Source organism: Idiomarina piscisalsi, assembly GCF_003987095.1.
GTDB lineage: Bacteria > Pseudomonadota > Gammaproteobacteria > Enterobacterales > Alteromonadaceae > Idiomarina > Idiomarina piscisalsi.
Genome location: NZ_PIQA01000001.1, coordinates 344940 through 460282 on the forward strand (window position 1 = coordinate 344940; position 115343 = coordinate 460282).

105 protein-coding genes and 1 tRNA gene (2 of these 106 cut by a window edge) are annotated in these 115343 nt (G+C 45.7%); 57 read left to right on the top strand and 49 right to left on the bottom strand.

Features of this window, described 5'->3' with window-relative positions; translation table 11 throughout:
* Positions 1 to 185: the 5' end (the start) of a LysR family transcriptional regulator gene (locus CWI73_RS01775; RefSeq protein WP_241968804.1), read on the bottom strand. The gene continues 700 nt to the left of window position 1, outside the view; the window shows 185 of its 885 coding nt (coding positions 1-185); the start codon lies at positions 183 to 185; its stop codon lies off the left edge, out of view.
* 82 nt (positions 186 to 267) lie between these two features.
* Here CWI73_RS01775 and CWI73_RS01780 point away from each other — a divergent pair, with 82 nt between their 5' ends.
* From CWI73_RS01780 to CWI73_RS01790, 3 genes are read left to right on the top strand one after another with little or no spacing between them, the layout of a single operon-like run.
* Positions 268 to 912 (top strand): LysE family translocator, encoded by a 645-nt coding sequence (locus CWI73_RS01780; RefSeq protein ID WP_126751275.1) that lies wholly within the window; start codon positions 268 to 270, stop codon positions 910 to 912.
* Between the two features lie 60 nt (positions 913 to 972).
* The gene (locus tag CWI73_RS01785; RefSeq protein ID WP_126751276.1) at positions 973 to 1854 is read left to right on the top strand and encodes a 6-carboxytetrahydropterin synthase; all 882 of its coding nucleotides are present in this window, start codon (positions 973 to 975) and stop codon (positions 1852 to 1854) included.
* A complete protein-coding gene (locus CWI73_RS01790) occupies positions 1847 to 2671 on the top strand; it encodes a M23 family metallopeptidase (RefSeq protein WP_126751277.1) in 825 nt (274 codons plus the stop codon). Before CWI73_RS01785 ends, CWI73_RS01790 begins: the two co-directional genes overlap by 8 nt.
* Here the strand turns inward: CWI73_RS01790 and CWI73_RS01795 are convergent.
* Positions 2668 to 4431: a M61 family metallopeptidase gene (locus CWI73_RS01795; protein WP_126751278.1), complete on the bottom strand. Its 1764-nt coding sequence runs from the start codon at positions 4429 to 4431 to the stop codon at positions 2668 to 2670. The genes CWI73_RS01790 and CWI73_RS01795 overlap by 4 nt on opposite strands.
* Positions 4432 to 4506: 75 nt before the next feature.
* Here CWI73_RS01795 and CWI73_RS01800 point away from each other — a divergent pair, with 75 nt between their 5' ends.
* From CWI73_RS01800 to CWI73_RS01815, 4 genes are read left to right on the top strand one after another with little or no spacing between them, the layout of a single operon-like run.
* Positions 4507 to 5202: a flagellar brake domain-containing protein gene (locus tag CWI73_RS01800; protein ID WP_126751279.1), complete on the top strand. Its 696-nt coding sequence runs from the start codon at positions 4507 to 4509 to the stop codon at positions 5200 to 5202.
* On the top strand, positions 5199 to 6287 hold the full coding sequence (locus CWI73_RS01805; RefSeq protein WP_126751280.1) for a sensor histidine kinase: 1089 nt from the start codon (positions 5199 to 5201) through the stop codon (positions 6285 to 6287). Before CWI73_RS01800 ends, CWI73_RS01805 begins: the two co-directional genes overlap by 4 nt.
* Positions 6284 to 7108, top strand: coding sequence for a LytR/AlgR family response regulator transcription factor (locus CWI73_RS01810; protein ID WP_126751281.1), 825 nt, complete (start codon positions 6284 to 6286; stop codon positions 7106 to 7108). The genes CWI73_RS01805 and CWI73_RS01810 overlap by 4 nt, the downstream gene beginning before the upstream one ends.
* Before the next feature lie 12 nt (positions 7109 to 7120).
* Positions 7121 to 7966, top strand: a complete 846-nt coding sequence (locus tag CWI73_RS01815) for a DUF6279 family lipoprotein (protein WP_126751282.1) — start codon at positions 7121 to 7123, stop codon at positions 7964 to 7966.
* On the opposite strand, the gene pyk is transcribed toward CWI73_RS01815, so the two are convergent.
* Positions 7963 to 9393 carry a pyruvate kinase gene (gene pyk, locus CWI73_RS01820; RefSeq protein ID WP_126751283.1) on the bottom strand — a complete coding sequence of 477 codons (1431 nt, stop codon included), beginning with the start codon at positions 9391 to 9393 and terminating at the stop codon, positions 7963 to 7965. The genes CWI73_RS01815 and pyk overlap by 4 nt on opposite strands.
* 107 nt (positions 9394 to 9500) lie before the next feature.
* Between pyk and msrB the strand changes: the two genes are divergently transcribed.
* Positions 9501 to 9899: a peptide-methionine (R)-S-oxide reductase MsrB gene (gene msrB / locus CWI73_RS01825; RefSeq protein WP_126751284.1), complete on the top strand. Its 399-nt coding sequence runs from the start codon at positions 9501 to 9503 to the stop codon at positions 9897 to 9899.
* Here msrB and CWI73_RS01830 read toward each other — a convergent pair.
* On the bottom strand, positions 9884 to 10687 hold the full coding sequence (locus tag CWI73_RS01830) for a DUF2989 domain-containing protein (RefSeq protein WP_126751285.1): 804 nt from the start codon (positions 10685 to 10687) through the stop codon (positions 9884 to 9886). The genes msrB and CWI73_RS01830 overlap by 16 nt on opposite strands.
* Before the next feature lie 156 nt (positions 10688 to 10843).
* Between CWI73_RS01830 and CWI73_RS01835 the strand changes: the two genes are divergently transcribed.
* From CWI73_RS01835 to CWI73_RS01910, 16 genes are all read left to right on the top strand, one after another.
* Complete coding sequence (locus CWI73_RS01835; protein WP_126751286.1) at positions 10844 to 12289, top strand: glyceraldehyde-3-phosphate dehydrogenase; 1446 nt, start codon at positions 10844 to 10846, stop codon at positions 12287 to 12289.
* 64 nt (positions 12290 to 12353) lie between these two features.
* Entirely contained in the window at positions 12354 to 13481 is a 1128-nt protein-coding gene (locus CWI73_RS01840; protein WP_126751287.1) for a M14 family metallopeptidase, read from the top strand.
* A 44-nt stretch (positions 13482 to 13525) separates the two neighbouring features.
* The gene (locus tag CWI73_RS01845) at positions 13526 to 15202 is read left to right on the top strand and encodes an alanine/glycine:cation symporter family protein (RefSeq protein WP_126751288.1); all 1677 of its coding nucleotides are present in this window, start codon (positions 13526 to 13528) and stop codon (positions 15200 to 15202) included.
* Between the two features lie 128 nt (positions 15203 to 15330).
* Entirely contained in the window at positions 15331 to 15657 is a 327-nt protein-coding gene (locus CWI73_RS01850) for a hypothetical protein (protein ID WP_126751289.1), read from the top strand.
* A gap of 2 nt (positions 15658 to 15659) precedes the next feature.
* On the top strand, positions 15660 to 15947 hold the full coding sequence (locus tag CWI73_RS01855; protein WP_126751290.1) for a YeaC family protein: 288 nt from the start codon (positions 15660 to 15662) through the stop codon (positions 15945 to 15947).
* Positions 15948 to 15959: 12 nt separating this feature from the next.
* The gene (locus tag CWI73_RS01860; protein WP_126751291.1) at positions 15960 to 16424 is read left to right on the top strand and encodes a GAF domain-containing protein; all 465 of its coding nucleotides are present in this window, start codon (positions 15960 to 15962) and stop codon (positions 16422 to 16424) included.
* A gap of 5 nt (positions 16425 to 16429) precedes the next feature.
* Positions 16430 to 16720, top strand: a complete 291-nt coding sequence (locus tag CWI73_RS01865) for a hypothetical protein (protein ID WP_126751292.1) — start codon at positions 16430 to 16432, stop codon at positions 16718 to 16720.
* Positions 16713 to 17339, top strand: coding sequence for an RNA chaperone ProQ (gene proQ / locus CWI73_RS01870; RefSeq protein ID WP_126751293.1), 627 nt, complete (start codon positions 16713 to 16715; stop codon positions 17337 to 17339). The genes CWI73_RS01865 and proQ overlap by 8 nt, the downstream gene beginning before the upstream one ends.
* A gap of 9 nt (positions 17340 to 17348) precedes the next feature.
* Positions 17349 to 19409, top strand: a complete 2061-nt coding sequence (gene prc / locus CWI73_RS01875; RefSeq protein ID WP_126751294.1) for a carboxy terminal-processing peptidase — start codon at positions 17349 to 17351, stop codon at positions 19407 to 19409.
* 116 nt (positions 19410 to 19525) lie between these two features.
* Complete coding sequence (locus CWI73_RS01880) at positions 19526 to 20908, top strand: sodium-dependent transporter (RefSeq protein WP_126751295.1); 1383 nt, start codon at positions 19526 to 19528, stop codon at positions 20906 to 20908.
* Between the two features lie 11 nt (positions 20909 to 20919).
* Positions 20920 to 22374 (top strand): Na+/H+ antiporter NhaC, encoded by a 1455-nt coding sequence (gene nhaC / locus CWI73_RS01885; protein WP_126751296.1) that lies wholly within the window; start codon positions 20920 to 20922, stop codon positions 22372 to 22374.
* 19 nt (positions 22375 to 22393) lie between these two features.
* Positions 22394 to 24982: an aminopeptidase N gene (pepN, locus tag CWI73_RS01890; RefSeq protein ID WP_126751297.1), complete on the top strand. Its 2589-nt coding sequence runs from the start codon at positions 22394 to 22396 to the stop codon at positions 24980 to 24982.
* Positions 24983 to 25004: 22 nt separating this feature from the next.
* Positions 25005 to 25229 (top strand): DUF2835 family protein, encoded by a 225-nt coding sequence (locus CWI73_RS01895; RefSeq protein ID WP_126751298.1) that lies wholly within the window; start codon positions 25005 to 25007, stop codon positions 25227 to 25229.
* A 198-nt stretch (positions 25230 to 25427) separates the two neighbouring features.
* Positions 25428 to 30275, top strand: a complete 4848-nt coding sequence (locus tag CWI73_RS01900; protein WP_126751299.1) for an NAD-glutamate dehydrogenase — start codon at positions 25428 to 25430, stop codon at positions 30273 to 30275.
* Positions 30275 to 31279, top strand: coding sequence for a quinone-dependent dihydroorotate dehydrogenase (gene pyrD / locus CWI73_RS01905; RefSeq protein WP_126751300.1), 1005 nt, complete (start codon positions 30275 to 30277; stop codon positions 31277 to 31279). The genes CWI73_RS01900 and pyrD overlap by 1 nt, the downstream gene beginning before the upstream one ends.
* Before the next feature lie 89 nt (positions 31280 to 31368).
* Positions 31369 to 31923: a cell division protein ZapC domain-containing protein gene (locus CWI73_RS01910; RefSeq protein WP_126751301.1), complete on the top strand. Its 555-nt coding sequence runs from the start codon at positions 31369 to 31371 to the stop codon at positions 31921 to 31923.
* Positions 31924 to 32006: 83 nt separating this feature from the next.
* Here CWI73_RS01910 and CWI73_RS01915 read toward each other — a convergent pair.
* Positions 32007 to 32083 (bottom strand) — tRNA-Met (locus CWI73_RS01915).
* 191 nt (positions 32084 to 32274) lie between these two features.
* Between CWI73_RS01915 and rlmKL the strand changes: the two genes are divergently transcribed.
* The 5 genes from rlmKL (at position 32275) to rmf (ending at position 38662) form a co-directional block, all read left to right on the top strand.
* A complete protein-coding gene (gene rlmKL, locus CWI73_RS01920; protein ID WP_126751776.1) occupies positions 32275 to 34392 on the top strand; it encodes a bifunctional 23S rRNA (guanine(2069)-N(7))-methyltransferase RlmK/23S rRNA (guanine(2445)-N(2))-methyltransferase RlmL in 2118 nt (705 codons plus the stop codon).
* Positions 34392 to 34631 (top strand): glutaredoxin family protein, encoded by a 240-nt coding sequence (locus CWI73_RS01925; RefSeq protein ID WP_126751302.1) that lies wholly within the window; start codon positions 34392 to 34394, stop codon positions 34629 to 34631. The genes rlmKL and CWI73_RS01925 overlap by 1 nt, the downstream gene beginning before the upstream one ends.
* Positions 34628 to 36580, top strand: coding sequence for an ATP-binding cassette ATPase Uup (gene uup, locus CWI73_RS01930; RefSeq protein WP_126751303.1), 1953 nt, complete (start codon positions 34628 to 34630; stop codon positions 36578 to 36580). The genes CWI73_RS01925 and uup overlap by 4 nt, the downstream gene beginning before the upstream one ends.
* A gap of 14 nt (positions 36581 to 36594) precedes the next feature.
* Complete coding sequence (locus CWI73_RS01935) at positions 36595 to 38316, top strand: DUF3466 family protein (protein ID WP_126751304.1); 1722 nt, start codon at positions 36595 to 36597, stop codon at positions 38314 to 38316.
* A gap of 169 nt (positions 38317 to 38485) precedes the next feature.
* On the top strand, positions 38486 to 38662 hold the full coding sequence (rmf, locus tag CWI73_RS01940; RefSeq protein WP_053953642.1) for a ribosome modulation factor: 177 nt from the start codon (positions 38486 to 38488) through the stop codon (positions 38660 to 38662).
* Between the two features lie 79 nt (positions 38663 to 38741).
* Here the strand turns inward: rmf and fabA are convergent, their stop codons facing one another.
* The 3 genes from fabA to CWI73_RS01955 all read right to left on the bottom strand — a co-directional run bounded on the left by fabA (position 38742) and on the right by CWI73_RS01955 (position 42327).
* Complete coding sequence (gene fabA, locus CWI73_RS01945; RefSeq protein WP_053953643.1) at positions 38742 to 39254, bottom strand: 3-hydroxyacyl-[acyl-carrier-protein] dehydratase FabA; 513 nt, start codon at positions 39252 to 39254, stop codon at positions 38742 to 38744.
* Positions 39255 to 39343: 89 nt separating this feature from the next.
* Positions 39344 to 41260 carry an AAA family ATPase gene (locus CWI73_RS01950; protein ID WP_126751305.1) on the bottom strand — a complete coding sequence of 639 codons (1917 nt, stop codon included), beginning with the start codon at positions 41258 to 41260 and terminating at the stop codon, positions 39344 to 39346.
* A 155-nt stretch (positions 41261 to 41415) separates the two neighbouring features.
* Positions 41416 to 42327 carry a LysR family transcriptional regulator gene (locus tag CWI73_RS01955; RefSeq protein WP_126751306.1) on the bottom strand — a complete coding sequence of 304 codons (912 nt, stop codon included), beginning with the start codon at positions 42325 to 42327 and terminating at the stop codon, positions 41416 to 41418.
* 116 nt (positions 42328 to 42443) lie between these two features.
* On the opposite strand from CWI73_RS01955, the gene CWI73_RS01960 reads away from it, so the two are divergent.
* The 12 genes from CWI73_RS01960 (at position 42444) to ttcA (ending at position 54072) form a co-directional block, all read left to right on the top strand.
* Positions 42444 to 43007, top strand: coding sequence for an FMN-dependent NADH-azoreductase (locus CWI73_RS01960; protein WP_126751307.1), 564 nt, complete (start codon positions 42444 to 42446; stop codon positions 43005 to 43007).
* 300 nt (positions 43008 to 43307) lie between these two features.
* Complete coding sequence (locus CWI73_RS01965; protein WP_126751308.1) at positions 43308 to 44948, top strand: methyl-accepting chemotaxis protein; 1641 nt, start codon at positions 43308 to 43310, stop codon at positions 44946 to 44948.
* A 138-nt stretch (positions 44949 to 45086) separates the two neighbouring features.
* On the top strand, positions 45087 to 46523 hold the full coding sequence (gene ccoN, locus CWI73_RS01970; protein WP_058579175.1) for a cytochrome-c oxidase, cbb3-type subunit I: 1437 nt from the start codon (positions 45087 to 45089) through the stop codon (positions 46521 to 46523).
* Positions 46524 to 46534: 11 nt separating this feature from the next.
* Positions 46535 to 47155 (top strand): cytochrome-c oxidase, cbb3-type subunit II, encoded by a 621-nt coding sequence (gene ccoO, locus CWI73_RS01975; protein WP_126751309.1) that lies wholly within the window; start codon positions 46535 to 46537, stop codon positions 47153 to 47155.
* On the top strand, positions 47155 to 47340 hold the full coding sequence (locus CWI73_RS01980; RefSeq protein WP_126751310.1) for a cbb3-type cytochrome oxidase subunit 3: 186 nt from the start codon (positions 47155 to 47157) through the stop codon (positions 47338 to 47340). The genes ccoO and CWI73_RS01980 overlap by 1 nt, the downstream gene beginning before the upstream one ends.
* The gene (gene ccoP, locus CWI73_RS01985; RefSeq protein WP_126751311.1) at positions 47333 to 48286 is read left to right on the top strand and encodes a cytochrome-c oxidase, cbb3-type subunit III; all 954 of its coding nucleotides are present in this window, start codon (positions 47333 to 47335) and stop codon (positions 48284 to 48286) included. Before CWI73_RS01980 ends, ccoP begins: the two co-directional genes overlap by 8 nt.
* A 50-nt stretch (positions 48287 to 48336) precedes the next feature.
* Positions 48337 to 48834, top strand: a complete 498-nt coding sequence (locus CWI73_RS01990) for a FixH family protein (RefSeq protein ID WP_126751312.1) — start codon at positions 48337 to 48339, stop codon at positions 48832 to 48834.
* 3 nt (positions 48835 to 48837) lie between these two features.
* Entirely contained in the window at positions 48838 to 51213 is a 2376-nt protein-coding gene (locus CWI73_RS01995) for a heavy metal translocating P-type ATPase (protein ID WP_126751313.1), read from the top strand.
* A complete protein-coding gene (gene ccoS, locus CWI73_RS02000; RefSeq protein WP_126751314.1) occupies positions 51210 to 51428 on the top strand; it encodes a cbb3-type cytochrome oxidase assembly protein CcoS in 219 nt (72 codons plus the stop codon). The genes CWI73_RS01995 and ccoS overlap by 4 nt, the downstream gene beginning before the upstream one ends.
* Positions 51412 to 52083, top strand: a complete 672-nt coding sequence (locus CWI73_RS02005; protein WP_241968805.1) for a sulfite exporter TauE/SafE family protein — start codon at positions 51412 to 51414, stop codon at positions 52081 to 52083. Before ccoS ends, CWI73_RS02005 begins: the two co-directional genes overlap by 17 nt.
* 79 nt (positions 52084 to 52162) lie before the next feature.
* Complete coding sequence (uspE, locus tag CWI73_RS02010) at positions 52163 to 53092, top strand: universal stress protein UspE (RefSeq protein WP_126751315.1); 930 nt, start codon at positions 52163 to 52165, stop codon at positions 53090 to 53092.
* Between the two features lie 62 nt (positions 53093 to 53154).
* Complete coding sequence (gene ttcA, locus CWI73_RS02015) at positions 53155 to 54072, top strand: tRNA 2-thiocytidine(32) synthetase TtcA (RefSeq protein WP_126751316.1); 918 nt, start codon at positions 53155 to 53157, stop codon at positions 54070 to 54072.
* 39 nt (positions 54073 to 54111) lie between these two features.
* On the opposite strand, the gene CWI73_RS02020 is transcribed toward ttcA, so the two are convergent.
* Entirely contained in the window at positions 54112 to 54963 is an 852-nt protein-coding gene (locus tag CWI73_RS02020) for a glucosaminidase domain-containing protein (RefSeq protein ID WP_126751317.1), read from the bottom strand.
* A 22-nt stretch (positions 54964 to 54985) separates the two neighbouring features.
* The gene (locus tag CWI73_RS02025) at positions 54986 to 55738 is read right to left on the bottom strand and encodes a DUF2189 domain-containing protein (RefSeq protein WP_126751318.1); all 753 of its coding nucleotides are present in this window, start codon (positions 55736 to 55738) and stop codon (positions 54986 to 54988) included.
* Positions 55739 to 55843: 105 nt separating this feature from the next.
* Here CWI73_RS02025 and CWI73_RS02030 point away from each other — a divergent pair, with 105 nt between their 5' ends.
* The 6 genes from CWI73_RS02030 (at position 55844) to CWI73_RS02055 (ending at position 61936) form a co-directional block, all read left to right on the top strand.
* Positions 55844 to 56422: a pseudouridine synthase gene (locus CWI73_RS02030; protein ID WP_126751319.1), complete on the top strand. Its 579-nt coding sequence runs from the start codon at positions 55844 to 55846 to the stop codon at positions 56420 to 56422.
* 78 nt (positions 56423 to 56500) lie between these two features.
* Positions 56501 to 57616, top strand: coding sequence for a tRNA 2-thiouridine(34) synthase MnmA (gene mnmA / locus CWI73_RS02035; RefSeq protein WP_126751320.1), 1116 nt, complete (start codon positions 56501 to 56503; stop codon positions 57614 to 57616).
* Entirely contained in the window at positions 57613 to 58233 is a 621-nt protein-coding gene (gene hflD / locus CWI73_RS02040) for a high frequency lysogenization protein HflD (protein ID WP_126751321.1), read from the top strand. The genes mnmA and hflD overlap by 4 nt, the downstream gene beginning before the upstream one ends.
* Positions 58234 to 58256: 23 nt before the next feature.
* The gene (purB, locus tag CWI73_RS02045) at positions 58257 to 59627 is read left to right on the top strand and encodes an adenylosuccinate lyase (protein WP_126751778.1); all 1371 of its coding nucleotides are present in this window, start codon (positions 58257 to 58259) and stop codon (positions 59625 to 59627) included.
* Positions 59624 to 60772, top strand: a complete 1149-nt coding sequence (locus CWI73_RS02050; protein WP_126751322.1) for a cupin domain-containing protein — start codon at positions 59624 to 59626, stop codon at positions 60770 to 60772. Before purB ends, CWI73_RS02050 begins: the two co-directional genes overlap by 4 nt.
* Positions 60773 to 60898: 126 nt before the next feature.
* Positions 60899 to 61936 carry a Glu/Leu/Phe/Val dehydrogenase dimerization domain-containing protein gene (locus tag CWI73_RS02055; RefSeq protein ID WP_126751323.1) on the top strand — a complete coding sequence of 346 codons (1038 nt, stop codon included), beginning with the start codon at positions 60899 to 60901 and terminating at the stop codon, positions 61934 to 61936.
* 25 nt (positions 61937 to 61961) lie between these two features.
* On the opposite strand, the gene ydiJ is transcribed toward CWI73_RS02055, so the two are convergent.
* Positions 61962 to 64991: a D-2-hydroxyglutarate dehydrogenase YdiJ gene (gene ydiJ, locus CWI73_RS02060; protein ID WP_126751324.1), complete on the bottom strand. Its 3030-nt coding sequence runs from the start codon at positions 64989 to 64991 to the stop codon at positions 61962 to 61964.
* 2 nt (positions 64992 to 64993) lie between these two features.
* The gene (ppsA, locus tag CWI73_RS02065) at positions 64994 to 67360 is read right to left on the bottom strand and encodes a phosphoenolpyruvate synthase (RefSeq protein WP_126751325.1); all 2367 of its coding nucleotides are present in this window, start codon (positions 67358 to 67360) and stop codon (positions 64994 to 64996) included.
* Between the two features lie 108 nt (positions 67361 to 67468).
* Here ppsA and ppsR point away from each other — a divergent pair, with 108 nt between their 5' ends.
* On the top strand, positions 67469 to 68278 hold the full coding sequence (gene ppsR / locus CWI73_RS02070; protein WP_088768150.1) for a posphoenolpyruvate synthetase regulatory kinase/phosphorylase PpsR: 810 nt from the start codon (positions 67469 to 67471) through the stop codon (positions 68276 to 68278).
* A gap of 20 nt (positions 68279 to 68298) precedes the next feature.
* On the opposite strand, the gene CWI73_RS02075 is transcribed toward ppsR, so the two are convergent.
* From CWI73_RS02075 to bioB, 7 genes are all read right to left on the bottom strand, one after another.
* A complete protein-coding gene (locus tag CWI73_RS02075; RefSeq protein ID WP_126751326.1) occupies positions 68299 to 69096 on the bottom strand; it encodes a DUF1338 domain-containing protein in 798 nt (265 codons plus the stop codon).
* Positions 69097 to 69136: 40 nt separating this feature from the next.
* Entirely contained in the window at positions 69137 to 70495 is a 1359-nt protein-coding gene (locus tag CWI73_RS02080; protein WP_126751327.1) for a class II 3-deoxy-7-phosphoheptulonate synthase, read from the bottom strand.
* Positions 70496 to 70566: 71 nt separating this feature from the next.
* Positions 70567 to 71424, bottom strand: coding sequence for a protease HtpX (gene htpX, locus CWI73_RS02085; protein ID WP_126751328.1), 858 nt, complete (start codon positions 71422 to 71424; stop codon positions 70567 to 70569).
* A gap of 57 nt (positions 71425 to 71481) precedes the next feature.
* Positions 71482 to 72156 (bottom strand): dethiobiotin synthase, encoded by a 675-nt coding sequence (bioD, locus tag CWI73_RS02090; RefSeq protein ID WP_126751329.1) that lies wholly within the window; start codon positions 72154 to 72156, stop codon positions 71482 to 71484.
* A 12-nt stretch (positions 72157 to 72168) separates the two neighbouring features.
* On the bottom strand, positions 72169 to 72954 hold the full coding sequence (locus tag CWI73_RS02095; protein ID WP_126751330.1) for a methyltransferase domain-containing protein: 786 nt from the start codon (positions 72952 to 72954) through the stop codon (positions 72169 to 72171).
* Positions 72951 to 74087: an aminotransferase class I/II-fold pyridoxal phosphate-dependent enzyme gene (locus CWI73_RS02100; RefSeq protein WP_126751331.1), complete on the bottom strand. Its 1137-nt coding sequence runs from the start codon at positions 74085 to 74087 to the stop codon at positions 72951 to 72953. Before CWI73_RS02100 ends, CWI73_RS02095 begins: the two co-directional genes overlap by 4 nt.
* An 11-nt stretch (positions 74088 to 74098) precedes the next feature.
* A complete protein-coding gene (bioB, locus tag CWI73_RS02105; RefSeq protein WP_058579572.1) occupies positions 74099 to 75136 on the bottom strand; it encodes a biotin synthase BioB in 1038 nt (345 codons plus the stop codon).
* Positions 75137 to 75238: 102 nt separating this feature from the next.
* Between bioB and bioA the strand changes: the two genes are divergently transcribed.
* Complete coding sequence (bioA, locus tag CWI73_RS02110) at positions 75239 to 76546, top strand: adenosylmethionine--8-amino-7-oxononanoate transaminase (protein ID WP_126751332.1); 1308 nt, start codon at positions 75239 to 75241, stop codon at positions 76544 to 76546.
* On the opposite strand, the gene CWI73_RS02115 is transcribed toward bioA, so the two are convergent.
* Complete coding sequence (locus tag CWI73_RS02115) at positions 76528 to 76887, bottom strand: hypothetical protein (RefSeq protein ID WP_126751333.1); 360 nt, start codon at positions 76885 to 76887, stop codon at positions 76528 to 76530. The genes bioA and CWI73_RS02115 overlap by 19 nt on opposite strands.
* A gap of 106 nt (positions 76888 to 76993) precedes the next feature.
* On the opposite strand from CWI73_RS02115, the gene asnS reads away from it, so the two are divergent.
* The gene (asnS, locus tag CWI73_RS02120) at positions 76994 to 78394 is read left to right on the top strand and encodes an asparagine--tRNA ligase (protein ID WP_126751334.1); all 1401 of its coding nucleotides are present in this window, start codon (positions 76994 to 76996) and stop codon (positions 78392 to 78394) included.
* Here asnS and CWI73_RS02125 read toward each other — a convergent pair.
* Positions 78391 to 78957: a nitroreductase family protein gene (locus tag CWI73_RS02125; RefSeq protein ID WP_126751335.1), complete on the bottom strand. Its 567-nt coding sequence runs from the start codon at positions 78955 to 78957 to the stop codon at positions 78391 to 78393. The two genes, asnS and CWI73_RS02125, sit on opposite strands and share 4 nt — an antisense overlap.
* A 108-nt stretch (positions 78958 to 79065) precedes the next feature.
* On the opposite strand from CWI73_RS02125, the gene sppA reads away from it, so the two are divergent.
* The 3 genes from sppA to CWI73_RS02140 are packed head-to-tail and all read left to right on the top strand — an operon-like array spanning position 79066 to position 83379.
* Positions 79066 to 80928: a signal peptide peptidase SppA gene (gene sppA, locus CWI73_RS02130; RefSeq protein ID WP_241968806.1), complete on the top strand. Its 1863-nt coding sequence runs from the start codon at positions 79066 to 79068 to the stop codon at positions 80926 to 80928.
* Positions 80929 to 80971: 43 nt separating this feature from the next.
* Positions 80972 to 81991, top strand: a complete 1020-nt coding sequence (gene ansA / locus CWI73_RS02135) for an asparaginase (RefSeq protein ID WP_126751336.1) — start codon at positions 80972 to 80974, stop codon at positions 81989 to 81991.
* A 41-nt stretch (positions 81992 to 82032) separates the two neighbouring features.
* Positions 82033 to 83379, top strand: coding sequence for a sodium-dependent transporter (locus tag CWI73_RS02140; protein WP_126751337.1), 1347 nt, complete (start codon positions 82033 to 82035; stop codon positions 83377 to 83379).
* Between the two features lie 57 nt (positions 83380 to 83436).
* On the opposite strand, the gene CWI73_RS02145 is transcribed toward CWI73_RS02140, so the two are convergent.
* The 17 genes from CWI73_RS02145 to rluC all read right to left on the bottom strand — a co-directional run bounded on the left by CWI73_RS02145 (position 83437) and on the right by rluC (position 96799).
* On the bottom strand, positions 83437 to 84921 hold the full coding sequence (locus tag CWI73_RS02145; RefSeq protein WP_126751338.1) for a bifunctional 2-methylcitrate dehydratase/aconitate hydratase: 1485 nt from the start codon (positions 84919 to 84921) through the stop codon (positions 83437 to 83439).
* A gap of 310 nt (positions 84922 to 85231) precedes the next feature.
* Positions 85232 to 86020, bottom strand: coding sequence for a TatD family hydrolase (locus CWI73_RS02150; protein WP_126751339.1), 789 nt, complete (start codon positions 86018 to 86020; stop codon positions 85232 to 85234).
* 17 nt (positions 86021 to 86037) lie between these two features.
* Positions 86038 to 86379, bottom strand: coding sequence for a PilZ domain-containing protein (locus CWI73_RS02155; protein ID WP_126751340.1), 342 nt, complete (start codon positions 86377 to 86379; stop codon positions 86038 to 86040).
* Between the two features lie 28 nt (positions 86380 to 86407).
* Positions 86408 to 87274, bottom strand: a complete 867-nt coding sequence (locus tag CWI73_RS02160) for a DNA polymerase III subunit delta' (RefSeq protein WP_058579149.1) — start codon at positions 87272 to 87274, stop codon at positions 86408 to 86410.
* Positions 87274 to 87891 carry a dTMP kinase gene (gene tmk, locus CWI73_RS02165; protein WP_126751341.1) on the bottom strand — a complete coding sequence of 206 codons (618 nt, stop codon included), beginning with the start codon at positions 87889 to 87891 and terminating at the stop codon, positions 87274 to 87276. The genes CWI73_RS02160 and tmk overlap by 1 nt, the downstream gene beginning before the upstream one ends.
* A 2-nt stretch (positions 87892 to 87893) precedes the next feature.
* A complete protein-coding gene (gene mltG, locus CWI73_RS02170; RefSeq protein WP_126751342.1) occupies positions 87894 to 88913 on the bottom strand; it encodes an endolytic transglycosylase MltG in 1020 nt (339 codons plus the stop codon).
* Positions 88910 to 89698, bottom strand: a complete 789-nt coding sequence (gene pabC / locus CWI73_RS02175) for an aminodeoxychorismate lyase (protein ID WP_126751780.1) — start codon at positions 89696 to 89698, stop codon at positions 88910 to 88912. The genes mltG and pabC overlap by 4 nt, the downstream gene beginning before the upstream one ends.
* 56 nt (positions 89699 to 89754) lie before the next feature.
* Positions 89755 to 89994, bottom strand: a complete 240-nt coding sequence (acpP, locus tag CWI73_RS02180) for an acyl carrier protein (protein WP_088768130.1) — start codon at positions 89992 to 89994, stop codon at positions 89755 to 89757.
* Between the two features lie 117 nt (positions 89995 to 90111).
* Positions 90112 to 90846, bottom strand: a complete 735-nt coding sequence (gene fabG / locus CWI73_RS02185) for a 3-oxoacyl-ACP reductase FabG (protein ID WP_198675138.1) — start codon at positions 90844 to 90846, stop codon at positions 90112 to 90114.
* A gap of 14 nt (positions 90847 to 90860) precedes the next feature.
* Positions 90861 to 91778, bottom strand: coding sequence for an ACP S-malonyltransferase (fabD, locus tag CWI73_RS02190; protein ID WP_126751344.1), 918 nt, complete (start codon positions 91776 to 91778; stop codon positions 90861 to 90863).
* A 10-nt stretch (positions 91779 to 91788) separates the two neighbouring features.
* Entirely contained in the window at positions 91789 to 92748 is a 960-nt protein-coding gene (locus CWI73_RS02195) for a beta-ketoacyl-ACP synthase III (protein ID WP_058579144.1), read from the bottom strand.
* Positions 92749 to 92762: 14 nt separating this feature from the next.
* Complete coding sequence (gene plsX / locus CWI73_RS02200; protein ID WP_126751345.1) at positions 92763 to 93788, bottom strand: phosphate acyltransferase PlsX; 1026 nt, start codon at positions 93786 to 93788, stop codon at positions 92763 to 92765.
* 8 nt (positions 93789 to 93796) lie between these two features.
* Positions 93797 to 93967 (bottom strand): 50S ribosomal protein L32, encoded by a 171-nt coding sequence (gene rpmF / locus CWI73_RS02205; protein ID WP_011234590.1) that lies wholly within the window; start codon positions 93965 to 93967, stop codon positions 93797 to 93799.
* A 16-nt stretch (positions 93968 to 93983) separates the two neighbouring features.
* Positions 93984 to 94511: a 23S rRNA accumulation protein YceD gene (gene yceD, locus CWI73_RS02210; protein WP_053953791.1), complete on the bottom strand. Its 528-nt coding sequence runs from the start codon at positions 94509 to 94511 to the stop codon at positions 93984 to 93986.
* A 76-nt stretch (positions 94512 to 94587) separates the two neighbouring features.
* On the bottom strand, positions 94588 to 95181 hold the full coding sequence (locus CWI73_RS02215) for a Maf family protein (RefSeq protein WP_126751346.1): 594 nt from the start codon (positions 95179 to 95181) through the stop codon (positions 94588 to 94590).
* The gene (locus CWI73_RS02220; RefSeq protein ID WP_126751347.1) at positions 95178 to 95837 is read right to left on the bottom strand and encodes an HAD-IA family hydrolase; all 660 of its coding nucleotides are present in this window, start codon (positions 95835 to 95837) and stop codon (positions 95178 to 95180) included. Before CWI73_RS02220 ends, CWI73_RS02215 begins: the two co-directional genes overlap by 4 nt.
* Before the next feature lie 14 nt (positions 95838 to 95851).
* Positions 95852 to 96799 (bottom strand): 23S rRNA pseudouridine(955/2504/2580) synthase RluC, encoded by a 948-nt coding sequence (gene rluC / locus CWI73_RS02225; RefSeq protein ID WP_126751348.1) that lies wholly within the window; start codon positions 96797 to 96799, stop codon positions 95852 to 95854.
* A gap of 456 nt (positions 96800 to 97255) precedes the next feature.
* On the opposite strand from rluC, the gene rne reads away from it, so the two are divergent.
* Positions 97256 to 100138 carry a ribonuclease E gene (gene rne / locus CWI73_RS02230; RefSeq protein WP_126751349.1) on the top strand — a complete coding sequence of 961 codons (2883 nt, stop codon included), beginning with the start codon at positions 97256 to 97258 and terminating at the stop codon, positions 100136 to 100138.
* A 58-nt stretch (positions 100139 to 100196) separates the two neighbouring features.
* Here rne and CWI73_RS02235 read toward each other — a convergent pair whose 3' ends face one another.
* From CWI73_RS02235 to gyrA, 11 genes are all read right to left on the bottom strand, one after another.
* Positions 100197 to 100502, bottom strand: a complete 306-nt coding sequence (locus CWI73_RS02235) for a ComEA family DNA-binding protein (protein ID WP_126751350.1) — start codon at positions 100500 to 100502, stop codon at positions 100197 to 100199.
* 110 nt (positions 100503 to 100612) lie between these two features.
* Complete coding sequence (gene pyrF / locus CWI73_RS02240) at positions 100613 to 101305, bottom strand: orotidine-5'-phosphate decarboxylase (RefSeq protein ID WP_126751351.1); 693 nt, start codon at positions 101303 to 101305, stop codon at positions 100613 to 100615.
* A gap of 4 nt (positions 101306 to 101309) precedes the next feature.
* The gene (gene lapB, locus CWI73_RS02245) at positions 101310 to 102467 is read right to left on the bottom strand and encodes a lipopolysaccharide assembly protein LapB (protein WP_126751352.1); all 1158 of its coding nucleotides are present in this window, start codon (positions 102465 to 102467) and stop codon (positions 101310 to 101312) included.
* 11 nt (positions 102468 to 102478) lie between these two features.
* Complete coding sequence (locus CWI73_RS02250; protein WP_053953798.1) at positions 102479 to 102736, bottom strand: lipopolysaccharide assembly protein LapA domain-containing protein; 258 nt, start codon at positions 102734 to 102736, stop codon at positions 102479 to 102481.
* Positions 102737 to 102816: 80 nt separating this feature from the next.
* On the bottom strand, positions 102817 to 103092 hold the full coding sequence (gene ihfB, locus CWI73_RS02255) for an integration host factor subunit beta (protein WP_053953799.1): 276 nt from the start codon (positions 103090 to 103092) through the stop codon (positions 102817 to 102819).
* 44 nt (positions 103093 to 103136) lie between these two features.
* Positions 103137 to 104813, bottom strand: coding sequence for a 30S ribosomal protein S1 (rpsA, locus tag CWI73_RS02260; protein WP_126751353.1), 1677 nt, complete (start codon positions 104811 to 104813; stop codon positions 103137 to 103139).
* Positions 104814 to 104923: 110 nt separating this feature from the next.
* Positions 104924 to 105616: a (d)CMP kinase gene (gene cmk, locus CWI73_RS02265; protein ID WP_126751354.1), complete on the bottom strand. Its 693-nt coding sequence runs from the start codon at positions 105614 to 105616 to the stop codon at positions 104924 to 104926.
* Between the two features lie 110 nt (positions 105617 to 105726).
* On the bottom strand, positions 105727 to 107016 hold the full coding sequence (gene aroA / locus CWI73_RS02270) for a 3-phosphoshikimate 1-carboxyvinyltransferase (RefSeq protein WP_126751355.1): 1290 nt from the start codon (positions 107014 to 107016) through the stop codon (positions 105727 to 105729).
* Positions 107009 to 108112: a histidinol-phosphate transaminase gene (gene hisC / locus CWI73_RS02275; RefSeq protein WP_126751356.1), complete on the bottom strand. Its 1104-nt coding sequence runs from the start codon at positions 108110 to 108112 to the stop codon at positions 107009 to 107011. Before hisC ends, aroA begins: the two co-directional genes overlap by 8 nt.
* Before the next feature lie 54 nt (positions 108113 to 108166).
* A complete protein-coding gene (gene serC / locus CWI73_RS02280; protein WP_126751357.1) occupies positions 108167 to 109252 on the bottom strand; it encodes a 3-phosphoserine/phosphohydroxythreonine transaminase in 1086 nt (361 codons plus the stop codon).
* Positions 109252 to 111879, bottom strand: a complete 2628-nt coding sequence (gyrA, locus tag CWI73_RS02285) for a DNA gyrase subunit A (RefSeq protein ID WP_126751358.1) — start codon at positions 111877 to 111879, stop codon at positions 109252 to 109254. The genes serC and gyrA overlap by 1 nt, the downstream gene beginning before the upstream one ends.
* Positions 111880 to 112028: 149 nt before the next feature.
* On the opposite strand from gyrA, the gene ubiG reads away from it, so the two are divergent.
* From ubiG to nrdA, 3 genes are all read left to right on the top strand, one after another.
* A complete protein-coding gene (gene ubiG, locus CWI73_RS02290; RefSeq protein ID WP_126751359.1) occupies positions 112029 to 112760 on the top strand; it encodes a bifunctional 2-polyprenyl-6-hydroxyphenol methylase/3-demethylubiquinol 3-O-methyltransferase UbiG in 732 nt (243 codons plus the stop codon).
* Between the two features lie 3 nt (positions 112761 to 112763).
* Positions 112764 to 113450 carry an HAD family hydrolase gene (locus tag CWI73_RS02295; RefSeq protein ID WP_126751360.1) on the top strand — a complete coding sequence of 229 codons (687 nt, stop codon included), beginning with the start codon at positions 112764 to 112766 and terminating at the stop codon, positions 113448 to 113450.
* A gap of 270 nt (positions 113451 to 113720) precedes the next feature.
* Positions 113721 to 115343 carry the 5' portion of a class 1a ribonucleoside-diphosphate reductase subunit alpha gene (gene nrdA / locus CWI73_RS02300; protein ID WP_126751361.1) on the top strand. The gene runs 708 nt beyond the window's last position, so 1623 of the gene's 2331 nt are visible here — the first part of the coding sequence; the start codon lies at positions 113721 to 113723; its stop codon lies beyond the right edge, outside the window.

The following is a 115343-nucleotide window of genomic DNA, read 5'->3' on the forward strand; positions in this document are numbered from 1 at the left end:
GAATGAACTCGGTTATCGCGCTGAAAAAGTCGCATATCGAGCTGCTCTTCAAGCGCTTGAATTTGACGGGTAACGGCCGACTGAGTCACTCCAAGTTGTTGTGCAGCCTGCTTAAAAGAACCGCTTCTGGCCGCAACATCAAAGACTCGAAGTGCATTAAGTGAAGGAAACTTTGCTTTTTTCATATTAATTATTTGGTATTTGTAATTAACAAAATGTAACTTTGATTCTCGCAGGTAAGTTACTGGAAAACAAGGAAGGAATACGTTGTCGTACTGGAGTGAGTTTTTAACTATTGCGTTAATTCATTTGTTTGCTGTCGCAAGTCCGGGCCCCGATTTTGCGGTTGTGTCGCGCTACGCCTTGAGCTTTGGCAGAAAAGCGGGTTATTGGGTAGCGCTGGGTATCGCTGCCGGCATTATTATTCACGTTGCGTACTCGCTGGTCGGTGTGGCACTCATTATTCACCAAACTCCCTGGTTGTATCAGACCTTGCTGGTGGTAGGGGCGTTGTATCTGGGATTTATTGGTACTCAAGCGATAAAAGCAAAACCCCGAACGACAATGTCCAGCGACGAATTTGAGGCCATAAAGCCGAAAAAGCGCAAAGCCTTTATTGTCGGCTTCATCACTAACGGTTTGAACGTTAAGGCTACTTTATTTTTTCTGACGTTATTTACGACTATTATCGCACCTGAAACTCCTTTTTCAGTTAAGTTTGGTTATGGGGTCTATTTGGTTATAGCAACCGGCGCCTGGTTTTTGTTTTTAACCTGGCTACTAACTCAGCCCGCTATTTTTAAACGGGTTTGGCGTTACAGCCATTGGGTAGACAGAGCCATGGGGCTGGCGCTTATATTACTGTCTGCTAAGTTACTTTGGGAATGGTTTTTACTTATCGAGCTTATCTGAGCCGGGCTTTCGGGTTATACTGAGTAAAATTTTAGAGAACAGCAAAGAGTCACTTTTTATATGCAGTTATTTGTGAACGATCTTACCGTTATTGATTGCTCTTATCTTTGCCCGCAGCGCGGCATTGTGGGGGAAAGTTGGATTGTCGATATTGTTCTTGACGGTAACCTGAACGAACAGTCCATGGTGCTTGATTTTGGTAAGGTCAAAAAGCAAGTGAAAGCCATTATTGATGACTCGGTCGATCACAAGCTGTTGGTTCCTGGAGACCATCCCTACACGAAAGTCACCCATAATAAAGACGACAGCTCTTACTGGGTTGACTTTGAGCGTGACAACTCCCGTTCAATACACCTGTTTTGTCCGTCAGACTCTTTTGCCTTTATCGATGCCGAGGTAGTCAGTATTGAGACGGTTACTGATTACGTCAAAGCAGTGATTAAGCAAGAGCTTCCGGTGAATGTTGAAGGCTTGAAACTCACCTTACGTCCTGAGCAAATTGACGGTTTTTATTATCACTACACTCACGGTTTAAAAAAGCACGATGGCAACTGTCAGCGTATTGCCCACGGGCATCGTTCAAAGCTACAGATATTTATTGACGGTATTCGCCAACCAGCGCTTGAGAAAAGTTGGTGCGATAAATGGGAAGACATTTATATTGGCACCGAAGAAGATATCGCGACTTTTAATGAAATGACGCTATCGAAGGCTGCAAAGGTCGTAGACGAAAATACTCACATTGGTTACAGCTACACCTCAATTCAGGGACTGTTTGAATTGGTTATGCCGCGTAGCGAAAACTACGTTATTGAAAGTGACTCTACGGTTGAATGCATTGCGCAGTATCTGGCCTCGACAATAGGTCAGGAGTTCGCAGGCAAGTCAGTGGAAGTCAGAGCCTACGAAGGCGTTGGTAAAGGAGCTATTGCTTATGCGTAAGTCTCGTTTTATGGGCGTGTTGATTGGTCTGATTGTATCGGCCCCTCTGCTTGCCAACAGCTCTGTACCTCTTGAAGTTAAAGGGCCTTTTACACAGGGTGCTTTGCATTTAGGTAAAACGGTCGCTGGTGCTGAAGTGACGTTAAATGGTGAAGCGGTGGAAGTGACCGACAATGGTTACTTTGTTTTTGGGTTCGGTCGCAAAGCAGAACTTGAACATGAACTTACCGTATCGGCTAACGGAGAAACCCGCACTAAAACCATTACACTGAGTGAACGGGAATACGATATTGACCGTGTCGATGGCGTTCCTCAAAAGACAGTGACACCAGACCCGGAGCAGGTTAAACGAGCTCGAAAAGAAGCTGAAAAAGTGTGGTTGGCAAGGCAAAAAGCGTCTAAAAATAAGCACTTTCTGACGCCTGTGGCGAAACCTGCTGAAGGTCGTATTAGTGGAGTTTACGGCAGTCAGAGAATCTTTAATGGCGAGCCCCGTAACCCTCATTATGGAGAAGATATTGCTGCACCAACAGGAACGCCTGTAAAAGCTCCCTGGACCGGGAAAGTGGTTCTGGCGGAGCCTGACTTATTTTACTCGGGTGGCACTATCATTATTGAGCATGGTTATAAGGTAAACACCACCTATCTGCACCTGAGCAAGTTGCACGTGGAAGCCGGTGATACGGTAAAACAAGGTCAGGTTATTGGTGAGGTGGGGGCCACCGGACGAGCAACTGGCCCTCATTTAGATTGGCGGGTTAACTGGGGAAACACCCGGTTAGATCCGGCATTGCTTCCCCAACTTTATGAAGACTAATTATCTAAAGTGAGCCAACCATTCAATTTGGCAGCGTCTTTAATCGTGAGCTGCCAGCATGCCGGGGTTGGCTCCTCCCAAATTAAATCTAAGGTTAATAGCTCGTCACGTCGAAATGCATGCACGGTAACTTTCTGACCAGGACGATAACGTGACAAAACAGACTTCACGTTTGCATCCGTCACTTGCAAGTGATCAATCGCGATAATACGGTCTGATGCTGACAGACCAGCGTTGTAAGCCGTTTCATCATGATAAACACTTAATAGCTCCAACCCGGAAGACGAGGCTTTATATTTCGCGCCTAAATTGACCGGAGCAGGGTCATCGGCAGCTTTCAGTGAGTTGTCATCCGCGGGTACTGAGCGTGTAATTTCTAGCCCAAACTGATTCAATAAGCTCTCCAGTGGCAGACTCTCTTTAGCGTAGAGCTGTTCTTTCAAAAAGTCAGCAATATCAATGCCTGAGTAGCTGTCTAGTACATTCAAAACAGTATCATCGGCGGTGCCTAACCCCGTTTTGCCGAACTCATGCCAAAGTTTTTTCATCACGTGCGCCAGCGTCAACGAATGGCTGCTTTGTAAGCGCAGCATTAAATCCAGGCTAAGTGCAATGAGCGCCCCTTTTGAGTAGTAGCTGACAATACTGTTTGGTGCATTCTCATTTTGCTGATAAAACTTCGTCCAGGCCAGGTAACTAGACTCCGTCACGCTTTGTTGGTACTGGCCCGCGCCACGCTCGACCCGAGCTAAGGTTTCTGACAGAACTTTTAAGTATTGCTCAGCACTGACGATACCGCTGGCATGTAAGAGGTAGTCATCAAAGTAAGACGTCATTCCCTCATAAAACCACAGCTGTTCGGTATAGCTTTCTTTGTCCAGCTGATAAGGAATAAACGCTTTGGGTTTTAATGTTTTCACATTCCAACTGTGGAAATACTCATGGCAACAAAGGCTCAAGAAGGTTTGGTAGTCTTCATTAATACCATGGTCATGCTCGCCAATTAGACTTTTACGACTGCACAGAAGGGCGGTTGAGTTACGGTGTTCGAGCCCGCCAAAACCTTCACCAACGACCATGGTCAGAAAGGTGTAAGACTCAAACGGTGCTTCATCGAACAGAGATATTTGAGTTTCACAAATACGTGCTAAGTCAGCACAAATGCGTGAAGTATCCGCGAAATGGCGGCCGCTGAGTACTAAGGCGTGCTTTATGCCGTGAGCTATGAATTCTTCTATGACTAGATCGCCCATTAAAAACGGATAGTCGATAAGTGCGTCGTAGTTTCCTGCTTCGAAAGTTCCCCATGAATGGGGCTGCCCGGATACACGCGGCATACCGGTTGCGACTTTCCAATCCAGCATGCCAACAGGCGGATGCAACGACAATTGGCAGTTTTCATCTTCTCTACCTGCAACAGCAAGGCACAAACTGGTATTGTTGAAAAAGCCTTGCAGTTGGTCCAGGTATGCTGAGCGTACAGAAAGGTCCCAGGCGTACACCTGATATTTCACCGTGACTTCATTAGTAATACCTTTGAGTTGCCAACGGTTTTTAGTTATCTGTTTGATCGATATAGGCTTTCCATTTGACTCAGCGTACAAACCGATAATGTGTTTGGAGAAGTCCCGGATTAAATAACTGCCCGGAATCCAGTTAGGTAACCACAGCTCCTGCTCTGGCTCGGGATCGTTTATAGTAATAATGACTTCGAACAGGTGACCATGTAAATCGATAGGTGTTATATCGTAAGCGATCAAGAGCGTCTCCTTTGCTTGACACTGACTGACATCTAGCGATCATAGTAGCATACCGACAGCTAGCGCGAGACCCGTATGAGCACCAAAAAAATCACTGAACTCGTTCCCGGACAAAGAATTGAAGTACAACTGACTAATTCAAACGTGCCCGCACGGTTTTTTACCGAGTTTATCGGCGCCTTAAAAGATCGCTGGCTTATTCTTAATATGCCGGATGCAAGAAAATACAGTGACTTAAGGGACTATATCGAGGAAGCGATTCCCGTCGTAGTACGGTTTGTGTTAGAAGCGGGTAATGGGGAAATTTGTGCCTTTCGAAGTGACATCAATTACATCGTTTCACACCCAACGAAGATGCTGTTTATTCGTTGGCCTAACGAGGTTGAGTATCGTGTTATTCGAAAAGGTCGCCGGTTTGATGCGTTTTTAGCAATGGTTGTAGAGGGACAGTCGACTGAAGGCGATAATATTTCTTTGAAAGGTCATGTGTTAGACGTTTCTGAAACGGGATGCCGCGTTAAGCACGAACTGCCGGAAGAGAACGACAAGGTGCTATGGGAAAACGGCAGTAAAGTCGACCTAGTCATAGAGCAAAAAAATAACCGTAAAGTGACGTTAAAAGCCATTGTTCGTCAGGTTAAACGAAACGACCACTATGAATTAGGTTTACAGTTTTTAGGCAACCAGAAAGACGAAGTGAATGCGTTGTTCTCCGGAAGCTTAGTGGATATTGAAGAGTTGTCTAAACTGGAGGCGTCAGGAAGCGCATGAAGCATTTGTTGAATCAGTGGCAAATGCTGATGGAAAATAGGAACCGATTCTTCTGGCTGTTACAAGCCGGCGGTTGGATTGGCTACGCGTTAGTGAACTACATCGGCTCACTCATGCATGAAATGCGTGATATTTACACGCTTATTATTATTCTTGGAGCCTATGCTGGTTTCCTTCTCACGATTCCTCTGCGTTATTTCTACCGGCGGATATGGGAAATGGCACCACCGCTTATGGTGCTTATTGCTATCGTTGCGTCTTATGTTATTTCGGTGCTTTGGGCCATTATTGATAACGCGACTTACTGGGAAATTTATAAATTTGGATTCAGACCTGACAGCCCATTCTTTTATTTAAAAAACAGCCTGGCGAAGTTTTATATTATTTTAAGCTGGAGCGGGCTGTATTTTGGTATTAAATACTACCAAATGCTGCAGGAAGAAAAGCAGAAAGCACTGTTGGCTTCATCTATGGCGCACCAGGCGCAATTAAAAATGCTGCGTTACCAGCTCAACCCGCACTTTCTGTTTAATACGTTGAACGCGATATCAACACTTATTTTGATAAAAGACTCCGACAAAGCCAATAAGATGGTTAATAAGTTGAGTCGATTCTTAAGGTTTTCGCTTGATAACGATTCGATAAAAAAAGTGCCGCTGGAAAAAGAAATTGATGCGTCGTTGTTGTATTTGGACATTGAAAAGGTTCGCTTTGATGAGCAACTAGAAGTGACTATAAACCTTGAGGAAGAAACTAAGCAGGCACTGGTTCCCAGTTTAATCTGCCAGCCGCTTATTGAAAACTCGATTAAGTACGCCATTGCGCAGGTCGAAGGGGTGGGGAAAATAAGTATTCAATCGAAAAAAGTAAACGATGATTTAGAAATAACCATCTGTGATAACGGTCCCCAACTGGAATCTGACCCTAATAAACTGTTCAGGAAAGAAGGCGTTGGTCTTAATAACACGCAGCAACGTTTACAGTCACTGTACGGTAAGCACTTTATATTTAACATGAGTAAGAACGAAGGCTCAGGTCTTTGTGTCACCATTGTTATACCTTTTGAAACACTGGAGAAAGTATGAGTCAGCGCTTAAAAACGCTCGTTGTTGATGACGAACCTTTAGCACGAAAGGGCTTGTCAGTGCGTCTGGAAGCTTTTGAAGAGCTTCAGCTTATGCAGGAGTGCCCAAACAGTCGCACGGCTGTCGATGTTATCGTCGAAGAAAAGCCGGATTTAGTGTTTCTGGATATACAAATGCCCGGACTGAATGGCTTCGAGGTCTTAAAAGCCGTTAAAGAGCAGGGGGGCGAATTGCCGACCGTTGTCTTCGTTACCGCTTATGATGAATATGCGATAAAAGCCTTTGAGGTAAGGGCGTTAGACTATTTGCTGAAGCCTGTCGATGACGACCGACTGAAAGAGTGTGTCGAACGAGTTATTGCTGAAAACAGCAGTTTCGATACCGAGCAACATGAAAAGTTGGTGGGTTTGGTTGCTGAAGTGACAGGGCAGAATGCGGAAGAACTGCTGAAAACCTTGTCGGAAGGTGGTGATATAGCGACGAACCAGTACCCCGAGCATATTGCGATTAAAGACAGCGGTGAAATTACACGGGTGGCTATTAAGGATATTAAATGGATTGATGCAGCGGGCGACTATATGTGCATCCACGCTAACGATGACACCTATATTTTGCGTCGTACCATGAAAGAGCTTGAGAAGGAATTAAGCCCTCAGCTATTTCAGCGTGTACATCGCTCTGCTATTGTCAATGTTAATCAGGTCGAGAAACTGTGTAATCAGCAAAATGGTGAATACCATTTACAGCTAAAAAATGGACAGCAGCTGAAAGTCAGTCGCAGTTATAAAGACAAAATTAAACAGCTGATTTTAGGTCAGTAATAGGCTACCACTATGCGCGTTCTGGGCTTCGCTTTACTAACTCTACTGGTGCTGTCGGGCTGCACAGCGAATATCGGCTACCAGTTTGCAGATACGCTAGTTGAATGGCGGGTAAAAGAGTACGTTGACCTTAATGACCAACAAGAAGCGACGCTTGCAAAAAAAGTGGATGAGCTTCATTTATGGCATGCCCGCACTCAAATACCCGAGTATCGCGAAGCGCTCTTTAACTTGCGTGAAAAGGTGCATAACCAAACGCTTGAGAAAGCCGATATTGTCGCTTTTGAAAGGACTTTACTGGACTTTTGGCAGAACGTGTTGAACAGAGTGTCCAAAGAAACGGCGTTAATTAACGACTTGTCGGTTAAACAAAAGCAGCAACTGTTTGAAAGAATAGAAGAGAAACAACAAGAGCGTTTCGAAAAATTTGAAGAGAAACAGTCTGAAAACCCCATTTTGCGACAGCTTGAGCAGGTTAACGAGGTTGAAAGTGACCTGGAAGACATTATTGGAGAGCTCACTGAGCAACAAGATAAATTACTTCGCGGCTGGGTTTCGAAAAAGCCTTCTCTGCAGGAAGACTGGTTAAACTACCGGGCAAAATGGCTCACTGAATTTGAAACGGTACTTCTTACCGAGCCAACCGACATTAATAAACTGACAGCTCTGATTCAAGACCCCAAACAACTGCGCTCTGAAGCACTTCAGGAAAAGATAGAGCAAAGCAGTGAGGCAAGAAATACATTTTTATGGAATATGTATTTGAGCTTGTCTGGCAACCAACGAAAAGCGGCAGTAGAGAAGGCCGACGAATACATCGACCTTCTTGATAGTATTATGGAAGACTTTAACGATTAACGGACTTCGATAATTTTACAGGTGTTGCTTGAACCAACCGTTTCCATTACATCGCCGTGTGTCAGAATAACCAAATCACCGGTTTTCAAGTGGCCTTTGGTTTTCAGCACGTCTATGGCTTCTAAAATAGGGTTGCTGGTTTTTGTTGAGTCAAAATCAATAGGGTACACACCACGGTACATAGCTGACTTGTTGCGACTTTCAGCATGACGAGACAATGAGAATATAGGCAAGTGTGAAGTAATCCGCGACATGAGCTTAGCCGTAAAGCCAGACTCGGTGAGTGCGACAATAGCGGCAACGCCACTTAAATGCGTAGCTGCATACATTGCGGACATAGCTGTTGCTTCAGTAATGCTGGAAAAAACCTCTTCCAGATCTTTATGATCGAGCTTCGCTGACGGGTGCGTTTCTGCGCCTAGGCAAATATCAGCCATGGCCTTTACAGTGGCTATAGGGTGCTTACCGGCAGCGGTTTCCGCTGACAACATCACCGCATCAGTGCCATCGAGCACGGCGTTGGCGACGTCCATAACCTCCGCTCGAGTTGGCATGGGGTTCTCAATCATCGACTCCATCATTTGCGTTGCAGTAATAACGACGCGGTTTAACTGACGAGCGCGAGAGATTATCAACTTTTGTTTACCAACAAGCTGAGCATCGCCAATTTCTACACCTAAGTCACCGCGGGCAACCATAACAGCATCGGACGCTCGAATAATGTCGTCCAGAGCATGTTCGCTGGCGACGGCTTCAGCACGTTCTATTTTGGCACAAAGTAGACCCTGGCCGCCGGCATCACGCAGCAAATGTCGGGCCTGGTTGATATCATCACCACTACGAGGGAAAGATACAGCTAAGTAATCAACACCAATTTTAGCGGCGGTTTTTATGTCTTCGTGATCTTTTTCCGTTAGTGCAGCGGCAGAGAGGCCGCCACCTTGTCGGTTAATACCTTTATTGTTTGATAGCGTGCCACCAATAGTGACAACTGTATGTACCTTAGTGCCGTCAATATCAGTTACTTTTAATTGCAGCCGGCCGTCGTCGAGCAAAAGAATGTCGTCAGGCTCAACATCTTGTGGTAGCTGCTTATAATCAAGCCCAACAGCGTGTTCGTCACCGGCGTCTTTCGCCATTTCCGCATCCAGCGTAAACTGATCGCCAACACTCAGTTCAACGTAGCTATTTTTAAAGCGAGCGATACGGATTTTGGGGCCTTGTAAATCGCCGAGTATGGCTACATGCGCATTTAATTCTTTAGCTATGTCGCGCACCATAGAGGCTCTTTCAATATGGTCGTTGGCGCTACCGTGAGAGAAGTTGAGACGAACTACGTTGGCACCCGCTTCAATGAGGGCTCGTAGGGTGTCTTTTGAGTCTGTGGCAGGGCCGAGGGTAGTAACAATTTTGGTGCGTCGAAGCATGCTTTACTCCAGCAATACAATTATTAGTAACATTAAGTTTAACATAGGCTTTATATCAGTAGTATGACAATAAAGTCTGTATTCATTTAAAAGCGACGGAGTGATCTATGGCAAATAATGAATGGAAAAAATTATCGGAAAGTGAATGGCGTGAAAAGCTGTCAGATGATGCCTACCATGTTCTAAGGGAAAAAGGTACAGAAAGGCCTTTCACCGGCCAGTATCTAGTTGCAGATAAACAAGGTGTTTATCGCTGTGCAGGGTGCGGACAGCCGATATTTGAAGGGGACACTCAGTTTGATTCACATTGTGGCTGGCCAAGTTTTGATTCAGCGATTGATGGCGCTGTTTATTATGAAAAAGACACTAGTCATGGAATGGTAAGAGTTGAGGTGCTATGCAGCCGCTGCGATGGTCACCTCGGACACCTTTTTAATGATGGTCCTACGGAAACCGGACAGCGGTACTGCATCAACTCAGTAGCAATGAGTTATGAAGAAGAGTAACGACCTTTAAATGTACCGTCCTTTATTTGATCCACAATTTCCTCTGCCTGGTCGTCCCAGTCATCGTATTCGTCTTCTGATGCGGTGACGATATTTTTCATGCTGTTTTTGTCAAGGTTGTCCTGACCAAGTTGCCAGGCAACCTGCGACCAGACATAGGCTTTTTCAGCTTTGCCTTCTTTAAGGTACATAGATACTAACGTCGAAGGTATTTCGGGGTTAATGCGATCACCTTCTTTATATAAGCGTAGGGCGTTGTAAAGCAGCTTGAATGTCTTTTCTGAGTCTTGCTTGGTGTAGTAGGTAGCCAGAGCGAGTTGCAGCTCGGGTGTCTGCATACGCTTAGAGCCTTCCATGGCCAACAGCTTATCAAGTGCGTCCGTATCTCCTTGATTAGACCAATGCCAGTAAAGCCAAAGAGGGTGCTCAGAACTTTCGGTTTCTTTTGCCAGCGCTTTTATATTTTTCTGCGAGTTAATATAAGCTTCAATACGGTTTGATTGCTTTTGCTTCAACTTTTTATGCTCGATAGTTGACGCCAACTCAATGCATTTGCTGTATTCCTGCAGGTCCTGCATCAAATAGTATTGGGTTTCGGGTGTTTTGTTCTGACTGACATCGTAACGGCTGAATATAAGTTGACGGCGTTCGGAATTACACCAGTTGTCATCATTTAAGTCGCTGCACATTGATGGAGTACCCTGACAAATTTCCCTAACTGTCGGAGCGCTGTCATAACATCCCGCCAGGGGAAGTAAGGCAATAAAAGCTGCGTATTTTTTAAACATAATCACCCGTTTACGATATCACTAAAAGCTGATTTTCTCTTAAAGTTGGCTTCATGCCGACCTTTTCAGTACAATACTGCGGATTTTTAAGCGTAGCACTTTATTTGCTTACTGAACACGCTCACTGAACATTAAGTACAGAGGACAGGGCTCAATATGAATGCTAACCAGCAAGATCCAACTCTAGCAAGCTGGCAAGAACGCCAGGAATACGCAGAACAAATGCAGCCGATTCTCGGCAAACTTTACCGTAATTTTGGTGTTGAAATCCTTGTTTACGGACGTTCTCTGCTGAACGTTTCGACCATTAATATCATTAAATCTCACCGTTTGATCCGCCGTTACGAAGGTCAAAAAATTCGTTTACGTGAGAGCTTTCCATTTTTGGAAGCTATGGCTGAGTTGAAACTGTCTCCAGCGCGTGTTGACTTAGGCAAGCTGGCTTATGGTTATCTGTTTGGCGGTAAAGCTGACGACTTGTCAATTAAAGACTATGTTAAACGTGAACTGGCTGACATTATTGACAGAGAAGACGATATTGAGCCGCGTGATGTTGTGCTTTATGGCTTTGGCCGTATTGGTCGTTTACTGGCTCGTCAACTTATCGAGCGTAATGGCGCCAATAACAAAATGCGTTTAAGAGCCGTGGTTGTTCGCGGCGGACGTGATGGCGACTTAGAAAAGCGTGCAAGTTTGTTGCGCCGTGACTCTATCCACGGTCAGTTTAACGGTTCTATTACCGTTGACCACGAGAACCAAAGCATTAAAGCAAACGGTACCAACATCAAAGTGATTTACTCTGATGGCCCTGACCAGGTCGATTACACCCAGTACGGCATTAACAATGCGATTGTTATCGACAACACCGGTATTTGGAAAGACGAAGCTGGCCTTGGTCTGCACTTAAAATCAAAAGGTGTCAACAAAGTCTTGCTGACAGCCCCTTCAAAAGGGGATATCAAGAACATCGTATTTGGTGTTAATGACAGCGATATTGAAGACAGTGATGCGATTGTTTCAGCGGCAAGCTGTACAACCAACGCAATTACGCCTGTATTGAAAGCCGTTAATGATAAATACGGTATTCGTAACGGCCACGTTGAAACGGTACACTCGTACACCAACGATCAAAACCTGATTGATAATTACCACAAAGCAGACCGCCGCGGTCGCTCAGCTCCGTTAAACATGGTTATTACCTCAACAGGTGCAGCAAAAGCGGTCGCTAAAGCATTACCGGAAATGGCTGGTAAGCTTACTGGTAACGCAATTCGTGTTCCAACGCCGAACGTGTCAATGGCTATCATGAACCTGAACTTAGAAAAAACGACCTCTCGCGATGAATTAAACGACTTCTTGCGTGACACCGCGTTGCATTCTGAGTTGGTTAACCAAATAGACTACACTGCATCAACTGAAATTGTGTCCTCTGACTTGGTCGGTTCACGTCATGCAGGTGTTGTTGACTCGCAAGCGACTATTGTCGATGAAGATCGTGCTGTATTGTACGTTTGGTATGACAACGAATTTGGTTATAGCTGTCAGGTTGTTCGTGTAGCAGAAGCTATGGCGGGACTTAAGGTTCCGAACCTGCCTAAATAACGTTAAAAGAGCGCCCGCCGGGCGCTTTTTTGTTGTAACAGTATTGCTTAATAAAGGGTGAATTATGCGTATTTCTGCTAACTTTGATAGTGGCAACATTCAGGTTATTAGCGCTGACAGCGCCGACAATATCCGACTCGCAATAAATAAAGACAACCAGTCCGAATTTTATCAGTGGTTTCACTTTAAACTTTTTGGTGAAGCCGGTACTGAGCACGTCATGGTCATTGAAAATGCATCGGGCTCAGCTTATCCAGATGGTTGGGACGGTTATGAAGCATTAGCGTCTTATGATCGCGAAACTTGGTTTCGTGTCCCGACAGAATACAATGGTAAAGAGCTGACCATTCGCCATACACCAGAGCAGGAAAGTGTCTATTACGCCTATTTCGTGCCGTACTCTTACGAGCGCCATCAGGACTTAATTCAGTCAGCTCAACAGTCAGTGGACTGTTATCACGAATTACTCGGCGAAACCATTGACGGTCGTGAGCTTAACTTATTGGTGATTGGCGAGCCGGCAGAGCACAAAAACACCATTTGGGTTACTGCGCGTCAGCATCCGGGCGAGTCTATGGCTGAGTGGTTTATGGAAGGCTTTTTAGGTCGCTTATTAGATGATGAAGACGGTGTAGCTCGTAAGTTGCTCGACAATAACGTCTTTTATGTTGTTCCTAATATGAACCCAGACGGCAGCGTTCGTGGGCATTTGCGTACCAACGCGGTAGGCACTAACCTGAACCGCGAATGGGCGGAGCCTAGCTTGGAAAAAAGCCCGGAAGTTTTCTACGTTTTAAAACGTATGGAGCAAACCGGCGTCGATATGTTTTTAGATGTGCATGGTGATGAAGCCTTGCCATATAACTTCGTTGCCGGTTGTGAAGGCATTCCGTCTTATGATGACCGCCACAAAGATTTGGAAGATACCTTTAAAGCAGCCTTGTTAACGGCGACACCAGAGTTCCAGACCAAGTATGGTTATGACCTTGATGAACCGGGCCAGGCTAATATGACAGTTGCCAATTCAGCGGTGGGCGAGAAGTTTAAATGTCTTTCGTATACGCTGGAAATGCCATTTAAAGACAATGCTGACTTACCAGATGAGGATTTCGGCTGGTCTGCGCCACGTTCGCAGCGTTTAGGTGAAGACGTATTAACCGCAATATTGGCAGTATCGCCAAAATTGCGTTAAAACTAGAGTGAATTAACAATAATAACAACAAGAGGGGGTCTTCCTTGGAAGCGCTCAATAATTTTCTACTATGGATTGATGGGTTCTTAGGCTCTGCAGCCTATTTCCCATTCATTCTGCTGGGTGTGGGTCTATTTTTCACGTTATATCTTGGTTTCCCACAAGTTCGTTACTTCAGACACGCATGGCGCGTTCTAGCCGGTAAATTTGACCGCAAAGACTCGCAAGGCGACACCAGTCACTTCCAGGCTTTGTCGACAGCCCTGTCCGGTACAGTAGGTACCGGTAACATCGGTGGGGTTGCACTGGCTATATTTTTAGGTGGTCCTGCCGCTATTTTCTGGATGTGGATGACGGCATTCTTGGGTATGACCACCAAGTTTGTCGAGGTGACCTTATCGCATAAATACCGTGTTAAAACCGAAGACGGCACTATGGCAGGTGGTCCTATGTATTACATGGATCGCCGCCTTAACATGAAATGGTTAGCCGTTATCTTTGCTGTTGCCACTATTGTTAGCTCTTTCGGTACGGGCAATATGCCGCAAATTAATAACATTGCTCAATCGATGGAGCAGACCTTCCAGATCGATCCTGTCTGGACCGGGGCTATTTTGTCGATACTGTTGGCGATGGTTATCATTGGCGGTATTAAACGTATTGCGGCGGTAACTTCAAAGATTGTTCCTATCATGGGGATTCTTTATGTTATCGGCTCTTTAAGCGTTATCTTCTTCAATATTGATAACATTGGTGAGTCATTCGTCTCTATTTTCAGAGATGCCTTTACTGGCTCAGCGGCTGCTGGTGGCTTTTTAGGGGCAAGCTTTGCGTACGCCTTTAACCGAGGGGTTAACCGTGGCTTGTTCTCGAACGAAGCAGGTCAGGGTTCTGCGCCAATTGCTCACGCCTCTGCGAAAGCGAAAGACCCGGTTGCGGAAGGTTTGGTATCGATTCTCGAGCCTTTCCTGGACACCATTTTAATTTGTACTTTAACCGGTTTGGTTATTCTCTCTTCTGGTGTGTGGACGGAGAAGCATGAGAATAACTTTGCCCGCAGTGACCTCGACTTTATTGTTGGTCAGTACAATGACGTTGATACTGACGATCGTGAAGAGCTTTATAAGTACTTGAACGGCTTCAGTGACACTGAAATTGAGCGTTACTCCGGTAAGCTGGAAGTGGTTGATGGTGAAGCGCAAACAGGTGGTGAAATTACTATTTTGCATGCCCGTTCAGTAGCTGAAGATGTTCGTTTTATTATTGCCGGCGAGGATGCCTATAACGGTACCGTTGAGATAAAGAACGGTAACTTAATAAAAGAAGACATCGAAGTGGTTGGTAAGTCATTGGTGCACTCGGCTGCGTTGACTTCATTAGCCTTCGCTAACGGCTACTTCGGCGATTACGGACAATATATTATTCCATTAACGCTACTGATGTTCGCGTTTTCGACAGCTATTGCCTGGTCTTACTATGGTGACAGGGCGGTTGTCTATCTAGTCGGGCAAAAGGGCGTTATGCCATACCGTATCCTGTATGTTGCTGGTTTCTTCTGGGCGTCTTTCGCAGATACCACACTGGTTTGGACAGCGTCGGCAGTTGCTATTGTACTGATGACGCTACCTAACTTGCTGGGTATGTTATTGCTTCATAAAGAAATGAAGTCGACTATTAAGTCTTATTGGAAAGACTTTGGTGACGCTGACAAGAAAAAATAAATTCTTTAAAGTCAGTTAAAACGGCCAGTTCTTGCTGGCCGTTTTTTTATTTTCTTATTCACTATGCTTGAAATTCAGCGCAAAAGCCTTATATTGCAAGGACTGCATAAGAGGTAGGTTATAAAATTATGGCGTTAACGAAATGCCCATCTTGCAATAAACGAATTTCATCAAAGGCTCGTGAATGCCCACATTGCCAATTTGTTTTGGCGGGGCAGAGCAAAGAAGATATTCAGCGTGAACGACGCCGCCTGAATCAAGAAAAGTCCGATAAACTTGTATCGCGTTCAATGTTGGCGCTAATAATTGCAATAGCTGCATTTACCTATTTATTTATGCAACAACCACAACCTCAATCATGGGGCTATAATATTGCCATTGGCGGTATTATTGTTGGCTTAGTTTGGTTTGTTATAAACCGAGTTCAGTTGGTGTTCTTGAAAAAGAAGCGATAACCATGCAGTTCGACGACTTAATAAATAGTATGACACCAGAGGTGTATGAGCGTCTGGCTCAGTCAGTTGAAACAGGCAAATGGCCTGACGGTAACAAACTGACAGATGAGCAGCGAGAAAACTCACTGCAGCTGGTTATGGCATATCAAGCCCGGTTTGGTAATTCCGACGAAGCTTATACGGTAGGCCCGGACGGCAATATTATTTCTAAGTCTAAGCGGGAATTAAAAGATCAGTTCCGCTCCGACAATGACACGGGTTCAATAGCCCGTTTCAAGCTCAATAACTAAGTTGAAACTACTATGAAAGCTCAGTTGTATTCCGACCTTTTACGCCAGTCCCAAGCTATTACAGAGGGGGAGCCTAACCTAATAGCTAATCTAGCCAACATTTCTGCCTTGTTGTACGACACTGTCGATGACATAAACTGGCTTGGGTTTTACCTAACCGACTCCGGTAATGAGCTTGTTTTAGGACCATTCCAGGGCAAAGTGGCGTGCGTAAGAATCCCGTTTGGAAAAGGTGTGTGTGGTGTTGGTGCGCAGTCTCAAGAAACGCAATGCATTAAAAACGTGCATGAGTTTGAAGGTCATATTGCCTGTGACTCAGCATCTAATAGTGAAATTGTGGCACCTATTGTCGTGAATGGCATAACCGTGGCTGTTCTCGATATTGATAGCCCATCTATTGGCCGTTTTGACAATGAAGATGCTGAAGGTTTTCAAAAAATAGCCGATTTCTGTAGCACGCTAAACTGGCCGAAATAACACTGATGTTTGCGGAATTCGATATTCATAGTTATTTAGTCACGCGCGAGAACGCTATATTCTTCGACGATGATGCCGAAGAAGCTGCGGACCAAATTAATGAAATGCTGCATCATATTAATGCGTTGCGCACAGATGACGATAACACAGAGCAATTGGAAGAAATGGTTCGTCGTACCCTGTATGACTGGATAGAAGAACCGGCTCTTTTAGAACTATCATTTGACGAAATGGACGAATACGTTCAAAACCTAATGGACGACGTTCGAGAACAGGAAGAAGAACAGAATGAGTGAACCGGAAAAACTAACGAAAAGCAAAGACGTTATTGCCTATCTAGCAGAACAGTTTCCTAACTGCTTTTCGTTAAAAGGTGATGCCAAGCCACTAAAAATAGGTATTTTTGAAGATTTGGCAAAGCGTTTAGAAGATGATGACAAAGTTAGCAAGACACGCTTAAGAACAGCACTTCGTCACTACACAAACAGCTGGCGTTACCTATACAGTATTAAAGCCGGAGAAGCTCGTGTGGACCTTGACGGCAAAGAAGCAGACAAGGTAACAGAAGAGCACCAGGAACATGCTCAGGAATCACTAAAGGAATCTAAAGCGAAAGCGGCACAAAAAGCGAAAGAAAAAAACGCTGCAAAGCCTAAAGCGCCGGCGAAAAAGAAAAAGTCTGAGGCGAGCAAATCTAGCAAGCCTAAAACCGCTAAGAAAAAGCCAAAACCGGAGCTTAAACTGGAAGAAGCGGAACTTAGCAAGCTTTCTGTAGGTCAACAGGTACAGGTAAAAGCTGGAAACCAACCCATGACGGGAACCATTACTGAACTGGACAAGGGTGATGTTCAAGTTCAGCTGGCCAATGGTCTCAGCATGAAAGTGAAAGCTGATAAGATATTTTTGCGCGCTTAGGAGCATTGAATGAAACACTTGGCTGTAAAAAGTTATTTATTGGCGTTAGCTGTTGCAGTACCTGCAGCTTACGCTATCCCCCCCAAACACAGTGTCGATGAGTTACCCGAATTAGAGCAGGAATCTCAGCACGATACAGCCAGTGAGCGTATAACCTCCTATTTCACGCGTTATCATTTCAGCGGAATGACGCTGGATAACGAGCTGTCTGAACAAATCTACGACCGCTACTTCGAGATGATCGATTACAGCAAAATGTTTTTGCTGAAAGAAGATGTTGAAAGTGCGGCTGAATATAAGCACTTGTTTGATGACATGCTTAAAAGCGGTGAGCTCGACGTTGCTTATGATATTTATCAAAACAGTTTAGAACGCCGTTTTGAACGCTATACCTATGCGTTGTCTTTGCTTGACGACGAAAAGCCAATGGACTTCTCGGAACAAGGCGATAAGTATTATTACGATCGCGAAGATGCTGAGTGGGCTAAAACGGAAGAAGAGCTCAATGAACTTTGGCAAAGCCGCGTTAAATATGATGCGCTTAATTTAAAGCTTGCCGGTAAAGAGTGGCCTGAAATCGTTGAAACCCTGGGTAAGCGGTACAATAGTGCACTTAACCGTTTAACGAAGTCTAAGAGTGAAGATGTATTTCAGACGCTAATGAATGCTTTTGCTCGCTCTGTGGAGCCGCACACCAGCTACTTATCGCCCTCGAATTCTGAGCGCTTTAAACAGAACATGAATTTAGAGCTTGAAGGTATCGGTGCTGTTTTGCAGTCAGAGTACGACTACACAGTTATCCGCAGTCTGGTTCCAGGTGGTCCTGCTGATAAAACAGGCAAATTATCGCCCGAAGATAAAATTATCGCTGTTGGTCAGGGCGAGGGCGAAGATAAAGAAGAGTTTGTTGACATTATTGGCATGCGTCTGGACGACGTTGTTGAGCTAATAAAAGGGCCGAAAGGCACCACTGTGCGCCTTCAGGTACTTAAGTCCAGCCAAGGGGCAGGCGGCACGCCAAGTGTTGTCAAGGTTACTCGTGACAAAGTTAAACTAGAGGACAGAGCCGCTAAAGCAGAAGTGAAAACCATTGAAGAAGGCGTTTATGAAGGCCAGAAAATGGGCGTTATTGAAATACCCGGTTTCTATAACAACCTGACGGCTGACGTTCAAAAGCTGATTAAAGACCTTCAGTCTGAAAATGTGGAAGGTCTTATCATCGATTTACGTGGTAACGGCGGTGGTGCCCTGACAGAAGCTATTGGGTTAACCGGTTTGTTTATCGATAAAGGCCCTGTCGTACAGGTAAGTGACGGTCGTGGTCGTGTTGATGTGAGTGAAGATAAAGACGGTAAAGTATTTTACTCCGGACCTCTGTTTGTCATGGTTGACCGTTACAGCGCGTCAGCTTCCGAAATATTCGCAGCGGCAATGCAAGATTACGAGCGCGCGCTTATTCTGGGTGAAAATACCTTTGGTAAAGGCACTGTTCAGCAGCACCGTGGGTTAGCGCGTCGTTTCGACTTTTTTGATGAGCCTCTGGGTAGCGTGCAGTATACCATTGCTAAGTTTTATCGTATTGACGGTGGCAGTACGCAGCTGAAAGGTGTTCAGCCTGACATCGTATTCCCTTCCTTTGTTGAGCCATCAGAATGGGGCGAAAGCAAAGAAGATAATGCGCTACCGTGGGACAAAATCAAAAAAGCAGACTTTAAGCCTGTCAATCGAGTTGATGACTCAGAAATTGAAGTGCTGCAAACACGTTTAAATAAACGCATTGAAAAAGCGCCGGAATTTGAGTTCATCTTTGAAGATATTGAGCGGTACCGCTTGGAAAAAGATAAAACCTGGGTCAGTCTTAATTCGGAAGAGCGTAAGAAAAAAGAAGATGAGCAAAAAGCTCGCCAGCTTGAACGAGTCAATGCTCGATTAAAACGAGCGGGAATGGAGCCAGTTGAAGATATCGAAGACGCTCCTGAGGAAGTAACTGAGGTTGACCCTTACCTTGATCAGGCATTGCTTGTAGCGATGGACTTCATTAACGGCGAGGAACTTGCCGCGAATAACTAATGGACATTGTTTCACTGAAATACCGCCTTAACTGGCGGTATTTTTTTAATACAACTGACAACAACAGAAGCGGTTGTGATATAACTCAATAAAATAATAACAATAACTAAAATACGATGACAAACAATCAAACAATCTCAAGCCGCTGGTCCAGCCGGTTAAGTTTCATTTTGGCATCCTCCGCAGCAGCCGTTGGACTGGGCAACATTTGGAAATTCCCTTATGTCATGGGGGAAAATGGCGGTGGCGCGTTCGTTCTTATTTATTTGCTGTGTATTCTTGGCATTGGCATTCCTATCATGATAGCCGAGGTCATTATTGGTCGTCGGGGCCGTCATTCACCTGGATATGCAGCAAAGTCTGTCGCCCTGGAGTCAGGGAAAAGTTCGTTTTGGCAAAGCGCTGGTTGGCTGGGTATGCTAACAGGGTATTTAGTTTTAAGTTTTTACGCGGTTATTGCCGGCTGGGCATTAGCCTACGTTTTCAAAGCAGGACAAGGGCTGTTTGAAGGCGCATCGGCAGAACAAGTGGGTAACGTTTTCACCGGGCTGCTCTCATCGCCAGGCGAGCTAATGCTATGGCATAGCCTTATTATTGTGGCGACGGTTTTAGTCGTCGGTAATGGTGTGAAAAACGGCCTGGAGCGCTCAGTCAGGCTGCTATTGCCAGCGATGATCCTATTATTGGTTGGTATCGCTATTTACGTTGGTAATATTGGTGACTTTTCAGCGGCAATCACCTTCATGTTTGAGCCAGACTTTAGCAAGCTGTCGGTAAACGGCGTAATGATTGCTCTGGGTCACTCATTCTTTACATTAGGCTTGGCGTCCGGCGTAGTGATTATGTACGGCGCTTACTTGCCTCGGGAAACATCAATTGTTCAAACCAGTTTGTGGATAGCTGTAATTGATACCATCGTTGCGCTACTTGCCGGTTTGGCCATATTTCCTCTGGTTTTCGGTTTCGGTCTTACGCCAAGCGAAGGACCAGGCCTTATCTTCACTACATTACCTCTGGCATTTGCAGAAATGCCTGCGGGTACGTTACTTGGCACTATCTTTTTTATCATGCTGGTCATAGCCGCATTCACATCAGCCATTGCTATGATAGAGTCGTCGGTCGCTTTTGTGGCAGAGAAGTTCTCCTTAAGCCGCTGGCCGGCTACATTAGTTTCAGGCCTCGTTTTGTGGTTGCTGGGACAACTCACCATTCATTCATTTGCCGGTAGTGAATGGGCGCAGCTTAGCGGCGAGTGGTTAGGTAAACCGATTAACTCAATTTTTGATATTATTGACCTTCTGACGTCGAGTATTCTTTTACCATTAGGCGGTTTATTGCTCGCAATTTTGGCTGGCTGGGTGATGAAAAGAGAGCACAGTGAAAATGAGCTGGACAGCCATAAACCCGTTTTTGACATCTGGTTGTTGTGCGTTAAATACATAGCGCCTGTAGCCATTATTATTATTTTCTTACAGCTAATTGGTTTTATAAAACTTTAGGTTAAAAATTAATGAGTCATACAAACAAACAACCAAGTTTGCTTCAGGCGCTTGTTCCATTAATGGCGCTAATTGTCATGCTGGCTTCATCCGTTTATCTATTCGGAGAAGACTCGTCTTACGGACCAAATCAAATTGCGCTATTAGTCGCCTCAGGCATAGCCGTTATTATTGGTTTTCGTAATGGTTTTAGCTGGTCACAAATAGAAGAGGGTATTACTGAGGGAATCTCTGTCGCCCTTGGCGCTATGCTGATAATACTCGCAGTAGGCTCATTAATTGGAACCTGGCTGCTGTCCGGCACCGTACCAACGCTTATTTACTTTGGTTTAGAGCTATTAAACCCAGGTTTGTTTTACGCTGCGAGCTGTATTATTTGCGGTATAGTCGCTCTTTCAATTGGTAGCTCCTGGACAACCGCGGCGACCATAGGTGTGGCGCTTATGGGGGTAGCTTCAGGCATGGGGCTTGAGCCTGCTATCGCGGCTGGTGCTATCGTTTCTGGTGCGTATTTTGGTGACAAAATGTCGCCGCTTTCCGATACCACGAACCTTGCTCCTGCGGTTGCGGGTACAGAGCTGTTCGCGCATATCCGTTACATGGGTTACACGGCCGGCCCAGCGTTTATTATATCAGTCATCATTTTTTTAATTCTGGGATTAAACGCAGACACCAATGTGAGCTTACAGCGTTTGGAGCAAATGCAAACACAGCTTCACGGAACCTTTAACATTGGTTGGGAAATGCTGGTACCACTTGCTGTACTTTTATACTTAGCGGCAACACGTAAACCGGCGTTACCTACAGTGTTCTTTGGGGCGTTATTAGGCGGTGTCTGGGCGCTTATTTTCCAGCCGGAAATGGTCACGCAAATTGCCGGTGAAGAAGGTTGGGTTGCATCGTTAAAAGTTGTTTGGCTGGCATTATCGGATGGAACGACCGTCAGCACCGGCAGCGCTAACTTAGACTCTCTGTTAAGTGGTGGTGGTATGGTTTCCATGCTCAACACCGTTTGGCTTATTCTGAGCGCCATGACATTTGGCGCCATTATGGAAAAAATAGGCCTACTTGAGCGTTTTATTCGGGGTATGTTAAAAGCCAGTAAGTCTGTTGGTTCACTCATTACCGGTACTTTATTTACCTGTTTTGGTGCCAACGTTTTAACTGCAGACCAATATATGGCTATCGTTCTGCCCGGACGTATGTTCCGCGAGGAATATGAGCGCCGTAACCTTGATCCTCGTGTGCTGTCTCGTACGTTAGAAGACAGTGGTACTATTACCTCAGCATTAATTCCATGGAATACGTGCGGTGCTTATATGTTCTCGGTGCTTGCGGTAAGCCCATTTGAGTATGGTATCTTTGCGTTCTTCAACTACTTAACACCGTTAATTGCTATCGTATTTGCCTACACAGGCTGGACTATTCTTTATAAAAAGCCAGAGCAAAAAGAAGCAACGGCTTAATCAGTAACGAAAGGAAGTTATGACACAGTTACCGAAAGCGAAGTATAGAAAAGATTATCAACAACCCGAGTTCACTATTTCAACGGTTGACTTAACCTTTGAGTTACACCCTGAGAATACACGGGTCACTAATGTTATGAAGGTTGAGCGCCAAGGGAGTCACAGTAAGCCGTTGGTGCTTGATGGCGAAGACATAACGCTAAATAGCGTCAAAGTGAATAATGAGGTTATTCCAGCCGAAAAGTGGAAGGTTGAAAATAACCAGTTGGTACTCGAAACAGCACTCGATAGCTTTGAACTCACCATTGAGAATACGGTTAATCCAAGCGCCAATGAGGCGCTTGAAGGTTTGTATTTAGCCGAAGGAACTTACTGTACGCAATGTGAGGCTGAAGGGTTCCGTCGCATTAGTTACTTCATGGATCGCCCCGACGTTCTGGCAAAATACCGCACAACGGTTATTGCCGATAAAGAAGGCTATCCATACTTGCTATCAAACGGTAATCGCGTTGAATATCGTGAGATAGAGGGAGGTAAACACCTGGCAGTTTGGGAAGACCCTCATCCGAAACCCAGTTATTTGTTTGCCTTAGTTGCTGGTAACTTCGACTTACTGGAAGATACTTTCACAACCAAAGATGGCAGAAACGTTGAGCTTCAACTGTTTGTCGATAAAGGCAACCTTCATCGAGCCCCACACGCCATGGAGTCGCTCAAAAACGCGATGAAATGGGACGAAGAGCGTTTTAATTTGGTTTATGACCTCGATATTTATATGGTCGTTGCCGTCGACTTCTTCAATATGGGGGCTATGGAGAATAAAGGCTTAAATGTCTTTAATGCCAAATACGTATTGGCGAATCCAGAAACTGCGACTGACCAGGACTTTCTCAACATCGAGTCGGTTATCGGTCATGAGTACTTTCATAACTGGACGGGTAACCGAGTGACTTGCCGTGACTGGTTCCAGTTGTCGCTGAAAGAAGGCTTAACTGTTTTTCGAGATCAGGAGTTTAGCTCTGACTTAGGCTCTAGAGCAGTAAACCGCATTAACGACGTCAAAGTTATTAGAAGCCATCAGTTTGCTGAAGATGCTAGCCCGATGGCGCACCCCATACGTCCGGATAAAGTGGTTCAAATGAACAACTTTTATACCGTTACGGTATATAACAAAGGTGCAGAAGTCATTCGCATGATTCATACCTTGTTAGGCGAAGAGGGCTTCCAAAAAGGCATGGCGCTATATTTTGAGCGCTTCGACGGCCAAGCCGTTACCTGCGAAGATTTTGTTGCGGCGATGGAAGATGCCAACGGAGCAGACTTTAAACAGTTCCGAAATTGGTATTCACAAGCGGGTACGCCAACAGTTTCTGTTGAGCAAGATTATGATGCTCAGCAACAAAAATTGGCTATTACCCTGCGCCAGGAAACGCCTGCAACGCCCGGACAAAGTGAGAAGGCCCCATTCCATATTCCGGTGAAATGGTCAGCGTACTCCTTAAAAGGGCAGCCATTGCAGTTGTCTGATGAACAGCTGATTCATCTGAAAGATAAAGAACTAACGCTAAGCTTCGAAAATGTTGCCGAACAACCTGTTTTATCGCTGTTTGAGAACTTTTCAGCACCGGTGAAAGTGAAGCGCGACATCAGTGATGATGAATTACGTGTTCTAATGGCTCACAGCCAAGATGAATTTAGTCGCTGGGACGCTGCACAAACCTTGTTTTCACGTAAGGTTGAGCAGGCTATATCAAATGATACAACTGTAGAGCTAGACGAACAAACGGTTACGTCTTGCCGAAATTTACTGCTTGGAAACAGCGATCCGGCTTTAATTGCTTTAGCGTTAACATTACCCACGCCTGCAACCATCGCTGAAAGCTTTAGTGTGATACCTGTTGAGCGAATTAACGAAAACCTCGATGCGCTTAAACAGAAGCTCGCTGAAGCGTTAAAAGAAGACTTTATTAGTGTTTACAATAAGAGTGTAACTAAACACCCTTATGAGTTGTCGGCACAAGACATTGCGGCGCGACAATTGAAGAAAACCTGCTTAAGCTACCTGGCCTTAACCAGCAACAGCGATGAACTGCTTGAGCAAGAATTTAATCAAGCGGACAATCTGACTGATCAGCTTGCGGCATTGCAGGCTGCTGTTTGGTCAAATCATTCACTGGCGAAAACTCTCCTGAAGGCCTTTGATAAGCAATGGCGTGGGGAAAAACTGGTGATGGACAAGTGGTTCAGTACTCAAGCGCTTGCCAATAACGAAGCGACCGTTGAGCGGCTGACTGAGCTTATGTCGCACCCGGATTTCAGCATCAAAAACCCGAATCGGGTTTATTCGTTACTGGCTGCTTTTACACAAAACCAAGCGCAGTTCCATAGAGCTGATGGTAAGGGGTACCAACTGGTAGCTGAGCAAATTAAAGTGTTGAATGACTTTAACCCTCAGGTCGCGTCGCGCTTATTGTCTGCGTTTGTCAGTTGGCGCCGCTATGACGGAAAACGTCAAGAGCTAATGAAAGCTGAGTTGAAAGGCATTCAGTCTTTACCAAACTTAGCCAGCGACTTGTTTGAAAAAGTAGAAAGTTGTCTAACTGAATAATTATTTAAGGTAGGCGAGTAACGTGATCATCCAGTATGTCTTTAGTCTGTCCATGAGCTATCAGGAATACTGTGATGTTTACTATAACAAGGGCTTTCAACAGGTCGTTGTAACCACTGATAACGGCACGCGGGTTGCTATTCCCGCGGGCCGCTTCATTAAGTTTATTGACAGTCAGGGCATAAGAGGGCGCTTCTGCCTACAAGTCGATGAAAATCAAAAATTTGTTGATTTAAGTCGTATCTAAAGACTTCCATTCAGTTAAATAACATAGTTATTTCTCAATCCCCGAAATATCTGGTCTAAACACTGGTTTTTAATGCGAAATAGCGTTGAAAGCCTATGATAAATGTCCGACAATAACATCAATCATAGATTCATTGGCCGCGGGCTGCATTTGGCTTGCCTGCGACGTTTCACCAACAACCTCAAGGACTCTGTAATTATGTCGTTGGTCGATAGTCAATCTCCGGTTTTACTGGAAAAAGTCGTTGAATTGATAAATAAGAAAGTTCCAGCCCCTCAGGCGCATTTAGTTGCAGATTTTGCCAAACGGTTATACCGAAATATTGCGAGCGATGATTTAACCAATCGTCACGATAGCGATATGTACGGAGCTGTTTTAGGACTTTGGCACAGCTTTAACGAATACACCCCTGGCGATAAGGCTCTCATTAAGGTCTATAACCCTGATGTTCCCACTGACGGGTGGGAGTCTCCACATACCATTGTTGAAATTATTCAAAGTGATATGCCGTTTATGGTCGACTCCGTGCGTATGGCGTTATCTCGCCTGGGGATTACGTCGCACTTACTGCTGCACATGCCAATTAGTCACAAGCGGGACAAAGAGCACCAAGTTACAGAGTTACAAAAACCCGGTACGCGTAGTAAAGATAATTACGTCGATACCGTGTTCCTGATAGAAATTGACCGTCAGACCAGTAAAGAAGAGATTAAGACACTGAAGAAAGAATTGGTCTCGGTAATGGAAGAAATTAGCCTGGCTGTTCAAGACTGGAAGCCAATGCGTGAGCGCTTGCAAGAAGTAGCCAAAGAGCTTGGTAACGATTTTTATCCTGGCGATAAAGCCTATAAAGACGAGGCTAAGAAGTTTCTTAAGTGGTTGGCAGACGACAACTTTACATTAACCGGTTATCGTGAATATGAGCTCAGCCCGGTGAAAGGCGACTATGAGCTAAAACAGATTAAAGAGACGAGCCTTGGTTTGATGAAAAATTCGGTCAGCGATAAAGGTCGTTTGGTTTCATCATTGCCGGAAGATGCTCGCGAGATCATTCAGAATGATCGCCTGTTACTATTGACCAAAACCAATTCTAAATCCCGTGTTCACCGTCCTGCGTACTCGGACTATATTGGTATTAAGCGCTTCAATGAAAAAGGTGAAGTTATTGGTGAACACCGCTTTATCGGTCTTTACTCCGCCAGCTTCTATAATAACAGCACCTCGGATATTCCTCTGGTTAGTGAAAAAATCGAGCGTGTTTTGGAAATGTCTGGTTTCGCACCACAGTCTCATGCCGCAAAAGCGCTACTGAATATTTTGGAAACCTACCCACGTGACGAAATTGTTCAAGCTGAAGAGGATGACTTATTAGAAGTCGGCCTGGGTGTGCTGCAAATGCAAGAGCGTGATATGACTCGTGTGTTTTTGCGCCGAGATATCTTTGGTCGCTTCATGTCATGCATGGTTTACGTGCCGAAAGAGCGCTATAACACCTTACTGCGTGAGCGAACGCAAAGCATTTTGGCAAGAACATTCAAAACGGAATACGACGTTGACTTTACGACGTATTTTTCAGAGTCATCATTGGCGAGAACGCACTATACAGTCCGCTTGAGTGATGGTCATCAGACGATTAACGTGAAAGATTTGGAGCAAAACTTGATTGAAGCTGCACGCACTTGGGAAGATAATTTCGAGAGGATTTTACAGTCAACATACGGTGAAGCTCAGGCGACGCGTCTCAACAAGCGTTATTCTTCAGCTTTCCCTCGCTCATACAAAGAAGATGTACTGCCGTCGGTGGCTATTTCAGACATTAAGCAACTTGAGTCATTAGACGATGACCACAAGTTGGGCATGGTCCTGTATCGTGCGCAAGAAGAGAAAGACGACAGTAAACATCTGCATCTGAAACTATTCCATAAAGACGAGCCTATTCATTTGTCTGACGTGCTGCCGATGCTCGAAAACTTTGGTTTACGAGTTATTGGTGAAAGTCCGTATCAGATTAAAACCAGCGATGGTCATATTTTCTGGGTTCTTGACTTCCAAATGCTTCACACTGCGGGTTCACTGGACTTAGATGAAAGTCGTGAAACCTTCCAAAATGCCTTTGCTAAAGTATGGGACGGGCAGCTTGAAGACGACGGCTTTAACCGTTTAGTACTGGGTGCGGGTATGAATGGCCGCCAGGCAACCATTTTGCGCATGCTTGCTAAATATATGCGCCAAATTGGTACAACATTCAGCCAAAGCTATATTGAAAGCACCTTTAGTAAGTATCCGCTGCTGGCTAAATTGGTTGTGAAAATGTTCTATACCAAGTTTGAACCGGGCACTAAGGATGTCGAGAAAAAACTCGAGGCGCTGCATACACGTATTAACACCGAGCTAGATAACGTTGCTAACTTAGATGACGACCGCATTATTCGCCGTTACGTTGAGCTCATTGATGCCGCACTTAGAACAAACTTTTTCCAAACCGATGAAAACGGCAACGATAAGCCTTATATCTCATTGAAATTCCTGCCGGAAATGGTGCCGGAAATGCCGCTGCCATTGCCGAAGTTTGAAATTTTCGTTTACTCACCACGTGTTGAAGGTGTTCATTTGCGTGGCGGCAAAGTTGCTCGTGGCGGCTTGCGCTGGTCTGACAGACGAGAAGACTTCCGCACTGAAATTTTAGGTTTGGTCAAAGCACAGCAAGTAAAAAACACCGTTATTGTGCCGGTTGGGGCAAAAGGTGGCTTTATTTGTAAAGCGCTGCCGGAAGATCGTGAAGGCTTCATGGCAGAAGGTCAGGCGTGCTACAAAACCTTCATTCGCGCATTATTAGACATTACTGACAACATTATTGAAGGCGAAATTGTTCCGCCGAAAGACGTTGTGCGTCACGATGAAGACGACCCATATTTAGTGGTCGCGGCGGATAAAGGCACCGCAACGTTCTCGGACATCGCTAACGGTATCTCTGCCGAATATAATTTCTGGTTAGGCGATGCGTTTGCGTCCGGTGGCTCAGTGGGGTACGACCACAAGAAAATGGGTATTACCGCACGCGGAGCCTGGGAGTCTGTTAAACGTCACTTCCGTGAAATGGGTATTGACTGTCAAACCACTGACTTTACCTGTGTTGCTATCGGCGATATGGGCGGTGACGTATTTGGTAATGGCATGTTGTTGTCTAAGCATACGCGCTTACAAGCTGCGTTTAACCACATGCACATTTTCATCGACCCTGAACCAGATGCAGCCAGCTCCTGGAAAGAGCGAGACCGCCTTTTCAAAATGCCACGCTCAAGCTGGGATGATTACAACAGAGAGTTAATTTCAAAAGGCGGCGGAGTTTTCTCGCGGAGCGCGAAAGCCATCGAGCTGACACCTGAAATTAAAAAGATGATTGGCACCAACAAGAAGTCCATGACACCGAACGAGCTGATCAAAGCTTGCTTGACCATGGAGGTCGATCTGATTTGGAACGGAGGTATTGGTACTTACGTCAAAGGTAAAGCGGAAACCGATACTGACGTCGGCGACCGTGCCAACGACGCACTACGTGTGAATGGTCGCGAGCTCAAAGCAAAAATTGTGGGTGAGGGCGGTAACCTCGGGTTCACTCAACTTGGACGTATCGAGTTTGCTCAAAAAGGCGGTCGCATTAATACTGACTTTGTTGATAACGTGGGTGGCGTCGACTGCTCGGATAATGAAGTCAACATTAAGATCTTGCTGAACGGTCTGGTGACCAGTGGTGACTTAACACAGAAGCAGCGTGACAAGTTACTGTATGACATGACTGAAGAAGTCGCTGAGATTGTTCTGGATGACTGTAATCGCCAAACACAGTCGTTATCAGTCACTGCGCTTCGCGGCGCCGATCAGGTAAAAGAGCTGCAACGCTTTATTCATCAGCTGGAACGTGACGGTGCGCTGAATCGTCAATTGGAGTTTTTACCAGATGATGATGAACTGGCCGAACGCCAGGCGTCGAACCAGGGCTTAACTCGTCCAGAGCTTTCAGTATTAACCGCTTATGGAAAAATGGTTCTGAAAGAACAATTGATCACAGACGAGATCACTGAAGATCCTTACCATGCGCGTGAGCTATTTGATTCGTTCCCGGTACCACTGCGTGAGCGCTTCGCTGAAGCAATGACATCGCACCCGTTGAAAGGGCAAATCATTGCAACTAAGCTGGCCAACAACATTGTTAATGACATGGGGCCAAACTTTGTATTCCGTAAGCAAGAGGCGACAGGAGCTAGTGTTGCAGAAGTTGCCTCAGCTTATGTTGTTGCACGTGAATGCTTTAAAGTTGAAGAGCTTACCGACAAAATTGAAGCGCTGAACAATAAAGTACCAGCTGAGGTGCAAAACGACGTATTGTTCCAGCTTCGCCGCATGGTTCGCCGAGCGACCCGTTGGTTCCTGCGCCACAGAAACCCAACGTTGAATGGTATTCAAGAGCACCTGGATTTCTACATGGGGGCATTTGATGATCTTCGCAAAAATTGTCTGAAATATATGATTGAAGACGAAGCGAAGGTAATTGAAGAAACAATTGAGAAATACAAGGAGCATGGCTTCCCGGCTGAACTGGCGAAACATGTTGCCAGCTTGAGCACCATTTTCTCTGCTATGGACCTAGCTGAAGTGGCTAACGAAAGCGGACAAAACCTGAAAACGGTTGGAACACTTTACTTCCGTTTAGGTGCTGAGCTTAACTTACACTGGTTCTTAACGCAGATTAATAACCAACCGGTTGCTAACCACTGGCAAGCACTGGCTCGTGCCGCTTTCCGCGAAGAGCTGGATTGGCAGCAACGCTCACTGACGCAAGTGGTATTAAAAGCAACGTCAGACGCGAAAGATCCAGAGAAGATGATAAGCGAGTGGGTCGAGAAAAATGAAACTCTGCTGTACCGTTGGCAGCAAATGCTTTCTGACTTCAAAACCACTAAGAGCCACGAGTTTGCTAAGTTCTCAGTCGCATTACGCGAGCTGATGTTACTTAGTCATAACTGTGCACCAAAAGTATCCAGCTAATGTACGGAATTATTCGTTCATGGCTGTTTCGCCAAGACGCCGAGCGCACACATGAGTTTGCGCTCGGTATTTTAAAGCGTTGGCACAACACCCCGTTGTCGCTGTTTTGGAAACAGAGTGTCCCAGATAAACCGTGCGAGGTGATGGGTATTCGCTTCCCTAACCCGGTGGGTTTAGCGGCAGGTCTTGATAAAAACGGCGAGTGCATAGATGCTTTTGGTCAAATGGGCTTTGGATTTGTCGAAATAGGGACTATCACACCAGTTGCTCAACCGGGTAATGATAAACCTCGCTTATTCCGCTTGGTAAATGATGAAGCCATAATTAACCGAATGGGCTTTAATAATGAGGGTGTTGATAAGCTTTTGGTGAATGTTAAAGCTACTTCTTATAAAGGCGTACTTGGCATTAACATTGGCAAAAACAAAGTAACCCCGGAAGAAGAGGCAATTAACGACTACCTTATTTGTCTTGAAAAAGTCTATCCATACGCAGATTACGTCACCATTAATATTTCATCGCCCAATACGCCGGGTTTACGTAATTTGCAGCATGGTACGGCATTAGATGACTTGCTCAGTAAACTAAAGGCATCTCAGACTGACTTGCATAAAAAGCATGGTCGCTACGTACCTTTAGTCGTGAAAATTGCCCCGGATCTAACAGCAGATGAAGTTACTGTAATGGCGAAGTCACTGCTTAATGCCAACATTGACGGTGTTATCGCAACTAACACAACACTTGCTCGTGACCATTTAACCGACTCGCAGGCGTCAGAAGCCGGCGGCCTTAGCGGGCGTCCGCTTCAAGAGAAAAGCACTGATGTTATCCGCCACTTAAGTAACGAGCTTCAGGGGAAAATGCCGATTATTGGGGTAGGGGGTATTAATAGCGCCGCTGCGGCTAAAGAGAAATTAGCTGCCGGAGCAAGTTTAGTTCAGGTTTATACTGGGTTTATTTATCACGGTCCCAAACTTATTAAAGAAATTGTTAACGGCTTGTAATAAGAACTTGACTCTAGTATCTTTAGGCGTATATCGCTAGTCGCACTCGAATTACTTCGCTCATACTAAGAAGAATAAAGGGCAAAAACGTGGAAACACAACCGCATTGGTTATGGTTATACAACAAAGAGTCCGGAGAGCTTTCTGTTAAGCTCTCAGAAGACAACTTATGCCAAATAGCGTATAAACCAAGCCAGCTAGTCAATATCCATTTTGAACATTCTGAGTTAGATATTGAGGATGCGACAGTATTTCAGTCAACGACCGAACTTCTTGAAGCCTACCCAAGCGATAAACTTCCGTGTGCTATTGATGATGCTGCATTACATGCAATGGCATGGAAGCGTTTTGGACGCCCCCAAATGCCACAAAGCTGGCATTTTCAAAAGTCAGACATAGCAGAATGGCCTGCAGAGCGTCGTTTATGTGAGCTCAACTCAGGGTTCGATCAAGATTTGTTTATGATTATAGATGCGGATGATGAGTTTGCATCCTGTGTCTTGCTTGACGAGTCTATGCAGTTGTCTGCCATTAAGACCATGCGCCAATTTCAAGTAATAAAAGTGACCTTAAATCGGTTACTACCTGCCACTATTGACTTAGCGATGTCATCACAGTCGTCCTGGGGACAGCGTTTAGCCTAAAGTTTTTGTGTTAGCTTTCAGGTATTCTTTTTGGAAGTAAATTTCAGAAGATTATTTAAAGAAGTTACTTTAGAAAGGATAATTGGTTGCGGGGGCAGGATTTGAACCTACGACCTTCGGGTTATGAGCCCGACGAGCTACCAGACTGCTCCACCCCGCGTCCGATGAGGCGAATACTATACCTGTCCTTCTCATAGCGCAAGCCTTATTTCACTTAACCGCTTACTATTCAGGCAAATTGGAGTTAAGTGCTTATTAATTGCTCATTTAAGGTTATTTCCCGGGTTATTAAAGACAGCCAAGTGGCTCTCCGTTATAATTGCGGTTTACTGAATGAACAAGTCGAAATTTATGCATCGTTTTTTTATCGCCTGTGCCAAAGGGCTCGAAGAGCTACTTCACGAAGAATTGCAGGCTTATGAATTACCTTATTTAAAACAAACATTTGCCGGTTGCTATATCGATGCTTCTTTAGAGCAGGCCTACCGCATTGTTATGTGGTCTCGTTTAGCAAGCCGTATGTTACTCCAGTTAGGTGAGCACGAACCCAGCAGCCTGGATGACATAAAACTGACACTGACTCAGTTTAACTGGCAAAGTGTCTTTAGTAATAATGAAACCTTTATCGTGGACTTTTCCGGTGGTAATGACGATATTCGTCATACTCAGTTTGGTGCGCAATTGGTAAAAGACTGTATTGTCGACTACTTCCGAAATAAAGGCTTAGCCAGACCCAACATAGAAAAAGAACAGCCCGATATTCGTATTGCGGTTCGTCTGCACAAAGGAAAACTGGTGTGGTCGTTAGACTTCTCCGGTGACGGTATGCACAAACGTGGTTATCGCACAGAGCAGGGGGCGGCGCCGCTGCGCGAAACCTTAGCGGCAGCAATTCTTATTCGCTCTGGTATTAAAACCGAGCTAGAAAAACCTCAACCCGCTATTTTCGATCCTTTCTGTGGCTCAGGCACTTTGCTTATTGAGGCTGCGATGATGGCCTGTGATCACGCCCCCGGCCTTGGCCGCGGACACTGGGGCTTCCTGCGCTGGAAAGGACATGACACCGCCGCTTGGCACAATGTGTTAGACGACGCGGAAGAGCGCTTTAAGATTGGCAAGGCTGCTTTCAAAGGCACCATTAAAGGTTCTGATAGCAGCGGACGAATGATATCAATAGCCCGCAGTAACGCGAGTCGCGTACTATTGAATAACGTTATTGAATGGGAAGAACGTGACGCAACAGACCTGGAAGCCCCTGCTGAATCAGGCTTGTTGGTTACAAACCCGCCTTACGGTGAGCGTTTAGGTGAGGTCGTTGAGACCTTATTGCTTTACCAGCGTTTCGGACAGACATTAAAAGAGAACTTTCACAACTGGCAGTTATCAATACTTGCCGGTGACGAGCAACTGCTGAAGCGTTTACGGCTTAGAAGTCATAAGAAATATTCGTTACTAAATGGTGCTATCCCAGTCACTTTAGCGCTTTATGACTTAACCAAAGAGCAGCCAGACTTTACAGAAAGTAAAAGTAATGACCTATTAAATAGACTTAAAAAGAATTATTCAAAACTTCGCAAGTGGGCTGACAAAGAAGAGCTGGATTGTTGGCGTGTCTATGACGCTGATATTCCTGAGTACAATGCTGCTATTGATATCTATGGCGACTACTTAGTTGTTCAGGAATATGCCGCTCCTAAAACAGTGCCAGATGGCGTCGCAAATGATCGTTTGTGGTTCATGCTGGAAACTTTAAGTGAAGCTCTGCCATTTGATGAAAGCAATATTGTATTAAAGCGACGCCAGCGCCAGAGCGGTCGTCAGCAGTATGAGAAACGTTCTCAAGAGAGTAAAATACTGACTGTTCATGAATATGGGGCTCGCTTCGAGGTGAACTTAACCGATTACCTCGACACGGGATTGTTTATGGATCACCGCTTAGTTCGCAAGGAGCTTTTGGACAAGTGTAATGAACTCGATGTTCTAAACCTTTTTGCGTATACCTGCACTGCGTCGGTTCAGGCCGCCAGAAGCGGGGCGAAACGAGTCGTTTCGGTTGATATGTCGAACACTTACCTTAAATGGGGTGAACGCAACTTCGAACTTAACAATTTGCGTGGCGACTATGATTTTATTCAAGCTGACTGCTTTAGCTGGATGCGGGAGCAAAGAGGGAAGCATGCATTTGATGTAATCTTCCTGGATCCACCAACGTTCAGCAACTCCAAGCGAATGACGGGCACACTGGATATACAGCGTGATCACGTCGGGTTGATAAAAACTGCGGCAAACTTGCTGCACGACGATGGTGTCATCTTGTTTTCTAATAACCGCAAGAAGTTCAAAATTGACGTCGAAGGCTTGGAAAAAGCCGGTTTTGAAGTTAACGACCAAACGCAGGCGTCTATACCTGAAGACTTCAAGCGACATAAAGGCATACACCATTATTTTATTATTTCCCGGGCGCACTAATGTCGGCAGTTTACCTATTAACTAAGCCCAATTGCCCGCTATGCACACAAGCGTTGCAAATGCTGCATCAGTTGGTATTAGAGGATCCAGTAGAGCTTGGGGTCGTCGATATTTCGGAACAAGACGACTTACAAGAAGAATATGGCTGGCTCGTGCCTGTATTCGTGAAAGCTAACGATGACAGTGAACTTCGTTGGCCATTTGATGAAAAGCAATTATTGGAGTTTATTGAGCAATGAGTTTGTTGCGAGTTCAGGATGCTCATTTAGCCTTTGGCGCAGATGCCATTCTTGATGGCGTCGCTTTTACTGTTGAAGCCGGTGAGCGCATCTGTCTGGTAGGGCGTAATGGCGCAGGTAAGTCGACATTACTAAAGGCAATTGACGGTGAGGTTACTTTAGATTCGGGTAGTGTGCAGTGGATAGGTGATACTAAAGTGTCACGTTTACCTCAGGATCCTCCCGCTCAGTCTACGCAAAAAATTTATGATTATGTTGCTGAAGGCTTAGCCGAAACCGGAAAGCTATTATCGGAATATCATGAACTTTCCGAACAGCTGGCTGATGCAGCACATAGCGAAAAGGTATTACAAGACTTAGAAAGAGTTCAGACCGCTCTTGATGCCTGCAACGGATGGCAAATGGCCACTCGCATAGAACAAACATTAACGCGTTTGCAGCTACCTGCTGACGACACCATGGCTTCATTGTCTGGTGGTTGGTTAAGACGTGTTGCTTTAGCGCGCGCTTTGGTTGTTGACCCAGACCTGTTATTGCTGGATGAACCGACTAACCATTTAGATATTGAAATGGTTCGTTGGCTGGAAGAGCAAATTGTCGCGTTTAAAGGGGCTGTGTTGTTTATCAGTCACGACCGCGCATTTATTAGACGTCTTGCCACTCGAATTATTGACCTCGACCGCGGTCTATTAACCAGCTATGCAGGTAATTATGACAATTACCTGGTTAAGAAAAACGAAGCGCTGGAAGTTGAGGCGGCTCAAAACGCCGAGTTTGACAAAAAACTTGCACAAGAAGAAGCCTGGATTCGGCAGGGAATAAAAGCGCGACGTACGCGTAATGAAGGACGGGTAAGGGCGTTACAAGATTTACGCAAGCAGAGACAACAGCGCCGTGAACTCCAGGGCAAGGCGAATTTATCCGTTAACGAGTCACAACGTTCCGGTAAGAAAGTCTTTGAAGGCGAAAATATGTCACTGGCGTTTGGAGAACAACAAATCATTAGCGATCTCGATTTGTTGCTCATGCGTGGTGACAAAGTTGCTTTTGTTGGCCCCAATGGTTGTGGAAAGAGTACCTTAATTAAGGTTATTTTGGGTGACCAACCGGTGGACTCTGGCGTCGTGCGTTTAGGAACAAACCTGGAAGTTGCTTATTTTGATCAACATAGAGCACAACTCGATCCAGCTCAGTCTGTTATGGACAACGTGGGGGATGGTAAACAGGATATAGAGTTCCAGGGGCGTCCACGACATATTCTAAGCTATTTACAGGACTTCTTATTTACACCGAAACAGGCGCGGACGCCGGTTAGTGCGCTGTCGGGTGGTGAACGTAACCGAGCTCTTCTGGCAAAGATACTGCTAAAACCAAGCAATATTTTGGTACTCGATGAGCCTACCAACGACTTAGATATTGAAACGCTGGAACTTTTAGAGCAGATCATTGCGAATTACGAAGGTACGGTACTCTTAGTTAGCCACGACCGTGAATTTGTCGACAATACCGCAACCAGTGTTTTGTATTTCGAAGGTGGGGGCGTCATAACCGAGATAGTGGGTGGCTTTACAGAGCTTGAGCACTACCTAAACAACAAAGCACCTACAGCTAAGGCAGATTCTTCTAAAACTAAGGGAACCAAAGCCCCAACAAAAGAGTCTGATTCGAACGAAAAACAAGAATCGAATACACAAAAATCGGTTAAAGGTTCAGCCAAGCCGCGTAAAAAGTTATCCTACAAACTACAGCGTGAGCTGGAAGCTTTGCCGCAAGTTATTGCTGAAAAAGAAGCGCGACTGGAAAAATTACAAGAATCAATCAATGAAGCCGGGTTTTTTGAACAACCGCTAGAGAAAACAGAGCCTGTGATGAACGAAATTACTGAGCTGGAAGAGCAGCTCATGCAGGATCTTGAGCGTTGGGAAGAACTCGAAAACTTATCAGAATAGAGTAGTTATTAATAATGAAAACATTTACAACAAGAGCTGTTACTGCCGCTATTTTGTCATCGCTGTCACTGTCAGCTGCCGCTGACTTGTATCAGGTAGAAGAAGTGCCGACAGCGGACAACTTCCGTCATAGCTTTGCCAGAGATATTAACGCTCAAAATTTTGTGGTGGGTGTTTCGCGCTTACCAGAAACCGCAGAAATTGACTTTGAGCGCTTGGGAATTGAAGACCCGGACACTCTAACTGACGAGCAAATTGTTAACTTTATTCGTAATCTTGCAAACGAAAGCTCTTCAGAAACGCAAAGACAGCGTATAGGGCTTAATCAAGCATTCTATTTTGATACGACACCCCAACCGGTAGAACCTATACCACCAACAGGTGAGCAATGGGCAGACAGTACAGACAGCTTTTTCTACAGCATAAACAATGCTAACTCGGCTGTGGGTTACAGTACAGCGCCTTACGAGCTTATTGAGTATACCTACACCGATGGCGACGGTGAGGAGCAAACGCGAGAGTATTTTGTCTCTGACTTTATTACCCGTGGTGTTTGGTTTAACAATGGTCAGATGAATCGAATTGAGCCTTCTAATGAAGCCGGAGCTCAGTACTTGGGCGGTGAAACCGCGTTAATGGATATTAACGACTCAGGTTTAGCAGCCGGTTATGCGAGTGTGGCAGTCAGCCCTTTAGCTGAAGAGCGAATTGCTGACTGTACGCCTGAAGACGAAGAAACCATAGTTACAGCTCCTGTGGAAGTTTGCGCATGGAATACCTGGTTCTCCTTAAAAAATAGTGCAGCCGGTAATATTGAACCTTTTCGCTTCAGCTTTTATTCCCGAAGAAGCAATAGCGGCTCCTTTAGAGCCAACCGCTCTATCTACGACGTTCGCGGCTTCTTATGGCAGTTAGACGCCAGTGGTAACGTTGTTGGTGAACCACAGCGGCTAGGCACCTTAATGCCTCGCAAAGAAGACGATAAAAACGACTTTTCGAGCTATGCATACACGGTGAATAACAACGGTATAGCAGGTGGCCAGAGTTGGACGTATCACCCTGACTTAGACGCGATAAAAATGCCGGCTATTTTTGTTGAAGGCGAAGCCTTAGCGGTAACAGAAGACACAAAATATCGTTGGGGTTCGGTCAATGATATTAACGATAATAACGTTGCGACGGGTTACCTTGCCGAAGTTATTTCGTCTAAGCTGAGAACTACCGGCTTCATTTATAGTGTGGACAACGAACAGCTTACAACCTTACCGGGGTTCTTCACTGGCTCATCTACAGTCGCTAATGCTATTAATGATGACGGTATTGTGGTCGGGACTGGAGAAGTTGAAGCGACCTTAGCGACTCGCGACAGAGCTGGATTTATGTTCGACTCAACAGAAGAGGGCGCTGAGTTTATTAATTTGAACGATACAATAAGCTGTGACGAACCTTACAATATTATTGAAGCGAACAGCATCAACGACAGTGGTGTTATTGTTGCAACCGCACTCAAATCTGAAGAGTACACTGACAGCGAAGGGGAAACTCAAACACGCGACGTGGTCGTTACGGTGAAACTTGACCCTTCGGCAGCTGATGGCGAGCTAAACGACTGTACCCAACAAGAAAACCGTGTTGAAAGACAAGGTGCAAGTTTAGGTCTTGGCACGTTGCTCGGCTTTATGGGGTTAGGCGCACTTATTTCTGTATTTCGCCGTAAATCAAAAATTAATAGCTAAACGTTCTATATAAAAAAGTGGCAGAGTTTCAATTCGTTAAAAAATGTCAACTGAGACTCTGCCACTTTTACAATTGAACTCTCTCCAAATAAGTCTATCAATAGTAGAGAGGCATTAATAAAAAGCCTCTTTAAAAGAACAACTGTGAACAACAGGCGAGGATAGATTTATGAAAAGACAAAAACGCGATCGCTTTGAAAGAGCTCACACTCAAGGCTTTAAAGCCGGCTTACATGGGCGTTCGAAAGATAACTGTCCTTATCAAACTCAAGACGAGTTTAGGTCGCATTGGTTAGGTGGCTGGAGAGACGCCATGGAAGCAAGGAATACCGGCTTGTTTCGCTAATTTGTCATTCCTTTAAAGGAGAAACGCCGATAGTTGTCGCTATCGGCGTTTTTGTTTTAAGCAGACTTATGTCGTGCAATTAAAACGTTGAAGTATCAGTAAATAATCCGACTTTTAAGTCTTTCGCAGTGTAAATCTCACGGCCATCAACTTCAACACGGCCGTCGCCAACGCCCATGAACAGCTTGCGTTTTATAACGCGTTTCATATCAATGTAATAACTGACTTTCTTATGCTCAGGCAGAATTTGTCCAGTAAACTTAACTTCGCCAACGCCTAATGCACGACCGCGACCGGGACCGCCTGACCATGCCAGGTGAAAGCCCAGCAATTGCCACATTGCGTCTAAGCCTAAGCATCCCGGCATGACTGGGTCACCAATAAAGTGACACTGGAAAAACCAAAGATCAGGGTTAATATCTAATTCTGCGTGAATATAGCCTTTGCCATGAGCGCCGCCATCTTCGCTAATCTCGACGATTCTATCCATCATTAACATATCAGGGGCGGGTAGCTTGCTGTTACCTGGACCAAACATTTCACCGCGGCTGCAAGCCAGCAGCTCTTCACGAGTAAAGCTCGACTGATTCATAAAAACCTTAAGTAATTGAAAAAACTGTGCAGCAGTTTAGCGTACAGCTGTACGCTAAACAAATCCGACAAGTGTTTATGAGGGAAGAATTAAGAAAAAAGTCGACGCCAAAAGCCAATAGGTTGACCTGATTCATCATCTTCCAAGGTATTTTCTTTTACCTTTTGGAAAAAATTATCCGCCCTGCAGGAAGAGAGTATCTCTAATGCTTCCTCAACGTGAGCCACAGCATAGATGTGGAAGTTCCCTTGTTTTACCGCGTCAATGACTTCCTCGTTCAAGTTCAGTTGGTGCTTATTGGAAACAGGAATAATGACGCCTTGTTCGCCATTTAAACCACGCTCTTTGCACAATGCGTAGTAGCCTTCAATCTTTTCGTTAACGGCACCAATAGATTGCACGTTACCGAACTGATCCACAGCACCAGTTATGGCTAATGATTGTTTCAGCGGAATGTTAGCTAACGCAGACATTAAACAGCACAGTTCACCTAAAGATGCACTGTCACCATCGACCTCATAATAGGACTGCTCAAAGACAACTGTCGCAGACACCGAGAGCGGCGCGTACCTTGCAAATTGGTTTGCTAAATAGGCGCTGAGAATCATCACGCCTTTTGTATGAATATTTCCGGACAAGTCTGACTTACGTTCAATATCAATAATATCGCCGTCGCCATAATGGATAGTCGCGGTAATTCGCGAAGGTTCGCCAAACTCGCTACCGCCCATAGTTACAACCGTAAGGCCGTTTAGCTGACCAACGGCTTCGCCATGAGTATCAATACGAACCTGCTGCTCAAGTATGCTGCGACGACTAAGCTCGGCTAAATTGCCTTCGCGATCACGCTGTTGCTGTAAAGCGTCATCAATAGCTTGCTTATCAATTTCTGTTTGGTGACGCTCTAAAGCACAACTGTTAGCTTCTCTGAGTACTTGCAACAAACGCACGGAGTTTAGCGTCAGCTCCTGCTGATAGTCAGTGTATCGCGCGCAAACCTTTAGTAGTCCCGCGTAACCGCTGTGGCTTAACGGTAAAACATCAGCAATTTGCCAAACGTAATTAAGGTAATTGAAGTAGGGGGCGACAGGCTCATTCTGAGTGGCATAATGCCCATGAAAGTCGGCTAAAAATGGAAAGAAATGATCAAAGTCTTCATCGTACTCACGCAACTGAGCGTATTCGTTACGAGAGCCCAGTAATACAACTTTTAAGTTCACCGGAACCGGCTCGGGACGGTAAAAAAACGCCGTGCCAGAGTCTGGTTTTGCTGGTGACCATTCCAGTTCACCACTCTCTATAACGTTTTTCAAGCGCTTCCAAAGCTTAATGTCTTCTAAAAGTTCTGCGACTTCAATGGCTAAAACGCCACCATTGGCTTTATGAATAAGTCCAGGCTCAATGAGATGAAGCTCTGAACGAACAGTTCCTTCAATAGCCTGCACGCCAATGTGTCCAAATAGCCGCTCTTCAGTCACGCGATCACAATAATAGTAAGGAGCAGGGTGCTTGTGTGCGACTAAAATACTGGCCAGTTGTTCGCCTTGAATGTCCTCAGGCGCAACATCTCGTATTTGTTGCATAAAGTCACGCAGTTTGTGCGTGTCATAGGTTTGAGTTATTTCTTTATAGGCTTCTTCGCGATTCTCCTTGGGTAAATTAATGAATGCCCAAACCGCTTCTAAAAATGACTCAGCAGAGCCTGACGGAATATTAACCGCAACAGGTCGAAGAGCATCTTTTGGATTCGCCATATAAATCCAATCGTACCAACTGGAGTGTTCCCATTGGTGCTCATTAAAATATGCATTCAGTACATCACGCTTTAAAATGCCAGGTGAAAACAATGCATAGATATTTGAATACGTGCCGTATTGCTGCAGCGCATCACCAAATGCTTTAGTTGCTCTTGATTGACCAACTAATGGGTTCTCGCTCAACTTTTCTGGAAAACTTTCCAACCAAGTTTCAATGTCCGGCTGCAAAGCCTTGTAATCTAATTTCATAAAACCGTCTCTTTATTATCTATGAGCGCATGATACCAGAATTCCTGAGTAACCGATGATTTGGGCCGTAAAACGCCATATTAGATGATTACGTATAATGTATATTATGTTAAATAAGATATATAAAAGGATAATCAAGGCGGTAAGCGCTAACTTTAAAACGTGTGCTCTGCTACTTCAGGAAGTTTTTCAGCAAGAAAATCTATTAAGGTTCTTACCGCAGGTTTAAGTCCACGGCGATGAGAATATGTCATGTGCATAATGCCAACCGGTAAGTTCCAGTTTGGTAGTAACTGAACAAGCAGCCCTTCAGATACCGCTTGCTGTCCTATGTAATTTGGCAATGCGACAATTCCCTGGTTATTAATGGCGGCTTCTTTTAACAGAATCATGTCGTCGCTAATCAGTTTCGGCTGGAAATTAATTTGCTGCTTGTCGCCTTGTTCATTGGTTAGCTGATAATGGTAACGACCGCTGGTGTAATGCAAACTGAGTTGTGGGTGTTGTATTAAGTCCTGGGGCTCTTTAACCGGCTGCGCGTTTAACAGCTCAGGAGAAATAAACAAACTCGATGGCGACTCTGTTAATGGTCGGGCAATTAACGAGGAGTCTTCAATATACGGACGTACGCGAAGCGCAATGTCGATATTTTCATCAATTAGGTTAACCGGCCTATTGGTAGCAATGACATTAAGCTGCACTTCGGGATATTTATCCATAAACTCTGGTAGTACTTTGACCAGTAAACTTTGGCTGATTGCATACGGACAACTTATATTGACACGACCTCTGGGCTTTTCTAACAATGCCTGAGTCACCATTTGCGCAGACTCAGCTGCATCAACTAATGATTCGCAATGCACCAAGAATGCTTCGCCAACGTCAGTAAGCTTTAACCCTGACCGTCCCCTATTTACAAGACGTACGCCCTGCTCTTTCTCTAGCTGACTAAGCCTGCGGCTTATGGTCGACTTCGGTAGCTCTAATTCTCTTGCCGCCTCATTAATACTGCCGGCGCGCACCGTGCGGGCGAATAAATAGTAATTCGCAATATTGGGTATAGACATAAGTGTTCTAATTTTGGAACGTTTAATCCCATTTTATCGTCTTTTCATTTAATTCGGAACACGTAGTATTAACGCCAACATTATGAATAAGGTAAGACTTAAAGGAGCTATACCCTATGAACGTATTGCATTTAGACTCTGGTATTTTTGTTGAAGGCTCAGTGAGCCGTCAGTTAAGTGCTGACATTATTAAGAAGCTACAAGCCGAAAGCGATATTTCGGTAAAACACCGTGACTTAGTGACTGACGCTATTCCGCACTTAGGCGCTGATGAATTGTTAGCTGAAGATAAGCCATTAATTAACGAACTGATTGAAGAGCTCAAAAACGCCGATGTTTTAGTCATTGGCGCCCCTATGTACAACTTCACTATTCCTACACAGCTTAAAGCCTGGATCGATCGGGTATTGCAGGCAGGCGTAACCTTCCGTTATACCGAAAATGGTCCTGAAGGTTTGCTGGAAGGCAAAAAAGCCTATATTGCTTCAGGTCGTGGCGGTGTCTATTCAAGCGGCGACGCGAGTGCGCTTGATCACCAGGAAGCTTACCTAAAAACCGCACTGTCTTTTATCGGCATTACCGATGTTGAAGTCGTTCGTGCTGAAGGCCTAAACATGGGTGATGAGGCACGAGAGCAAGGTTTGTCGAATGCTCAGTCACAAGTAGCAGACATTGCCTAGTTTGCAAACGGTCGGCGAATTGCGAAGGTGACAAAACCAATCAATTCGCCACTTCGATAAAGTTATTTATAATTAACATTAGGTAAATTAAATAGCCACTTGTAGATGGATAAGTCAAACCCAACCACAAACAAACCTGTCGCCAGATAGTTTGATGAACAACCTTGCCAGATTAGACGTCAAGCACCATAAACGGTGGTTTTATCAGCAAGTTCTTTGACTTTGGTCTACTTTTCTTTGTGTAAAGAAAAGGTAAATTAAGACGATATAAAGACATACTTTAAAAGTTAAGGAACGGCAATGAAATTAATACAGCGTCTTAGCATCACGCAGAGGCTGGTAACCTTACTCGGTATCGCCGCCTTTGGCACCGCCTTAATGGTGGCATTTATGATGTTTATTTTAAACGGACTTTTAATAGACGAAGAAAAGCGAAAGCTGGATGCTGTATTAGATTCGGCTCACACCATTGTTAACTACTATTACGAACAAGTTGAAAGCGGCGACTTAACCGAAGAAGAAGCCCGACAGCAAGCGTTTAACAGGCTAGACGATATTCGTTACGAAGGTGCAGAGTATATTTTTACTCTCAACCGCCAAGGTGAAATGGTTCAGCACCCTTTTACTAAATCCCTGGTTGGCAAAAATGTGTTGTCTTACGAAGATCCAGAGGGCACTCGTTTATTTCAGGAGATGGTTAATAAAGCTCGCTCAAGTGAACAAGGCACAGTCGAATACATTTGGCAAAAAGGCAGTGATACCAATAACCTAGTGCCCAAAATTAGCCGAATTCGCGTCTTCGAACCTTGGAACATTATTCTTGGTACTGGTCAGTATACCGATAATATTGCGGCTATGTTATGGCAGGAATTCTTTAAGCTCGCTGGTCTTGCGCTGGTGCTTGCTGTTCCTTTAATGCTTTTATTTATACTGATCATTCGCTCAATCACTCGCCCGCTTAAAACCATCAACAGCGCCATGGTTGATATTGCTGAAGGTGAAGGTGACTTAACGCGTCGTTTAAACGACTCTGGCTCGGACGAGCTTGCCAGACTCGCAGCTTCGTTTAATACCTTCGTGCATAAAATTCAGCAGCTTGTGCAAAGTGTTCAAGAAAGCGCCCAACGTGAAAGTGAAGCAGCTGAAAAACTCACGGATCTTTCAGCTACCAGTCGGCGTCAAAGCGACGAGCTTAGCTCGCAAACAGGCTCTGTTGCTACGGCTATTACAGAGCTTTCATCGTCCGCGGCTGAAGTGGCTGAACACGCACGTCAGGCGGCAGACTCAGCGAACACGGCAGATGAAGAAGCTGGCCGCTCTGCTGTTATCGTGCGCGAGTCAGTGAATAACATTGAAGCACTGACTAATGAACTTAAGAAGGCCGGTGACCAGGCCCGCCTACTCCAGGACGGTTCGGAAAAAATTGGCAATATTCTTGGAGTCATAGTCGCTATTGCCGAACAGACCAACTTATTGGCACTAAATGCCGCTATTGAAGCGGCGCGTGCCGGTGAGGCCGGTCGTGGATTCGCGGTTGTTGCTGACGAAGTCAGAACGTTAGCAACTCGAACACAACACTCAACCGATGAAATTTCAGGCATTGTTGACAGCATTCAGGGCGCCATAAAAGACGTTAGCCAAATCATTACAGACGTTGAGGGTCGTTCAGCTTCGACCAATGAAGAAGCGCTGAAAGCCGAGCAAGCTATCGGTCAAATACAGGAAGCGGTTGCCAACATCTCAACCATGAACGTGCAAATTGCTTCAGCTACTGACGAGCAAAGCCGAGTCACAAAAGATCTCAACGAAAATATCACAGGTATTTCAGACCTTTCCCACGCTAACCAAGAAGCAAACGCTCAAGTTGCTGAAGTCAGTCAGAACTTAAACAAGAACAGTGTTGATTTAAGTCAACTTGTGAGCCGCTTTAAAACGCAGTAACCTTGAAAGTTATGGGGATACTGGCAATATCCCCCTGTACCTTTTAGAACATAAAGCGTAAAATATAGGTACTTTTACAAGGAGTGTGTCTGGTAAAAGTCTCCTTTTTCCTGATCTTAATCATTGCGGATTTAAAAGATGAGTCAAACTATTCCACAACAACCGAACGAATATAATATGAAGGTCGTCCGGCAGTTTACTGTCATGACCATTATTTGGGGTATCGTCGGTATGGCGTTAGGTGTGTTAATTGCAGCCCAGCTCGTCTGGCCTGAACTTAACTTTAATACACCTTGGCTAACCTACTCACGTCTTCGCCCTCTTCATACCAACGCTGTTATTTTTGCGTTTGGTACTAGTGCGCTTTTTGCCACCTCTTATTACGTGGTGCAAAAAACCTGTAAAGTGAGTCTTTTCTCAGACAAACTTGCTGCCTTTACCTTCTGGGGTTGGCAAGCCGTTATTGTTGCAGCAGTTATTACGCTGCCGCTAGGTTTAACCAGTACCAAAGAATACGCTGAGCTTGAATGGCCAATCGATATTCTTATCGCTATTGTCTGGATTGCTTACCTCATCGTATTTTTTGGGACATTAGCCATTCGTAAAACCTCGCATATTTATGTTGCGAACTGGTTTTACGGCGGCTTTATTGTTGTTATTGCGATGCTCCATATCGTTAACAGTCTGGCAGTACCGGTAGACTTCACTAAGTCGTACTCTATGTACTCAGGTGCGGTCGATGCCATGGTTCAATGGTGGTACGGACACAACGCCGTTGGCTTCCTGCTGACTGCAGGTTTCCTGGGTATGATGTATTACTTCGTACCGAAACAAGCTGAGCGCCCTGTTTACTCGTATCGCTTATCTGTTGTTCACTTCTGGGCACTTATTTCACTGTATATTTGGGCTGGCCCTCACCACTTGCACTACACTGCACTACCTGACTGGACTCAGTCGGTTGGTATGGTCATGTCGGTTATCCTGTTCGTGCCATCTTGGGGCGGCATGATAAACGGTATCATGACACTTTCAGGTGCTTGGCATAAATTGCGTACTGATCCAATCTTACGCTTCTTAATTGTGTCACTGTCGTTCTACGGCATGTCGACCTTTGAAGGTCCAATGATGGCAATTAAATCGGTTAACGCCCTGTCTCACTATACGGACTGGACGGTTGGTCACGTACACTCAGGCGCACTTGGCTGGGTTGCAATGATCACCATTGGCTCTATGTACTACTTAGTACCTCGCCTGTTTAACCAAAAAGAAATTCACAGCATTAAATTAGTGAACGTGCATTTCTGGTTACACACTATCGGTGTTGTTTTCTACATCGTCTCTATGTGGATTTCAGGTGTTATGCAAGGTCTAATGTGGCGTGCAACTAACTCTGACGGAACTCTCACCTACAGCTTTGTTGAAAGTGTTCAGGCGTCTTACCCGTTCTGGACTGGCCGCTTTATTGGTGGTGTCTTCATTGTCGTAGGTATGTTGTTAATGGCATATAACTGTTATAAAACCATTCGTGCTGGCCGTCGTGAGACTGCCGCAGGCAACGTCGTACAAACAGCCTGAGGGGGAAGGAAATGAGTCGCTTTAAACACGAATTTGTTGAAAAGAACTTAGGCTGGCTGTCTATTTTCATGATAATCGCAGTATCGATTGGTGGTTTGGTTGAAATTACACCGCTGTTATTTCAGAACCAGACTAACGAGCCTATTAAAGGCTTGAAGCCATACACTGCGCTTGAACTTGAAGGTCGTGACATTTATATCCGTGAGGGTTGTCACACTTGCCATAGCCAAATGATTCGTCCATTCCGTGCGGAAACCGAGCGCTATGGTCATTACTCATTAGCCGGTGAGCACGTATGGGAGTTCCCATTCTTGTGGGGCTCGAAACGTACAGGTCCTGATCTCGCTCGTGTCGGTGGACGTTATAGCGATGAATGGCATTATGTTCATTTAATGAACCCACGCAATGTAGTGCCTGAATCAAATATGCCAGCGTTCCCTTGGCTAGCTGAGAACACATTAACTGGCGAGAAAACTGCGAAGAAAATGGAAGTCATGCGTTCTCTTGGCGTTCCGTATACCGATGAAGACATCGCCGGCGCGAAAGAAGCTGTCCAGGGCGAAACTGAAATGAATGCACTTATTGCGTACCTTCAGTCGCTGGGCACCGCTCTTCAGCAGGCCGATAAATAATGGATTACGGAACTTGGCGCGGCGTGTTTAGCTTGGTCATTCTGGCAATTTTTATTGCCATTGTGTTCTGGGCTTTCAGCCGCCGCAGTAAAAAACAATTTGATGAAGCCGCCAACTCTATTTTTGAGGACGAGACTTCATCAACGACTAATAGCGACAAACCGGAGTCGAAGAAAGATGAGTAGCTTCTGGAGTGCATGGATCATTGTTTTAACGCTAGGCCTTTTATTCGTTCTTGTCTGGCTACTGCGTTGGAACATGAAAAACTACACACACATCGAAGAAGGTCAGGAAATGGACCACGAATTCGATGGTATTGTAGAAATGAATAACCCTCTGCCTAAATGGTGGACGTATCTGTTTTGGGCGTGTTTTGCCTGGGGCTTTATATACTTAGCGCTGTACCCTGGCCTGGGTAACTTCCAGGGTCTACTGGGCTGGAAGAGCTCGAATCAGGATATCCAGTCATTGGAAGAGTCACGTCAGGCAATGCAGGCGTCTCAGGACAATGGGATGATAGTAGAGTACGACCGCGCGGTACGTGATGCAGAAGAAAAGTACGGCCCCATCTTTGAAGCCTATGCTCAGCAACCTATTGAAGAGTTGGCTCATAACGAAGATGCGCTCGATGTAGGGCAACGCTTGTTCCTGCAAAACTGTGCTCAATGCCACGGCTCTAATGCTATGGGTGGTCAAGGCTTCCCTAATTTAACGGACAATGATTGGCTGTATGGCGGAGAACCACATAACATCAAAACGTCTATTTTAGATGGTCGCCAAGGAAATATGGCTGCCTTTGGTGAGCAGTTTAGTGACCAGCAAATTACAGAGCTTGCTAACTATGTTGCAAGTCTAAGTGGTCGCGACCGTGACCCTGACTTGGTTGAAGCTGGCAAAGCAAACTTTGCGGTTTGTAGTGCCTGCCACGGTGCTGATGGTACCGGCAACCAGCAGTTGGGTGCACCTAACTTAACAGACAATGTCTGGCTTTACGGTGGCTCTATTAATAAAATAGAAGAAACCATCAAATATGGTCGTAATGGCGTAATGCCTGCCTGGAAAGATATTCTGGGTGAGGATAAAATACACGTCATATCGGCTTATGTTTACTCGCTCTCTGACGACGAGTAAAAAGAAATCACAAGCCCCGCTACGGCGGGGTTTTTTGTAAGAGGTTTACTATGCAACAACCTTGGTATAAGCAGTTCTGGCCTTGGTTTCTCATCTCATTACCTGTCACCGTCATGATCGTTTGCGGAGTCATTATTTACCTATCCGTAAGTCAGGGAAACTTCTCAATGGTCGTTGATGACTATTACAAACGTGGCAAAACGATAAACGCTATTATTGAGCATGTCGAAGAAGCGCAACGGCGTAATATAAGCTTTGAGTTTACAGCTCAAAACGGCTCATTTAAGTTACGGTACAGAACTGGAAAACCGGAAGAACTCAGTGCGTTAAAAGTGCACTTTGTTCACGCTACCCAAGCGTCAAAAGATTTCGACATAATGATGACAGGCGGTGCGGACGGAACCTACCGAGCGGACATTCCGGAAAATATTGATGGTAAATGGACCATTACGGTTGAACCTTTCGATGGCGTATGGAAAGTCAGCGAAAAGTATCAGTTACCTAAGTCCGAATTTACCCCGCTACGCCCTCTTCTTTATGGCGTTTAAACGATGCAATGCTTTCACTGTTTACAGCCCGTTCCGAAAGGCGTTGACTTAACCGTCAGTTATAAAGGCGAAAAGCACGCTGTTTGTTGTGCGGGCTGTCAGGCCGTTGCCAATACCATTATTCAGCATAACCTCGATGCCTATTATCAGCATCGCGATGAGCGACCATTAGAAACACCTTTATTGCCCGATGAGTTAAAGCAGCTAAGCCTATACGACCACCCAGATATTCAAAAAGAGTTTATTCGGGACGCTGGTGACAATATTCAAATTGCCACCCTGACCGTTGAAAATATTACCTGTGGTGCTTGTGGCTGGCTAATAGAGCAAGAGCTGATGCGACTAAGCGGCATTCGAAAAGCGGTCGTGAATGTCAGTAGCCGACGTTTACAGGTTCATTGGGACGATGGTGCCCTAAAACTCAGTGAAATACTGCAAGCGCTTGCACGCATTGGCTATAAAGCGCTGCCTTTTCAACCTAACGAAGCAGAGCACCAGTACGAGAAACAGCGTAAGAGCTACATTAAACGCTTAGGCGTTGCCGGCATTGCGACAATGCAAGTGATGATGGTGGCTTTTGGGCTTTATTTTGGTGTAGGCGGTGACTTGTCTGAGAGCCTTCAGCGTTTCCTATGGATTGTCAGTTTAGTCTTTGCAACACCCGTTATTTTGTATAGCGCTCAACCTTTTTATGCCGGCGCATTAAGAGGCCTGCAGGCCAGCAAGTTGAATATGGATATTCCGGTATCCATTGCCTTACTAGGTGCATACAGCGCTAGTGTGTACGCCACTATTACCAACACTGGAGAAGTTTACTTTGAGTCTATCTCAATGTTTACGTTCTTCTTGTTGACTGGTCGCTTTCTTGAGCTACTAGCAAAAGAGCGAGCCTTACGCTTTGCAACCAACCGTTTAACCCTGCTGCCTAAATTAGCTATCCGTGAAACCGCTGACAGTACAGAAGAGGTAGCGGTTCGCCAACTAAAGGTTGGCGATGTTATTCGTGTTAAACCGGGAGAAACTTTGCCGGCAGATGGGCATTTGCTCAGTGACAAAGCGCAAGTGGATGAAAGTCTTCTGACCGGTGAAAGCCGCCCTGCTGTAAAAGTAAAAGGCGACAAAGTGGTTGCCGGTAGTTTAAACCAAAGCTCCCCTATTCGCGTGGAAGTGACAGAGGTGGCTCAGCAAACGGTGCTTGCCGGAATTATTGCCATGCAGGACGCAGCTTTAGCTGACAAACCCAAAGTACAACAAGTCATTGATAAAGTTGCAGGTTATTTCATTGCCGGCATTCTTTTAACCGCAACGGTTACCTTCTTAGCCTGGTGGTTCATCAACCCCGAACACGCATTGTGGGTAACCTTAGCCGTCCTTGTTGCCACCTGTCCTTGTGCGCTGTCGTTAGCTGCTCCAACCGCGCTAACCGGCATTATCCATCGTCTGAATAATGATGGCATCTTATTAAAGAATGCAGATGTTATTGAGTCAGTAAAAAACCTGAACACTGTATTTCTGGATAAAACCGGTACCTTAACCGAAGGCAAGTTTCAATTAATTACCAAGCTTGATCACACTAATAACACGCACAACGATGCATTAGCCGCGGGTCTTGAAAGTCATTCAGAGCATCCTATTGCAGCGCCATTGAAGTTACTTTCAGAGCAACCTATGGCTTTTAATAGTGTCGAAAATTATCAGGGACTTGGGTTAGAAGGAATAGCAGAGGGTATTCGCTACCGCATCGGCAGCCGTGCTTTCATTCAACAGTGGCACCCACAGTACCAACCTAATGGCGAGCACCAGGTTGTTCTTGCGAACGAATCTGAGGTTTTAGCCGAATATCATGTTGATGATCAACTTCGGCCAGAGGCAAAAGAAACAATAACAACCCTTCAGCAGCAAGGATATAACCCAGTTATTGTCAGTGGAGACAGTAAAGACAGAGTGGAACCTGTTGCTCACTCGCTGGGTATCAAGGAGTGGCACCATGACACAAAACCGGAAGACAAGCTGAGTTTAATAACTGACGCGCAGAGAAACGGTCATACGGTCTGGATGATTGGTGATGGCATCAACGATAGCCCGGTTCTTGCGCAAGCTGATCTTTCCATGACATTTTCCAATGCCTCAGATCTGGCTCAGACATCGGCCGATGTTATTTTAATGGGCGAGTCACTTTGGCAAATTGAAACGGTGATAAAAGGTGCGACAAAAGTACGCAGCATTATGCGGCAGAATTTTATCTGGGCATTGTTGTATAATGTCAGTGTATTACCATTTGCAGCGTTTGGCTTTGTTGCGCCGTGGGCTGCTGCTTTAGGGATGTCGTTAAGCTCCCTGCTGGTTATCGCCAATTCATTAAGGCTATACAAGAAATGAGTGTTATCTACGCATTAATTCCAGTAGCGATTATTTTCGTTATTATTGCCATCGCCGTTTTCTTCTGGGCTGTTCGCTCCGATCAGTTTGAAGACATTGAGCGACAAGGCCTGAATATTTTAATGGATGACGACAAGCCTAACAGCACCGATAACAAACCGCCTCAGGACCAAGCTGACAAAGAGCAAGAAAGTGATAATGACGCAAAGCGCTGATTATATAACGGCCCTGATGATGGGCTTAGCCGGTGCCGGGCACTGCCTGGTAATGTGCGGTGGCATAGCCAGTGCAATTGGCGTTCGCTCTAAGCCTTATATTGTCTGGGTTTATAATTTTGGGCGCGTTGCCTCTTATGTTTTGATTGGGGCGCTGGTAGGCGCAGCCATAGGTTTAATATCTCCCGATGGTTCATACACCACCGTGGTACTTCGTTGGCTTGCTGCACTGTTTTTATTGCTGCTTGGCTTATACTTTACCGGCTGGTTCTCTGGCCTGGTTTATATTGAGAAGTTAGCGTCGCCGCTATGGCGAAAAATTCAGCCGCTCGCAGGGCGTTTGAAGAACAACCAAGGTGTTTTGAATACTTTTCTGGCCGGCGCATTATGGGGCTGGCTTCCCTGCGGAATGGTTTATACAGCACTGAGCTGGGCGGCAATTAGTGGCACGGCTCAGGGCGGTGCGTTAACTATGGCATTTTTTGGGCTAGGTACCCTGCCCGCAATGATAGCCGCCGGTCATTTTAGCCAGTTCCTGCATAACTTTTTAAAAGCCCGAGGTGTTCGCACCGCTATGGGTATTCTTCTTATTGTTTATGCACTTTGGAGTTTCGTGACACTGATCAAACCTTTTTTCCATTCAGCTGGTCATTAAAGGCTTCAAATTCGCTATTCATCAGCTATTCTTAGATAAAGAAACATGACTTTAGTCGCGTTCACATTAAGGAATAAAAATGAATAGCTTTAATAAGTTACTGGTCGTTTTAGACCCTGCTGATGAACAACATAAAGCGCTCAAACGCGCGCTACACATGGCGCGACTCAACCCTGACTGTAAACTCACGTTATTTCTTTCTATTTACGACTTTTCGTATGAAATGACAACGATGCTGTCGAGTGAAGAGCGTGATATTATGCGCTCCAACCTAATTGCTGACAGAAAAGCCTGGATTGATGACCTGCTCAGTGAGTTTGACACTGACAACATGCAAATCGAAAAAGAGGTTGTTTGGCATAACCGTCCTTTTGAAGCCATTATTGAAGAGGTTTTGAAAAATAACCATGAGCTTCTGATTAAAGGCACCCAAGTGAGTCCAAGCTTTCAGAACCTTCTCTTTACACCAACAGATTGGCATTTATTGAGAAAAGCGCCTTGTGCCGTGTTATTGGTGAAAGAACACGAGTGGCCAAGCCATGGTCAAATTATAGCAGCTGTCCACACGGGCTCAGAAGAAGAGCATCACAAAAAGCTTAACAAACGAATAATTGAGCATGCCCAGGCAATGAGTAAAACACTCGATGCCAGTGTTCATTTAGTCAATGCTTATCCCAGTGCGCCGGTGAATATCGCTGTCGAAATTCCTGAGTTCGATGTGACAGAATACTCTGATGCACTGGAACAACACCACATTAATAGAATGGCGGCATTAGGTCGTGAGTTTGGTATATCCACTCATGCGCAGCACCTCTCTCAAGGCTTGCCAGAGCAAGTGATACCAGAATTCGCCAAACAACTGGACGCTGAACTTGTTGTGCTTGGTACTATCGGCCGTACCGGCATTAGCGCTGCCCTACTCGGCAATACCGCAGAGCATGTGCTTGACCAAATAAACTGTGACGTACTGGCTATAAAACCGGAAGATTTTAAATGCCCTCTCGCTTGATGCGAACCGCTTAGGTATAATCCGCGCGTTATTTTAAGCAAGTCGGGTAAACGGGAGCCATAATGGCAAACAGCAGTCAGTACAGCTTCAATAAATTACAGAAGCGAATTCGCCGGGAAACCGGTAAAGCCATTCAGGATTTTGGCATGATTGAAGACGGTGATCATATTATGGTTTGCCTGTCCGGCGGTAAAGACAGCTATACGTTGTTAGATACCCTTATGTATCTTCAACGTGTTGCGCCTATTAAGTTCTCTCTCGTTGCCGTGAACCTCGATCAAAAGCAGCCAGGGTTTCCTGAGCACGTTCTGCCAAATTATCTGGATTCACTAGACGTTGACTATAAAATTGTAGAAGAAGACACCTATAGCATCGTCAAAGACAAAATCCCTGAAGGCAAAACAACTTGCTCGCTATGCTCTCGCTTGCGACGTGGGATATTGTATCGAACGGCGAAAGAGCTAAAGGCCACCAAAATAGCGCTGGGTCATCATCGCGATGATATGATCGAAACCCTGTTTTTGAACCTGTTTCACGGCGGCAAGCTAAAATCAATGCCCCCAAAACTTGCCAGTGATAACGGCGAGCATGTTGTCATTCGACCGCTTGCGTATAACAAAGAAAAAGACATTGAGCAGTACTCGCAAGCCATGGAATTCCCTATTATTCCGTGTAACTTGTGCGGATCTCAGGAAAACTTGCAGCGCAAACAAATAAAACAAATGCTAAACCAGTGGGATAGACAGTTCCCGGGGCGTGTCGAAAGTATTTTTACCGCCATGCAGAATGTGGCTCCGTCACATTTGGCTGACAATAACCTCTTCGATTTTCTGTCTGTCATAGCAGACGGTGTTGCTAAAGAAGACGGCGACAAAGCTTTTGATGACGAGCCTATTCAGAATAAGCAGTTTGTAGCGCCCAATGATTATGAAGATGGCAATTCCGGCGTGCAGAGCATAAGTATTAAACAGCTGGCCTAAAAAAGCCCCTTTCGGGGCTTTTTGTAATTCTAATGGAAGTTATTGAGGAGCAGCTTCGCTACTTGTTTCAGTGTCCAGCTCTTGGCGCACTTCATTAACAATAGGACGGTTAATCCGTATCATTGCACGTAACTCTTCAATGTATTCATCACCACGTTCAGAATAACTTTCCAAACCGACAATTAAGTCATTTGCCGTTATATCTTCATTATCTAAACGCTTCTGCTCACGCAATAAACGTAAGTCTAAGTATGCGCCGTGGGTATTAATGTTTCGCATATAGCTTTTTACGGACTCATTGACTGAGTCAAACTTAGCCACTTCATGACGGCCGTCTTCGCCGCGCCCGGTCGGCACAAGCCCACAACCTTTTACGTAACACCATTGACCAAATAAGTTAAGACCCATACGGGAGAAGCGCGAGGTTCCCCAACCCGATTCGTTAGCAGCCTGAACCAGCACCATCATTTCAGGAATGATGTCCATACGACGTTTCAACAAGCCGAATAAGTTGTCATCAATAGCTATGTCTTCTTCTAAACGATAATATTCGATCCACTCATCAATTTTTTGCTTATCGTCTGCGGTTAAGCGGCCTTCCTGAAAACGCCCATAAACGTCTTTTAGATAAGCTCGCTCATGCAATATGCGAATGTTCTCCGCTTCAACCATAGGCAGCAAAAAGCGAAAAAACGCCTCTTTTTTCTCCGACACATCTGTCATTGCCGAAAATTCTGGCATGCTTGTTTTTATCTCAACATTGGGAATAGGCGGTAAGTGAGCAGTAACCGAAGTATCTCCCTTTTTAAGAGAACCTTTTGGAATAAACCAAGGCGTTAACAGCGCCGCAACACATAAAATAATAAATAAAATTATCGTAGCTATTCGCATATTTTTCCTCAGGAAAATAATCTTAAACAGAAATATTGTCAGACGGCTCAGGTCTGTTTTTCTCTATAACTGTTACGCCAATAATCTCTTTATAGACCACACCTATCAGATTATAAATCATAGGCAGCATCCAAATAAGCCCTAAGCCGAATGGAATAATGGCCAAAAATAGTGCGCCCATAATAAGCAAGAACAAGACAATAAATTTAGGTAACTTGTAATGCGTAATACGGAAAGAATAATACAACGCATTTAACGGACTAACGCCTCGCTCAATAACAAGAGGCATGGCTAGCGCAAGCACTACCGTTAAATACAAAGACCCAAGCAATCCTAGGTTCGGATGCAGCTGACCCAGTAACAACGTCAGAATAATATTTAAGACCGTTGCAATAAGTGACACAACAATAAGTGGCATTAGGCGCTGAAAACCATCAAATACTTGAGTTGCTTTGGTTTTTATGTCGACGCTGTGTTTTATGCCCATCAACATAAGTCCACCGAGAAGTGGTGCGTTAATAACCGCTTGAATAATACTGGTTAAAAATTGCAGCTCGAGGGAGTTCTCAAAACTTTCCAGCGAGAAGAAATTAATAAGCACCAACACCATTAAAACGTTAATGCCAAATAGAATTAAAAAGCCGCCTAATAAAGAGCCAAGATGGTTCTTAGTGACATTAAAAGACTGCTCTATTACGTTTTTTAAAGAGAAGTCGTATTTGCCGGTCAAAGCATCGGTTAATGAGCCGCCTACTATTAGCTTGTTATCATTCACAAAAATTACCACACTTTAATTGCTGAGTCGGTTAAAATAGCGCCCGCTATACTAGAGCATCCACATCGACAATCCAATAATTTCGATAAACACTTAAGGAGTCTCATGCAGAAAAAACGTAAAGAACGTCCTGCGAACCCCAAATTGGTTTTGCTTAATAAACCTTACGGTGTTTTATCGCAATTTAGCGGCGAAGCAGACGATGATACCTTAAAAAACTATATTCCTCATAAAGACGTTTACCCTGCCGGGCGACTCGATAAAGACAGCGAAGGTTTGTTATTGCTGACCAATGACGGTGTGTATCAGGCGAGACTTGCGAACCCTAAGTATAAGGTATGGAAGACATATTGGGTTCAGATCGAAGGCGAGCCGACTGAAGAGCAACTGGAAGCACTTCGTCACGGTGTTGAGCTAAAAGATGGCCTAACCCGCCCGGCAGAAGCTTTTGTTATGCCCGAGCCGAATAACTTATGGCCCCGTAACCCGCCTATTAGAGAGCGAAAGTCGATTCCGGACACATGGCTTTGCATAAAAATAAGAGAAGGCAAAAACAGACAGGTTCGTCGCATGACAGCACACGTTGGACTACCAACGTTAAGGTTGATAAGAGCCGCAGTCGGCCCTTTTCAGTTAAAAGGATTACAGCCGGGACAATGGCGTGAAGAGCCTCCGGTTTGGTAAACCTTTGACTACCGCTGTGACGGTGAAAATGATAGAATACGCGCCAATTTTAGTACGCCAAAACGTCCGAGCAAATTTATGAGTGAAGCAGTAAAAAAAGTCATTGTCGGAATGTCCGGAGGAGTCGACTCCTCTGTCTCAGCATATCTTCTAAAACAACAGGGCTACCATGTTGAAGGCCTGTTTATGAAAAACTGGGAAGAAGACGACACGGACGAGTATTGTGCGGCCGCCGACGACTTGGCTGACGCTGAAAAAGTTTGCGAAACCCTGGGTATTGAACTGCACACCATTAACTTTGCTGCGGAATACTGGGATAACGTCTTTGAGTATTTCCTGGAAGAGTACAAAGCCGGCCGTACTCCGAACCCGGACATCATGTGCAACAAAGAGATTAAGTTTAAAGCCTTTCTTGAGTTTGCTGCCGAAGCGCTGGACGCCGATTATATCGCCACAGGCCATTATGTTCGCCGCCAATATGACGGCAAAAAATGGCAAATGCTGCGTGGATTGGACAATAACAAAGATCAAAGCTACTTCTTGTATACACTGAGTCATGAGCATATCGCGCAGACACTATTTCCGGTTGGCGAATTGGAAAAGCCTGAAGTTCGACGTATTGCCGAGGAACAAGGCTTAGTAACGGCGGATAAAAAAGACTCTACCGGTATTTGTTTTATTGGTGAACGTAAGTTTAAAGATTTTCTACAGCAGTATCTGCCGGCTAAGCCTGGTGACATCGAAACCGTCGACGGTGATGTTCTTGGGCAGCATGAAGGTTTAATGTACCACACGCTTGGTCAACGCAAAGGTTTACATATTGGTGGCCTAGCTAACGCTTCTGACGACCCTTGGTATGTGGTCGATAAGGACGTTGAACGTAACGTACTGATTGTTGCACAAGGCAAGAACCACCCTCGCCTATACTCTAAAGGCTTAATTGCCGGTCAGCTGCATTGGGTGAACCGGGAAACGCCTGTGAAACCGTTCCGCTGTGCCGTAAAAACGCGTTATCGCCAAAACGATATCGCCTGTCAGGTAACACCATTAAACAATGGTGACGTTCATGTTGAGTTTGACGACCCCGTTGCCGCAGTTACACCAGGCCAGTCAGCGGTGTTCTATATCGATAACGTCTGCCTTGGGGGCGGTATTATTGAAAAACGCCTGACCGATTTTGAGGTAAAACTATGAACGACTGGCAACAGCGAGTTATTGCATTAGCCGGTATGTCATTAAGTGCCGCTGCGGTACAAAAAATAGCGCGCAGCGGCAGTTTGTATCCAGAATCCATTACCGACACATTAGTTCACAGTGTGTTACAACAGTCGCCCGACTCCATCGAACAGGTTTACGGTGGACTAGCGAATATCCAGCCCGGCTTACAGACGCTTGTGCGCCAAATTGGCAGTAGCTCTCAGAAAGATGTTGAAGTCACACGCTATTTAATTGGGATGCTGCACCTTTCAAGACTCTTATTAAAAGAGCCAAAAGTATTGGACGAGCTGGGCCAGCGCATTTCTCAAATAAAGCGCCAAAAAGAAGAATTTGGTTTTGAACAGTACCGCATTTTAGAAAGTATGGCTGGCGTATACCGTGAGTTAATAAGCCCATTAGGTCAGCCTATTCGAATCAATGGTAAACCAGAGGTGTTAAAGTCCGATGCTAATCAGCATCATATCCGTGCCCTGCTACTTGCGGGAGTACGCAGTGCCATACTCTGGAATCAAGTAGGCGGCAAGCGTCGCCATTTCATTTTTTCAAGAAAACAGATGCTGAAAGCCGCTCAGCAGCTCCTTCAAATTGCTTAATCAAACTCGGAGAACTTTGTATGTTGCCCTTATCTTCACTCACTGCGATATCCCCTGTTGACGGTCGATATGCTTCAAAAGCAGAAATGCTGCGCCCTATTTTTAGTGAATACGGCTTAATCAAGTTCCGAGTTACTGTCGAAGTCCGCTGGCTACAATTGTTAGCAACTGTCGATGGCATTAAAGAAGTTCCTGCATTAAGCGCCGACGCAAATGCAATACTCGATGGTATTGTTGAAAACTTCTCTGTTGAAGATGCGGAGCGCATTAAAGAAATTGAAAGAACGACGAACCACGACGTTAAAGCGGTCGAGTACTTTTTAAAAGAGTCAGTGGCATCAAACGACGAACTCAATAATGTATCAGAGTTCATTCATTTTGCGTGCACCTCAGAAGATATCAACAACCTGTCACACGGCTTAATGCTGGCAACAGCGCGAGACGACGTACTGTTGCCAATGATGACTCAACTGCTCGACGATGTGAAAGCCAAAGCTAAAGAGTACCGCGCCGTTCCAATGATGGCTCGTACCCATGGTCAACCAGCTACACCAACGACAATGGGCAAAGAGTTTGCCAATGTTGCTGTTCGCTTAGAGCGTCAACTTGAACAATTTAAAGCGGTTAATATTATGGGTAAAATAAATGGAGCGGTGGGTAACTACAACGCTCACCTTGCGGCCTATCCAAATGTTGACTGGCACGGCATTTCTGAGCGCTTTGTTGACTCTTTAGGTCTCAATTGGAACGCATACACCACTCAAATCGAGCCGCATGACTACATTGCGGAGTACTTCGATGCCCTGTCACGCTTTAACACCGTGCTTATCGACTTTGACCGTGATGTATGGGGTTATATTGCCCTGAATCATTTCAAGCAAAAAACCATTGAAGGTGAAGTCGGCTCTTCTACTATGCCTCATAAGGTAAACCCCATTGATTTTGAGAACTCAGAAGGCAACCTGGGTATAGCTAATAGCATTATGCAGCATTTGGCGCAGAAACTGCCTATCTCCCGCTGGCAACGTGACCTAACGGACTCAACAGTATTGCGTAATCTGGGCGTTGGTTTAGCTTATGCAGTTATTGCTTATCAGGCGACTCAAAAAGGTCTCAGCAAGCTGGAAGTTAATGAAGCCAGACTGGCCGCCGAGTTAGATGACAACTGGGAGCTAATGGCAGAGCCGGTACAGACCGTGATGCGTCGCTACGGCGTCGAAAAACCTTATGAAAAACTCAAAGCTTTAACTCGTGGTAAACGCATTACCCCAGCTGACTTAAGCGACTTTATTGATGCGTTAGATATTCCTGACGCAGCAAAGGATGAAATGAAAGCGCTAAGTCCGGCAAACTACATTGGCCGTGCGGTTCAGTTTGTTGATGATTTAGTATGACATTAAACCTCGATATAGCAGACTTCCTGGCGAATAGCTGGCAGAAAAAGCCTTGTTTAATTAAGCAAGGCTTTGCTGCATTTTCAGACCTTATTAGTCCTGAAATACTGGCGGGCTTAGCCATGGAGGAAGGTGCCGATTCCCGTATTGTGCAGACAAATGCCAATACCGAGTCAGGCTGGCAGGTCATTCATGGTCCCTTCGAAGAATATGAATCATTTGGTGAGTCGGACTGGACGTTATTAGTTCAGTCCGTTAATGAATGGGTGCCAGAAGTCGGCGAACTTCTGCAACCCTTTCGCTTCCTGCCAGACTGGCGTCTGGACGATGTCATGGTTAGCTTTTCCTGTGAAAACGGTGGTGTTGGTCCACATGTCGATCAATACGATGTTTTTATTATTCAGGGCGCAGGTAAGCGACGCTGGCGCGTGGGCAACCGTCAACCGTTACAGGAGTTGCAACCCACTGAGGATCTTTGCTTAGTCAATAATGATTTTAACGTCGTTATTGACGAAGAACTCGAAAGCGGTGACGTGTTGTATATTCCGGCAGGCTGCCCACACGACGGCATAGCACTTGAGCCGTCGCTGAATTACTCCGTTGGCTTTAGAGCTCCCTCTCAAGCTGAGTTGCTGTGGCAACTGGGCGACAGCGCTATGGCTAATGACGTGCTAACCAAGCGCTACACGGATCCAGACAGTCAAGCACCATCGTCTGGCTATGAGATCACCGAACAGCAGCTAGACGCTGTTAAGTCATTATTAATAGAAGCAATATCATCAGACGAGTCCAGTGACTTGATTGCCCGGTTACTATCGCAATCGAAGCGTCCTTTGGTAGACCCTGAGTTACCTGTAACAGCAGAGCAAATACCTGCAATGCTCGAGCAAGGCGCTGCTTTTATTGAACGCGCTCCCGGTGCCCGGCTACTGTGCTTAAATAATGACACTTTTTATTTAAACGGTGAAAAACTCGAGGTGCCTGAAGCGGCACAGCAAGCCGCTACGCAACTCGCTAAAATGCACGGCAGCAGTCCTGCTACAGAGCTAAAAGCCACCTTTTCAACGCCGGAAAGCCAGGCATTTCTGGCGGAAGTCATTAACCTGGGTGGTTACTATTTCTTCATTGATGAAGCACCTGAATAATTCTGTAAAGAGAAGTTGATAAACACCTGTTTGAATACGCGTATTTATTGACTTTATTCAGTAGCGAACGGTTGCCCTACGTGGTAATGTTCGCGCAATTTTTTAAGCAATAAGGAATTAGAATTCATGTCTCTATTCGAGCACCCTGAATTTGATAATCACGAGCAAGTTGTATTCTGTCATGACCAGAAATCTGGCTTGAAAGCAATTATTGCTATTCATGACACTACATTAGGTCCAAGCCTTGGCGGTACTCGCCTTTGGAACTATAGCTCATCAGCTGAAGCACTAACTGACGTATTGCGCCTGTCTCGTGGTATGACTTATAAAAGTGCAATGGCAGGTCTGCCATTAGGTGGTGGTAAAGCGGTTATTATTGGCGACCCAAAAAAAATTAAAAACGAAGAGCTGTTCCGCGCTTATGGCCGTTTTATCGAGTCGTTAAGTGGTCGTTACATTACCGCAGAAGACGTCAACATCCGCACTGAAGATATAGACATCGTTGCAAAAGAAACCAGCCACGTAGCAGGTACTGCTGACAAGGCCGGCGACCCTTCTCCACACACAGCTTTGGGTACTTACCTGGGCTTAAAAGCGGCAGCAAAACACCGTTTAGGCAGCGAAGACTTAAAAGGCGTAAAAATTGCTGTGCAAGGTTTAGGCTCGGTCGGTTATGACTTTGCTAAGCACTGTGCAGAAGACGGTGCTGAGCTTATCGTTACCGATATAAACGAAGAGTCTGTTGAGCGTGCGGTTAAAGAATTACGCGCAAAAGCGGTTGGTTTGGATGAAATATACGACGTTGATGCTGATATTTACGCACCTTGTGCATTAGGCGCAACCATTAACGATGAAACACTGAAGCAACTTAAGGTGAAAATCATTGCCGGTAGCGCAAACAACCAGCTAGCGAACCCTAAGCATGACCAGGCTGTTAAAGACATGGGCATTTTGTACGCGCCCGACTACGTCATTAATGCCGGTGGTGTTATTCATGTCTGCTCTGAAGCGGCCAATATGAGTCTGGAAGAAACGGATAAGCGTGTTCGCGCTATTTACGACACTCTGGACAAGCTGTTTGCACGAGCTAAAGAGGAAGATCGCCCAACAGGTGTTATTGCTGATGAGATGGCAAGAGAAATCATTGCCAAAGGCAAGCAGTAAATACGCTGATAAAAAAGCCTGGTGATTAAACCAGGCTTTGCAGAATAACTTCGAGCGGGTGTTTCACCCGCTTTTTTTCTACCCGTTTTACTTGCGAGCGGCAGGAAAATCCGGTAACCAGAACACCTGAAGCCCCATAACGCTGAACCGCGTCGTGCCAACCCATGTGATACAAACCCATACTGTCATCCAGGTTTTTAACCTCATGACCAAAAGTACCCGCCATACCACAACAACCGACATTAACAATATCCAGAGTGAGACCCAGCTTAGCGAACAGCGTTTGCCATTGTTTCGCTGACTCAGGAACAAAGCTTTGTTCAGTACAGTGCAGCAGCAGCCCATAGTGACTTGATCGTTTTTGATCGTGCGACTCAAAGTCCACAGACATAAGCCATTCAATAACCGTACTCACATTAACCGGAGGCAGCTCGCCATTACAGGCTTTTCGGTATTCATCCCTAAAAATTAATGCTGTTGAAGAGTCTGGCCCAACAAGACGAATATCAGCATCGGACAGCGGCTGTAACTGTTCGGTCACTTTACGCGCAGTTTCGTCAAAATCGCTCAGAAAGCCTTTTACGTGTTGCGCCTTACCGTGCCCTGAAAACGGCAGCAATATTGGCTTGTAACCGAGTTTGGAAATCAAATGTCCCAAAGCGAGAACAAACTCTGCTTCATAAAAGCTGGTGAATGGATCCTGAACAATAACAACGGCTCTGCTTCTATCCCTTTCAGATAACTGGAGAACCTCCCGGGTATCCAAAATATCAAACCCACTCTGCCTCCAACCGCTCAGTAAATCTGGCGTTGAAAAGCTTGGCGTATCTACATAACCCACAATATGTTTAAGCGCCCAGCGAGATGCCGGGTTATTAATCAACATATTACTAGCGGTTGGGAAACGACTTGCCAGACGTCCGGTTTTTTCAACATTTTTAACCAAATAGTCCTTCAATGGACGGAAATATCGGCTGTAGTAATGTTCATAAAACCTCGCACGAAACGTCGGCACATCGACTTTTACCGGGCACTGGTTGGTGCACGCCTTACAGGCTAAACATTTGTCCATGGAGTCTTTCACTTCATGGCTAAAGTCATCCAATGGTTTGAACTTACGCGATAATTTTTCAAAAAAACCGCTTTGTTCAGGAGCCTGTGTCGCGTCGTACCCTTCTTTTTGTGTCAGCCGCAGCCACTCACGCACTAGTCCTGCTCGGCCTTTCGGTGAATAACGCCTGTCGCGTGTCACTTTATAAGACGGGCACATAGCCGATGCAGTGTCGTAGTTAAAGCAAAGACCATTACCGTTACAGTCCATTGCGTTTTGGTAGCTTTCACGTGTCTCAATCGGTATTTGCCGGTCATAGTAGCCACGCTTTATCGCATCCACTGAAACTAATTGAGCTTCTGTGCTAATTGGCGTGCAAATTTTTCCTGGATTGAGCTGATTATTGGCATCAAAACTGGCTTTTATTTTTTGCAGCTCTTTGTATAACTCGTTACCAAAGAATTTAGGCGCGTATTCGGAGCGATACCCTTTACCGTGTTCGCCCCACATTAAGCCGCCGTATTTTTGCGTCAGTGCAGCCACTTCATCGCTCACTTCTCGCAACAAGTTTTCGTCTGCGGGTTCCGTTAAGTCAAGCGCAGGTCGAACATGCAAAACACCAGCGTCGGCGTGACCGAACATGCCATAATCTAAGCCCTTACTGTCTAGCAAAGCCCTGAATTCATTAATAAATGGTGCCAGTTTTTCAGGCGGCACGGCTGTGTCTTCGGCAAAAGCAACGGGTTTGCGTCGTCCTTTTGTTGCTCCCAACAAGCCGACTGACTTTTTGCGCATTGCGTAAATCAGTTGGATGCTCGGTAAATCATCACAAATTTGATAGCCAATAACCCCCTGGTTGTCTTTACTCTTAATGAGTTTGTCCAGGCGCTGACAAAGCGTATTGACCTTAGTATCTATGTCATCTTGGTCAAGTCCGGTAAACTCGACCATATTAATGCCGTCCATGCGTTTGCCTTCAACGTCTTCAAGCAAGTGTGACACAGACTTCCAGATGATATCTTCCCGCGCAAGGTTCAGCACCTTACTGTCAACAGTTTCGACCGACGTCGCATTTGCTTCCACCAGGAATGGCGCATTTTCTAAGGCAGCCTGGAAATTAGAGTACTTAACGTTAACCAGCACACGATGCTTAGGAATCGGCGTAATATTTAGACGCGCTTCGCTGACAAATCCAAGTGTTCCTTCAGAGCCGGCAATGATACGTGATACATCAATAAGCTGCTCTTTCGGGTTGTAGGCGTGTTTTAAATCGTAACCGGTAAGGAAACGATTCAGCGGCGGGAATTTATCCGCTATTAACTGCTCTTCGCCAACACAAGTGTCTATGACCTGCCTATAGATTCTGGCTATGCGGTCACTCCCTTGTGCAATGCTTTCTGCTTGCTCAAGTGATACCGGACCACTGTCCAGAACCTTTCCGTCAATTAGTACGGTTTTAAGCTCGAGAATATGGTCGCTGGTTTTTCCGTAAACCAAAGAGCCCTGCCCGGAAGCATCGGTGTTAATCATGCCCCCCAGTGTTGCCCTGTTGCTGGTCGACAGGTCAGGCGAGAAGAAATAGCCATGCGGGCGCAACGCATCGTTTAACTGGTCTTTTACCACTCCGGACTGCACGCGAACCCAGCCTTCTTCGGCATTCACTTCCAGTACTTTATTCATGTGTCGACTCATGTCGACCACAATGCCGGAGGTTAATGACTGACCATTGGTGCCAGTACCACCGCCTCGGGGAGAGAATTGAATATCAGAAAACTCATCCTGACCGGCTAACTTCATCACCAGAACAAGATCAGATTGCTTTTTAGGGTATAAAACTGCCTGAGGTAACTGTTGATAAACGCTGTTATCGGTAGCGGCAATAAGCCGCCCCGAATAACTCACATCTATTTCGCCGGAGAATCCAGAGCCTTTTAATGACTTTAAAAAACTCTGGTAGTTTTCCGGTAACGCACTTTCCGCTGAAACTTTCGGTAATGCGGTCATACTTATAGGTGTTCCGACAAATACATCCAGGTTTCAATAACGGTGTCAGGGTTCAGTGACACAGAGTCAATGCCCTGCTCAACCAACCAAGCAGCAAAGTCGGGATGATCCGACGGCCCCTGACCACAAATACCAACGTATTTACCTCGCTTCTTAGCCGTTTGAATAGCCATAGCAAGCAGCTTTTTAACGGCTTCATTGCGTTCATCAAATAAATGCGCAATCACACCCGAGTCACGATCAAGCCCCAGGGTTAACTGAGTTAAGTCGTTAGAGCCAATAGAGAAACCGTCGAATATATCGAGGAATTCGTCAGCGAGCAGTGCATTCGACGGCAACTCACACATCATAATGACGCGCAGACCGTTTTCGCCTTGTTTTAAACCTTGCTCTTCCAGAAGCTCAATAACTTTGCGACCTTCTTCAAGAGTTCGTACAAATGGGATCATAATTTCGACGTTCGTCAGTCCCATGTCGTTACGAACCCGTTTAATAGCTTCGCACTCTAATGCAAAGCAGTCACGGAATTCTTCAGAGATATAGCGGGAAGCACCGCGGAACCCAAGCATAGGGTTCTCTTCGCCCGGTTCGTACTGACTACCGCCAATAAGGTTAGCGTATTCGTTAGACTTAAAGTCAGACATGCGAACAATGACACGCTCGGGTGAGAAAGCAGCACCTAAGGTAGCAATACCTTCCGCCAAACGCGCAACATAGTACTCGCGAGGACTGCTGTAGCCCGCCATCATTTGGTCGATAGTCGCTTTCAGATCATCACTTTGTTCGTCATAGTTCAACAGTGCTTTTGGATGCACGCCTATCATGCGGTTAATAATGAACTCTAAACGCGCTAAGCCAATACCCGCATGAGGTAAACCAGCAAAATCAAACGCGCGGTCAGGGTTACCAACGTTCATCATAATTTTCAGAGGTAACGGTGGCATAGCATCAATGCGTGACTCGGTGACGTCAAAATCGAGCTGCCCCTGATAGATATAGCCGGTATCACCCTCAGCACAAGAAACAGTCACTTCCTGGCCATTAGCAATATGATCTGTTGCGTCACCACAACCAACAACCGCTGGAATGCCTAACTCACGCGCAATGATAGCCGCGTGACAAGTACGACCACCACGGTTAGTAACAATGGCAGCGGCGCGTTTCATAATAGGTTCCCAGTCAGGATCCGTCATGTCTGTTACCAGCACATCGCCCGGCTGAACCTTGTCCATTTCACTAATATCATTGAGCACGCGTGCAACACCACGACCAATACGCTGGCCGATAGCACGGCCCTGGCAAACTACGTCACTCTTGCTTTTCAGAGCAAAACGCTCAATAGCCTGGCCTTTCTGGTTAGACTGCACCGTTTCAGGACGTGCCTGAACAATATACAGTTTGCCATCAACGCCATCTTTTGCCCACTCTATGTCCATTGGACGACCATAGTGCTTTTCAATGATAAGCGCCTGTTTGGCCAGAGCTTCAACTTCGTCGTCAGTAATTGAGAACGTGCGGCTTTTCTCTGTGTCGATGTCTTCAATTAATGTCTGCTTACCGTGCGCACGGTCTTCTGAGAAAATCATCTGGATTTTCTTGCTGCCTAGTGTGCGTCGCAATACCGACGGGCGCCCTGCTTCTAACGTTGGTTTATGAACGTAGAATTCATCAGGGTTAACAGCGCCTTGCACGACCATTTCCCCAAGTCCAAAAGACGAGGTAATGAAGACAACATCTTCGAAACCTGACTCGGTATCAATACTGAACATAACGCCCGAGGACGAAATATCACTACGCACCATACGCTGAATGCCTGCCGAAAGCGCAACACCACGATGGTCATAGCCCTGGTGAACTCGGTAAGAAATTGCCCGGTCGTTAAATAATGAAGCGAAAACATGTTTAATGGCTTCCATCACATTGTCTAAGCCACGAACGTTCAGGAATGTTTCCTGCTGTCCGGCAAATGACGCATCTGGCATGTCTTCAGCCGTCGCTGAGCTACGTACAGCGAAACTAAACTCGTCGTTGTTTTCGCTCAGCGTTTCAAATGCTGATTTAATGGCATTTTCAAACTCGCTCTGGAATGGTGTGTCGATTATCCATTGGCGAATTTTTTGACCTGCCTGAGCAAGCGCTTGAACATCATCGACATCGAGGCTGTCGAGCAAATCGTGAATGCGATCGTTAAGACCACTTTGCTCCAAAAACTGATTATAAGCTTCGGCTGTGGTCGCAAAACCTCCGGGAACTTCAACGCCGGCGCCCGATAAGTTGCTGATCATTTCACCCAGAGAGGCGTTTTTGCCTCCCACTCGATTAACGTCCTGCATTCCCAGATCTTGGTACCACACTACGTATTCTTGCACGTCACAGTCCTCAATTAATTTTTTAGGCATGGAAGTGTCGGGTATTTTACACTTTATAGCTCAACAAGTTAATATCGCTGTATTAATCCTTTGTAAAAGAGACTTAACGTGCGCTACGCCTTTTATATTTCTGACGGCACGGCACTGACCGCTGAGGCCTTTGGTCATGCCCTGCTCTCAATGTTTCCGGTAAAATTCGAGCATAAAACGCTGCCCTTTATTGATACACAAAAAAAAGCAGAAAATGTCTGTAAAACCATTCAAAAGGCAAAAGAAGAGAGCGGCGAGCCGCCGCTGATATTCCATACCTTCGTTAATGAAACGCTAAAGTCAAAAATCACGAATTGCGGGGGCGTTTGCTATGACTTCCTGGATCACTTTGTGACACCGGTTGAGAAAGAGCTTAACGTTAAAGCCGAACCGAAGACCCACCGCACTCATGGTGTCCATAAGAATTATAATTTCCGAATAGATGCCATTAACTACGCCCTTGATAACGACGACGGTAAACGTCTCAACCAGCTTGATAAGGCGGATCTTATTCTGGTAGGCGTTTCAAGAACGGGTAAAACGCCGACAAGCCTTTACTTGGCCATGCAATACGGTATTAAGGTCGCCAACTATCCGCTTACCGACGACGATGACTTTGAACGTTTGCAGTTACCCAAAGAGCTGAAAATGCACAGGCATAAAATTTTTGGTCTAACGCTCAGCTCTCAGCGCCTGCATGAAATACGCAGTCAGCGTAGGGAAGGCAGCCGTTATGCATCGTTAGCACAGTGTCGGTTTGAGTTGGCTGAAGTCGAAAAATTGTACCGCCGGGAGGCAATACCTTTTATCAATTCAACGCATTATTCGGTCGAAGAAATTGCCGCGAAGATTCTTGCGAAGACCAACTTAGAACGGCACCGCTATTAGTGCCGTTCCGTTATTACCGCTTACTTTGCGTTTGTACTTTCAAAAATTTTGTCTGCAGACGCCGCAACAAAACCTGTGTAGAGCTTACCAGGTTCTATTTCATAGCGTTTCGCAAACTCATAGAAACAGCTGGGAATGCTGACCGTTTTATCAGAGAACTCAACGTCATGGCGGTCCGCCATAGTCGATGACTGCTCAAGATAGACCTCAGGCGAACCTTTGATTTCACCACCAGAGGTGTTCAGGGTAAAGCCGTTGTCTTTTAGCTTCTGATTAACCTGTTCCAGTGACTCGTAGCCCGGAAGTTGGTTAACGCTGACAGTAAAGTGGTTTGCACAATAGCCGAACGCCGACATCCAAGCAGCGTATTCACTTTCTTCTAACAGCGCCTGATAGTCTTCATGGCTGACTTTCCAGTGGGTTCCTGAGTACAAAAAGTCAGGTTTCTTAGTGTCTTCTTCAGAGACTTGAGCGACCATATCCTTCACTTTAGCTTGCAACTCGTCAGAAAACTCGCTGGTCATTAACTCACTAATAAAAACTTTTGGCAGCTCAGGGTCTTCATGCTCGAAGTGTTTAGCGCGAAGCTTTTTCGCTTCAAAGTGATAATCACCGCCTTCCTTGTAGCCTAAATCGAGAAAGTGCTGTGCCAGAACTTCTAAGCCAACCGGAGCAATATCAAATGTTCTGAAAGCCACGTGATCGTTAATGATCGGGTGTCCTTCACCCAGAATTTTGTGTACTTTTTCTGCCGATGGCGTGCGCGATAGATAATCTTGCCACAAATTCTCAAATAACTGCTCTACCTGCTGTGACATACAACGGTTGTCCTCTTATAGATTCAATGAAATAGAAAATTTAGCCTTCGCCATTGCGAGCTGCTTTCAGCGATTCGGCCACTAAAAATGCCAATTCTAACACTTGATCGGCATTAAGTCGTGGATCGCACTGCGTGCGGTAGCGGCTCGATAAGTCTTCTTCGCTGATTTTATAGGCGCCACCAGTGCATTCAGTTACGTCTTCCCCGGTCATTTCCAGGTGAATTCCGCCAGGGTACGTACCTTCAGACTGATGAATGGCGAAAAACTGTCTCAGTTCCTTATGAATGGCGTCGAACGATCGCGTTTTCAAGCCATTGTCAGCTTTTATAGTGTTGCCATGCATTGGGTCACTCGACCATATAACATTGCGACCCTCTTCTTTTACCCGGCGCACCAGGCGTGGCATGTTTTCTGCCAGATTGTCTGCGCCCATGCGGGTAATGAGTGTTAAGCGCCCTGCTTCATTATCCGGATTAAGCGTATCGATGAGACGAATAAGTTCGTCTTCCGGCATTTTCGGACCCACTTTTACACCTATCGGGTTATTAATGCCTCGCATAAATTCGACATGAGCATGGTCTAATTGACGCGTACGTTCACCTATCCAAACCATGTGTGCCGAACAGTCGTAAGGTAACCCTGTAAGGGTGTCGGTACGCGTTAAAGCCTGCTCGTATGGTAGCAGTAACGCTTCGTGTGATGTGAACAGCGATGTTTCATGAATGGTTGCATTGTTATCGGCATTAATACCAAGCACTTCCATAAAGCGCAGCGCTGATTGTATTTCTTCCGCAATTTGCTGATAACGTTCTTTCAACGGGTTTGACGCAATGAAGCTTAAGTTCCACTTATGAACCTTATGCAGGTTTGCCAAGCCGCCCTGTGCAAAAGCTCGCAGTAGGTTTAATGTTGCCGCCGAGTGATGATACGCCTTAAGCATGCGCTCAGGATCCGGTTCACGGGAGGCTTCGTTAAAATCAGAGCCATTAATAATATCGCCGCGATAACTTGGTAGGCTGACACCATCAATCGACTCGAAGTCGCTTGAGCGAGGCTTGGCATATTGACCCGCCATTCTTGCAACTTTGGTCACCGGACATGAGCCTGCAAAAGTCATAACAATGGCCATTTGCAGGATAACTTTAAAGGTGTCTCGTATTTTGGGGGCATTAAAGTCACTGAAGGACTCAGCACAGTCGCCGCCTTGCAGCAAAAAACCGTTGCCCTGACAAACATCGTTCAGCTGATTTCTTAGTGCTCGAATCTCTTCTGCAAAGACTAACGGTGGGAACTGACTTAATTGCCTCTCGACATCATGCAGCTGCTGTTCGTTTTGATAGCTGGGTTGTTGTTGAATTGGCTTATCGCGCCAGCTGCGCGCACTCCACTGTGCCATAAAATTAACTTCCGATTTTTTTGCTCTATAAGAGGTACGAATGTACGGTGTCCGCCGCTGAAAAGCAACGACTAACGTCGTTGCTCCAGTGCATGAATACGCTCTTCCAAAGGCGGATGGCTCATAAATAATCTGCCAATGGTTGAGCGTTTACCTTTAATACCAAAAGCCAACATGGTGCCATCCAGCTCAGACTCGCGACCTTGCTGCAGACGGCGTAACGCAGCAATCATTTTCTGCTTACCCGCTAAGTCTGCGGAGCCTGCGTCGGCTCTGAACTCACGCTGACGCGAGAACCACATCACAATCACGCTGGCCAGAATACCAAAAACAACTTCCAGTAACATGACTAAGCCATAATAAGCAAAGCTCCCACGTTGGTTGTCGCCTCGTGCTATAGCGCTGGCGATAATGCGGGCAAAAAACATCACAAAGGTATTCACCACGCCTTGAATCAAAGTCAGCGTTACCATGTCGCCATTAGCGATGTGGCTGACTTCGTGCGCCAGCACAGCTTCCACTTCATCCGCGTTCATGCTTTGTAAAAGACCGGTACTTACCGCAACCAATGAATGGTTCTTGCTGCGCCCGGTCGCAAAGGCATTAGGCGATGGAGACTGGTAAACCGCTACTTGTGGCATCGGTATGCCGGCTTTTTGCGCCTGCTTCTGAACCATCTTTAACAGCCACTCTTCCGACTGATTCCGGGGCTGATCAATAACTCTTGCTCCAGTTGAACGAATAGCCATCCAGCGCGAGATCCACAGTGAGACAAATGCACCACCAAATCCAAACAATGCACAGAAAATCAATAGCCCAGCAGACCCACGAGCATCGATTCCAGTCGCCGCAATGACAATATTAAAAACAACGCTAACAACCAATAAAATAGCTAAGTTGGTTGCTAAAAACAGCAGGATTCTTTTCATCCTAGTCTCCGTTAAAAATAGTCACAGTTATCGATATGTAGGCGTTTAGCATTAAGTTCAATACACCAATGAAAATTTACTGGCTAAATTTTGTGTCTGCCAATCAGGAATATAAGGCAGCATAGCTATCGGTTTTGACCGCAATACAAGGCTTAATGTTTCCAGGTTCTCAGTTTGTCTTGGCATAGGAGTTTCAGTCGTTTGCACAGCAACCCAGCCCGCTAGTTCGCATCCCGACGCTTTAATGGACTGTGCGCTTAGTAAAGCGTGATTCAAGCACCCTAACTTTAAGCCCACCGTTAAAATAACTTTTGCAGACAGTCGCTCAACGAGCTCTGGCATAAACTGTGAATTAGATAAAGGCAACTGCCAGCCACCTGCGCCCTCTATTACTAAAGCATCCACCTTACTTTGACGAATTTCGTCAACCGTCTGCTGAAGCTTACCCAAAGATATTTCTAAATTCTCATCAGCAGCGGCAATATGGGGCGCAATTGCAGGTTTAAAGGTATAAGGATTAACCTGCTCATAGGGTTGAGTAACGTTAGCAACCTTCATTAACGCTAAGGCGTCTGGGTTTTTTAGTTGCCCGTCGGTCATATCGCAACCGGAGGCAACTGGCTTCATTACAGCGACTCTTTGTCCGCGCTCCACTAAGTACTGAACAAAGCCGCACGCTGCGACTGTTTTACCTGCATCTGTGTCAGTACCAGTTATAAAATAGATATCCATATTAACTATTAATCAACCATGCTTAATTAAAACTATATTAATAATGTGCCATTCCAATGGTAATCCATCGCTTGTTCTGTAGGTCTCATAAGCAGTTTCTAAAGTTTGGAACTTAGATTTTGTCATCAATCCTGAGTTGTTATCTCTTTTTACCAAGCTGGCTCCCACCCCTTTTATGCTTGTTAGCAATGCACGTAAGCTAGGAAAATACTGAACGTAATTATGCGTATAAAAGGTTTTATGCAACCACGGGAATGCTTCTGTCGCTTGGGCAATATCCGCTTGTGTTGAAAAATTATTGATGTGAGGTTTGTTGTCGACCTCAGCCCAACTGCTTTGCAAAGAAGAAAAAGTTCCCGGAAGCAATGTGTTCACCGTGGCAATACCACCGGGTTTAAGCACACGGTATACTTCCGCAAACGCCGTGTTTAAATCATCCACCCACTGCAGTGACAAATTTGCAAATACCCAGTCGACACTCTCATTGGCTAAAGGCAGCGCAGTCCAATGGCCTTGTAACCAGCTCAAGTGAGGATTTAACGTCTGAGCCCGTGCCAACATCTCTCTTGAAATATCAATACCCAGGTATTGCTGGCTATAACTCTCAAGTCGTGCTGTCTCAACCGCGGGCCCACAGCCAATATCAACAATTGTTTTCTGGCTAATAGGCTTGACTGTGTTGGCGCAGTCCAATAAGTCGTGGGCAGCTTTTCTTTGAATTTCGTCATGCTGAGCATAGCTTGTCGCCGCACGATCAAAATGCTGAGCAACGGCTTTATCAAAATTAAGCGGCTTCATAATGCGTTGTCACGCTCCAGTAACCCATCCGCCGCATGCCAAAACTGACTAATATGAGCAGGCTGCATATTGCTGTTTAAACTAAAGCGAATTCGGGGTGAATGTTTAGGTACCGTGGGGTGAACAATGGCACGGCATAAATAACCCAAGCTGCTTAGTTCGCCAGCCATTCGCTTGGCAGACTCTTCGCTTTTAAACAGCCAGCTTTGAATTGGAGTTGAAGACTTAATGTAGGCTAACCCTCGACGAGACATCTCTAATTGAAATTGCTGCGCCAATTGTGCCAACTGTTCTCGCTTCTCGCGCCCTTCCTGGTCCTTTATAATCATTAGGGCGGCGCTTGCTGCGGCCGCTTGTGCCGGTGGCATTGCGGTTGAATAGATATATTCTCGACAAAACTGAATTAGCGCTTCAATAGTGTCTTGATCCGCACAAACGAACGCTCCGCCAACACCAAAAGCTTTGCCAAAAGTCCCTGTCATGATGTCAGCCACGCCCAAATCATTCGATAATGCGCCTTTGCCGCTATCACCAAGAACACCAATGCCATGCGCATCATCCACCATAACCGTGGTGCTCGGCTGGCGTTTCTTCAGTTCGATTAATTGTTTAATGCCGGCGTCATCGCCGTCCATACTGAACACACCTTCCGTCACCAACCAGTCGCCGGGTTTCAGTACCTCAGAAATTGTCAGAGGTTGACTGTGAGCATAACGCTTAAACCGTTGGCGAGTTTGCTTTATACCGTCAATCAAAGACGCATGAACCAGTTTATCCGCGTATATTTTACTGGTGTCACCGACCAAAGTATTCAGAACTCCGACATTAGCCGCGAAGCCAGAAGAAAAAAGTAATCCAGCTGGCTTCTCCAGCCACTCTGAAAGCTCTGCTTCGAGCCGTTGGTGCACCAAGCTATAACCACTTAATAATGGAGAACCGGTGCTTCCTACGCCCCATTCATTAGTCGCATCAACGAACTGTTTCTTAACCTGGGGGTGCTGACTTAACCCCAGGTAATCATTTTTCGAAAAGTCGAGTACAACACTGCTTTCCCTTGCTGCTCGACAGCGCCGCCGACGCATTTGCGGCGACGACATTCGTTGCTTAAGTTTCTGACGTAGCGACTCGTGCATTGGCTGTTAATTTAAGACGCGTCGTAGAAACGAACCGGCTGCTCTTGTTCAGCAATGGCATCTTCAATCACAGCCGTATGTACCTCGTCGTCATAGCCATCGGTCTGCTCTGGCGTAATGCCTAAGCGCTCAAATAGACGAAGATCAGCATCTGCTTCGGGGTTGGCTGTGGTCAGTAGTTTCTCACCATAAAATATCGAGTTAGCACCAGCTAAGAAACATAGCGCCTGCATTTCGTCATTCATGTCTTCACGGCCAGCCGACAAACGAACATGCGACTGCGGCATTAGAATACGGGCAACAGCAACGGTACGTACGAACTCAAAATTATCTAAGTCTTCGAGCTTAGCAAAAGGCGTTCCTTCAACTTTCACCAACATATTAATGGGTACACTTTCAGGGTGCTTGGGTAAGTTAGCCAGCTGCACCAACAATGAGGCGCGATCTTTCACACTTTCTCCCATACCAACAATGCCGCCTGCGCAAACTTTCATACCTGCATCACGAACATTGGTCAGGGTATCAATGCGATCCTGATAAGTTCGTGTGGTAATAATGTCGCCGTAAAACTCCGGTGAGGTGTCCAGGTTATGGTTATAGTAATCAAGCCCGGCCTGCTGCAGCAGCTTCGCTTGCTCTGCACTCAGCATGCCCAGTGTCATGCAACTTTCTAAACCCAGCTCTTTAACGCCTTTAATCATTTCCATAATGTAAGGCATATCTCTGTCTTTCGGGTTACGCCATGCAGCCCCCATACAAAAACGACTGGCTCCTTTGTCTTTCGCCGCTTGCGCTTCCTGCAAGACACTTTCAACAGCCATTAAGCGCTCCCGGTCAAGTCCGGTATGGTAATGCGCGCTTTGCGGACAATATTTGCAGTCTTCAGGACACGCCCCGGTTTTAATAGAAAGCAGCGTACTGACCTGTACTTCATTCGGGTTAAAGTGCTCTCTGTGAACACTCTGGGCTTTAAACATTAAGTCATTAAACGGAAGCTGTAGTAAATTCTGGACTTCTTCAATGGTCCAGTCATTGCGAATGGCAGACATAATAATAATCTCGTCATTTGAACAGTTAATGTCGCATAGAATATGCGTTATCATTGTCCTGTCAATTTACACAAGAATAGAAACTTTACAACTGGGTAATTTATGACCTCATCAAGCCATTTAAGTAATGAAGCCTTCGACCGTCAACATTTATGGCACCCCTATACCTCAATGAGCCACCCGCTACCTTCCTATGAAGTGAGCTCAGCAAAAGGTGCCACTATTACCCTTAAAAGCGGCGAGCAGCTTATTGACGGAATGTCCTCCTGGTGGGCGGTCATTCACGGTTATCGTAACCCACGGTTGGATAAGGTTGCCCATCAACAAATAGATACCGTCAGCCATGTGATGTTTGGGGGGCTGACTCACGAGCCGGCAATTAAACTGGGGCGACAACTGGTTGATATGCTGCCCGCTCCGTTAGAGAAAGTGTTTATTGCAGATTCAGGCTCTGTCAGTGTCGAAGTGGCCATAAAAATGGCCCTGCAGTACTGGTTGGCGCAGTCACGCCCTGAGAAGTCTAAGCTGTTAACCATAAAAGGCGGTTATCACGGTGACACCTTTAAAGCTATGTCGGTGTGTGACCCGGAAAATGGCATGCACAGCTTTTTTAATAAAGCCATTGCTACGCAAATTTTTGCTGATGCCCCTGAGTTAACACCCGACGATGAATGGGATGAAAATTCTGGCCAGCAGTTGACACTATGGTTCGAACAGTTCCATAAAGAATTAGCCGCCGTTATTCTTGAACCTATTGTTCAGGGGGCCGGAGGCATGCGTTTTTACCACCCTAACTACCTGAAACTTATTCGAGCGCTTTGTGATAAATACGAGGTGCTGCTCATTGCCGATGAAATTGCCACTGGCTTTGGTAGAACCGGAAAATTATTCGCCTGCGAACACACCGAAGTAACGCCCGATATCATTTGCCTTGGTAAAGCGTTAACAGGCGGTTATATGACGTTAGCAGCAACCGTCACGACCGCAAAGGTCGCTGAAACTATCGGGCAAGGTCCTGCCGGTGGCGCGCTCATGCACGGACCTACTTTTATGGGAAACCCCCTGGCTTGCGCTGTCGCATCGGAGTCTTTAGCCATAATTAGTGAAGGCAATTGGCAGCAGCAAGTGAGTACCATAGAGAAACACCTCAAAGATAAGTTACTGCCCTTAAATGAGCTCAGTTCCGTGCGCGAAGCACGAGTTTTTGGCGCTATTGGTGTTTTAGAAATGGAACAGACAATCAACGTCGCCGAAGCCCAGCGTTTATTCATTAAACGCGGTGTTTGGATACGCCCGTTCGGCAGACTGCTTTACATCATGCCGCCTTACATTATTAGCAAACAGGAGTTGTCAGCTTTGTGCTCTGCCATGGCGGAATACGCCAAAAGCATTCAGAAGCCGAAGAAGTAAAGCGACAAACCGCCCAGGCAGCTTAAAACGAGTATTACCAGGTTCACCCAAATATGCTGTTTATGCTGCCTGAAGAGCACAAAGTTGAGTGCCAGGCTTATTAGACTAATGACCAAACCAATACACAGCGTGATCACAAACAGGTCACCCAGTGTTATATGCCAGTAATCCCGGACCGGAATACCGAAGATTTGCGTCAGTATGGTGTTACGCTCTGGCTTGGCGTAGTTAAAAGCGATAGTGGCTATAACAAATATAACCCAGCCAACAATGCATAATAAGCCAAGTACCCTTGACCAAAACGATACTTTTTTTAAGTCATCTATAGAGCCCCTTTTCATAATTTTTCTCTCTGTTGACGGGGTTATACTTGAGTCTGCGCCAATCCGAGGTAACATAGCAACCTTTGATTCGCAAAATAGTGTAAATTTCGGAGAATAGAAACCCATGTCGTATGCTTCTGTAGTGGATATTCTGGAAGGCAAAGTCCCCGTCGATGAAACGGTAACGGTTCGCGGTTGGGTGCGTACGCGCCGTGACTCGAAAGCGGGTATTTCATTTATTAATGTACATGACGGCTCCTGTTTCGAAGCCGTTCAAGCCGTTGTGCCTGCTGAACTTCCTAACTACAGTAATGAAGTACAAAAACTGACTTCGGGTTGCTCTGTTGCCATTACGGGTGTGGTCGTCCCTTCTCAGGGGCAAGGTCAGTCCTTTGAGTTACAAGCGACGAAAGTCCATGTTTATGGCTGGGTCGAAGATCCAGACACCTATCCAATGGCGCCGAAACGTCACAGCATGGAATACCTGCGTGAATACGCTCATTTACGCCCTAGAACAAACATTACCGGCGCAGTGATGCGTGTTCGTAACTCTTTGTCTCAGGCTATTCACCGCTTCTTTCACGAGAACGGCTATTTATGGGTTAGCACCCCTATTATCACCACGTCAGATTGTGAAGGCGCTGGTGAAATGTTCCGTGTGTCGACACTCGACCTTTTGAATGTCCCAAAAACTGACAAAGGTGACGTTGACTTCTCACAAGACTTCTTTGGTAAAGAAGCCTTTTTGACCGTATCAGGCCAATTAAATGTTGAGTCTTATGCGTGTTCGTTGTCTAAAGTCTATACCTTTGGTCCGACGTTCCGTGCTGAGAACTCCAATACCAGCCGCCACTTGTCCGAGTTTTGGATGGTTGAGCCAGAGCTCGCTTTCGCATCACTTGATGATGTCGCTGGCTTAGCTGAAGATATGCTTAAGTATGTTTTCAAAGCGGTTCTTCAAGAGCGTCCTGACGACATGGAGTTTTTCGCCAAGCGCATTAATTCGGAAGCCGTTAGCCGTTTAGAAGCTATTGTGAATAGCAACTTCGTTCACATGGATTACACAGACGCTATTGAGATTCTGAAAAACTGCGATAAGAAATTCGAATACCCGGTTGAATGGGGTGTCGACTTGCAGTCTGAACACGAGCGCTATTTAGCCGAAGAGCACGTTGGCGCCCCGATTATTTTGAAAAACTACCCGCGTGATATTAAAGCGTTCTATATGCGCCAAAACGAAGACGGAAAAACCGTTGCTGCAATGGACGTATTAGCCCCGGGCATTGGTGAAATTATTGGTGGTTCTGCTCGCGAAGAGCGTTTAGATATTCTTGATAAGCGTATTGAAGAAATGAACCTACCAATGGAAGAGTATGAGTTTTATCGTGACCTTCGCCGCTACGGTACCGTCCCGCATGCAGGCTTTGGGCTTGGTTTTGAACGCTTAGTTGCTTACGTCACCGGCGTACAAAACATCCGCGATGTTATTCCTTTCCCACGTGCTCCCAAAAGTGCTGAGTTTTAACTCAGCACTTTATCTTTTGCTGACACAAAATACGGTTCAGCATCTTTTTCAGGTTTTATTGGCGTAGGTACAGCAGGCGTACCTACGTATAAAAAGCCTACAATAGCGTCGTCTTCAGCTAAACCCAGCTGCTCTTTGACGTAGTCATCTTCCGCAGTCCAGCCGGTACGCCAAATTCCCCCGAGCCCCTGAGCAAAAGCCGCTTGCTGCATACTGTGTGCTGCGCAAGCAACTGTACACAACTGCTCTTCACGTGGAACTTTCGGATGCTGCTGATACTTCAGACACGCTGCAATAACGAGTGGAGCCCGAAATGGTAATTGCCCAGCCTGCTCAACAATAGTTTCAGAAAAGTCATTAATACGCGCCGCCTGCTGATAGATGTCAGCCAGAATTCCGCGATCCTTTCCCTGAAATTGTATAAACTCGTACGGCGCTAACGACATATGATCGGGCGCTCTCACCGCTGACTTTTTTATTAGCTCCAATTGTTCGACACTGGGCCCAGGCTCTATCAGCCGTGGCATTGAAGAGCGCGTTGTTAATAATTCTACTGCATCCATATATCAACCTTTATCATTATGTAACGGTTCGTTACATTCTCTGGCTAGCTTGCATAGGCCACTTTCGATATGCTTAAGACATTTCTTAAATAACAATGAGTGATAGCTATGCGTTCAGTGAGCTCAATCTTTAAATATATTTGGCGAATAATCAACGGTACCCGAAAGGTCATTATCAATTTAGTCTTCTTTATTGTTTTGGCCATTTTCCTGGCCAGCATGATAGGCGGCGACGATCCAATCGAAGTGCCTGAAAACGGAATACTGGTACTTAACCCACAGGGTATTCTCGTTGAAGAGAAAACCTGGGTCGACCCTATTGATAAATTCTTTTCAGAAGCCTTAGGCAGCGGTGATGATATTCCCGAAGTACTAGTCGCCGATGTTGTAGAAAGTATTGAGATGGCTCAGAACGATGAGCGTATTGGCGCGCTTTATTTAGATCTTCAGGATCTCTACCCAAGTGGCATTAATAAACTGAGCGCTGTTACTGAGGCATTAGAAGAGTTCAGAACCTCAGGTAAGCCCATTATTAGTAACGCCGATTACTATGCGCAACATCAGTATTATATTGCAGCCCACGCTGATCAGCTTTATTTAAACCCAATGGGTGGTGTCGTTTTTGAAGGTCTTGATTACACCCAGGTTTACTTTAAAGAGTTGCTTGAGAAGCTCAAAGTTAAACCGCACGTTTTTAAAGTCGGTAAATTCAAGGCAGCGGTTGAACCCTTTATTCGTAATGACATGTCAGACGAAGCCCGGGAAGCTAATGAAACGCTATATAGCGAGCTATGGGCCGAGTTTCGTAATAGCGTGACTACCACTCGTAATATCAACCCTCGCTTAACCAGTGGCAAAATTGATGATTACATGGCTGCGTTTGAGGAAGCTAATGGCGACATGGCACGTATGGCATTAGATAATAACTTAGTCGATGCCCTTAAAACCCGCACAGAGGTACGTAATGAGCTTATTAATTTGGCGGGTCTTGACGAAGAGAAGGAAACGTTCAAGCACATTACTTTTGATAACTACCTGAGTGCGCAGAAACCACCTGTCCCTGCACCAAAAGCAAAAGACAAACCGAAGATCAGTGTTGTTGTCGCGCGAGGCCAAATTGTCGACGGTTCTCAAAAGGCCGGTATGATTGGTGGCGACAGTACCGCGAAGCTTATTCGTGATGCACGCACTGATGAAAATACCAAAGCCATTGTACTGCGCATCGATAGTCCCGGCGGCAGCGCCTTTGCCTCTGAAATTATTCGTCAGGAGTTACTACAAGCAAAAGAAGACGGTATTCCGGTCGTGGCATCAATGAGCTCCGTGGCCGCGTCAGGTGGTTACTGGATTGCCGCAGATGCAGATAAAATCATTGCCTCCCCTACTACCATTACCGGTTCTATCGGCGTATTTGGATTACTGATGAACCTGGAAGATAGCTTCGCTGCTATAGGTATTCACAGTGACTCTGTCAGCACCACTGAAATTGAATCCATAAACCCTATGGAAGAAATGACAGACTACCAGCAAACGATGATTCAAAAGTCGGTGGAAAATACCTACGACAACTTCTTAAGCCTTGTCGCTAACGCCCGTAATATGAGTAAAGATGACGTACATGAAATAGCTCAGGGCCGCATCTGGACAGGTCGCCAGGCAATGAAACGTGGTCTGGTTGATACCTTAGGAGACTACGACGACGCCATTAAACTGGCTGCAGAACTGGCCTCTATCGAGGAGTATGACGTGAATGTTGTTCAACAGAAACTATCACCTCAGGAACAGTTTTTCGCTGAGTTATTCAACAATAGTGCCGCAAGCGACCTGTTACCTAAAGTAAGCCGTGATAGCAGCAGTGACTGGTTATTGAAGCTATTCAGTGACGTTCAGTCTGAAACAGCGGTACTGAGAAACTTCAACGACCCGAAAAACATTTACTCTTACTGTGCACTGTGTCCGCAACCGCGTTAGAATAATCGACATTCGCTATTAAGAATGTCGATAGGAGACACAAGTGCCTCGTAAAAAGATATATGTTGCTTATACCGGTGGAACCATAGGTATGAAAAAATCGGAACAGGGATACGTTCCGGTCGCGGGGCACTTAAGTGATTGTGTACAGAAAATGCCGGAGTTTTTCAGGGAAGAAATGCCGGAATTTGTTATTCATGAATACTGTCCTTTAATGGACTCCTCAAACATGACCCCGGCTGACTGGGTCACAATAGCCCGGGATATTGAGGACAATTACTCGGACTATGATGGATTCGTTATCCTCCATGGTACCGATACCATGGCCTATACAGCATCAGCACTCTCGTTCATGCTGCAGAACCTCAGTAAACCTGTCATTGTTACCGGCTCACAAATTCCGTTAGCAGCACTGCGTTCCGATGGTCAAACGAATTTACTGAATGCCCTTTACGTTGCTGCTAACTACTCAATTCCGGAAGTCGGCCTATTTTTTAATAACACCTTATTTCGCGGAAATCGTTCAACGAAGTCGGATGCTAATGGCTTTAATGCGTTTTCATCACCCAACTTTCCTTCGTTATTGGAAGCGGGCATACAAATTCGCCTAAACGCCGGTCAACTTTCTGAAGCGGAGGCCAAATCGAGTAAACTCAATGTGGTTGAAATGACGCCACAGCCTATCGGTGTGGTCATGCTTTACCCGGGTATTTCACCCGACATAATCGATAATCAACTAAAGCAGCCGGTAAAAGCGCTTATTCTACAAAGTTATGGCGTAGGCAATGCCCCACAAGACGATGCTTTGCTGTCTGTCTTAAAGCGCGGTATCGATAACGGCATTACGGTTTTAAACTGCACGCAATGTTTCCGTGGGCGCGTAGATATGGATGGTTATGCTACCGGCAATGCACTGGCAAAACTTGGCTTAGTGTCCGGCTCCGATATGACCATTGAAGCCGCGCTAACCAAGTTACATTACCTACTGTCGCAAGACATTTCTCACAGTGAGATACAAAAACTGTTACAGAAGAATTTACGCGGCGAATTAACTCCGCCATAATCGAGCACTGACTCAAATCAATAATAATAACAATATTACTTATGGCTAAAAATACGTCTCCGGCTTTTGCCTCACGATTAGGCTTTATTCTCGCTGCTGCAGGCTCCGCCGTTGGAGTTGGCAATATATGGGGCTTTCCAACCCAGGCGGCCAGTAACGGCGGAGGTGCCTTTTTACTGGTTTACCTCATTATGATTGCCATTCTCGCCTACCCTATGCTTGTGGCAGAAGTCACCATCGGCCGAATTCGTCAAAACAACCCAATTGAAGCGTTAAGAAATTTATCCGATAAAGCCTTTTTCAGAGGAACCGGAGCCATAGCCGGGGTCGTTGGCCTGGTTGTTCTTAGTCTTATTTTAAGTTTCTACGCCATCGTATCGGGCTGGCTTATTTCTTACATGATATCGCCGCTACTTATCTTTGTTGGCCTGCCGGACACTGCCGCATGGTTTGTCGAATTTTCAGAAGCCAGAAATATGGCGACCATGGTCTTCTTTATGTTGTTAACGGTCTACGTCGTGCGCTCAGGCGTCAATAACGGTATAGAGCGGTGGTCGCGTCGACTAATGCCAATGCTGTTCGTCCTCTTGATTGGTATGTCAGCTTACATTCTGACTCAGGAAGGTGCTATTGAAGGCCTTAAAATGTATTTGGTTCCTGACTTTTCTGAAATTAGCGATCCTCAACTCATTATACGAGCCATGGGCCAGGCCTTTTTCTCATTATCGCTGGGCGTATGCGTAATGATGACTTACGGCGCCTACCTATCAAACAAAGAAAACATTCCGAAAACGGCAGCCTGGGTTGCTGGTATAGATACCAGCGTAGCATTTTTAGCGGGGCTTTTAATTTTACCCGCTATGTTCGTAGCGCAGTCCAATGGCGTTCAAATATACGCCGACGACGGTACACTGCTCTCAGCTGATACACTGGTATTTACCGTATTGCCGGCAATGTTTGACACACTTGGAACCGCGGGCTTATTCGTCTCGTTTGGCTTCTTTTTATTGATGGTTATAGCAGCCATAACGTCCTCTATTTCTATGCTGGAAGCGCCGGTAAACGCATTGCGCGAAGAAGCTCGTTGCGACAGAAGCTCAGGGGTGTGGATAGTCACTCTTATTGTTACCGCTATTTCGACTACAATTATTTATAATTTTGAGGTCTTATTCGGGGCGGTAGTCACCTTCAGTACCGTTTATATGCAGCCAATAATGGCTCTGGTCTTCGCTATTATGCTGACTTGGGTTTTGCGTCAGAATCATTTACTGAAAGCTTTAAAACAAGGCTCACCGGATATCGATAAAAGCTGGTTCTGGAAAATATGGCCCTGGTACGTCAAATTTGTTTGTCCGGTGCTTATTCTTCTGATTATTTGGCAGGGCTGAGTCAGCTTAAATATGAAAGGACAAAGGCTGCCGCCAATAACGACAGCCTTTTCTTCATTAAATAACCCATTTGTCCATAAAACTATCGACCGACATTTGTTGAAATGAGTTACTTTCAGTGCACAGCTTAAATATCTCATTCGCCTGACTTGCCGGGAATCGCTTACTTAAACTCGCTTTAAACTTTTCTTTGAGTACAGGAATGCCCTCGTCACGGCGGTTGCGATGCCCTATTGGGTACTCCACTGCCACTTTTTCTGTTTTAGTGCCATCTTTGAAGAAAACTTGGACAGCGTTGGCAATCGAACGCTTATCTGGGTTCAGATAATCTTCACTGTACTGACGGTCTTCTTCGACAACCATTTTTTCCCGAAGAGCATCGATTTCTGGGTGAGCCTGATGAAATCCGTCCTCATAGTGATCAGCGTTCAGTTCCCCCCAGATTAAGGGCACGGCGGTCATATACTGCAAGCAATGGTCTCTATCTGCGGGGTTAGCCAGCTCTCCTTCTTTGGAGATAATGCGAATCGCAGATTCATGTGTCGTTATAACGACTTTCTCTATGTCGTCTACCTTACCTTTTACATCCGGGTGGAGTGTGACTGCAGCTTCACACGCCGTTTGAGCATGAAACTCTGCCGGGAAAGACAGTTTAAACAGAATGTTTTCCATAACATAACTGCTGTAATCGCGCTGAAACTTAAATTTCCGATCTTTTTCGTCTTTAAGCTTCTGATCCTTATTGGTCTTACTAAAGAGAACATCGTAAAAACCCCATTGTGGCGCAGTTAAAGCGCCGGGAATTCCCATTTCGCCGCGCATCGTTATATCGGACAGACGCACTGCCCGGGAGGTGGCATCCCCCGCTGCCCAGGATTTACGGGAGCCCGCATTGGGTGCATGGCGATAGGTCCTCAATGACTGACCATCTACCCAAGCCTGAGACAGCGCTGCCATAATTTGCTCTTTGCTGGCACCCATTAGCCAACTAACAACAGCTGTTGAAGCCACTTTTACCAGTACAACATGGTCAAGCCCAACTCGGTTAAAGCTGTTTTCAATGGCCAGGTTACCCTGTATTTCATGGGCTTTTATCATGCCCTCCAGCACGTCTTTAATAACAAGAGGTTTAAGCCCACGGCTGCGTCGCTGCTGAGAAATGAAGTCGGCGGTCGCTAAAATGCCACCTAAATTATCAGACGGGTGTCCCCATTCTGCCGCCAGCCAGGTATCATTGAAATCCAGCCAACGAACAATGCAGCCTATATCCCACGCAGCTTTAACGGGGTCTAAAGAAAACTGTGTACCAGGAACGCGAGCGCCATTAGGGACCTGTGTCCCTTGTACAAGCGGTCCCAAATGTTTGGCACATTCCGGATAACCTAATGCCAACATACCGCAGCCCAGCGTATCCATAAGGCAGTACTTCGCGGTACTCCAGGCTTCTTCGCTTTTGACGTTATAGTTCATTACATAGTCGGCGATATCGACAATGACGTCGTCGTAATCGGGACGTTTATTTTGTTCGACAGTCGTAGGCATTATGACTCCTTAATTCAAAGGGTGACTCAAATAGCTACGGAGCTAATCAGTTGATTGATCGCTCTTTTGTTTATTTCGGATAAAAAAAACCCGGAACCAATCCAGATTGTTCCGGGTATAGGGGAATGGCTCATGGGATGAGCCGTGCGCTAACTCATGATAAAACAGTCTCATTTATCCTGCTTAAAATTCATCCAACAATTTTTAGTTTAGACAATAATCGAAGGATGTCTAATTTTTTTACAGTTTCTTTTAACTTTATGTTTTTGAACAATTAACGATGTTTTATCGACAAGTTATACACAGCTCATTAAGATGCTTTAAACAGCTTATAAAAGTTCTCAGTGGTCACTCGTGCAACCTCTTCCAGCGTAATACCTTTAACGTCTGCTACGCATTTTGCGACATCAGTAACGTAGGCCGGCTGATTCACTTTGCCACGATGAGGCACCGGTGCTAACCAGGGGCTGTCAGTTTCAATAAGTAGTTTGTCTAAAGGCAATGCTTTAACTGTATCTCTTAATTCCGACGCATTTCGAAAAGACGCAATACCAGAAATGGAAATATAAAAGTCTAATGAGTCGATAGCTTCTTTTGCCATTTCGTAAGACTCGGTAAAGCAATGTAAAACACCACCAGGCTTATCCGCGTGACCTTGTTTTAACATAGCTAGGGTATCTTCACGGGCTTTCCGGGTATGAATAATAAGGGGTTTATTCAGCTGCCCTGCCACAGCAATGTGCTGCTCGAAGTTGTTTTGCTGTTTCACTTTCGAGTCCGGATCATAAAAGTAATCCAGCCCTGTTTCACCAATAGCAACAACTCTCGGCTCACTGGCAAGCTCTGTTAACGTTGCCGCCATTTCATCAGCGTTATGACTCTCTTCATTAACATAAAGCGGATGCACACCGCAGGATATCGAAACATTGTCATACGCAGAAACGGTATCGCGCATTTGCGGGTACTCATCGAGCGTGACACAAACACACAGCATATGCTCCACATTATTTTTGCGAGCATTTTCTACTAATCCAGCCAAGTCTGTACCGACTTTCTCTGGGTCAATACGATCTAAATGACAATGAGAATCAACAAACATCCAGTGCTCCGTTGCAATTAAGTTGCGCAAGAATTTAATAATGAACGGAACAGCTTACCATATTCAGACTTATGCTTGTGAGTCAGATAATTTAATCGATGCCCTGTCGCCAAGTCTTTGGGTAGCAAGGTTAAAACGCAAGGCAACTGCCGGTCTTCAAACAACCAGGTCACCTGTGTGCTGAAGTAAAACGGAGTCGGTCGATCATGCAATGTCAGCGACATATCAAGCCTCTCGCCCAGCTTATAGTAACGTTTGCTGGTTCCAGGCATTAAAAATGATGTGTATTTAAAGAATGGCACCATTCGCGTTGCCAACTCGTGAGCAGACTCAAGCTCAACAGATATAACGTGGGACATAAAGGCTCCGTTTATTGCAACAGGAGCCTTATTCTTCACCCAGCAAAAAGTGTGACCAACGGCTCCAGATAAGGGTTAATAATAACGGCAAATTAACGCCGGGGGAGCCCTGATATGTCTGACGTAATTGTCGGCATTCCGATACCCATTGACTGAGGTGCGACGCAGTCAACCAAGAGCATTGCGTTAATCGTTCATACCGCTCGCGCACGCCAGGAAAGTAAAAACGCTCAGCGGGAAGCCGGTTTAACTGAGCGAGCATATCGGATGCTAATCGCTCAGACGTATTCAACCACTCTGCCGCAACTGCTTTGTCTTTTAGCTCAGGTAGTGGGGTCAGCTTATGCAAAGCGTCGAATAGCTCCGCAGCTTGCGCAGTTTGTTCATCAGTTTGTTCGGCTTCAGGGTAAGGAATGCTGAGCCACTGCATGCGACTTCGCAATGTTGGCAATAATTGCTCAGGCTCTTTCGTTGATATTAGCCAACAGGTATCAGCAGGCGGCTCTTCAAGTACTTTCAGTAAAGCATTAGACGCCTGCTCAGTCATTTTTTCAGCTTGCAAAATAACGGCAACTTTAAAACCGCCCTGGTTTGCCTTATTCACAATGTTTTTTTGTAGGTCTCGAACCTCATCAACCCCAATGCGACTGGCTTCTGTGCCATCGAGTGTCCAGGTATCCGGATGGTTTCCCGCGGCGTACAGCAAGCACGATTTACATTGGTTACAAGCACTCTTCCCTTTCGACTGGCAAAGCAAATACTTGGTGAACTGCTCAATGAAGCTGTTACTGCCTTTGTCCGGGTAGTGTTTTAAGTAATATGCATGGGCTAACCGATTGCTTTCAAAAGCAGTCACTAAACGTAACCATGCATCGCGTAACCAGGGAGCGGCCATTAAAACAAATTCTCCTCAAGGGTTCTTAGAATGGCTTTATGCACTTTTAACATAGGTTGATTCGCATCGATCACGAAAATCGACGGATCTTTCGCGGCAATGTTCAGGTAGGCCTGGCGTGTTCGTTTAAAAAACGCTAAGTCCTCTTCTTCTATTCTATCCAGCTCGCCTCGCTCCCTGGCTCGCTCAAGACCCACTTCTTCATCAACATCCAGTAAGATGGTCAAATCGGGATAAAAACTGCCTAATGTTAACCCACGCAGTTTTTGTAACAATTCATCCCCAAGTTGTCTGCCACCGCCCTGATACGCCCGCGATGATAAATCATGGCGATCACCAATAACCCAAGTACCATTCATCAGGTGTGGTTTAATGACATTTTCGACTAGCTGCACACGACTAGCGTACATAAGCAGCAGCTCGGTTGTCGGGGCTAGCGTTTCATCCCACTTTTTCTTAACCAAGTCACGTAACGACTCAGCCAACGGTGTTCCGCCTGGTTCCCGCACAGCTTCAGTTTCAATACCTTTAGCTTGAAAATGCGTGATCACATTGGCGATAGCAGAACTTTTACCTGCTCCCTCCAGACCTTCAATAACAACAAACTTCCCTTTCATATTTACTCTTTATTTAGTTGGTAGCGGCGCACAGCTTTATTATGTTCTTCCAGCGTTTTTGAAAACACATGACCACCAGTGTCATCAGCAACAAAGTAATAATACGGCGACTCATCAGGGTTTGCGGCCGCTTCTAACGACGCCCGACTTGGCATAGCAATAGGTGTTGGTGGTAACCCATTAATTCTATAGGTGTTGTAAGCCGTTTTCTCACGTAAATGTGCGCGTGTTAGATTACCGTCGAAGTTTTCAACACCGTATATTGTTGTCGGATCGGACTGTAAACGCATACCAATAGCAAGCCGGTTTGCGAAAACGCTGGCAACCAAACTTCTCTCACCCGCTATGCCCGTCTCTTTCTCAATAATTGACGCTAAAACTAATAATTCATAAGGCGAGTCAACCGGACAGTCATCTGAGCGTTCATTCCATATGTCAGCTAATGTGTGCTGCATTGACTCGTATGCGTCTCTTAAAATGCTCTCAGCTGACGAATACGCTCGGTAAGTATAAGTTTCCGGCAGCAAAAGACCTTCTAACGAATCATAAGAAGCTCCCAACTCAGCCCTTAACCTGTCAGCAGCCGCTTGCGCGTCACCCGTTAAATAAGTTGCCTCGTCCAACTTCAATAGCCACTGTTCCAGTGTGTGACCTTCCACCAGAGTAACCGAAAACTGAAGCTCGTCGCCGTTTGCGAGTTTTCTCCATACATCAAACCAATTATGCGTTGGCTTAATCTCGTAAACACCAGCTCTCAAATGACTTACCCCGCCAAGTAAGCGGCTAAAACCATAACTCAGCTGTGTACTATTCAGCACGGATTTATCAAGTGAGTAATGCTCCGTAACTTGTGCGACAACGTAGCGTGAATGCTTTCCTTTAGGAAACTCAAGCACAAGTGGTTCACTTTGATGAACATTTCCAAAAGGTTGGGATAAATAATGGTAACCGTAGCCAAGCACTCCTGCGCCAATGACAATAAAAAAAAGAGTGATTAAAAACAAACGTTTAAGTAAAGTCATAAAGCCAGGCGTTGTATCTTCTTGGGTAACGGATTCTTTTCGAATACTTTACCATTAAATGAGTGAACAGGGACAGCGCCTCGGACACTATTGCAAATGAAAATTTGCTCTGCGCTCCCCAGTTCAGTCGCTGTACAATCGTTTATTCTAAGGTTAGCGAGCGCATTGCTTTCTATGATGTATTGCCGCATAACGCCACTAACCCCAGCCGTTGTCAGTGAAGGTGTAAACCACTGATCGCCCATACGCCAAAATACATTACCTTGAATAGCCTCTATAACAGTGCCATCACTGGTGCAAACAATTAAGTCATCAACGCCTTTTTCCGACTTTTCAGCACTGAGCAACACCTGCTCTAAGCGGTTTAATGTTTTTAGCCCCACAAGCATAGGCTGCTGCGCCAAAACAAAGTCAGCCAACTCAATATCTAGAGGTTTTTGAGGTGTCGGTAATGAGCTTACCTGAATATATTCATTGGCTTCTGCGCGGCTATCAAAGCCATAACCTTGGGCACTATTTCCCCGAGTTATAATCACCTTACATACCCCTTCCCCAACCTCTACAGCCAATGCAGTCAACCGAGCCTTTAAAGTGGTTAATGCAGGGTAATGAATGCGTAAAACGTCGTTGGCATGAGCCAATCTCGCAATATGTGCGTCTAAGTGCTCTGGGAAAGCATTGAGAATACGAAAGGTTGTAAAATGACCATCGCCAAACTGAAGCCCTCGGTCAAGAGCATCGGGATTAATTGGGTGAGCATTAAAAAACTGTTTTATCAGTGTCATAACGAAAATAGGCGGAACCAAGGTTCCGCCTATTGTCTCAATAATTCTCTGAAAAATTAATCGTCAGAGTGATTATTTACGTAATCAATTGCTGCTTGAACAGTTTTGATCTTTTCAGCTTCTTCATCAGGAATTTCAGTTTCAAATTCTTCTTCCAAAGCCATTACCAATTCAACTGTGTCCAAAGAGTCAGCACCCAGGTCATTCTCAAATGACGCTTCAGGCTTAACTTCTTCTTCTTTAACACCCAGTTGTTCAACAATGATTTTCTTTACGCGTTCTTCGATAGTACTCATTTATAATATCCCTCAAATAGTCGTCGCGAGAGTGAAAATTGGCTGTAGTGTAGTGAAACCAGCCTCATTAATAAAGTAAAAATTCCGATAAAATTAAGAGGTCGTACCGCTGACCGCTTAAACCATCGCCATTCCGCCATTAACGTGAATGGTTTCACCGGTAATATAAGCTGCTCCATCTGACGCCAAAAATGTCACCGCAGACGCAATTTCATCTGGCTTGCCTAATCGTGCAGCAGGAATATTAGCAAAAATACTTTCTTTTTGCTCTTCCGTTAACGCTTTTGTCATATCCGTATCAATAAAGCCCGGTGCCACGCAGTTCACTGTAATACCGCGCGCTGCTACTTCTTTGGCCAAAGACTTACTGAAACCAACCAGCCCCGCTTTCGCGGCACAGTAGTTAACCTGCCCAGGGTTCCCTGTCGTACCAACCACTGAACTGATATTAATAATGCGACCATTACGACGTTTCATCATGCCACGAACCACCGCTTTACAGACGCGGAAAATAGCCGTCAAGTTGGTATCAATAACCGAGTTCCACTCATCGTCCTTCATGCGCATCATTAAGTTGTCGCGAGTAATACCGGCATTATTGACCAGAATATCGATACTACCGAACTCTTTTTCAAGCGACTTTACTGTTTCCTGAACGCTATCAGCGTCAGTTACGTTCAATGCAATGCCTTTACCGTTATCGCCAAGGTAATCGGAAATAGCGGCGGCCCCTTTGTCTGAGGTTGCGGTTCCTATTACTGTTGCTCCTTGCTGAACAAGCTGCTGCGCGATTGCTTTGCCAATGCCACGACTAGCTCCTGTTACTAACGCAACTTTATTCTCCAAGCTCATCACTTATTCACCTTTTAAATTGAATTCAATGCATCAGCGGTGTTTAACGCTGAACAATTAAATGACTTAGTTATACGTTTATTCAAGCCCGTTAATACTTTTCCCGGACCGACTTCGAATGCTTTTTCCACGTTCATATCAGCGGTTTTCTCAACAGACTCTGTCCAACGCACCGGACAATAAAGCTGTCGGACCAATGCGTCTTTTATCGCTGCCGGGTCTGTCTCAACCATGACATCAACATTGTTTATAACGTCAATTACCGGTGATTTAACGGTTATATTCGCCAATTCCTGCTTTAATTTTTCAGCAGCTGGCTTCATTAACGCACAGTGCGAAGGCACGCTAACAGGCAGAGGCAAAACGCGTTTAGCGCCTGCCTCTTTTAATGCTTCGCCCGCACGAGAAACTGCTGAGGCATGCCCGGCAATAACGACTTGCCCCGGTGAGTTATAATTCACCGGAGTGACAACTTCGCCCTGGGCCTGCTCTTCACAGATTTTCTTAATAACATCGTTATCTAAACCGATAACGGCTGCCATTGCCCCTTCACCGTCAGCAACAGCTTCCTGCATAAATTTGCCGCGTGCTTCAACGAGTCTAACTGCATCTTTAAAGTCTATAGCGCCTGCACAAACCAACGCCGAATATTCTCCCAGGCTGTGCCCTGCCATGACCAGGTCATCGCCTAGACCTTTGTCTTTAGCAACACGATATAGCGCAACACTGGCAGTCAGTAACGCAGGTTGAGTGAACTGTGTTTCATTGAGCTGGTTATTGGGGTCTTGCTGCACAAGCTCCCACACATCATAACCAAGGGCATCGCTTGCCTGTGCGAACGTCTCTTTTATGATCCCAAACTCGTCGGCTAATTCACCAAGCATACCAACGCTCTGCGAGCCTTGCCCCGGGAAAAATAACGCTGTCGTCATAACTACCCTCTTAATATCGAATTAATGCTGAGCCCCAGGCGAATCCACCACCAAAGGCTTCTAATAATAGGTTCTGCCCACGTTTAACGCGACCATCTTTAATCGCCCAGTCTAACGCAATTGGCACCGATGCGGCAGATGTATTACCTGTTTTGTCCAAAGTAATAACCACTTGTTCCATCGACATGTTTAATTTTTTTGCCGTCGCTTTAATAATGCGCAGGTTCGCCTGGTGTGGTACCAACCAATCCAATTCTTCCGGTGACATCTTATTCGCCGACAATGTATCGGTAACCAAGCTACTCAGTTTTGCCACAGCAACTTTGAAGACTTCATTGCCTTTCATGTACATCCAGGCATCGTCTTGCGGGCTAGCTTTGCGGTTTGCCTGTCTCGCCCCCAGTAAATGACTGTATTCACCCGCGCTGTACAAGTGCGTTGAAACAACACCGGGCTCTTTACTCTGCTCGAGTATGACCGCACCGGCCCCGTCACCGAACAGAACCAAGGTGTTTCTGTCGTTGGGGTTACACAGTCGCGCCAGAACATCGGTGCCAATAACTAAAGCACGCTTATATTGACCGGTTTTAATGAAATTATCGGCGACCGATAGCGCAAAAATAAAGCCTGAACAAGCCGCACCAATATCAAATGCGGGAATATTTGTGACATCGAGCATTCGCTGAATTTCGCAGGCAGCACTTGGAAACGCATGCTCAGCTGAGGTTGTCGCCACAACGATAACGTCGATATCCTGAGCTTTTAGCTGACTACTTAATAAGGCTTGTTTCGCAGCTTCATAGCCAAGCGTTGCGGCTGACTCATTCGCGGCTGCAATGCGTCGCTCTTTTATGCCGGTACGTTCAGTAATCCATTCGTCTGATGTGTCAACACGGGTGGCAAGATCATCATTTGTAAGACGTTGCTCCGGTAAATAATGACCGGTACCAACAATTCTCGAGTATGTCATAACAACTCTGCATTTTAAGGCTGTTCAGATAAGACCGCTTCGACCCTGTTCTTGATTCGGTCAGGAAGCTGCTCGTGCGCCTCTGCTACAGCTTGCTGGATAGCGCTGTAGAATGCTTCCGCATTGGCACTTCCGTGGCTTTTAATCACCACTTGGCGCAATCCTATCAAACTTGCTCCGTTGTAGTGGTCGGGCTTCAGCCTGTCCCACGATTTATGCGTACGTCGTTGTAAGAATTTGAAGAAAAATCGATACAGCCAATGAGAGTTTAGGGTGTCTCTCATTTGCTCAATAATAAAGGTTGCCAAGCCTTCGCAGCTTTTTAACGCAATGTTACCGACAAAGCCATCGCAAACGATAACGTCGGAGCGACCACTGAATAAATGGTTGCCTTCAATAAAACCGTTGTAATTTAAGCCTTCACACTGAGAGAGTCTGACTGCAGCATTACGAACCACATCACTGCCTTTAATTTCTTCTTCCCCCATGTTGAGCAAACTTATTTTCGGCTTTTCTATGTCCAGTAGGTACTCTGCAGCAACCGACCCCATTACACCAAACTGGAACAAGGTATCGGAATCGCAGCTGGCGTTTGCGCCTAAATCTAATAAAAACGACTTACCACCGACACGGTTAGGAATAGCGGTCATCAGCGCAGGCCTTAAAACTCCGGGTAAGGTTTTTACCGTAAAATACGCATTAGTCATTAAGGCGCCGGTATTACCACCGCAGACCATTGCATGGCATTGTTCATTGGCAAGGGCCTGCAGTGCAAGACGCATAGAAGAATTAGGTTTGCTACGTAACGACTGACCAGGTTTGTCGTCCATGAGAATAGTCTGCTCAGCATGAACAAGGCTGACAGCAGTGCTTTCATTGAGGTTGTATTGCTTTAATAGCGGATTTATTTGGTCTTTGTGACCAAACACTGTGAAGTGGGTATTGGGATAAGTTGAAACAGCTCGTTCCAGAGCTTCAATAACAATAGAGGGGCCATTATCGCCCCCCATTGCATCAATCGCTATATTAAGTTCAGGCATAGCCTGTCTTACTTATTAACGACCTTGCGACCTTTATAATAACCGTCGGCTGTTACGTGGTGACGACGATGCGTCTCACCCGTAGTTGAGTCAACCGACAGTGTTGGGCCGTCTATCGCATCGTGTGAACGACGCATGTCGCGTCTTGAACGACTTTTCTTACTTTTTTGAACAGCCATTTACGCTATCTCCTGATTATTTACGCTTTAATTCTTGTAATACGGCAAATGGGTTATCAGATTCGTCTTTATCAGACTCGTCGATTTCGCCCCATGTCATCGCATCACGGTCTACCTGACAAGACTTAGCGTCGTGCTTAGGTACTAAAGGCATTGCCAGAATTAATTCATCTTCGATAAGCCCATGCAGATTGATTTCACCGAATTCATTCGCCTCGATAGCTTCATAGCTTTCAGGGAAGTCATCAGCCACCTGCCGCTTAGTGACAGGAGCATACGCAAATTGCGCAAAAATATCAACTGCTAAAGGCGTATTGCAGCGTTCGCAACGTACTTGAACATGTACCTTTGCGTCACCTGCAAAATAGCTTATGCCTTGTTCATCAATACCAAACTCAACTTTGACGTCAGGATCAGGACATGACTCTACGAGCAACTCCTGAAACCGAGTTAACGTTTTTGCTGGTACTAAGCCCTCGTAAATGACCTTTTTATTGGCACATTTTACGGGGTCTACCGTTACGGGAATACGAACCTTTTGCATAGCGCGCGAATGTTACCTTAAGTTGGTGTTCAGTGGCAAGATAAATCGGACGTTACCGACAATTATCTACAATTAATTAACTCAGTGGATTAATCCCCTGAGATCTTAGCATATCCAGTAGCGCAATCGTCGGAAGTCCAATAAGAGTATTAGGGTCATTCCCTTTCATTTCACTGAACAAACTGACGCCCAGGCCTTCACTTTTAAAACTGCCGGCACAATCAAGCGGTTGCTCTAATTCAACATATCGAGCTATTTCATCAGCCGTTATATTATCCCGAAAGGTTACGAAGAACGGTTCAATTCGTACTTCGCACTGAGAAGTTTGGGAATTTAATACAGCAAGCCCTGTATAAAAGGTCACCGTTTTGCCCACAAAGCTTTTTAGCTGCTCAATGGCTTTTTCCTCGGTACCCGGCTTGCCAAGAATTAAGCCGTCGCATACCGCGACTTGATCGGAGCCAATAATAATACACGGTTCACCATTTAGTTTTTTTGCCACAGCTTGCGCTTTTTCTTCTGCTAAACGCCCTACCAGCTGCTCTGGCTGCTCTTCATTAATCGCAGACTCATCAATGTCTGGCTTTACGACGTTATAAATTAAGTGCAGTTTGTCCATTATAGCCCGACGGTATTTTGAACCAGAGCCAAGCACAAGGGGGAGTGTCATAACCTCTCCTTTAAAATAAAGTTCGAAAGTTCAGTCAGAGATGACGCAATATATTCAGCACCCGCGGCTTTTAGTTGGTCGGCCCGATGCGCGCCCATAGTCACGCCAATAGGAAAAACACCAGCGGCACTGGCCATTTTCATATCATGTATTGAGTCGCCCACCATAATTGTATTGTCAGGCGAGTAGCCTGCCTCATGCATTAATTCTATGAGCATATCTGGGTTCGGCTTGCCTTTTGATTCATTGGCGCAACGGGAATAAGGAAAGAACTGGGCCATATTCGTTTCCTGCCACACTCTGTCCAAGCCTCTTCGAGCTTTGCCAGTTGCAACCCCGAGTTGCACATTGTTTGAACGCAACGCTTCCAGCGAGTTAACGGCATCGTCAAACATAGGCGATGCTACTGTGTTCAGTGTGACGTATTCGTCTTTGTAACGCTCTAAAAAGGTCTGTTTTTTTTGGGAGTCCAAAACACCAAAAAGCCTTTCAATAGCAGGCTCCAGACTAAGCCCTATGATATCTTTTGTCGCCTGCTCTGATGGCACTGATAAACCAAGGTGTTCGGCAGTCCGCTGCATTGACGAAACGATACGGCCAATGGAATCCATTAAGGTTCCATCCCAGTCAAAGACAACGAATTTAAATTTCGACATAACGGCAACCTACATCATTGTTTCGTTAGCTTCGACAGGGTCGCGCTGAGGTTTTCATCTAAGGGCGCTTCGAACTGTACATCTTTTTCCGTTTCAGGGTGCTTAAATGAAAGCTTCCAGGCATGTAAGAATAGTCGTTTCAGTCCTTTAGACGCCATTAATTCGTCAAAGTCAGTGTCACCATATTTGGGATCTTTAGCGATGGGGTGACCTGCATGCAGGCAATGCACGCGAATTTGGTGCGTCCGGCCAGTCAACGGCGATGCTTCTACAAGGCTTCCCTCGGCATAGCGCTGATAAATACGAAAACGCGTTTGCGACGGTTTACCCTCTGCACTGACACGAACAACCCGTTCACCAGATTGAAGCGTGTTCTTTTGTAGCGGCGCTTCTATCAAACGCACCCGTTTTTGCCACTGCCCTCTAACTAACGCCAAATACTGCTTATTCATTTCTTTGTTGCGCAACTGTTCATGCAGTAACTTCAGCACTGAGCGCTTTTTCGCAACCAAAAGAATGCCACTGGTATCCCTGTCTATTCGATGCACGAGCTCTAAGTGTTTGTCATTAGGCCTTAGTGCCCTAAGTCCTTCAATTAGTCCGAAATTTAGTCCCGAACCACCATGCACAGCAAGACCCGAAGGTTTATTGACGACAATAAAAGACGCATCTTCGTAAAGAATGTGCTCTTCCAGGCGGGCTATTTTATCGAGTTTAGCCGAAGGTAAAGGTGCCTTTTCAGCAACTTTTACCGGCGGAATACGAATTAAGTCGCCACTATTTATTTTATAGTCTGGCTTAGCCCGTTTTTTATTAACCCGCACCTCACCTTTACGAATAATTCGATAAACCAGTGACTTCGGCACTTTGTTTAATTGGGCAATAAGGAAATTGTCCAGGCGCTGCCCCGATTCATCGGTCAGTACGGTATGCCAACGGACTTTTTGTTGAATGCTTTTCATGGCGGTATTTTAGCACGCTTCCTAACAATATTCAGTGAAATTAGCGCTTGTATTTTCGGCGTTTTTCGTGAAATAATTAAGTGTCAAAGTCCATCGTGGATGGCAGACAAAGAAACTAATTCGCGCAATCGTGTCAACAGAGCGACGCATTATCCACATCAGCATACGGTTGAAAAGTCTTAATCAAAGAGAATAAGCAAAAATCCGAGATGTTGATGGCACGGAAAAAGAACAGAGAAACCTCGCTCAAAAGAAAGAGCGATTGCAGACGTAACATATAGCGACAATATGACACCGGATGTAATGGTGTTATCGGCACAGTCAAAATCATTTTAACCACACGTTTCAATGACGGGTGGCACAGGCGCTAAGCCTGTACAACAGACGAATTCGATAATCGCACGAGCACCAGAGTGTGTGTGTCATATTGTGGCCCGGAAACATTGAGTCACAGTAATGAAAAGAATGCTAATAAACGCCACGCAGCTAGAAGAGTTGCGTGTTGCGTTGGTCGACGGCCAGCGCCTTTACGATCTGGATATTGAAAGTCCAGGACATGAACAAAAGAAAGCGAATATCTACAAGGGTAAAATAACCCGTATAGAGCCCAGCCTCGAAGCCGCTTTCGTCGATTATGGCGCAGAGCGTCATGGTTTCCTCCCTTTAAAAGAAATTGCCAAGACTTACTTTCCAGAGGGATATACCTTCCAGGGACGTCCAAACATTAAAGACGTTGTTTCTGAAGGTCAGGAAGTCATTGTTCAAATCGACAAAGAAGAGCGTGGCCAGAAAGGCGCGGCACTAACAACCTTTATTTCTTTGGCAGGCAGTTACCTGGTATTAATGCCAAATAACCCTCGTGCCGGCGGCATTTCTCGCCGTATTGAAGGCGACGAGCGCTCTGCCTTGAAAGAAGCCCTGTCGGAAATCAACGTGCCGAAAGAAATGGGCCTTATTGTCCGTACTGCAGGCGTTGGCAAATCAAAAGAAGAATTAGAATGGGACTTAAATGTTCTTATTCATCATTGGGAAGCTATTAGCAAAGCGGCTACCGAGCGCCCTGCTCCATTCTTGATTCATCAGGAAAGTAACGTCATTTTCCGCGCCCTTCGTGACTATTTACGTCGTGACATTGGCGAAGTGCTTATCGATAGCCCGAAAGTCTACGAGCAGGTACGTAATCATATTCAAATTATTCGTCCTGACTTCTTGCAGCGCGTTAAGCAATATGAAGGCGATGTTCCATTATTCAGCCATTACCAAATTGAGAGCCAAATTGAGTCAGCGTTCCAACGTGAAGTTCGCCTACCTTCAGGTGGCTCAATTGTTATTGATCCGACCGAAGCTCTGACTTCAATAGATATCAACTCGTCACGCGCAACTAAAGGCGGCGATATTGAAGAAACGGCGCTGCAAACAAACCTGGAAGCGGCTGAAGAAATTGCGCGTCAACTGAGACTTCGTGATGTTGGTGGCTTAGTCGTTATCGACTTTATCGACATGACACCAGCAAGACACCAGCGTGAAGTTGAAAACCGTCTACGTGACAGTCTTGCACAAGACCGTGCCCGTATTCAGGTGGCTCGCATTTCGCGTTTTGGCTTAATGGAAATGTCTCGTCAGCGTCTGCGTCCGTCACTTGGTGAGTCGGCAAACAATGTATGTCCTCGCTGTAATGGTCAGGGTACTATTCGCTCTAGTGACTCGTTAGCCTTGTCTATTCTGCGCCTCATTGAAGAAGAAGCGCTGAAAGACAACACCATACAGGTTCATGCACAAGTACCGGTAGACGTAGCAACGTACTTGTTGAACGAAAAACGTCAGTCGCTAAATCATATTGAGAAGCGTCATGATGTTAAAATCGTGATTATTCCAAACCATCACTTAGAAACGCCACACTTCGAAGTATTGCGTATTCGTGATGATGAAGTGCCAGAAGCGGCAAGCTTTGAGTTGGTGCAAAAGCCAGAGCAACACGAGTCATCGGTTTCTATCACCTTAACTCAAGAGTCTGCTAAGTTTGACGAACCGGCACTAAAAGGTTTACAAGCGCCAAGTGCAGCGCCTGCTCCTGCACCAACACCAAAACAGCCTGAGAAACCGTCTTTATTAAAACGCTTATCGACTTGGCTGGGTAAACTTTTCGAGAGTGAAGAAGAAGCCGATAAGAACAAGCAAAGTTCTAATCAGCGTAGACCAAACCAGCGTCGAAACAGCAATAACCGCCGTGGCCGTGGTCGTCGCCCTGCTAATCGTCAACAGCAAGGTCGTAATAATACAGCAGACAAAGCGGCTGCAGATTCTGCGAAATCGGATAAGAGCACAGATGAAACTAAAGGTTCAAATAACAAGCCGAACCGCGGTAGAAACGATCGTAGACGTCGCGGCGGACGTAACCGTAACCAGCAACAGAATGCTCAAGGTGCTAATGCTCAGGTGAAGCAAAGCGCTGAGCAAGCGCCGCAAACTGAGGCAGCGCCTGAGAAACCGAAAGAAGTTAAGCCTCGCCGCCAACGTAAACCAATGGAAAAATCGGTTCGCGTTAAAGGCGATGGTTCAGTTGAGAACCAGGCATCACAGCAGCCAGCTCCTCAAGCTCAGAAAGACAGTTCTGTCGCTAAAGAAGCTGAAGCGAAAAAGCCAGTTGAGCAAAATGTTGAGTCATCAGCACCGGTAGAGAAAAATACCAATGAGCAAACTCAACAGCGTACTTTAGATCCTCGCATTCAGGCAGCTGCTGAACTTGTTGAAAACAAAGAGCACTTACCGGTTAACGAGCAAAAGTCTGCTGAAGAACCTGCTCCTGAAGCCTCAGAAGCTCCGAAACAGGAAGAGCAAGCTCCGGAAACCCAGGTTCAGACTCCTGAACCAAGTGCCGAGGAATCACAGCCTGAGCAACCGGAAACTGTTGCAGCAACAGGAGCTAGCGATACGACAGAACCTGCTGAAGTGGCGAAGACTGAATCAGAGTCAGTTCCTTCAGTGGAAAGTGAAGCTCCAGAGCCAGTTGCGGAACAAGCTCAAGAAGACCTCTCTGAGAAAAAAGCGCGCAACCGTTCACGCCGTTCTCCAAGACATCAAAGAGCAGCGGGACAGCAACGTAAGCAAAACCGGGAAAATAAAGAGTCTAACGAGACTCCGATAATTCCAGCTCGTGATCTTAGTGGCTCAGCCTTTTCTCCAATGACTAAGGCATCTGCAGTTGAAAGACAAACGCCTTTCCAGGCTCTGAATGTTGCCTCAAAAGAAAGTCGTTTAACGTTCGTCAGAGATGAACAAACGGCAGGCTATGCCAATGCCCGTTCCCGTTCATTTGCTGAAATGACGAAATGTGACTAGCACAAAAAAGCCAGTAAACAATCCCTGTTTACTGGCTTTCTTTTTATCTTCATTACTACTAATTCAAGCGAATATTCGAGCGGTTTTTTTCAAGTGTTTTAAGGCCTATACCTTTTACATCAAGTAACTGTTCTACTTCAGTAAAGCCACCGAGCTGCTCACGCACTTCAATCAGTTTTTCTGCTTTCTTAATACCGATACCCACTAACGCCGATGATATTTCCTGGGCCGATGCCGTATTGATGTTTACACCAGTCTGCGCTTCAGCTTGTAATACAATTGGCGAAAGGGAAACTGTTGGCATTGCATGAGCTGAAAAGCCAATAAATGACGCCAAAACAATAGGTAGCATTTTAAATTTCATAGTATGTTCATCCTTTTTGATAACCACTGCGTCACTGCAGTGGCCATACTATAAACGCTTTTTACCGGCGCTCTCTCAAATTACGATTTATAAGACAGCTCAATACGCCACTAAGCTATACTTGCCAGTATGTTCTCGACAGCTTGTGCCGGGTCAGGAGACTGTGTGATAGGTCGTCCTATCACCATATAATCAACGCCGACCGATACCGCTTCAGCAGGCGTCATGGTGCGACGCTGATCATCTTTGCTGCTGCCTTCAGGCCTTATGCCGGGGGTCATTAATTTAAAGTCGTTACCGCAGGCAGCTTTTAGCATTTTTGCTTCCTGAGCCGAACAAACAACACCTTTCAGGCCCGATGACTTAGCCAGTTTCGCTAAATACTCAACCTGCTCATTGACGCTCTTAGAAATACCCAGCTCTTTTAAGTCGCTTTCATCCATACTGGTCAACACCGTCACACCGATAAGCAAAGGCTGATTACCTGTTTCTTTCAGCGCATCTGCAGCTGCTTTCATCATACGGCTGCCACCACTGGCATGAACGTTAACAACATCGACCCCAAGCTTTGCGGCCGCCGTGACGGCTTTAGCGACGGTATTAGGAATGTCGTGAAACTTTAAGTCCAGAAAAATAGAAAAGCCCTTTTCTGCCAGGCTCGAAACCCATTGTGGTCCGGCTGAGGTGAATAATTCTTTTCCTACCTTTAAACCTACTTTCCCTGACGGTAATTGTTCAATTAACGCATCTGCGTCCGAAGCATTTTGATAATCTAGCGCTACATAAATTTTTGGTAATTCCATTCGATTATTCACCATCTAATCCAAATATCGGTTTTGTTGTTGACCAGCTCTTACACGACGGACATTGCCAATAAAGGGTATGTCCTGAAAAACCACAGTGATAACACTTATAATTTGGTCTCTGCACAATATGCTCATGTACCATTCGCTGCAGACGCTTAAGACTGTCTCGGGCACTGCCCACGTCGGCCGCTTTTATATGCAGACCCATTAAGTGATGAAAGCCGCGCATGGTTGGGTGCTTCTCCAACGCGTTTGCCATGAAGCTTTCAGCATCTTCAATGCTCTGTGACTCAGCCATTTTCTCAGACAGTTTAATAACCGCACTAATTCCCGCTTCTTGTTCTACACAAGTGTGTAAAAAGTCGATAAAGCCATGACTGTTTCTCTTCGCTTCATACGCTTGCTCTAGTAACGGAATTGTTTCACAAACGTAGGCTTTGTCCTGGTCTATTACTTTCGTGAGGTACTCTATTGCCTGGTTATTATCGCCCTGCTCCAGATAAATGCGTCCCAGGGACAAAGATGCCCTTACGCAGTTTGGATCCTGCTTTAATGCCTTATTAAAATACTTCACTCTTACTGACGAGTGATCGGCCGTGTCAGCGACCTCGCAATACAACTGTCCCAGAATCACTTTTATCGATGCGTTATGTTTAACCAGTTTTAAAGCAACAATAATAGCTTTGTCCCATTCATGGGTTGCTTCATAAAGTTCAAGCAAGTGTTTTTGACTGCGCTCTTTAAACAGCTTATTACTTTGCAGACCCTGAAACATTTTCTCTGCGCGATCATAGATGCCAGCAGCCAAATAATCTTTGCCTAACTCGTACATAGCGGTTAGGCGATCACTTTCAGATAAATTAGGGAGTGAGGTGAGATTCTTATGAATTTTTATTGCCCGCTCTACTTCACCTCGGCGGCGAAATAATTTGCCCAATGTCCAGTGAGTCTCAATAGTCTCACTATCAACATCAAGCAACTCTACGAATAAATCGACAGCCTTATCGGGCTGATCGGAGAGCAGTAAATTAATACCTGTCGCGTACTGTTTTGAAAAGCGTTTTTGCTCTCTTCTCTCTTCTGAACGCACACTGTTGCGACCCATGAACCAACCATAGGCGGCAGCAATTGGCAGAAGTAAGAAAAGAAGCTCTAACATTTAATTCTGTCTCATTGGTTCGACTGCTTAGCGACTAGTTTCGACAGTTTTCGGCAGCGATAACGCCAGTAAAGGTTAGAAAGTAACATGGCCAATAATCCCACAAGAACGCCGCCACCAAAAAAAATTGCTAACAGCGACGCGACGGTCATATCAGCATTCAGAACCAGTAGATTGACGTTAATAACTTGCGTATTTTGGGCTCCAAACGCCATGGCTAAAAGGAATATAGCCAAAACGGGAATAAGAATAAGCAACTTCCTGAGCATGTTCGCTTACCTGTTATTTATAAAAAAACGGCATGCCAGTATAGCATGCCGTTTTTATCAATCGAGCGTAAAAAACTACTTTATAAATCGACGCGCTCGCGCAGTTCCTTACCCGCTTTAAAATGAGGAACGTATTTCCCATCTAAATTAACCGGGTCACCGGTTTTCGGGTTACGACCAACACGTGGCGCACGATAATGCAAAGAGAAGCTTCCAAAACCTCGAATCTCAACGCGCTTGCCCTGAGACAAGGACTGCACCATTTGTTCAAGAATTTCTTTAACAGAAGCCTCAACTTGCTTAGGAGGCAACTCATGTTTCAAAGTTAACCGTTCAATTAGCTCTGATTTTGTCATAACTTACCTCCTGATAAAGCCGTTTATTACGACGAAAAACTGTCTTAGTCGTCAGTTTTCGCCGCTTTGAACGCGTCAGCCATAGCACTGTTGATACCAGAGCTGTCTTGCTGTTTGTTGACGCTTTCTACCGCTTCTTTCTCTTCAGCTTCGTCTTTCGCTTTGATAGACAGGCTCAGAGTGCGGTTTTTACGGTCAACGCCCATGAAGCGCGCTTCAATCTTATCACCAACGCTTAACTCAGTGCTTGCATCTTCAACGCGCTCACGCGAAATGTCTGCTGCACGTACATAACCTTCAACGCTTTCTGCTAATTCAACTTTAGCGCCTTTAGCGTCAACTTCAGTTACTGTACCTTCAACAATAGCACCTTTTTTGTTAGCTGCCAGGTAATTGTTAAACGGATCTTCTTCTAATTGCTTGATACCTAGAGAGATACGCTCACGCTCTGCGTCAACTTGCATAACAACAGCGGTAACTTCTTCGCCTTTCTTGTAGTCGCGAACCGCTTCTTCACCTGGAGTGTTCCAGCTGATGTCAGACAAGTGAACCAGACCGTCGATACCACCGTCCAGGCCAATGAAGATACCGAAGTCAGTGATTGACTTGATCTTACCAGTAACTTTCTCGCCTTTATTGTGGTTCTTAGCAAACTCTTCCCAAGGGTTAGGCTTGCACTGTTTAAGGCCAAGAGAAATACGACGACGTTCTTCGTCAATTTCCAGAACCATAACTTCAACAGTGTCGTCAAGGTTAACCACTTTAGAAGGATGAACGTTTTTGTTAGTCCAATCCATTTCTGAAACGTGAACAAGACCTTCAACACCCTCTTCGATTTCAACGAAGCAGCCGTAATCAGTCAAGTTCGTAACACGACCAGTTAAACGGTGACCTTCTGGGTAACGGTTTGCGATATCTGCCCAAGGATCTTCGCCCAATTGCTTCAGGCCAAGAGATACACGAGTGCGCTCACGGTCAAACTTCAATACTTTAACAGTGATTTCATCGCCAACGTTCACGATTTCGCTTGGATGCTTAACACGTTTCCAAGCCATATCAGTGATGTGCAACAGGCCGTCTACGCCACCTAAATCTACGAATGCGCCGTAGTCAGTCAGGTTCTTAACGATACCTTGTACTTCCTGACCTTCTTGCAAGTTCTCAAGCAGCTCTTCGCGTTCTGCACTGTTTTCTTTCTCGATAACAGCACGGCGAGAAACAACAACGTTGTTGCGCTTCTGATCAAGCTTGATAACTTTGAATTCTAAGTCTTTGTTCTCAAGGTGAGTTGTTTCACGTACTGGACGTACGTCAACCAGTGAACCAGGCAAGAACGCACGAACGCCGCCAAGGTCAACTGTGAAGCCACCTTTAACTTTACCAGAGATATAACCGGTAACAGTTGCGTTTTCTTCGTGAGCTTTTTCCAGCTGCAGCCAAGCTTCATAGCGCTTCGCTTTTTCACGAGAAAGCACGGTTTCACCGAAGCCGTCTTCAACAGCGTCAAGGGCTACGTCAACTTCGTCACCGACGTTGATTTCCAGCTCACCTTCAGCGTTGCGGAATTGTTCTGCAGGAATCGCACTTTCAGACTTAAGACCTGCATCAACTAATACCAAGTCTTTTGCGATAGAGACGATTGTGCCTTTTACGATCGAGCCCGGACGAGTTTCGACTTCTTTCAGGCTTTCTTCAAACAGCTGTGCAAAATTTTCTGACATAATAATTAACTTCGCTTAATAAATGACGTCCACTGAAATTCCGTATGCAGCGGGGTTATTAAAAATGTTCACCTGTATCCTTACTGTGAACCCCTAATTAGGGCCAGGCCCTAGCTAGTTTCTGAGAGTTTGCTGTGGGCAAACGTCAATACTTGTTCCAACACGTCATCAATCGGCGTGTCGGTAGAATCTAAATACAAAGAATCCTCCGCGGGCTTCAATGGCGCCACAGAGCGATTCATATCGCGATCATCGCGTTCTTTAATTTCGTTCACTAATTGATCAATATTAGCATCAAAGCCCTTTTCCTTCAATTGATCAAAACGTCTTTGGGCACGCTCTTGAGGCGACGCAGTTAAAAACACTTTAGCGTCTGCGTCGGTAAATACTACAGTCCCCATATCCCGGCCGTCTGCCACTAAGCCAGGCAACTCTTTAAAGCCGCGCTGGCGGCGCAACAACGCCTCGCGTACACGCGGTAAAGCCGCAATTTTAGAGGCCATATTACCCACTTCTTCAGTGCGTATTGTCATGGTGACGTCTTCGCCCTCTAAAATAATATGCGTTAGTGACTTTTCTTCGTCTGCTTCAAATTTAACATCCAAATGAGCGGCTAAAGCCACCAGGCTTTCCTCATCTTCCGGCGTGAAGTCATGATGAATCGCAGCCAAAGCCAGTACACGATATATCGCACCGCTATCAAGCAAGTGCCACCCCAGCTTTTCTGCGAGTAACCGACTGATAGTGCCTTTCCCTGCACCACTAGGACCATCAATTGTAATGACGGGGATATGCGTTGCCATAAAATCCTCAATTTGCTCTGCGTATTGCAGCTTTTAGCGGCGCAATTATACGCATTTGTGAAAAAATTGCATTAATCAGGAGCACGAAATAACAGGAAGGCTGAGTTTAATCAGTAACTTTGACAGATTCGTGAAAACTCTTGGAAATAAGTAGGGTACGTTTTACGACAACAGTCAGGATCATTAATAGTTACGCCTACGGGCGAAAATGCGGCCAGGGAAAAGCACATTGCCATACGGTGGTCATTGTAGGTGTCTATTTTAGCATTTTGCCAGTGCTGAACAGGATATATTTTTAGGAAATCAGCGCCCTCTTCAACATCGGCGCCCAGTTTTCGCAGTTCCATCGCCATCGCCGATAACCGATCCGTTTCTTTAACCCGCCAGTTGGCAACATTACGAATAATGGTTGGCTTGTCTGCAAAAAGCGCTAAAGGAGCAACCGTCATAGCTGCGTCTGGGATAGCATTAAAATCTTTGTCCACCCCTTTTATAACACCTGAACCGGTCACTGTCATTTGATGCTCACCAATTTCTACGGTGCCACCCATTGCCTGAATGACTTCTGTAAACGCTTTATCACCTTGAATAGAAGAAGCACCCACACCTTCGATAGTTATCGGCCCGCCGCCGAGCAACGCTGCTGCCATCCAATACGAAGCACCGCTGGCATCGCCTTCAACATGATAATTACCGGGGGATACATAAGATTGGCTGCCTTTTACATGAAAACGGCTTTCAGACACACGCTCTATTACAATTCCAAAGTCAGCCAACATTTTGAGTGTTAACTCGATGTATGGCTTAGAGACCACGTCCCCTACTAAAGTTAAGGTAGAGTCGCTTTTAAGCAGTGGCAGCGCCATGAGCAACGCCGAAATAAACTGGCTGGAAACCGAACCGTCTATTGAAAAATTGCCGGCTTTAAGTCCGCACTCAATTAATACGGGTGGATACCCTGGTGTTTTTTCGTAGGTTATTTCAGCGCCTTGCGCTTGCAAAGCTTCGACCAAATGCTGAACAGGCCGTTCCTGCATACGAGAGTCGCCGGTGAGCTCAACCTGCTGATCCACACTTAACGTTGCCGCCAAAACCGCAATTAACGGTCGCATGGCGGTACCCGCATTACCTAAATGCAGCGAGGTGTCATTCAGTTGCCACTGCCCCGAACAACCGGTAACACGTGTCACATTATCCGACTTTTCACAGCTGACGCCTAAGCTCGCCAATGCCCCCAGCATATGCTCTGTATCTTCACTGTCGAGCAGATTATGCAAGCTGACAGGCTCAGAACAAAGCGCTGACATCAGCAACGCTCGATTAGCAATGCTTTTAGACCCCGGAAGAACAATAGTTCCGCGACACTGCGCCCGGGGTTTAAGGAAAATCGATTCAGCCACGCAGTTTTTTCATCGCCTTAATAAAGGCTTCATTTTCTTCGGGTAAGCCAATACTGACACGTAAGTGATTCGGCAGCTCATAGCCAGTAACCGGACGCACAATAACCCCTTCGTGCAGCAACTCATCGTAAAGCTTCTCTGCATCTGGGCCGACTTCAATAGTCAGAAAGTTACCGTAAGACGGAATGTAGTTAAAGCCTGCACCTTCACAAAAGTCAGTTAGCTGTTTCATGCCATGCGCATTAATTTCAACCGCTTTTTGCAAGTAACCATGGTCATCCAACACCACTTCCGCCGCCTTTAAGGACAGTGAATTCATATTAAATGGCTGACGAATACGGTTTAGGACATCGGCAATGCCTTCATGGCTTACTGCATAACCTGCGCGTAATCCTGCCAACCCGTAGGCTTTTGAAAACGTACGGCTTACTACAAGGTTGGGATACTCTTTAATCCATTCAACCGATGGCGCTCGCTCCGCTTCAGGTACGTACTCGTAATAAGCTTCGTCTAATACGACAATGACGTTTTGAGGCACTTTGCCCAAGAACGCTTTAATTGACTCTGTCGTCAAAAAGGTTCCGGTTGGATTATTTGGGTTTGCGATGAAAATCATCTTCGTCTTGTCGGTTATTGCTGCTGCCATACCATCAAGATCGTGACCGTAGTCAATAGCTGGTACTGCAACAGGTTTTGCACCAATAGCCTGAGTGACTAACGGATAAACCACAAACGCATGCTGTGAGAAAATGACTTCGTCCTGGTCTGACACGAACGTCCGTGCCAAAATTTCCAACACATCGTTAGAGCCATTACCCAGAGTAATTTGTTGCGTTGTCACTGAGTTCAACTCAGCCAAACGACTTTTCAGGTAGTACCCGTTTGCGTCCGGATAACGAACCAAATCATTAAGCTCGGCTTCCAGCGCCGTCTTTACTTTCTCACTCAAACCGAGAGGGTTTTCGTTTGACGCTAATTTAACAACGTGCTGCAAACCTAATTCGCGCTGCAATTCAGACACGGGCTTGCCCGCTTGATAAGGACGGAGCTGTTTTACACCGGGGTTAACTAATGACAATGCATCAAAATTACTCATAATTCTCGTAAGCCTTTTGTCTTATTATTTTTGGAACTTAACTCTATTTTGAGCTTAGCTTTGACTTCTCTCAAAGTCCGCCATAAAGCTCAGTAACGCTTTAACACCGGCTACCGGCATTGCGTTATAAATACTGGCTCGCATACCACCCACAAAACGATGACCTTTCAAGCCTTTGAAGCCTGCGGCTTCAGCCTGAGATAAAAACTCAGCATCCAGTTTGTCATCGGCAAGCTGGAAAGGCACATTCATAATAGAACGATACTGCGGGTTAACAGTATTTCGGTAAAAGTCAGACTTGTCGATAAAGTCGTACAATAACTGCGCTTTTTCATGGTTGATTCGACCCATTTCGGACAAACCACCTTGTGCCTTAAGCCATTTGAACACCAACCCAGCTAAATACCAGGCAAAGGTATTGGGGGTGTTATACATAGACCCGTCCTTAGCCTGTAACTGATAGTCCATAATCGATGAAACTTGCTTCTGCGGTGATCCCAGCAAATCTCGCTTAACGATGGCAATAGCAAAGCCTGACGGACCTATATTCTTTTGCGCGCCGGCGTAAATAACGCCGAACTTAGACACATCCAGCGGCTCTGACAAAATATTTGACGACATGTCCGCCACAATCGGCGCATTAACATTAGGAATATCGTGAAGTGCAATGCCATCAACAGTTTCATTAGGACAGTAATGAAAATACGCCGCATTGTCAGACAACTGCCAGTCGTCCGGAGACTGAATCTCCTTGCCTTTAACGCCCTCTTTTACGTGTCCGGCCACATTTACTTTAGCGACGAACTTCTCGGCCTCGCGTATAGCAAAGCCAGACCAAATACCGGTGTCGAGGTAGTCGACTGTTGAGTCAGGCGCCGCGATATTTTGCGGAACGGCTGAGAACTGGCCGCGCCCACCACCTTGCAAAAACAAAACTTCGTAGTCATCCGGAACGTCCAGTAAGTCACGTAAGTCTTGCTCTGCTTCACGAGCCATGCGCACATACGCAGGGTCACGGTGAGACATTTCCATGACGGAAACGCCTTGATTATTCCAGTTAAGAAGTTCTTCCTGAGCTTGCTTTAACACATCGACCGGCAACATTGCCGGCCCTGCTGAAAAGTTAAATACGTCACTCATTATTCTTCAGACGCTCCTTCCTCGTTGGCTTCGTTATCTGCGCTATTATCGGCAACAACGTCGCTTTCAATCAGCTCTTCGTCTTCATCTATTTCATCAATGCGCTGCAGGCCAACAACTTTTTCGTCATCGCCAGTGCGAATTAAACGCACACCCTGAGTGTTACGGCCAACAGTAGACACTTCGTTAACACGAGTTCTAACCAGTGTGCCTTTATTACTAATAAGCATAATTTCGTTGCCATCAATAACTTCCATAGCACCGACCACTGAGCCGTTACGCTCACTCACTTTTATAGAAACCACACCTTTGGTCGCTCGGCTTTTCGCTGGGTATTCAGTCAGCGGCGTACGTTTACCATAACCATTCTCTGTAACCGTCAGAACGGCCGCTTCCTGGTCTTCGTACTCACGCGGCACTATGAGTGACACAACACGCTGGTCTTCTTCCAGACGAATACCGCGAACCCCCGTTGCAGTACGACCCATTGAGCGAACCTGCTCTTCCGCAAAGCGAACAACTTTACCGGCATCGGAGAACAGCATGATGTCACCATTACCATCGGTAATATCAACACCGATAAGCTCGTCACCTTCCACCAGGTTCAGGGCGATAATGCCGCCGTTACGTGGGCGGGAATACTCAGGCAATGGCGTTTTCTTAATGGTGCCGTTCTTCGTTGCCATAACCACGAACTTGTCTTCCGGATAGTCACGGGTTGGCAGAATGGCGGTAATGCGTTCGTCATCTTCAAGTGGCAGCAAATTAACAATCGGCTTGCCTCGTGACGCACGGCTGGCTAATGGCAGCTGATACACTTTCATCCAGTAGATACGGCCACGGGTCGAGAAGCACAAAATGGTGTCGTGCGTGTTGGCAACCCACAGACGCTCAATGAAGTCTTCGTCCTTCATTTTCGTTGCCGCTTTACCTTTACCACCACGGCGCTGGGCTTCGTATTCAGTCAGTGGTTGATACTTCACGTAGCCTTCATGAGACAGTGTTAGCACAACGTCTTCTTCGTTAATAAGATCTTCCATGCTGATATCATGCGCTGCGGCAGTAATATCCGTCTTACGCTCGTCACCAAAGTTATCGCGAATCTCGACTAACTCTTCACGAATAACTTCCATGAGGCGCTCTGAGCTACGCAAAATGTGCAGTAATTCAGCAATTTGCTCTAACAGACCTTTGTATTCGTCAAGAATTTTCTCGTGCTCTAAGCCTGTGAGCTTGTGTAAGCGTAAATCAAGAATGGCTTGCGCTTGTGCTTCGGTCAGATGATAGTTATCACCTTTAATGCCGTATTCTTCCGGTAAATGATCCGGGCGTGCAGCATCAACACCAGCCGTTTCAAGCATGGCTGCAACATCACCCAGTTTCCACGCACGGGAAATAAGACCCGCTTTCGCTTCCGCAGGTGTTGGAGAGCGACGAATTAATTCAATAACTTCATCTATGTTCGCCAGCGATATTGCCAGGCCTTCCAAAATATGAGCACGCTCACGCGCCTTGCGTAACTCGTAAACTGAGCGGCGAGTCACTACTTCGCGGCGGTGACGGATGAAGCAGTCCAGCATGTCGCGCAGATTAAATAGGCGTGGCTGACCTTTATCCAGTGCCACCATGTTAATACCAAACACCACTTGTAATTGGGTGTTTGCGTATAAGTGGTTAAGTACAACCTCGCCAACGTCACCACGACGTATTTCAATGACAATGCGCATACCGTCTTTGTCAGACTCATCGCGCAGTGCACTAATACCTTCAACGCGCTTCTCTTTGACTAATTCAGCAATTTTCTCAATCAAGCGCGCTTTGTTCACCTGATACGGGATTTCCGTAACAATGATGGTCTCTTTGCCTGTTTTCTCGTCGACTTCAACTTCAGCTTTAGCACGTAAGTGAATACGCCCACGACCCGTTTTGTACGCTTCAACAATGCCGCTGCGGCCTGAAATTGTTGCAGCCGTTGGAAAGTCCGGTCCCGGGATATATTCCATTAACCCATCAACGTCGATGTCCGGGTTGTCGATCATCGCCAGTGAGCCATTGATGACTTCGGTAAGGTTGTGCGGCGGAATATTCGTTGCCATACCAACCGCGATACCGGAAGAACCGTTGACTAACAGGTTAGGAACACGGGTTGGCAGTACATCAGGAATGCGCTCAGTACCGTCGTAGTTATCAACAAAATCAACCGTTTCTTTGTCTAAATCGGCCAATAACTGGTGAGAGATTTTGGCCATGCGAATTTCGGTATAACGCATCGCCGCTGCAGAGTCACCATCAACCGAGCCAAAGTTACCCTGACCGTCAACCAACATATAGCGTAATGAAAAGTCCTGCGCCATACGAACAATAGTGTCGTAAACCGCGCTATCACCGTGTGGGTGATATTTACCGATGACATCACCGACCACACGCGCTGACTTTTTATAGGGTTTGTTGTAGTCGTTGCGTAACTCGTTCATCGCGAACAAGACACGTCTGTGTACCGGCTTAAGTCCGTCCCTGACGTCAGGCAGCGCACGCCCGACGATAACGCTCATCGCATAATCGAGATAAGAGCTTTTTAATTCATCTTCGATATTAACCGGTGACACTTCTCTGGCTAGATCGCTCATAGTTCAGTCCCTAAAATAAAAATCCGCATATCTTTGTTATTTTGATGCAGTCATTGTACCCATCCGAAACGAGTCTCGCACCCTCTTTTTCTTATTCTTTAGCTAGGGTAGACTAGCCGCGTTATTTATCGCTCACAACAGTGCATTCCATGACACAAGAAAACAAAAATACTGAACAAAAAAACGTCGATTTAGAAGAAATCTCTAAGTTCTCCGCCCTCGCCTCGCGTTGGTGGGACCCGGAAGGCGAATTCAAACCGTTGCACCAAATTAATCCGGTTCGGCTGTCTTTTATCGAGCAACACGCCAATGGGTTATTTGGAAAAAACATTCTTGATGTCGGTTGTGGTGGTGGTCTGCTAAGTGAAGCCATGGCCGAGCGCGGCGCTAAGGTTACCGGTATCGACTTAGCCGAAGAGTCATTAAAAATAGCGCGCCTACATGCATTAGAAAGCGAAATCTCTATTGATTACCAATGTGTCGCCGTAGAAAATCACGCAGCCGACCATAAAGGTCAGTATGACGCAGTTACCTGTTTGGAAATGCTGGAACACGTGCCCGACCCTGCCTCTATAGTTAAGGCATGCGCAGAAGCGGTTAAACCCGGCGGCTTGGTGTTTTTCTCAACTCTAAACCGTAACGTTAAGTCCTGGCTGCTGGGCATTTTGGCTGCTGAACATATACTTGGTTGGGTGCCCAAAGGCACACACCAGCATCAGCGCTTTATTAAGCCGTCAGAGCTCTTCCGCATGACCGATGAAGCCGGGCTTAACGAGGTTGATATTAATGGATTAATTTTTCATCCATTAAAAGGATTCACTCTGTCGAATACCGATATCGATGTGAATTACATTACCGTTTTACAAAAGCCGCTGAAGTAGCTCATGACGAATTTCGCACAGACCCCCAAGCTTCCCGAAGGCGTGCTGTTCGATCTTGACGGCACCTTGCTGAACACCGCCCCTGATCTTGGAGCTGCACTCAACAATGTGTGCGCTTTATACGGGAAAGAACCTGTTCATGAAGACACCTATACCCCTGTTGCTTCACATGGCTCCAGAGGCTTATTGAAACTGGCTTTTTCAAAAGAACTGGAAACCCATGAAAGTGAGTTAAGAAAGGCTTTCTTAGACGCCTACTCGAACAGCATTGCCGCTAAGACCCATGTGTACGAAGGTGTTGTACCGCTACTGAATGCTCTGATTCAAGCACAAATAAAAGTGGCTATTGTCACTAACAAACCCAAGCAATTGACTCAACAGCTGTTACCAAGCTTTCCCGAGTTTGATGTCTTTGAAGCAGTTGTCTGCGGAGACACTTTGAGTGTATCAAAACCCGACCCTGCACCTCTACTGCTGGCAGCAGAACAGCTGGGAGTTAACCCTACAAGCTGTATCTACGTGGGTGACGCTGAACGTGATATTCAAGCTGGGCGCAATGCTTCAATGACAACGGTACTGGCTCATTATGGGTATATTAGCGACAGCGACTCACCCGCTGACTGGAAGGCCGACTACGGCATCAGCACACCGCTTGAGTTACTGAATATTATTGGGCTACCACAACCTTGATCTATTAACCCATTTTTAAAGACAAAAAAGTTATAAAAAGCCGAGGTCCTCGCAAACTCACGTCTATTAAAGGCTAGAAAAAAATCAACAATTAAACGCTAATTTTCTTTTGCTTTTCTCGAGAATTTCACTTGATCAAAGTCTGACTAAGACCTAGCATACTGAAAAATCAAAGACACTAGATATTGTGTGAATTTCACTCTGTATAACTAATGACCACAATATCTTGTGGCTACATCTCTATAACAAAAAGCTAAGAGTCGGCGCAAAATGAACGAGCAACTGTATGTCACCAAACGTAGCGGCGAACGTGAACCGCTCAACTTAGATAAAATCCATCGAGTCATCATGTGGGCAGCAGAAGGTCTGCATAATGTTTCCGCTTCTCAAGTCGAAATTAAGTCCCATATTCAGTTTTATGATGGCATTAAAACCGAAGACATCCACGAGACCATCATCAAAGCTGCGGCGGATTTAATCTCTGAAGACGCTCCAGACTATCAGTACATGGCAGCCCGTTTGGCTATTTTCCATTTACGCAAACGCGCTTATGGAAAGTTTGAGCCACCTCGTTTATTTGATCACGTCAAGAAAATGGTGGCAGAGCACCGTTATGACGAGCACTTGCTGGAAGACTACAGCGAAGCTGAGTTCGACCAAATGGATGAGATTGTCGACCACTGGCGCGACATGAACTTCTCATACGCAGCAGTCAAGCAGCTTGAGAATAAATACCTGGTTCAAAACCGTGTAACGGGCGATATTTATGAAAGCGCTCAGTTCTTGTACATTTTAGTCGCTGCCTGCTTATTCGCGAACTACCCAAAAGCAACGCGCATGGATTACATCAAGCGCTTCTATGATGCGACGTCTGAGTTTAAAATTTCACTACCAACGCCAATTATGTCCGGCGTTCGTACACCAACGCGTCAGTTCAGCTCATGTGTGCTAATTGAAACTGGCGACAGCCTGGATTCTATCAACGCCACCGCCAGCGCCATTGTGAAATACGTTTCTCAACGCGCTGGTATTGGTATTAATGCCGGTCGCATTCGTGCGCTCGGTAGTCCAATTCGAAACGGGGAAGCGTTTCATACCGGTTGTATTCCATTCTACAAATACTTCCAGACTGCGGTTAAGAGCTGTTCGCAAGGCGGTGTTCGTGGTGGCGCGGCAACCCTCTTCTATCCATTGTGGCATTTAGAAGTAGAAAGCTTACTGGTACTTAAGAACAACCGGGGTGTTGAAGAAAACCGTGTTCGTCATTTGGACTACGGTGTTCAATTTAACCGTTTAATGTATCAACGCTTAGTTAAAGACGACTACATTACCTTATTCAGCCCGTCTGACGTGCCAGGCCTGTATGATGCCTTCTTTGAAGATCAAGAGAAGTTCGAGCAGCTGTACGTTCAGTACGAGCAAGACGAAAGCATTCGTAAAAAACGCATTAAAGCCATTGAGCTATTCAGTCTGTTTATGCAGGAGCGTGCCAGCACAGGTCGTATTTACGTACAAAACGTTGACCACTGCAATACGCATAGCCCGTTTGACTCAAAAGTTGCCCCTATTCGTCAAAGTAACCTGTGTCTGGAGATTGCTCTGCCAACTAAGCCGTTACAGCACGTCAACGACGAAGAAGGTGAAATTGCGCTATGTACCCTGTCAGCATTTAACCTGGGTAAAATTAACAACCTGGGCGAGTTTGAAGAGCTGGCCGACTTAGCCGTTCGCGCTCTGGATAGCCTACTCGACTATCAGGAGTATCCGGTACCTGCGGCTTACAACGCAACTATGAATCGTCGTACTCTGGGTATTGGTGTCATTAACTTCGCTTATTACCTGGCCAAGCACGGTGTTAAATATTCTGACGGCTCGGCGAACAGCCTGGTTCAC

What these genes read in the sequence shown, in the direction of transcription:
- CWI73_RS01785 (WP_126751276.1), top strand. Translation starts at nt 973, where the DNA reads ATGCAGTTATTTGTGAACGATCTTACCGTTATTGATTGCTCTTATCTT.
- CWI73_RS01790 (WP_126751277.1), top strand. Translation starts at nt 1,847, where the DNA reads ATGCGTAAGTCTCGTTTTATGGGCGTGTTGATTGGTCTGATTGTATCG.
- CWI73_RS01800 (WP_126751279.1), top strand. Translation starts at nt 4,507, where the DNA reads ATGAGCACCAAAAAAATCACTGAACTCGTTCCCGGACAAAGAATTGAA.
- CWI73_RS01805 (WP_126751280.1), top strand. Translation starts at nt 5,199, where the DNA reads ATGAAGCATTTGTTGAATCAGTGGCAAATGCTGATGGAAAATAGGAAC.
- CWI73_RS01810 (WP_126751281.1), top strand. Translation starts at nt 6,284, where the DNA reads ATGAGTCAGCGCTTAAAAACGCTCGTTGTTGATGACGAACCTTTAGCA.
- CWI73_RS01815 (WP_126751282.1), top strand. Translation starts at nt 7,121, where the DNA reads ATGCGCGTTCTGGGCTTCGCTTTACTAACTCTACTGGTGCTGTCGGGC.
- pyk (WP_126751283.1), bottom strand. Translation starts at nt 9,393, where the DNA reads ATGCTTCGACGCACCAAAATTGTTACTACCCTCGGCCCTGCCACAGAC.
- msrB (WP_126751284.1), top strand. Translation starts at nt 9,501, where the DNA reads ATGGCAAATAATGAATGGAAAAAATTATCGGAAAGTGAATGGCGTGAA.
- CWI73_RS01830 (WP_126751285.1), bottom strand. Translation starts at nt 10,687, where the DNA reads ATGTTTAAAAAATACGCAGCTTTTATTGCCTTACTTCCCCTGGCGGGA.
- CWI73_RS01835 (WP_126751286.1), top strand. Translation starts at nt 10,844, where the DNA reads ATGAATGCTAACCAGCAAGATCCAACTCTAGCAAGCTGGCAAGAACGC.
- CWI73_RS01840 (WP_126751287.1), top strand. Translation starts at nt 12,354, where the DNA reads ATGCGTATTTCTGCTAACTTTGATAGTGGCAACATTCAGGTTATTAGC.
- CWI73_RS01850 (WP_126751289.1), top strand. Translation starts at nt 15,331, where the DNA reads ATGGCGTTAACGAAATGCCCATCTTGCAATAAACGAATTTCATCAAAG.
- CWI73_RS01855 (WP_126751290.1), top strand. Translation starts at nt 15,660, where the DNA reads ATGCAGTTCGACGACTTAATAAATAGTATGACACCAGAGGTGTATGAG.
- CWI73_RS01860 (WP_126751291.1), top strand. Translation starts at nt 15,960, where the DNA reads ATGAAAGCTCAGTTGTATTCCGACCTTTTACGCCAGTCCCAAGCTATT.
- CWI73_RS01865 (WP_126751292.1), top strand. Translation starts at nt 16,430, where the DNA reads ATGTTTGCGGAATTCGATATTCATAGTTATTTAGTCACGCGCGAGAAC.
- proQ (WP_126751293.1), top strand. Translation starts at nt 16,713, where the DNA reads ATGAGTGAACCGGAAAAACTAACGAAAAGCAAAGACGTTATTGCCTAT.
- prc (WP_126751294.1), top strand. Translation starts at nt 17,349, where the DNA reads ATGAAACACTTGGCTGTAAAAAGTTATTTATTGGCGTTAGCTGTTGCA.
- CWI73_RS01880 (WP_126751295.1), top strand. Translation starts at nt 19,526, where the DNA reads ATGACAAACAATCAAACAATCTCAAGCCGCTGGTCCAGCCGGTTAAGT.
- nhaC (WP_126751296.1), top strand. Translation starts at nt 20,920, where the DNA reads ATGAGTCATACAAACAAACAACCAAGTTTGCTTCAGGCGCTTGTTCCA.
- pepN (WP_126751297.1), top strand. Translation starts at nt 22,394, where the DNA reads ATGACACAGTTACCGAAAGCGAAGTATAGAAAAGATTATCAACAACCC.
- CWI73_RS01900 (WP_126751299.1), top strand. Translation starts at nt 25,428, where the DNA reads ATGTCGTTGGTCGATAGTCAATCTCCGGTTTTACTGGAAAAAGTCGTT.
- pyrD (WP_126751300.1), top strand. Translation starts at nt 30,275, where the DNA reads ATGTACGGAATTATTCGTTCATGGCTGTTTCGCCAAGACGCCGAGCGC.
- rlmKL (WP_126751776.1), top strand. Translation starts at nt 32,275, where the DNA reads ATGCATCGTTTTTTTATCGCCTGTGCCAAAGGGCTCGAAGAGCTACTT.
- CWI73_RS01925 (WP_126751302.1), top strand. Translation starts at nt 34,392, where the DNA reads ATGTCGGCAGTTTACCTATTAACTAAGCCCAATTGCCCGCTATGCACA.
- uup (WP_126751303.1), top strand. Translation starts at nt 34,628, where the DNA reads ATGAGTTTGTTGCGAGTTCAGGATGCTCATTTAGCCTTTGGCGCAGAT.
- CWI73_RS01935 (WP_126751304.1), top strand. Translation starts at nt 36,595, where the DNA reads ATGAAAACATTTACAACAAGAGCTGTTACTGCCGCTATTTTGTCATCG.
- rmf (WP_053953642.1), top strand. Translation starts at nt 38,486, where the DNA reads ATGAAAAGACAAAAACGCGATCGCTTTGAAAGAGCTCACACTCAAGGC.
- fabA (WP_053953643.1), bottom strand. Translation starts at nt 39,254, where the DNA reads ATGAATCAGTCGAGCTTTACTCGTGAAGAGCTGCTGGCTTGCAGCCGC.
- CWI73_RS01950 (WP_126751305.1), bottom strand. Translation starts at nt 41,260, where the DNA reads ATGAAATTAGATTACAAGGCTTTGCAGCCGGACATTGAAACTTGGTTG.
- CWI73_RS01955 (WP_126751306.1), bottom strand. Translation starts at nt 42,327, where the DNA reads ATGTCTATACCCAATATTGCGAATTACTATTTATTCGCCCGCACGGTG.
- CWI73_RS01960 (WP_126751307.1), top strand. Translation starts at nt 42,444, where the DNA reads ATGAACGTATTGCATTTAGACTCTGGTATTTTTGTTGAAGGCTCAGTG.
- CWI73_RS01965 (WP_126751308.1), top strand. Translation starts at nt 43,308, where the DNA reads ATGAAATTAATACAGCGTCTTAGCATCACGCAGAGGCTGGTAACCTTA.
- ccoN (WP_058579175.1), top strand. Translation starts at nt 45,087, where the DNA reads ATGAGTCAAACTATTCCACAACAACCGAACGAATATAATATGAAGGTC.
- ccoO (WP_126751309.1), top strand. Translation starts at nt 46,535, where the DNA reads ATGAGTCGCTTTAAACACGAATTTGTTGAAAAGAACTTAGGCTGGCTG.
- CWI73_RS01980 (WP_126751310.1), top strand. Translation starts at nt 47,155, where the DNA reads ATGGATTACGGAACTTGGCGCGGCGTGTTTAGCTTGGTCATTCTGGCA.
- ccoP (WP_126751311.1), top strand. Translation starts at nt 47,333, where the DNA reads ATGAGTAGCTTCTGGAGTGCATGGATCATTGTTTTAACGCTAGGCCTT.
- CWI73_RS01990 (WP_126751312.1), top strand. Translation starts at nt 48,337, where the DNA reads ATGCAACAACCTTGGTATAAGCAGTTCTGGCCTTGGTTTCTCATCTCA.
- CWI73_RS01995 (WP_126751313.1), top strand. Translation starts at nt 48,838, where the DNA reads ATGCAATGCTTTCACTGTTTACAGCCCGTTCCGAAAGGCGTTGACTTA.
- ccoS (WP_126751314.1), top strand. Translation starts at nt 51,210, where the DNA reads ATGAGTGTTATCTACGCATTAATTCCAGTAGCGATTATTTTCGTTATT.
- CWI73_RS02005 (WP_241968805.1), top strand. Translation starts at nt 51,412, where the DNA reads ATGACGCAAAGCGCTGATTATATAACGGCCCTGATGATGGGCTTAGCC.
- uspE (WP_126751315.1), top strand. Translation starts at nt 52,163, where the DNA reads ATGAATAGCTTTAATAAGTTACTGGTCGTTTTAGACCCTGCTGATGAA.
- ttcA (WP_126751316.1), top strand. Translation starts at nt 53,155, where the DNA reads ATGGCAAACAGCAGTCAGTACAGCTTCAATAAATTACAGAAGCGAATT.
- CWI73_RS02020 (WP_126751317.1), bottom strand. Translation starts at nt 54,963, where the DNA reads ATGCGAATAGCTACGATAATTTTATTTATTATTTTATGTGTTGCGGCG.
- CWI73_RS02030 (WP_126751319.1), top strand. Translation starts at nt 55,844, where the DNA reads ATGCAGAAAAAACGTAAAGAACGTCCTGCGAACCCCAAATTGGTTTTG.
- mnmA (WP_126751320.1), top strand. Translation starts at nt 56,501, where the DNA reads ATGAGTGAAGCAGTAAAAAAAGTCATTGTCGGAATGTCCGGAGGAGTC.
- hflD (WP_126751321.1), top strand. Translation starts at nt 57,613, where the DNA reads ATGAACGACTGGCAACAGCGAGTTATTGCATTAGCCGGTATGTCATTA.
- CWI73_RS02050 (WP_126751322.1), top strand. Translation starts at nt 59,624, where the DNA reads ATGACATTAAACCTCGATATAGCAGACTTCCTGGCGAATAGCTGGCAG.
- CWI73_RS02055 (WP_126751323.1), top strand. Translation starts at nt 60,899, where the DNA reads ATGTCTCTATTCGAGCACCCTGAATTTGATAATCACGAGCAAGTTGTA.
- ydiJ (WP_126751324.1), bottom strand. Translation starts at nt 64,991, where the DNA reads ATGACCGCATTACCGAAAGTTTCAGCGGAAAGTGCGTTACCGGAAAAC.
- CWI73_RS02075 (WP_126751326.1), bottom strand. Translation starts at nt 69,096, where the DNA reads ATGTCACAGCAGGTAGAGCAGTTATTTGAGAATTTGTGGCAAGATTAT.
- CWI73_RS02080 (WP_126751327.1), bottom strand. Translation starts at nt 70,495, where the DNA reads ATGGCACAGTGGAGTGCGCGCAGCTGGCGCGATAAGCCAATTCAACAA.
- htpX (WP_126751328.1), bottom strand. Translation starts at nt 71,424, where the DNA reads ATGAAAAGAATCCTGCTGTTTTTAGCAACCAACTTAGCTATTTTATTG.
- bioD (WP_126751329.1), bottom strand. Translation starts at nt 72,156, where the DNA reads ATGGATATCTATTTTATAACTGGTACTGACACAGATGCAGGTAAAACA.
- CWI73_RS02095 (WP_126751330.1), bottom strand. Translation starts at nt 72,954, where the DNA reads ATGAAGCCGCTTAATTTTGATAAAGCCGTTGCTCAGCATTTTGATCGT.
- CWI73_RS02100 (WP_126751331.1), bottom strand. Translation starts at nt 74,087, where the DNA reads ATGCACGAGTCGCTACGTCAGAAACTTAAGCAACGAATGTCGTCGCCG.
- bioB (WP_058579572.1), bottom strand. Translation starts at nt 75,136, where the DNA reads ATGTCTGCCATTCGCAATGACTGGACCATTGAAGAAGTCCAGAATTTA.
- bioA (WP_126751332.1), top strand. Translation starts at nt 75,239, where the DNA reads ATGACCTCATCAAGCCATTTAAGTAATGAAGCCTTCGACCGTCAACAT.
- CWI73_RS02115 (WP_126751333.1), bottom strand. Translation starts at nt 76,887, where the DNA reads ATGAAAAGGGGCTCTATAGATGACTTAAAAAAAGTATCGTTTTGGTCA.
- asnS (WP_126751334.1), top strand. Translation starts at nt 76,994, where the DNA reads ATGTCGTATGCTTCTGTAGTGGATATTCTGGAAGGCAAAGTCCCCGTC.
- CWI73_RS02125 (WP_126751335.1), bottom strand. Translation starts at nt 78,957, where the DNA reads ATGGATGCAGTAGAATTATTAACAACGCGCTCTTCAATGCCACGGCTG.
- sppA (WP_241968806.1), top strand. Translation starts at nt 79,066, where the DNA reads ATGCGTTCAGTGAGCTCAATCTTTAAATATATTTGGCGAATAATCAAC.
- CWI73_RS02140 (WP_126751337.1), top strand. Translation starts at nt 82,033, where the DNA reads ATGGCTAAAAATACGTCTCCGGCTTTTGCCTCACGATTAGGCTTTATT.
- CWI73_RS02145 (WP_126751338.1), bottom strand. Translation starts at nt 84,921, where the DNA reads ATGCCTACGACTGTCGAACAAAATAAACGTCCCGATTACGACGACGTC.
- CWI73_RS02150 (WP_126751339.1), bottom strand. Translation starts at nt 86,020, where the DNA reads ATGTTTGTTGATTCTCATTGTCATTTAGATCGTATTGACCCAGAGAAA.
- CWI73_RS02155 (WP_126751340.1), bottom strand. Translation starts at nt 86,379, where the DNA reads ATGTCCCACGTTATATCTGTTGAGCTTGAGTCTGCTCACGAGTTGGCA.
- CWI73_RS02160 (WP_058579149.1), bottom strand. Translation starts at nt 87,274, where the DNA reads ATGGCCGCTCCCTGGTTACGCGATGCATGGTTACGTTTAGTGACTGCT.
- tmk (WP_126751341.1), bottom strand. Translation starts at nt 87,891, where the DNA reads ATGAAAGGGAAGTTTGTTGTTATTGAAGGTCTGGAGGGAGCAGGTAAA.
- mltG (WP_126751342.1), bottom strand. Translation starts at nt 88,913, where the DNA reads ATGACTTTACTTAAACGTTTGTTTTTAATCACTCTTTTTTTTATTGTC.
- pabC (WP_126751780.1), bottom strand. Translation starts at nt 89,698, where the DNA reads ATGACACTGATAAAACAGTTTTTTAATGCTCACCCAATTAATCCCGAT.
- acpP (WP_088768130.1), bottom strand. Translation starts at nt 89,994, where the DNA reads ATGAGTACTATCGAAGAACGCGTAAAGAAAATCATTGTTGAACAACTG.
- fabG (WP_198675138.1), bottom strand. Translation starts at nt 90,846, where the DNA reads ATGAGCTTGGAGAATAAAGTTGCGTTAGTAACAGGAGCTAGTCGTGGC.
- fabD (WP_126751344.1), bottom strand. Translation starts at nt 91,778, where the DNA reads ATGACGACAGCGTTATTTTTCCCGGGGCAAGGCTCGCAGAGCGTTGGT.
- CWI73_RS02195 (WP_058579144.1), bottom strand. Translation starts at nt 92,748, where the DNA reads ATGACATACTCGAGAATTGTTGGTACCGGTCATTATTTACCGGAGCAA.
- plsX (WP_126751345.1), bottom strand. Translation starts at nt 93,788, where the DNA reads ATGCCTGAACTTAATATAGCGATTGATGCAATGGGGGGCGATAATGGC.
- rpmF (WP_011234590.1), bottom strand. Translation starts at nt 93,967, where the DNA reads ATGGCTGTTCAAAAAAGTAAGAAAAGTCGTTCAAGACGCGACATGCGT.
- yceD (WP_053953791.1), bottom strand. Translation starts at nt 94,511, where the DNA reads ATGCAAAAGGTTCGTATTCCCGTAACGGTAGACCCCGTAAAATGTGCC.
- CWI73_RS02215 (WP_126751346.1), bottom strand. Translation starts at nt 95,181, where the DNA reads ATGACACTCCCCCTTGTGCTTGGCTCTGGTTCAAAATACCGTCGGGCT.
- CWI73_RS02220 (WP_126751347.1), bottom strand. Translation starts at nt 95,837, where the DNA reads ATGTCGAAATTTAAATTCGTTGTCTTTGACTGGGATGGAACCTTAATG.
- rluC (WP_126751348.1), bottom strand. Translation starts at nt 96,799, where the DNA reads ATGAAAAGCATTCAACAAAAAGTCCGTTGGCATACCGTACTGACCGAT.
- rne (WP_126751349.1), top strand. Translation starts at nt 97,256, where the DNA reads ATGAAAAGAATGCTAATAAACGCCACGCAGCTAGAAGAGTTGCGTGTT.
- CWI73_RS02235 (WP_126751350.1), bottom strand. Translation starts at nt 100,502, where the DNA reads ATGAAATTTAAAATGCTACCTATTGTTTTGGCGTCATTTATTGGCTTT.
- pyrF (WP_126751351.1), bottom strand. Translation starts at nt 101,305, where the DNA reads ATGGAATTACCAAAAATTTATGTAGCGCTAGATTATCAAAATGCTTCG.
- lapB (WP_126751352.1), bottom strand. Translation starts at nt 102,467, where the DNA reads ATGTTAGAGCTTCTTTTCTTACTTCTGCCAATTGCTGCCGCCTATGGT.
- CWI73_RS02250 (WP_053953798.1), bottom strand. Translation starts at nt 102,736, where the DNA reads ATGCTCAGGAAGTTGCTTATTCTTATTCCCGTTTTGGCTATATTCCTT.
- ihfB (WP_053953799.1), bottom strand. Translation starts at nt 103,092, where the DNA reads ATGACAAAATCAGAGCTAATTGAACGGTTAACTTTGAAACATGAGTTG.
- rpsA (WP_126751353.1), bottom strand. Translation starts at nt 104,813, where the DNA reads ATGTCAGAAAATTTTGCACAGCTGTTTGAAGAAAGCCTGAAAGAAGTC.
- cmk (WP_126751354.1), bottom strand. Translation starts at nt 105,616, where the DNA reads ATGGCAACGCATATCCCCGTCATTACAATTGATGGTCCTAGTGGTGCA.
- hisC (WP_126751356.1), bottom strand. Translation starts at nt 108,112, where the DNA reads ATGAGTAATTTTGATGCATTGTCATTAGTTAACCCCGGTGTAAAACAG.
- serC (WP_126751357.1), bottom strand. Translation starts at nt 109,252, where the DNA reads ATGAGTGACGTATTTAACTTTTCAGCAGGGCCGGCAATGTTGCCGGTC.
- gyrA (WP_126751358.1), bottom strand. Translation starts at nt 111,879, where the DNA reads ATGAGCGATCTAGCCAGAGAAGTGTCACCGGTTAATATCGAAGATGAA.
- ubiG (WP_126751359.1), top strand. Translation starts at nt 112,029, where the DNA reads ATGACACAAGAAAACAAAAATACTGAACAAAAAAACGTCGATTTAGAA.
- CWI73_RS02295 (WP_126751360.1), top strand. Translation starts at nt 112,764, where the DNA reads ATGACGAATTTCGCACAGACCCCCAAGCTTCCCGAAGGCGTGCTGTTC.